Origin of the sequence: Micromonospora sp. URMC 107, from assembly GCF_051386315.1 — a bacterium.
Lineage (GTDB): Bacteria > Actinomycetota > Actinomycetes > Mycobacteriales > Micromonosporaceae > Micromonospora.
Window position 1 is genome coordinate 1 of sequence record NZ_JBPQTK010000005.1, and the last position, 107,719, is coordinate 107,719.

Consider the following 107,719-nt stretch of genomic DNA (forward strand, 5'->3'; position numbering starts at 1 on the left):
GGGTTGGTGGGTCAGGTGGGGCGGAGGATGCCGAGGCGTTGGGTGGCGCGGGTGAGGGCGACGTAGAGGTCGCTGCGGCCCCGGGGTGACTCCGCCACGATGCGGTCGGGGTCGACCAGCAGGACCGAGTCGAATTCGAGGCCCTTGGCCTGGCCGACGGTGAGCACCACCACGCGGCTCTCCAGCTCCGGGTCCTCGCCGACGGCCGCCTCGGGCAGGGCGGCGGTGAGGGCGGCGCCCAGATCGTCAACCCGGCCGGCCGGCACGATCACTCCGAGCCGGCCGTCGTCCAGGCCGGCCGCCTCGTGGGTGCTGGCGGCCACCAGCTCCGCCGCCAGGCGCTCCGGCGCGACCGCGCGGTCCCACGGCGGCACCCCGCTGGAGCGTACGGAGCGGGGCGGGCGCAGCGCCGGGTCGATCTCGGCGAGCACCTCGGCGGCGACCGCCATGATCTCGGCCGGGGTGCGGTAGCTGACGGTCAGCTCCTCCAGCCGCCAGCGCTGCGCCACGTGCGACTCCAGCGCGTCGGCCCAGGAGGGGGTGCCGGACAGCGCGCCGGTCTGGGCCACGTCGCCGACGATGGTCATCGAGCGGCTCGGGCAGCGGCGCATCAGCAGCCGCCAGGCCATCGGCGACAGTTCCTGCGCCTCGTCGACGATCACGTGCCCGAACGCCCAGCGCCGGTCGGCCGCGGCCCGCTGGGCGGTGGTCAGCCGGTCCGCCTCCTCCTGCCGCTCCAGCAGCCGGTCGGCGTCGATGAGGTCGGTGACGCCGAGGATCTCACCGCCGTCGGCCTCGTCCTCCACGTCGATGGAGCGGGAGCCCCGGGCGATCTCCAGCACGCCCTCGGCGTACTCCCGTTGCAGGGCCCGGATCCGCTCCCGGCGGGCGGCGGCGGCGCGCTCGTCCTCGCCGAGCAGCTCGGCCGCCTCGTCCAGCAGCGGCACGTCGGCCGGCGTCCAGCCGCCCGGCTCGCGGTGCAGCATGGCCCGCTCGGCGTCGGTGAGCATGGGCGCGGCGGCGGCGATCCGTTCGGTGCAGGCGTAGAGGTCGGCGAGCAGGCGCTGCGGGGTGAGCACCGGCCAGAGCTGGTCCAGCACGGCCCGCACCTCGGGCTCCTCGCGCAGCTCGCGGCGGATCTCCGCCACGTCGGCCTCGTCGAGCAGGTTCTCCCCGCCCAGCGGGTCCGCGCCGATCCGCTCGGCGACCTGAGCCGCGAGGGCGTGGACGATCTCGACGTCGAAGAGCGCCCGGGCCAGGTTGTGTGGCCGGTCGGAGCGGCGGGCCCGGTCCCGGGCGGCGCGGACGGTCTCGGGGTCGAGCCGCAGCACCTCCTGCTGTGGCAGCTCGATCTCCAGCGGCTCGTCGGGCACGCACTGCCGGTCCCGGACGGCGGCGGCCAGCACCTCGACCATCACCGCGCGGCCCTTGAGCGCGGCGGTCGCGGCGGGCTCGGCCCGGCGCGCGCTGACCCCCGGGAAGAGGTCGCCCTGGGTCCGCAGCAGCACGCCCGTCTCGGCCAGCGCCGGGAGCACCTGGGAGATGTAGCGCAGGAACGTGGCGTTCGGGCCGACCAGGAGCACGCCCCGGGTGGAGAGCTGTTCGCGGTGGGTGTAGAGCAGGTACGCCGCGCGGTGCAGCGCGACGGCGGTCTTGCCGGTGCCCGGACCGCCCTGCACCACCAGTACGCCCGGCAGGTCGGCGCGGATGATCCGGTCCTGCTCGGCCTGGATGGTCTCGACGATGTCGCGCATCCGCCCGGTGCGGCCGGCGTTGAGCGCCGCGAGCAGCGACGCCTCGCCGGTCAGCTCCTCGTGCGCGGTGGGGGAGGCGGTGGCGAGGTCCAGGACCTCGTCGTTGAGCGCGGTCACCTTGCGTTCCCGGGTGCGCAGGTGCCGGCGGCGGCGCACTCCCTGGGGGTTGGCCGCGGTGGCGAGGTAGAAGGCGCGGGCCGCCGGGGCACGCCAGTCCATCAGCAGCGGGTCGTAGTCGCCGCTGGTGTCGAAGATCCCGATCCGGCCGATGTAGTGCGGGCCGCCGTCGTCGGTGTCGAGCCGGCCGAAGCAGAGGCCGCTCTCCACCGCGGAGTACTGCTCGACCTGGTCGGCGTACATCCGTACCGCACTGTCGCGCTGGGAGCGGGCCTGTTGCGTGCCGCCGGTCGAACGCAGCTCGTCGGTCAACCGGTCGGAGGCCTGCTCACGCAGCTCGTCCAGCCGGCGATAGAGCATCGAGACGTATTCCTGTTCGCGGCCGATCTCGTCATCGGGCTGCAATTCGGCGGAATCGGCGGAATGCGTTGACAAGCCGTCTCCCATTGGGTTAGCATCTCTCTCGGAACGGCTTTCGACAGCCGTTCTTTTTTGTTGCCTGAACTGAGAAAGATACCGTGCGTCAGCCGCCCCGACCAAGCGCGCCGGGCCACTTGACGGGCCGTCCCGCACAGACAGCGGGGGCCCGCCGTGTGGCGGGCCCCCGGACTGCCGATGCTCAGCCCCTGGCCACCTCGTAGAGCCGCTCCGGCGTCACCGCGCCGGCGATCAGCCGGCCGTCGTCGGTGAGCAGCGCGCTGAACAGCTTCCCGGTCAGCAACCGGCCGCTGCCCCAGTCGCCGCTGACCTTCGGCAGCGCGCCGAGCAGCGCCGCCGGGTCTCCGGCCGACCCGTTCGAGGGGCGACCGGGGGTGGCCCCGGCCCGGTCGGCGGGCGCGCCGGCGCCGTCGAGCCGCGCGACCACCACCGTGGCCCAGCTCTCGCCGACGGTACGCACGTCCGGCCGCTCACCGTCCGCGGGCCGCTTCCCGCGCGCGTCGGCGGGCTGCCGCCTGCCGGCGGTCTCCTCGGTCACCTTCACGCCGGGCGGCGGGTTGAAGGTGAACTGGTCGGCGTCCGGCCGGGCGTACGACACCTGGGTGAAGGCCATCTCGAAGGCCGGCTTGTCGCTGCCGTCGGCGAAGACCTCGAAGCGCAGCGGCACGTGCTCCCGCGCGTCGATGGCGATGCGCACCTGGTGCACCAGCGAGGCGGCGTCGCGCGGGGCGAGCACCAGCTCGTACGCGTCCCGGCCGGCGACCGTGGCGGACCGGCCGACGCTCACCTCGGTGCTCGGGCCGATCGCCGCCAGGGCCCGGTCGGCCGCCTCGCCGGGGGTGGCCGGCAGCTCGGGGGTCTCGCCCCCGGCGGTGCCCTCGGGGAGCGTGCGGTGGGTGGCGGTGTTGGACCGGCTGTTCCAGGTCCACACGTCCCGGCCGTTGCGGATGACGTCCTGCTCGCCGAGCGTGTCCGTCAGGGCGATGCGCTGCCGGTCGGGCCCGGAGTGCCAGACCCGCAGCGTGTGCGTGCCGGTCAGCAGGCCGGCCAGGCCGTCGCCGCCGACGAGGTTGGCCAGCGGCGGCAGGCCCAGGTCGGCGCGCTGCACGACCGTGCCGGAGAGTCCCTCCAGCCGGGAGGTCTGCAAATCGACCAGGAGTTGGGCGGCGGTGCGCGGCGGCAGGCTCGGCTCGGCCTGGGCGGCGAACGTGCCGAGCGCGGCGCCGCCGCCGATGACGGTGGCGACGGCGGTCACGGGGACCAGCCAGCGCAGGACGGGACGGCTCTTCAGGACGGACATGTGACACCTCCTGCCGGACATCCTGCCTCCTCGACGCTGTGAGGGTGCTGAGGACGACCGGCCGGCCCCGGGCGCCCGGGTGGCACCCTTGGGGCGTGCGGTTGCTGGTGGTGGAGGACGAGTCGCGGTTGGCGTCCGCCCTGCAACGGGGGTTGCAGGCCGAGGGGTTCGCGGTGGACGTGGCGGCGACCGGCCCCGAGGGGCTGGACGCGGCACGGCACGGCGGGTACGACGCGATGATCCTCGACGTGATGCTGCCCGGCCTCTCCGGCTACGAGCTGGTCCGCCGGCTGCGCGCCGAGGAGCACTGGCTCCCGGTGCTCATGCTCTCGGCCAAGGACGGCGAGTACGACCAGGCCGACGGACTGGACTGCGGGGCCGACGACTACCTCACCAAGCCCTTCTCGTACGTCGTGTTGCTGGCCCGGCTGCGGGCCCTGTTGCGCCGTGGCGCCCCCGAACGCCCCACGGTGCTCGCGGTCGGCGACCTGCGGCTCGACCCGGCCCGGCGGCGGGTGACCCGGGCCGACGCCGAGGTCGCGCTGACCAGCCGCGAGTTCGCGCTGCTCGACTACCTGATGCGCCGCCCCGGCGAGGTGGTCTCCAAGACCGAGCTGCTGGACCACGTCTGGGACGCCAGCGTCGAGACGGCGCCCAACGCGGTCGAGGTATACGTCGGGTACCTGCGGCGCAAGATCGGCCGGGAGCGCCTGGAGACGGTCCGCGGCGCCGGCTACCGGCTCGCGCCGTGACGCGGGAGGTGCGGGGGCGCCTGCGCGTCGCGCTCGGGCTGCGCGGGCGACTGATGGCGGTCGGGGTGCTCGGCGTCGCGGGGGGACTGGCCGTCGGGGGGCTCGTCCTGCTCGGCGTGCTGGGCTGGGCCCTGCAACGCGCCGTGGACACCGAGGCGTTCCGGACCGCCGACGCGGTCGCGCTGCTCGCCGCCGAGGAGGTCCTGCCCGATCCGCTGCCGGTGGCCGGCGGACAGGTCCGGGTGCAGGTGATCGACGCCGGGGGCAGGGTGCGGGCCGCCTCGATCGACGCCGACCGGCTGGTGCCGATGGTGTCGCCGGAGCGCATCGACGCCGGCGCGCGGCAGCGGCTGACGGTGTCGGGGGAGCGGGTCGGCCTGGCCGGGCCGGTCCGGGTGGTGGCCGTGCCGGCGGGCACCGCCGCCGACCCGCGCACCGTCCTGGTGGCCCGGTCGCTGGCGGACGTGCGGCACAGCGCGCACGTCGTCCGGACCATCCTGCTGGTGAGCTTCCCGCTGCTGGTGGCGGTGCTCGCCGCCGTGGCCTGGCGGGTGGTCGGCGCGACCCTGCGCCCCGTCGAGGCGCTGCGCCGGGGCGCCGAGGAGATCACCGGGCGGGACGGGGGCGGGCGGCTGCCCGTACCGGCGTCGCAGGACGAGATCCACCGGCTGGCGGTCACGCTCAACGGGATGCTGGGCCGGCTGGAGTCCGCCCGCGACCGGCAACGGGCGTTCGTCGCCGACGCCGCGCACGAGCTGCGCAGCCCGCTGGCGAACATCCGTACCGAGCTGGAGGTCGCCCGGCGGCTGGCCGACCGGACGGACTGGACGGCGGTGTCCGCGAACCTGCTCGCCGACACCGAGCGGCTCGGTCGGCTCGTCGACGACCTGCTGCTGCTGGCCCGGCTGGACGAGCGGCCGCCGGCGCGGGTCACCGGGCCGGTCGAGCTGGGTGCCCTGCTGGCGGCGGTGGCCGCCCGGTACCCGTCGCCGCCGGTGCGCCTCGACGCGCCGGCTGCGCCGCTGTGGACCGAGGGCGACCCCGACGAGCTGCGCCGGATCCTGACCAACCTGGTCGACAACGCGGTCCGGCACGCCCACGGCGAGGTGGTGCTGGCCGCCGGGCCGCCCGTACACCCCGAGGGCGGCGACGGCGCGGTGGCGTACCACCTGGTGACGGTGACCGACGACGGGCCGGGGATCCCGGTCGCGGACCGGGAGCGGGTCTTCGGCCGCTTCACCCGGCTCGACGACGCCCGGGCCCGCGACGACGGCGGCGCCGGCCTCGGCCTGGCCATCGTGCGCGAGCTGGTCCGCCGGGCCGGCGGCGGCATCGAGCTGGCCGACGCCGGTCCCGGCCGGGCCGGCGGTCCGGGGCTGCGGGTACGGCTGCTGCTGCCGGCCCTGCCCGACCCGGAGCGTCCCTGACGGGTCCGGCGTCGCGTGCCGGCCCGCGACCACGCCGGCCGGACCACGCCCACCCCTGACCACGCCGGCCGGACCACGCCGGACCGGGATCCAGGCCGCACGCCCGGCGTGGGCCGTGGGACACGTCGGCCGCCCCGGGAACCGCGCCGGCCCGTCAGCCGCGGCGGGTGCAGACCTCCTGGGCGCGGGCGATCGTGTCGGTCGACCAGACGACCGCGACCGTGAAGCAGTAGTCGGTGCTGCGGTTCAGCCCGTAGACGACGAAGGCGGTGGTGCCGGCGGGCAGGTTGGCGAAGGCCGTCTGCGCCTGGCCGACCCGGCCGCCCGAGATGACCACCGGGCCCTCCCCGCCGGCCGGGTACGTCCAGCGCAACGCCACGTTGTCGCGGTTGTCCCGCAGCGTCACCGAGCCCGGCGGGGTGCCGGGGGAGGCCGCGGCCCCCGTCGTCGGGCCGGCGGCGGGCGGGGTGCCTGTGCCGGCCGGCGTGGAGGCCCGGGCGCCGGTCGCGGCCGGAGGCGCCGGGTCGGGGTCACCGTCGACCCCGGCCACCCCGGCGATCACGGCGGCCGTGCCCAGCAGCACCACCACGACGCCACCGACGACGAGCGGCAGCAGCCGGTTGTTGCGCCGCGACGGCGCGCGGTGCACCGGCACCGGCAGCAGCCGCGACGGTTGGTAGGGCTCCTCGGGCGCGCCGGACTCGCGGACCCGGTGCACCCCGTCGGCCTCGACGCCGCCAGCCAGGGGTACGACCGCCGGCGGCACGGCGCTGTCGGCCGGAGCGTCCTCGGCGTCGGCCTCGGGGGGCCACCAGCCGGGTGGCGGGTCCTCCGTCGGCTGCCGGGGCGTCGGCACCACGTGCGGTGGCCCGGCGTACGGGTCCGGCCCCGCCGGGCGGTAACCCGGCTGTGAAGGGTGGTAGGCCGTCGACGGCCCGTCGCCCGGGGGCGGCGTGCGCGCGGACGGCACGATCGGGCCGTCCCGGCCGACGGGTGCGGTGTCGGCGCAGACGTGGTCCGGGTTGGCCGCCGCCCGGGCCAGCGTCGCCACCTGCGCCGCCAGCGGATCGTCCGCCGGCAGGTGCTGTCGGCACAGCTCGCGGGCGAGCGCCAGGTTGTCGTGCGCCTCGGCGAACTGCCCGCAGTCGCGCTGCATCGCCCCGAGCCGGGCCAGCATCTTGATGCCGCTGGGGTGGCCGTCGCCGTAGACCTCGCGGTGCAGCTCCCAGGCGTCCTGCAACCGGTCGCGGGCCACCTGGCACTGGCCGCGCGCGTATTCCACCGTGGCCAGGTCGGCGTGGGCGGCGAGCACCCGCAGCGACTCGGGACCGTCGAGCGCGGTCAGCTCGATGATCACTTCCTGGTAGAGCCGGGCGGCGCGGGACCAGCTGCCGACTCGGTGCAGCACCGCCGCGAGGGTGGCCGCGGCGGCCACCGTGCGCTGGTCGGAGCGCCCGTGCAGCCGGGTCGTGGCCGCGTACGCGAACGCGGCCCAGCCCCGGGCCGAGTGCGGCTCACCGAGGGCGACCAGCACGCGGGCCTGGAGGCTGGCGGCCTCGGCCAGCTCGGGCGTGGCGTTGGCGGGACGCGGGTCCGCGTCGGTCAGCGCGTCGGCGAGCAGCCGCTGGGCGCCGGCGAGGTCGCCGGCGGACACCAGGTGGTGCGCCTGGTCAGTCAGATCACCGAAGCCGGAAGGCACGCCCCATCGTGCTCATCCGACGACGGTAAGTACAAGACCCGGGCCGGGGTGGATTGGTCAAGAACCGGTCAGGTGTGCGGCGAGCGTCTCGCTGATCCGGCGCAACTGGTCCACCTGGGCCGGGCTCAACGCGTCGAACAGGTGCCGGCGTACCCCCTCGACGTGGCCGGGCGCGGCGGCGGCGAGGGTGGCGAAGCCCTCGTCGGTCAGGACGGCGATCTGCCCGCGCCGGTCGGTCGGGCACTCCTCGCGGCGGACCCAGCCGGCCGCCTCCAGGCGCGCGGCGGCGTGCGAGAGGCGGCTGCGCGAGGAGCCGGTGGCCTCGGCCAGGTCGCTCATCCGCAGTTGCCGCTGCGGCGCCTCGGAGAGCCGGACCAGGATCTCGTAGTAGGCGTGCGGCATCCCGGCGTCGCGTTGCAGCTCCCGGTCCAGCGCCTCCATCAGCGCGCGGGAGGCGGTCAGGTACGCGCGCCAGGTGCGCTGCTCGTCGGGATCCAGCCAGCGGGTCATGACGGTCATCATACGCCACTTAGTTGAACGCTCAACAAAAGCGCGCTAGCGTCGGTGGCATGGGAATCCACCGCCTCAACCACGCCGTGCTCTACGTCAGTGACCTCGCCCGCAGCGTCGCCTTCTACCGCGACGTGCTGGGTTTCCGGCCGATCCCGATGACGCCGGACGGCTTCCGGGGCGCCGCCTTCCTCCAGGCGCCCGGCTCCACCAACGACCACGACCTGGGCCTGTTCGAGGTCGGCGCGGGCGCCGGTCGCTCCACCGCCGGCCGCGGCACCGTCGGGCTCTACCACCTGGCCTGGGAGGTGGACACCCTCGATGAGCTGGCGGCCACCGCGCAGCGGCTCGCCGCCGCCGACGCCCTGGTCGGCGCGTCCGACCACGGCACCACCAAGAGCCTCTACGGCCAGGACCCGGACGGGCTGGAGTTCGAGATCGTCTGGCTGGTGCCCGCCGACCGGCTCGACGACGCCGCCCTGGCCGCGCGCAAGCGGATCGGCCGGCTCGACCTGGACGCCGAGCGGCGGCGCTACGGCGGCCAGACCCGTGGCGGCGTGGGCGTCTCCGTCCCGGCCTGACCCGCCCCGGAGACGCGTGCCGACCCGCCCCGGCGCCCGGCGCCGCCGCAGCCAGACCCGTCCCGGGCCGCCGCGGCCCCCGGCCCGTCGGGGGAGCTGTGTCCGCCCCGGGGCGGGCGTGCGGTAGAACGGCAGCATGCCGACCGACGCCGTCCTGCGCGAGCTGCTCGTCCGACACCTGGAGACCTGGCTGCCGGGGGCGCTGCACCGCGCCCGCCGGGCCACTCTCGCCCTGGCGTACGCGGGCGGCGACGCCGGCTCCGCGGAGGCCGCCCTGCGGGTGGTCGCCGGGCACGCCGACCGGCTGCGCGGTCGCCAGCTCACCGTGCTGGTGCTCGCGCACGACACCGGCGAACTGCCGGCCCGGCTCGGGGCCGTGGAGGCGGAACTGCCGGCGGGCGTCGCCGTGCACCTCGTGCCCGGCGGCCCGGCCCGGCTCCCGGTGGCGGTGAAGGCGGCCGGGGCGGCCGGCGCGCCCCTGCTCTCCGTCGTGGACGACGACGACGCCGATTCCGCCGTCCTGACCGCCGCGGCGGCCGGCAAGCCGGCGGACGTGCTGCTCGCCACCGCCGCCGGCACCCCCGCGCGCGCCGCCCTCGCCGGCGCCGGGTTCCCGCTGACGACCGGGGTGGAGCTGGTGCCCGCCGACGGCGCCCCCGCGCGGCTGCTCGCCTTCGCGACCGGGTCGGACAAGAGCCTGGAGGCGTTCAAGGAGGCGCTCTGGGCGGTCGACGGTGCCGCCGGCGTGCGCTACCGCGATCCGGCGGGCCGGCTGCTCGACGTCGTCCCGGCCCCGGAACCCGGGCCGCTGCGCCGCGAGCTGCTGGCCGAGCTGGCGCGCTCCGGCCCGCGTACGGTCACCGAGCTGCGCCGCCACGCCCTCACCGCGACCGCCTACCGGTCGTCCGACGCCGTCCGGGCGCTCACCGGCCTGCTCGATGCGGGCGAGGCGGCCCGCGACCCGGAGCACGGCCGGCTCGGCGGCGACGTGGTCATCTCCGCGCGGGACGCCGGGCCGGCGTCCTGACCCGGACGCCGAGCGGGGTGCCGGTGAATCACCGGCACCCCGCTCGACCTCGGGACCTCACGCCCGGGACTTGTCCTGCTTCCAGGACAGCGGACCCGGCAGGTCGACCCGGTGCGCCTTGGCCCGCGAGTTCCAGGACCAGCGACCGATCTTGATGCTCCAGGAGGAGAAACCGTTCTCGGTGAAGTTCAGGATGATCGGGCCGTACTTCTTGCGCTTGCGGAACATCAGACCCATCGTCGTGCTCCCTTCGATTCCCTTCCCTGCCCTGTCGAACCCGAACATGCCCGGATCGCCGAATCGGGAAACCCCTGCCCGTCCGGCGTGGACGGTCCGATGGGGTGACGGCCGCCGTGCGTGCGGTGGAGGCGGGCCCCGGCCGGTGCGGCGGCTGCCCACCCCCGGCGTCCCCCGCCCGCCGGCATAGGGGTTGGCGACGGTGCCGGCCGACGTCGGTTCCGCCCCCGATAGGGGCATTGACCGGGGACCCGGCCGGCGGCAGCATGGGGCGATGACGCAGCGGGACGATCTTCTCCACGCGGCTCGCCCGCCCGTCGACGCAGGGCTGCCCCGCACGGCGGGTGCCCACCCGGCCCCAGAGCCGGCGTGACCACCATGGAGTGGTCCCGGCAGGGCGGGGCCGAACTGCTGCCGGTGGACCGGGACCTGTTCCGGGCGCTGCTACGCCGGCAGGCCGCCACCGTCACCGTGGTCACCACCGTCGCCGCTGCCGCCGGCGGGCCGGCCCACCCGGACGGTTCCGACGAGCCCGTCCGGGCCGGCTTCACCGCGACCTCGTTCACCTCGGTCTCGCTGGACCCGCCGCTCGTCTCGTTCTGCCTCGGGACCGCCTCGTCGAGCTGGCCCGTGTTCGCCCGGGCCGAGCACGTCGCCGTGCACCTGCTCGGCGCCCACCAGCGGGAGGCCGCCCGGGTCTTCGCCACCGGCGGGATCGACCGGTTCGCCGCCTATCCGCACTGGACGCCGGGGCCGTTCGGCGTGCCGCTGCTGTCCGGGGTGCTGGCCCGGCTGCTCTGCCGGGTCGCGCACCGGGTGCCGGCCGGCGACCACACCCTCTTCGTGGCCGAGCCGCTCGCGCTCGGCGGCGGCGAGGACGGGGACCCGCTGATCCACCACCGGGGCGGCTACACCACGACGGGCACGCCCGCGCGGGCGTGACCGGCCCGGTCGGTCCGACGGCGGGAACGCTGCCGGTGCGGGCTGTGGGCGTCGAGCCCGCCGACCGGCGGCGTCGTGCCTCGGCGGTCGGTCCCGTCGCCGCCGACCGGGCAGGGCGGTGTCAGGCGGAGGCGCGGTCGACGACGAGCACGCGGGTGACGCCGCCGTCGTCCTCGGCGATGTCGCGCTCGTGGACGAAGCCGAGCTTGCCCAGCAGCGCCAGCGAGGCGTGGTTGCCGTCGGCGACCGTCGCGTACACGCGGGGCAGGCCGAGGGTGTCGAAGCCGTAGCGGACCAGGGCCCGGGCCAGCTCGGTGCCGAGGCCCTCGCCCCAGGCCGGCTTCGCCAGCGCGTAGATGATCTCGTGGCCGTCGACCTGCTCCGTCCGCTTGATCTCGGCGTGCCCGACGTACCGGCCGTCGCGGCGGACCGCCCAGACGTCGAAGAGGTCGTTCGCGTAGACCTTCGTGAACACCCGCCCGAAGAGGGCGCCGGCCTCCTCGGCGCTCAGCGGGCCGTCACCCATGAACCGGCCCACCTCGGGATCGGTGAGCAGGGCTATCGAGTCCTCGGCGTCGTCCGGCCGGTAGGGCTCCAGCAGCAGGCGTTCGGTGCGCAGGACGGGGGTGGGCATCAGCGCGGCTCCCAGGCGTCGGGCAGGGCGGTCAACCTACGCACGTGGGCCGGGAGCCGGCCACTGATTATCTCCGCGAGGCTCACCTCGTCGACCACCCGGCGCACGGCGGCCCGCACCGCCACCCAGAGCCCCGGCAGGTTCTCCGCCGCGCCCTCGTAGCTCGTCTCCTCCGGGCGCAGCCCGCGGACCCCGGCCAGCGGGCCCTCCACCGCGCGCAGCACCGCGCCGACGGTCACCTCACGCGGCGGGCGGGCCAACGTGTAGCCACCCTCGGCGCCGCGCTGCGCCCGGACGATGCCGGCCCGCCGCAGGTCGGCCAGGACCGCCTCCAGGAACTTGCGCGGCATGTCCTGCTCCGTGGCGATGGCCTGGGTGGACAACAGCCGGGGGTACGCGGTGGCGAGGCTCAGGGCCGCCCGTACCGCGTAGTCGCCGCGCGCGGAGATCTGCACCCCGCCATCATGCCCCGCGCGGGCCGCCGGCCGCGTCTGCGGGCGGGCGGGGCCGGACGACGGGCCCGGGTACCGGCTGCTCGCGGGCCGCGCGGAAGGCGCCCGGGCTCACCCCGACCTCGCGGGTGAAGAACCGGCCGAAGTTCGTCGGCTCGGAGAAGCCCAGCCGCCGGCCGATCCGGGCGATCGGCTCGTCGGTGGCCGCCAGGAGCCGGCTCGCCTGAAGCGCCACCCGCTCGTCGACCACCTGCTTGGCGCTGCGCCCGGTCACCGCCAGGCAGGCCCGGGTGAGCGTACGCACCGAGCAGCCCAGCCGGGCGGCGTAGTCCTCGACGCGGCGGGTGTGCTGGTAGCCGCGTTCGACCTCGCGGCAGAGCCGGTGGAAGGTGGCGGCCTCCGCCCGGGTCGCCGGGTGGGCGCGCTCGGGCAGCAGCGACAGCCGCAGCAGCAGCACGGCGAGCTGGTGGCGCAGCAGTCCACGCGCGGCGGCCAACCCCCGGTGCCGCTGGCAGTCCACCGCCAGCTGGCTCACCTCGTTGATCACCGCGTCCTCGTCCTCGCCGGCGAGCTGGAGCCAGGCCGGCACGGCGTCGGGGTCGACGTCGAGCCCGCGCAGCGCCGCCGGGTCCCAGCGCACCACCGTCGCGTCGAGCTGCGGGCCGGCGCAGCGCAGCACCTGGCCGGCGCGCACCCGCAGCAGCGTGCCGGGCCGGCAGGGCAGGGCGCGGAAATCCAGCTCGGCGGTGCCGTGTCCGCCCGTGGTCAGCACGAGCAGGTCCCTCTCCAGCAGCACCGGGCGCCGCCAGCGCGGCTCGGGGGCGAGGTCACCGAGGGCCACCGTGTCGATCTCGGCGGGGGCGGTCACCGGGTTGCCGGGCGGAACGGGCGAGAGCTGACCGGAAGAGACCATCGCCTGCGACGGTAGCCCGGGGCGACGATCAACGCATCCCGGGAACGCGGCGCAGGTGGGGCGGGCGGGTGTCGGGCCGGCCGGCGGGGGTTGTCGAGGTCGTCGGGGCGGGCTACGTTACCGAGCGGTAGCGCCGTCCGGTCGAGGCACGGCCGGAGCCGGTCCGCGCCGGTCGGGCCGCCCCGCCCCGGCGGCCCCGGCCGACTCGCGATGGGATGGGCATGACGGATCTGTTCTCGGTCGAAGGCAAGACGGTCCTGGTCACCGGCGGCTCGCGGGGGATCGGCCTGATGATCGCCCAGGGCTTCGTCCGGGCCGGTGCGCACGTGATCATCTCGTCCCGCAAGGCGGACGTCTGCGAAGCCGTGGCCAGGGAACTCTCCGCCGAGGGACGCTGCGAGGCCATCCCCGCCGACCTCGGCCACGATGCCGACGCCGAGGGCCTGGCCGCCGCCGTCCGGGAGCGGTACGACCGGCTCGACGTGCTGGTCAACAACGCGGGCGCGACCTGGGGCGCGCCGCTGGAGTCGTACCCGGAGAGCGCGTTCGACAAGCTCTGGGCCGTCAACGTCAAGGCCGTCTTCCGGCTCACCACCGCGCTGCTGCCCGCGCTGCGCGCGTCGGCCAGCGCCGACGACCCGGCCCGCGTCATCAACATCGGCTCCATCGACGGCATCCGGGTGCCGATGATGGAGGTGTACGCGTACTCGGCGACCAAGGCCGCCGTGCACATGCTCACCCGCAGCCTGGCCCACCAGCTCGCCGGCGAGCAGATCACCGTCAACGCGATCGCGCCGGGGCCGTTCGAGAGCAAGATGATGGCGTTCGCGCTGGACGACCCCGCGTCCCGGGCCGCCATCGAGGGGCAGGTGCCGCTGGGCCGGATCGGTCGCCCGGAAGACATGGCCGGCACCGCGATCTACCTGTCGTCGCGCGCCGGGGCGTACCTCACCGGCGCGGTGATCCCGGTCGACGGCGGCATCACCACCCACGGCTGAGCCCGGCGAGGGGCGGGAGGCGGTGCGCGTACCCCCTGGTGGGCCGGGGCCGCGCGGACTCGGCAGATCCGCGCGGCCCCGGTCGGCCGGTGTGGCCGGTGGTTCAGCGACCGGCCAGCAGCCGGCTCACCGCGGTGTCGACGTCCAGGTGCTCGGCCTCGCGGCCGCGCGGGACGACGACGTAGGTCCGGCGCAGGAAGCGCACCAGGACGCTGCGCGGCACCTCGAACAGGGCGTTGCCGTCGGGCGACGACAGCGCCAGCGCGACGAAGTCCCCGCGCGGGGTGGCCCAGGGCCAGACCCGCACGTCGCCGATGCCGGCCGGCTCGTCGAGGCCCGTGACCAGCAGCTCCCGGGCGAACGACCAGCTGACGGCCTCGCCACCGGCGGATTCGGCGTGGAACAGGACATGGACCGCATACGGATCAGCAGGGTCGTAACGCAGACTGGCACGCACCGGCAAGGCGGTGGCGTCAGGTGCGACGAGCCTTAGCGACGTCTCGACCTCTACGGTCGTCGGTCGGATGACACTCATGGACGATCTCCCCCCGGCACCGCTGCGGAACGCGCGTGTCCCGCTTTTCCCATACTCAGGTGCTACTCCTGGCTACGCTCCGCCATACGCTGACTTCACCCAGTGGTGGGAAGGGGGTCGGAAAGGCCGCGTGAATGTGAAGATTCATGTAGGATTTCCGGTTCTGCCCAGTGCGTGATCCCGCCCGGCATCGGGTGGTTCAGTCGTCGACTTACTCCGGTAACGTCCAGTCGGCCGTTGCAGTGACGGGCGCGAGCCACACTGGGGGAGGAAATGGTTACGAAACGATCCTCAGTGGATCCGAAGGCGGCACCGGGCCCGCCGAACGTCGCGGCCCGGGCAGCCGAACAGCGGGGGTACGCAGTGCCGATGGAGCAGCACGACCGGCCCGGTCGGGCGGCGTCCGACCGGAGTGACGCGGGCGGGACGGCGCTGGCCGAGCGGCGGCAGCGACCGCGCTGGCGGCAGCGGCTGGGCACGACCCTCGACCTGATCCGGGCCAACCCGACCGGACGGGTCACCCTCAAGATCTTCATCGCCATCGCGGGCGCCCTCGTCGTCACCATCGGCATCGCCCTCATCCCGCTGCCCGGACCGGGCTGGCTGCTGGTGATCGCCGGCCTCGGCATCTGGGCCGTCGAGTTCCACTGGGCCCGCCGGCTGCTCGGCTTCACCCGCCGGCACGTGCACAACTGGACCCAGTGGGTGAAGGGCCGCTCACTGGCCGTGCGCTTCCTGCTCGGCTCCGTGGGCCTGGTCTTCGTCGGCGCGGTGGTCTGGCTGTCGCTGAAGTTCAGCTTCGGCATCGACGTGGTGGCCGAGGCGCTGCACTACCTGGCGACGCACTGACCCGGGGCTGACCTGGCGCTTCGCCGGGACGACCGACTGCCGCGCGGCACGCGGACCCCGGATTTCCGGTCCGGTCCCTCGATCAGGTAGAGTCATCGGCGCTGAGGGCGATTAGCTCAGCGGGAGAGCGCTTCGTTCACACCGAAGAGGTCACTGGTTCGATCCCAGTATCGCCCACGCAGGTCAAAGGCCACTTCCCGGCTTCGGGAGGTGGCCTTTCTGCTGTCGTGCAGCAGCTAAGGCAGCAGTCCGGTCATTGCGAGTGCATCGCCGAGTCGCTTGAGTGCTTCTCTCGTGCCTGCGACGAGACCTGGGTGTAGATCTCCATCGTGACGGAGAAGCGGACCTTCATGGCGACTCTGGAGTGGACGTCGAGGTCGGCGAGCAGCGTGGCGCAGGTGCGCCAGGAACGCTGGAAGTTGCGCGGCTCGATGGGCGTGCCCGTAGCGGGTGGTGAATACGAGGTCGGTCTCGTGCCATGCCTTGCCGGCGGCTATCAGCCTCGTCGCGTTGTTGCTGTCGGAGCTTGAGGGCGGTCAGGCAGGGGAGGGTGGCGTCGGACGCCTGGGTCTCGGTGCTGCGTTGGCCGTGTACGCGTTGGAGTTGGCGGCCGATGGCCAGTTCACCGGCGTCGAGGTCGACGTCCTCCCACGTCAGTCCCAAGGCCTCGCCCTTGCGGAGCCGGTGACGAGGACCAGGGTGCAGGCCACCCGCCGTGATCCAGCGATAGGAAGTCAGTAGTCGAGATATATGGAAGCCTCGGTAATGCCGTTGTAGATCACGGCGGTCTGCAGCTGCGGATCGCTGAACAGGTCAGCTTCACCCCGGTACACGGCAACTGTTGTTTCCCCACCACGCCACCAGGTGTCCGAACGGCCGGCGACTTCCGTGAACGGCTCAAGATCGGACAGGTCCAAGCGATCAAGGGCGTGGCCACGGACTTGTGTGATCCGAGTTGCCCAGCGGCGAGCTTGGTAGGACAACGCGACGGACTCGACCCAGCCAGCGACCGATTTATGCAGAACGGATCTCCCGGCACCATCCTCGATGCCGAACTCACCCTGAGGGCCGATGCAGAACGCGTACGTCATGGAGACCCGCTGGGCGCCTGCGTCGAACCACCAGTCGCCCGTCGAGGTCATCTCCGGCATGTCGCTCTGGAGCATCTTGGGGCCACCCTCGTACAGGGGTGCCGGAGGTAGCTGCAAGCCGCCCCACAGTGCATCGAACGCCGCCATCCGCTCGACGACTGCGGCCGGGATGCCGTGGTTCAGCCAGTGGTCGCGAATGCCGCTGCTCATCTCGGTGTACAGGCGGTGCCCATGGGCGCGGACGAAGCTTCGAGCGCGTCTGGTCAAGTCTGCTGGTATCGGGGCCTCCTCAAGAATCAGAACCTCTGGTAGCCACAATCCTGCCGGCCTGGTCACCCTTTCCTCAACCGGCTCTGCAGGCCGACCGGCTGCGGCGGTGTGGGGAACTTTCTGTACGTCTATCAAGGCGGCCCTGAACGGGCCGCACGCGCCGCCGCCTGGGCTCGCGCCGGCCGCTGCCGCTGTCGCTTCGCGCCCGTCACGCCTGACGCCCGGCGGCTGGCGCGGAGAGCGGGGAGACCCGGGCCGCCGCAGACGGGGTAGCGGGGAGAGTGGTGGAGGTGCGTCGCCGGCAGCCGGCCGCGCCGGGCCTGAGCAGCGCGGCGCAGCGAGGGCCTGCCGGGTCCGCGCGGCAAGCCCAAGCACGGGGGCGGTGGCCGCGCGAGGCATGCCGGTCGTCCAGGAGCCGGCTCGCAGCCGCTCCGGGTCAGGTCAACCGCTCACCTGGGAGGGGGGAGGGGTGGCCAGCTCCGACCCCGGGAGCCGGGTCCGTGCCGGGCGGGGTTGGGTCAACTGCGCCACTGTGGCGGTGTCCGCTGGAGGCGTGGTTCGTGACACGGAGAGCCGACTCACGCTGTTTCGGCAGCGTCCGTACGTGCGCAAAGTCCGCTTGACGTGGCGGGCCGGGCGGCGGCCCGAAATCCCCGACCGACAAGGCAAGCAAGAACGGGGCGAACTCGCCTTGGAGGGATCCGGAAGTTCCTCCGGGACGAAGGGATCCGACCTCGTCAGCGGGGCGGCTTGCGGGCTTGACATGCATAGGAGCATCGGGATGGCAATTCGGTCCGGCTATATCGCCTACTTCACCGTCTGCATCGGCTGACCGGTCAAGACGCTGTAGCCGACAGTAGCCAAGATCATGAAGCCGGACGCTGCGAAAGCTATGCCAATCAGCCGTTCCAGCAGGATGAAGCGCGCTAGACGCTCCTCGTGCGGGATATCTGGCAGCCAGCGCCATGGCGGAACTCGCTGTAGCACGCTCGCGGTGGACATCGATCGCCGCACGTGCCACTCCGTCACGCCGCGGAAGTTGGTGGACAGGGCGACGCCTACCAGGCTCACAGCCGGGCCGATGATGACAGCCGCCAGGACACGCCATGTTTCCATCTGGTCCCCTCCGGTGTGGTTACCGGATCTTAGTTGGCCACCCCGGCAATTGGGTGACCAAGTGAGTGACGACCGGCGCGGACCCAACGGACAAGCCTGGACACTGACGGACCATTTGGCAGCCCAAGGGTTGTGAAGCAGCAGCTCAGGGGGTGCTGGTTGCACCGGGGTCAAGCAGACGGGCGCCGGCCTTCCCCTCTCACATGTAGTCACGCCAGAGGGTCACAGTCACCCTGGGCTCTCGGAACTCCTGATCGATGTAGTGGGCGAGGTCGTGGCCATACACGATGGTGTCGGTCAGCCGGTGGATGGACAGCACGGGATGCCCGAAGGAGCCGCAGCCGGCCGGCAGGTAGCGGTGGGCGTACACGGGAACCATCTGGGGAACGTCGGCGAGAAGGCGTTTCGCCTTGGCAATGCGCCGGACGGGGTCGTGAGGGCGATTGCCCCACCCGGGTGGCCACTCGCCCTGCTCGATGTCGTCGAGCGCGGTGGTGAGCGGCCAGTCAACCTGCTCTTGCAGGGTGGTGGAGTCAAGTTGACGCCAGTTCGGCCAGCTCCAACTTGCCTTGTCGGGGTGGTCATCGTGGCCAGGTGTCCAGACTGGCAGTCCGGCCGCGAGGAAGGCGCGGTGGTCGTCGGCGAACTCGAAGCCGAACCGTCGCTCGATGCTGACGAACTCGGCGTCGGTGAGCCCTGGCTGGATGTCCACCAGGTCCAGTTGTGCTAACCGCCGAGCGGCCTCGATACCCAATGCGACACCGGCACCATCCGTCACCGGAGAAGCGTAGCGACCTGGCCGCCGTACGCGCGTGCGGGTAAGGGGAGGCGCGGGGGCAGCAGAGAGGCAGCGAACGAGACGGCAACCGATACCACCGGACGTGGGTGGAGCCCGAACAACATGCATTCCTAACAGCGGCCGACAGCCGTCGGTGCTCTCCACCCGCCTTCACACCGAAGCGGCCGGCGTCGGGGACAATACGGCCGTGAGTTGGGAAGAGTTCCTGTGGCATATGGAGCACCGCCTGGGCATGTACGTCGGGCGGCCGACGTACGAGCGAGCGTTCTCGTTGCTGACGGGGTTTGCCCTCGCGCGTGGTCAGGCTGAGTTGGCGGCGTTCCAAAAGTGGATGTCTGCCCGTCATCCCGGCAGTCCTCTCGTCTTCTCGTCTTTAGCGCTCGCCGAGACCTTCGGTATGGGTGCCATCGAGGTTGGCCTTGTCAGCGACGACGACTACAAGCGCGCTGTCTCGAACCTTTGCCGGCTCTTTCGGGAGTTCCTAGGGCAGCATGCGTCGACCGCGCACCACCACTAGAGACGTTGACCCTGTTGCTGTCGACAGCAACGGTGACAGCAACCAGCCGGGACGAAGACAGTCGCTGGCGGCCGAGCGTGAACCTCCGCCCGAGGTCGCGTCCGCGGACAGACGTTGCGGGACGGAGCGCGCAGAACTTACAAGCGAGGGGTCCAGCCGCGCGGCCGGGCTGGGGGAGTGGCCTACTCGGCGACGAAGACGCCCACGCCTGGCAGGGTTTCGGTCATTCCCTTGATCCGTAGCACCTGCATCGCTCGGTCGATTACGGGCTCTGTAACGCCGTAGTGCTCGATCAACTCGCGGCGGCTGGGCAGCTTGGAGCCCGGCGGGAACTCGCCGGATGCGATGCGTTCGGCGAGGTCGTCAGCGATCTGCTCATAGCGGTAACGCGGTGGCACGGTGTTCCCCTCGGTTGGCAACACGAGTAGACCACCTACGTCAGCCCTTGACTACCCAACGGTACCTATGGGAGGTTGCCGAGGAGGTCGATTCCCCCGGTTGGCGCTGTGGGCCGTCCTCGCCGGCGTGGATGTCCGGCGCATGCCCCGCGATCGGGCATCCACGCCTCCGGACAACTGCGGCACGAGGAGGCGGCAGTGCTCCCTTCCAATCCCCCAACTCGGCGGCTAGTGGCCCCGGCGGCTGTGGCGAGCCGATGAAGCGGATCTCGTATGACGAGTACATCCTGGCGGCAGCGCTCACCCTCGCCCGTCGCCACCGGCCCGTCTGGTCGTGGCGGCATTGGCGACGAATCTGCCGGTGCGGCGCGCACCTGCCCTGTCGGAGCCGTCACCGCATCCCGATCAACCGTGGTCACTGGCCCAGCCAGGACGGCCCGCGATGACCACTCACCCCCCGATCAAGCCGGCCTGGACGTGCGGCGGCTGTGCGGGGGAGTGGCCCTGCCAGGCGAGGCGGCGAGAGCTGCGAGCCGAGTACGACCGCGCCCCGGTGCCGCTGGCCCTCTACCTGGCTGCCCAGCTCATCGACGCCGCCCAGGACCTGGCCCATGTCCCCGCCGGCCACCTGCACCACCGATTCCTCGGCTGGACCCGATGAGCATCCTGCGGCCCGGAGACGAGAAGTTCCACTACAGCGACGGCTCGCACAAGTGGATTCCGCCGGACCCTGACTACGACCAGGAGGTCTGGGACGAGCAGGTCCGCCAGCACAAGCAGGGTCACCTGAGGAACGAGCAACCCAAGGTCCGCATCCAGCGCCTCGTCTGATGCCAGCAGTACAGCAGCGAAGTACAGCAACCGTGGCAGCCGAACCGGGCCGAGAAGCGCGTCAGCAGACCGTCTGACCTCGCATCGAGTCCGATTCAACCGGCCCGCCGAGAGTTCACACCGAAGAGGTCACTGGTTCGATCCTGGGGAGGTGCGGGCAACCGTACGCCCACTGAGGACCAGTGCGGCTGCCGCGATAAATGCGGGCACAAAGGACACTACTAGTCCGATCTTACCCAGTTCGACCCATGCTGGATATACTCGATCGAACGCGGCCGGAAGTGCTTCATCGATTTCTGTTGGTTCGTCAGATAGCCATAGCCGGCCCCCGGAGCAGCAACAGCAAAGCACGCTGAGCAGGCTCATTGCGAGGGCGGCTACCTTCGGGCTCTGTTGACCCGTCCTGACCCACAACGCGACGCCAGCCGAGGCAGGCGCGAAGAAAAGCGCATACCACAGGGTAAGCCGAGCTTCGAAATGGAAGTAGGACGCCTTGAGTGCGACCGAACTGCTGTCTACCGGGACGCTGGAACGGCCCGCTGCGTCGTTTACGGCAGCGTTGATGCCCCTTGGGCGTATATGGCGGAAATCGCCGCGAATATTAGCAACGACGCCTGAAGAGCCAACAATGCGCTTGCGATGTTGACTCCCAGCGGGAGCCGTCGAGGCGGCAGCCCGCCAGCTGAGTTCGTGCTAGTTGGAACCACTAGGTGATGCTAGATGGCGATCGCCGAACACTTGCCGGCCTGTACGCCGGTTTTCGCTAGACCGACGGTTCGTGAAAGTAGACCGTGGCCGACCACCAGTCACCGTCGGCGTTGACCTCGTTGCGCAAGATGACGTCCTGGACGTCGATGCCGGGCCGCTGTTCGATGCTGTCTGCGATGCGGCGTAGCAGCGCCGGGACACTGTCCTGGCCGGGGCCGGCTGGGTTGCCTTGCGAGAAGTGCTTGATGATCCACGATTCCGGTTCAGGCGACATGATGGCAGTCTGCCAGCGTTTCGAACGCGGCCGTCTCCAGTGTGGGCACCACGGGGCACAAGGCAGTGCTCCGTATCCGCGTTACGCCGAAGCAGTCGGGGGTGAGGTGGGTATCGCTGTCGTGGCAGCATGCGGCGGTGACCTTCGATGATGACCGGTACCTGGATGCCTTCGTCGACTACAGCAGGGGGCATCATTTCGTTCGGCTTGACGTCGAAGTGCCAGCGGAGACTCTGACGGAAGGGTTGGCCGGTCCCGATGACGACGTGCCGCACGGCTCGTTGTGGTTGTCGGCGGACCGGGCGGAGGCCCTGGCCAGGTCGTTGCTCAGTTGCGCGGCAGAGGTGAGGGAGCAGAGCCGCAAGCGCGACGCGTGAGTGACTGACCGGGTGACGATCGGGTTGGACGCCGACGGACGAGCATGGGCACCGGCGGACCCATCCGGCAGCTCAGCGCCTGTGAAACAGCAGGTCACCGATGCCCGGGGGCCAAGGAGTCAGCAGCGATTGAGGCTCCTGGATCAGAAACAGCAGCGTGTCCGGGGGCGAGTGCTTGTCGTGCTCAGAAGGGTGGCTCGTGTTCGAAGAGCCGCTCTTTGTCCGCAGATTCCGTGGGCGAGTCAGTGTCTCTTCCTTGGAGCCCGCTCGAAAATGGTGTCGTCGTCTCGGGCTGTTCGTTGCAGGCGTCGAGAATGTCGGTCGCACGGCCACGGTGATATTCATCAGTGGTTTCGGCCAACGCGGCGTGTATCAAGGGAAGAAGGTCGGCTCGTCGGATCAATTCGGGAATGTCCAGGAGCAGCGCCGCCGCGATGGCTGCGGCGTGTCGGGTAGCAGGGTCAGGGTCGTGCAGGAAGGCGGAGGCCGCCTGGAGGATTACAGGGCGCTGGGCACGGAGATCGGCCATTGCCGCGTAGCCGTCCAGTGAGAAGCCGAGACGTTCCAGCTGTGCCACTGCGGCATCGCTGACGTCGTCGGCGATCGCCCCCAGCCGGTCCAGGAGCAGCACTCGCAGCGGACGGGGCGGAACGGCCCGATAGTGGATTTGCTCATCAACGAGGGTCTTGGCGGCGCCAGGTTCGGACAGGATCGCCGCGAGGTACAAGGTGGCGGGTACGGTGGCCGGATAGATGCTGTTCTGGTGGTACACCGTGTTGAAGAGGTGTTCCAGCGCGTCGGCTCTGACTATGGCATCGTCATCCATCAGTCTGGTAAGCGTCGACGGTGTGTCCTCGGCCGGTCCGTATGCGTGCCAGAGCGAGGCCCAGTCCGTGCCGTGAAGGAGACTGCGAGGAGCAGGCAGCGGACGAATCCCTGCCGGCTCGCCCGGGTAGCGGGCACCGGTTGGCGTCACATGCAGAGGTTATAGGACGTGGTGAGGCAGCCAGGGCGCAGCGAAAGCAACAGCAACGGCCAGCGAACCGGTCGGTGGGTTCACTTCGCCGGGCGGAACGGGCAAGATCAGCCGTCGGGCCGAATCGCCGAGACGCGGAGGCATCACTATGACCCCAGACGAAGCTGAGCAGCAGGCGAGGATCAGGTTCCTTCACGCCGGGACGGGGTTCTTCCGCGCTGGGCAAGTGGCCGCCTGGGCGGGGGTGGTCTACGCCGTCGTAGCGGTGATTCAGCGAGTCAGCGGCTAACAGTCCGGGGCTGCCGACCGGTGCCACATCCACGCTCTTGTCATGCCCGCAACGCGCCCGGTCGGCGTCGGTCTGGGCCTGCTCGCCGGGTCGGATCAGCCCGAGGCGGGCGTAGAGCATGGATCGGAAGGTCGCCATGCGCCAGGCCGGGACGGCGCCGTCGGAGATTTCGCCGTCGGATGAGGCGGTGTGGTCGAAGACCCGTTGTGCGTCCTCGTCCGAGGCGATGGCTGCGGCGGTGTCGCCTCGTCCGGCGGCGACGTATGCGCGGGCCATCAGTGCTTGGAGCCGGCCGAGTCGGGGACGGTCGGACAAGGCGATGGCTTCGTCCGCGTAGCGCTGCGCGACGGGCAGTGCGGCGCCCTCGTAGGCCAGGGCGATGGCGGCTCGGCCGCGCACCCAGACACGGACGACGAGGTCGTCGGAGCGATCGGCAGCGATCCGGGCGGTGTCGTACCAGCCGATCGCCTCGGTCGGGTCCTTGGTCGTCTTGCCGTAGGTGGTCAGGGCGCGGGCGGCGGTGGCCCACATGGTCGGGCTGTCGAGTTGCTGTTGCATGACGACGAGGTCGCTCGCGAGCCGTGTTTGCAGCAAATCCGCGCCGATCTCCTTCGGGTCGAGACTGCGGCAATTCTTGGACGTGATGCGCGGTCCGCCGAGCTGGCCGAGCGTACGGAAGGCATCTCCCGGATTCGGGCGGCCCTGTCCACGTACGGGATGGCGTTCGGCCAACCGGTTGCTTGGCGGGACGCGTCACCTGACCAGTTGAGCCGTGCGGTGGGACACGCGTGGACCACCTACCAGCACGCCCGGTATCCGCAGTTGATCGAGCAACTGCCGATGCTGTTGACGGATGTCCAACGGCTTCAGGCACAGGACCCGAATGCTGACCGTACGGCCGTGGTGGAGGCGTACCGGGTGACGGCGGCGCTGCTGGTCAAGCTCGACGAGGCAAGCCTCGCCTGGCTGGCCGCCGACCGGGCGATGTCCGCCGCGACCGGTGACCGGGTGCTGCTGGCCTGCGCGGCGGTGCAGCTCGGCCAGGTGCTGCGCGCGTCGGCGCGGGCGAAGTCGGTGCTGCTGGCCGCCGCGTACCGGATTGCTCCAGCCGACCTGGGCGACGGCCACGACCACCACCACACGGCCTTTGGACCGACGGCCGTCGACCTGGCCCGAGTGGCCGCCGCAGTCGAACTGGACGACGGGACCGATGCGGTTGTCCAGCACGAGAGAACCATCGAGCGAGACGGATGGCGTTGGCTGCCGCTCGAACATCGGGCCGCGCATCTGGTCGACGCCGCGCGTGCGTACCTCCAGATTGGCGATGTGACCGAGGCGGCTCGGTCGCTGATGCGGGCCGACAACATCGTGCCGTCGGAGATACGACACCGACCGGCGGCGCGGAACGTCGTCGTCGAGGTCGCCCAACATCCGGACGCGCCTACGACGATCACTGATTTCGCCACCAGTCTGGGCCTGGCCTGAGCGCGGGCGCCTTCGGACGACCGGGCGCGGGGATGTCCGCCTCTGCTGTTACTTTGCCGGCCGTGAATGACCAGTTGACGTGGATCGACCGGATCATCGAGGTGACCGGGTGGCACCACGAGCCCGAGGCTGGTGCCGGCTGGCAGCAGGTGGAAGCGGAGCTGGGCGTAGCGCTGCCGTCGGACTTCAAGGAGCTGTGTCGACGGTTCGTGCCGGGGGCGTTCTACGCGTACCTGGACCTTCTGCGGCCGACCGACGACCACGCGCAACCGCTGCTCCGGACGTGGGCCTCCTGTCGGCAGTGGGCAGCCGGGCATGAGTCCCCGCGGCTGTGGGCCCCCTACGAGATGTACGAGCCCGACAAGGGATCGGGGCTGATCCAGTGGGGCAGCGATCAGACCGAGGGGGAGTACTACTGGCTGGCGGACCGCTCGGTGGAGCCCGACCGGTGGCCTGTGGTCGCACGGTGGGACGGCATCGAGCCGTGGCACCAGCTCGACATGTCGACGGCCGAGTTCGTCTACCGGGTGATCGCGGATCCGGAGTTCAAGCCGTTCACGGTGGCCGACCCACCGCGGCGACCCTTCTACCTGCCGCACTGGGCGCCGCTCCCGATGAGCGCCGACGACTGGGACGCTCTCACCGACCCGAATCGCAACAGCTGAACCACGTCCTCGGACCGCTGGCGTTCGGGGGCGAACAGTCAGCGGCCCGCCTGGCTTCGCTCCGAAGCCGTCCTGGCGTACCTCTGCGGAGGTGCACCCGTCCCCGCGAGTTCGGACGGGTGCGCCGCACACCATCGCGCTCTGCCGTCTGCGACGGCCTTGGATCTGAATGCTGGTGCGCGGCTGCGGCTCAGACGCCGCAGGAGACCGTAGCGCCTCCGCCGGAGAGCAGGTCGCTTCGGGACCAGCCTGACACGCCGGTCGCGCGGTTGTGCAGGTAGGTCCAGCGGGCGCCGTCGTGCCCGGTCCGCCAGCAGCGGAACGTCGCGGTCTGACCGGGCTGGCCCTGGCCGCGTGAGGTGCAGTCGGGGCCGGGCCCGGTGCGGATGTTGATGCCGGTCCCGGCGAACGTGCCGTTGACCTGTGGCTCGAAGCTGGCGATACCCTGCGGGCAGGACGCTTGGGCCGGAGCGGCGACCGCCAGCACGGCGGCGCTGCCCAACATGACGGCGGCGATCGAGATGCGTGCGAGTCTCATGCGGATCTCCTCGACGATGTGACGGAACTGTGGGCTCAGCCGTGCCGGTGGATGCGGGATCAGAAGTGGGGATCGAGACCGCTGCCCCAGGTGTACGAACCGGTGGCGGACAGCCGGAAGTCACATTGGATGTGGTACGACCAGCCGCCGTTCTCCTCGGTCAGGTAGCTGTGGTGCCGGTAGGTTCCGGCGCTGGGGACCCCGGGCCAGAGTTGGTCCGTCCAGGTGTACGTGCCGGGCAGGATGCGGCCGGTGTAGGTCTCGCACGGTGCCGATGTGGGGAAGGTCCACCAGCCGTAGGTGCCGTCCCTGAGCGTGATCTGGCGGCTGACGAGTGCGACCGGCATCCCGCTGGTCGGCGCGGCGCTCAGGTCCTGGGTCTTCTGGTTGTAGGCCACGTCGGCGGCCCGCGCCGGGCCGGACAGGACCGGCAGCATGGCGAGGACCAGGGCCGCCGCGGTGGCCCGGTAGAGTCGCTTTGCCCACGAGCGCATGATTTCCCTTCTCAGTGCTGTCGCTTCGGATGAGCGACTTCCTGAGACGAGACTGCCCGCGGCATCCACGCTTGTCATTGCGATGGGGTGCACAGGTGTTTAGTCTCCGTGCACGGTCGGGAATAGCTGGCGAAACTCGGTGGGCGATCGGCCGTAACGGGCGCGGAACGCCTGGCTGAAATGCGCGGCGCTGGTGAAGCCCCACCGGGCGGCGATCGCGTTGATCGTACGGGCGGCGAGCCGGGGCTCGGCGAGGTCGCGTCGGCACCGCTCGAGGCGCTGTTCGCGGATCCAGCCGGCGACGGTGTGCTCCTCCTGCTGGAAGAGCTTGTGGAGGTAGCGCACGGAGATGTGGTGCGCTGCGGCGATCACCTCCGGGGTCAGGCCCGGGTCGCCGAGATGGTCGCGGATGAAGGCGTGGATGCGGGCGGTCAGCGCCCGCCGGCGCGTGTCCGCGGGGACGCCCTTCCGGGTGTCGAGCGCGTCGGCCAACGCCGTTGTCAGCACGTCGAGCGTCAGAGTGGCCACCCGCGCGGTCTCGGCCGGGGTCAGTCCGTCCATCTGGTCGGCGAGCTGTAGCAGGAACCGCGACGACAACGCGCCGACGCCGCGGGCGCCGGAAATGCGGACGGCGCTCAGTTCACGCAGTTCCCGGGGAGGAAACGGCAGCAGAGCCCGGGGGAAACGCAGGAGCAGCATCCGGCTCGTCGAATCGTCCGGCCGGAGCTCGGCCACGTACGGACGCGAGGTGTCGTAGAGCACGAGATCCCCGGCGCCGAACTCCGCGCGCCTGCCGTCCTGCGTCAGGGTGCCGCTGCCACTGACCATGCAGCTCACCTTGAACACTTCCGGGTCGGCCTGCCGGATCAGCCGGGGCGTGCGGCGCACCGAGTGCGCCATCGTCGTCATCAGGGTCGCCTGCACCGGGCCGAACCCGCTGATGCCGACCCGCGCCTCGAATCCGGTCTCCGCCTGCCGCTCCCGGGCCAGGTCGTACGGTACCCAGAGCTTCGCGCTGACCTCGCGCCAGAAGGCGAACCGGTCGCCTGGCGAGACGTCGGCAGTGCTGACAACGTCCATCGACCAACCATAATGACCAGCCCGGGCGAGCCCATCGAATTCCCACCGGTGCGGTGCGCAGTCGTGCGACCCGGATCCGCACACTCGCCGGGGTTCGAGACCCGCCGGTGGCCGCTCGGTGGGTGCTCCGGTGCAGTGGGCGGGCCAGCATTTGGTGGACTGAGCGGGATGTGACCATGGGGTGCTACGCCGTCATGTGGCGCCGGTTGATCCGTCGCGCATGGCCGACCGCCGCTGCCCTCGATGCCCGCACGGCCCTCTCGAGCCTCGTCGCCCGACGTGATCCACCCACCGGGCAGCGGGCGGTGGCGGGGTGGCCGGCACGGCCGGATTCGTGGGTCTGAGGCATGGCGGGCGTGCGGCCGGGTACCCGCCGGCCGTGACCTTCTCGATTGCGGCGCGGTGTCCGCGTACCGGACAGCTCGGGGTGGGGGCCCTGACGGCAAGGCCCGCGGTCGGCAAGCTCGTCGCGCACGTCCACTCCGGCGGTGGCGCGGTGGCGACCCAGGCCACCCCCAACCCGTTCCTGGCCTACGACGGCCTGCCGCTGCTCGCCGAGGGCCGCTCACCCCGGGACGTCCTGACCGAACTGCTGGCCCGGGACCCGGGTCGGGACGTGCGGCAGGTCGGCATGGTCGACCGCCTGGGACGCTCGCACGCCTTCACCGGCACCCGTACGAAGGAATGGGCGGGACACCACACCGGGCCGGGTCACGCGGTGCAGGGCAACCGCCTGGTGGGCCCGGAGACTCTCGCGGAGATCGTCCGGGTCTTCGAGGCCAGCCGGGAACTCGATCTGGCGGAGCGGCTCGTGCTGGCCATCGTGGCCGGCGAGGACGCCGGGGGCGACCGGCACGGCGCACGGTCGGCGACCGTGACGGTCATCGGCGACCAGCCGTACCCGCTCTGGGACGTGCGGGTCGACGACGCCGAGCGCCCGGCGCGGGAACTGCGACGGCTGCACGGCGTCTTCCAGGAGGAGGTGCTGCCGACCATCCGGCAGCTGCCCACCCGCGACGATCCCATGGGCGAGGCCGCCCGACAGGCGCTCGGGGGATAGCGGGCTTCTCCCTCAGCCGGGGCGCGCCGACGCCGTCTCGCGCCGGCGCTGTCTCGGCACGGCTGGAAGCGCGGCGGGCGCGGTCGGGAGTTCCGCCAAGAGCAAAGGCAGGGAAGCTGTCCGCTCCCTGCCACTCTCAACGTATATCGCACCGGGGGTCTTGCGGCAAGACCCGGGTCGTGGCGCAGAATCGTCGACCGAGGGCAGAACCTGCCGAATTCAGAGATTCGTGACGTACGCGTGCTGTTGTCGGAGTACGGGTCGCGCGCGGACGTCGCACCGCCGCAGCGCCCGCGGACCGGCACGGAGGTGCGGGCGTACGTCCCGCCGGATCGCGCCACGCGACCGGCCGGATCTCGATCTCGTTTGATGAGGGGTTCCATGATCGACGTGATCGTGGTCGGCGGTGGGCCGACCGGTTTCATGCTGGCCAGCGAGTTGCGGCTGCACGGCGTGCGCGTGCTCGTGCTGGAGAGGGAGGCGGAGCCGACCAGGTACGTCCGCGCGCTCGGCCTGCACGCGCGCAGCATCGAGGTGCTGGACCAGCGCGGCCTGCTGGAGCGGTTCCTCGCGCTCGGCAGGCAGTACCCGGTCGGCGGGTTCTTCGCCGGCATCGCCAAGCCGCCACCGGACCGGCTGGACACCGCACACCCGTACGTCCTCGGCATCCCGCAGCCCACCACCGACCGCCTGCTGGAGGAGCGCGCCACGGAGCTCGGTGCCGAGCTTCGGCGGGGCTGCGAGCTGGTGGGGCTGAGCCAGGGCGACGACGGGGTGACCGCCGAGCTGGCCGACGGCACGCGACTGCGCTCGCGCTACCTCGTCGGCTGCGACGGCGGACGTAGCACGGTGCGCAACCTGCTCGGCGTCGGCTTCCCGGGCGAACCCACGCGGGTCGAGACGCTGCTGGGCGAGATGGAGGTGACCGAGGACCCGGAGACGGTGGCGGCCGTGGTGGCCGAGGTCCGCAAGACCCAACTGCGGTTCGGCGTCGGCCCCCTCGGGGACGGGGTGTACCGCGTCGTCGTGCCGGCCGAGGGGGTGGCCGAGGACCGCACGGTCCCGCCGTCCATCGAGGACTTCCGGCGGCAGTTGCGGGTGTACGCCGGCACCGACTTCGGCGTGCACTCACCGCGCTGGCTCTCCCGCTTCGGCGACGCCACCCGGCTGGCCGAGCGCTACCGGGTCGGCCGGGTGCTGCTGGCCGGCGACGCGGCACACATCCACCCGCCCACCGGCGGGCAGGGGCTCAACCTCGGCATCCAGGACGCGTTCAACCTCGGCTGGAAACTGGCCGCCGAGGTGAACGGCTGGGCGCCGGAAGGGCTGCTCGACAGCTACCACACCGAACGGCGCCCGGTGGCCGCCGACGTGCTGGACAACACCCGCGCGCAGATGGAGCTGCTCTCCACCGAGCCGGGTCCCCGGGCGGTGCGGCGGCTGCTGTCGGAACTGATGAACTTCCAGGACGTGAACCGGTACCTGACCGAGAAGATCACCGCCATCGAGGTCCGCTACGACTTCGGCGAGGGGCACGAACTGCTCGGCAGGCGGATGCGCGACATCGGCCTGACGCGGGGCCGCCTCTACGGGCTGCTGCACGCTGGTCGCGGGCTACTCCTCGACCGGACCGGCCGGCTCTCGGTCGCCGGGTGGGCCGACCGGATCGACCACGTCGTCGACGGCAGCGAGGAACTGGACGTGCCGGCCGTGCTGCTGCGGCCGGACGGTCACGTGGCCTGGGTCGGCGAAGACCAGGCAGATCTCCTCCACCGGATGCCGAGGTGGTTCGGCGCCCCCGTCGGCTGAGCACGCAGTCGGACGCCGTCCCCACAGCGCCGCCGACGGTCCCCCGAGCGGAGTGTCGGTTGGGCCGGTGTGAGCCGACGACGGGCGGGTAAGGGGGCGCCAGCAGCCCGTCGTCGGTCCCAGGGCGACACGGTGTTGGCCGGACCGGGCCGCCAGGCCCACGCGCGCCGGGGCGTCGCACCACGCGGCGTTCACCGCGGGCGCACCCTCCTCCGTCCACACCCGCGCCACCGGGAATCCCAGGTCGCGCAGCGCGTTGGCGAGCCAGTTGGCGGACCGGAGCAGCTCGATCTCGCGTTCCGGGAGCCCGGCGACCGAGCGGATGCGCACCCACCTGACAGGTTCGGCGATCAGGTCGGCGCGGTGCGCGTCCAGGTAGGTGCGGACGTCAACGTTCACGAATGCCTCCGCCAGGGGTTACGTTTCCGTACGTGGTGCTGCCCGCCACCAGGCCGGGGTGCCGGCGCTGGCCGCCCGCCGCCGGTCGGGGGACGCGCGGCGGCCTCTCGGTGAGCGTGAAGCTCGGCAGCACCCCGGTCGTGGCGAGGATGTAGGTGACGCACGGCGCGGGATCGCGCAGCAGGAACGCGGCTCCCGCGTCGGTGGCGGTCTGCTGGGCCTGGAGCAGCGCGCTCACGCCGTGGGCGCCGAAGAACCGCACCGCGGAGAGGTCGACGGCGATCACGGGCGGGGGAGCTGGCAGACGAACTCCACCAGCTCCGCCAGCAGGTAAGCGTTGCTCATGTCGATCTCACCCGAGACGCTGACCAGCCTCGTCGGGCCGTCGCAGGTCAGGTTCAACGACATGATCGGCTTACCGGTCCCGGTGCGATCCGCTTCGTGGCGAGCCCGACAGCTCCTGCGCGTGCGTGGAAGCCCGTCCGTTGCCATGGCCTCTCCGCTCTCCATCGAACCGGTCCGTCCGCTGCGGCGTGGAGCGCGGCGGAAAACGGCGGGGGAGGGCGCATGTCTTGACCCGTGATGGTCCCTACCCCTGACGCTCCCGCCCACACCTCTGAGGTCACCGAAGGCCGTACGAATTGGCGGCGAGCGATCCGCGCGGCAGGGGGTAGAGTGGCGGTTCTGTAGCCCGCATCCGCATTACCGGTTGTGGCGAACCGGCGCCGAGGACGGCGCGGGTCCCGGCTCCGCGACGGTGGGTCCGTGCAGCGGCCCACCATCGCGGGCTGCCATTCGCACGTACCCCGCCTTCTTTCCCGGTTTCTTGTGGTGGGCCGCGCCGGTTCTGAGGACCAGTCAATGACGCCCACGAATCTCTCTGACGCTGTCGCCGAACTCGGCCGCCTCAAGCTCGGCGAGATCGGCCTCGAGGACCTCCTGCGGCGCGTGGCCCAACTCGCCAAACGTGTTCTGCCCGTCCCGGTGGAGGCGTCGGTCGCGCTGGTGCGCGGCGGAGCGGGTCACACGGCCGCGTACACCGACGACGTCTCCCGGGACCTGGACGAGCGGCAGTACGCGCAGGGAGACGGGCCGTGCCTGGACGCGTCCGCCAGGGGCGCCGTCGTGTCCGTACCCGATCTCGCCGCGGAGGACCGTTGGCCGGACTGGGCCGAACGCGGCCGGAGGGCCGGAGCCGGCAGTTCGGTCTCGATCGGCTTGCCCATCCAGGAGGCGGTCGGCGGAGTGCTCAACGTCTACGCGCCCACCCCGTACGCCTTCGACGACGACGCGGTGGCGGTTCTGGAGGCGTTCGCCGTGTACGCCGCAGTCGCCCTGGCCAACGCGCAGCTCTACGACAGCACCGCGACGCTGGCCCGGCAGATGCTGGAGGCGATGGCGAGCCGGGCGGTCATCGAGCAGGCCAAGGGCATGATCATGGCCGAGCGCCGCTGCACTCCGGAGCAGGCGTTCGCGGTCCTGAGGAAGGCTTCGCAGGACTCCAACCGCAAGGTTCGCGACGTGGCCCAGGCACTGGTCGGCCGGGCGGCCGGCGCACCCACGTCCTGACGCGCCGGGGGCGGCGGCGCGGCCTCCGATACCGGCTCAGTCCGCGTGGACGAGTGGTCCCTCGTCGCGGGACAGCCGGATGAGCAGGTCCCGCAGGCGCCTCGCCTCGTCGGGGTCCGTGCCGCCTCCGTAGAGACCGGCGACGGCGGCCCCGTCCGCGGCGAGGGTGATGAGCCGCACCCGGTCCGGGTCCAGGCCGTCGGCGTCCAGGGCCTCGCTCCAGGTCCGGTTGTCCTCCTGTAGGAACTCGGCCACGGCCGGAACGCCGGCCAGCGTGGCGGCCAGGATGACGTGCTCCGGGACCGTCGACCCGTCGCCCAGCCCGTCGAAGGTCGCCCTGACGTAACCGCGTACCAGCCGGCCCCGGGCGTGGTCGCGCGGATCGACGGCGGCGTGCACGGCGGTGGTGAACTGCTCCGCCAGGTCGCGGGCCAGCTCCAGCAGCAGCTGCTCGCGACTGCGGAAGTGGTGCAGCAGCCCGCCCTTGGAGACCCCGGCGGTGCGGGCGATGAGATCCAGGCTGACGCGCGCACCGTGTGCGACGACAGCGCGGGCGGCGGCATCCAGCACCAGCCGGCGGGTCCTGGCGGTGTCACGTTCGCGAGGCGGCATGCCCGTGTCCTCCGTTCCTGAGCTTTCCGGCCGCGCCGGTGGGGTGTCGGGCGCATCACCACCTTAGCCGACCAAATGGCTTGCACAGCCGACCAGTTGGTCCGTAGCTTGGCGGCATGAGCAATGCGGATCTGGCACCCGACGCTGCCGGCACCACCGCCGCCGGCGGACGCGCCGGATTCCGGCAGTGGGCCGCCCTGGCCGCGTTGACCTTGGCCGTCACACTGCTGGCGGTCGACGGCACCGTGCTGGCGCTGGCCGTGCCCGCACTGGTCGCGGAGCTGCAGCCCACCGCCACGCAGCTGCTGTGGATCGGCGACGCCTACTCCTTCGCCCTCGCCGGCCTGCTGATCAGCATGGGCACGCTGGCCGACCGCATCGGGCGCAAGCGGCTACTGCTGATCGGCGTCGCCGGCTTCGGCGCCGCGTCGCTGCTGGCGGCCTTCGCTCCCAGCGCCGGCTGGCTGATCGCGGCCCGGGTGCTGCTCGGCGTGGCGGGCGCGACGCTCATGCCCTCGACGCTGTCGATCGTGCGCAACATCTTCACCGAGGCACGTCAGCGCACCCGCGCCGTCGCCGTCTGGTCGGCAGGCGCCTCCGGCGGCGCGGCGCTCGGCCCCCTGGTCGGTGGAGCCCTGCTGGAGCACTACTGGTGGGGCTCCGTCTTCGTGATCAACGTCCCGGTCATGCTGCTGGTGCTGGCCGCCGTCGCCGCCCTGGTGCCCGAGTCGCGCGACCCGCGTCCCGGGCGCTTCGACCTGCTCAGCGCCCTGCTGTCGGTGGCGGCGATCGTCGCCCTGGTCTGGGCCGTCAAGCACGCCGCCACCGCCGGCCTCGACCTGGCCGGTGTCGGCGCGGCCGCGGTCGGCCTCGTCGGCGCGGTGCTGTTCGTGCGCCGTCAGCGCCGCCTGGCCGCCCCGCTCGTGGACCTCACGCTGTTCGCCCGTCCGGTCTTCACCGGCACCGTCGTCGCCAGCCTGATCGCCATCTTCGCCTTCAGCGGCCTGCTGTTCTTCTTCTCCCAGTACCTGCAACTCGTCCGCGGCTACTCGCCGCTGCAGGCAGGCCTCCGTGAACTGCCGCTGACCCTGGCCTCCATCGCGGTTGTCGCCATCGCCGCTGCCGTGCTCGCCCGCCTCGGCGTCGGACGCGCGCTCAGCGTCGCGCTGCTGATCGCGGGCGCCGGCATGGTCGTCCTCACGTTCGGCGAGGGCTACGCGGGCTACGCGCCGCTGGCACTGGGCCTGGTCGTCATCGGCCTCGGCGTCGGCCTCGCCTTCACCGCCGCCACCGACGCGGTGCTCGGCGCGGTGCCGAAGGACCGGGCGGGCTCCGCCTCTGCCATCTCCGAGATGGCGTACGAGCTCGGCGTCGCCCTGGGCATCGCGTTGCTCGGCACCCTGCAGACCGTCCTCTACCGCTCGGCCCTGCCCGACCTGTCGACCCTGCCCGGCCCGACCGGCGAGGCGGTGCACGAGTCACTGGCCGCCGCCGACAAGGCGCTCAACGGCGACGGGCAGCAGGGCGTCGAAATCCTGGCCGCCGCCCGCGAGGCCTTCGTCCACGCCATGCAGACGACCTCGCTCATCGCGGCAGCCCTGCTGGTCGCGGCTGGCGTGGTCGCCTGGAAGCTCGTCCCGTCCCCACGCGACTCGTAGCCCGTCGGCGACGGGTTCAGTCCAACCAGTTGAACAGCAGATCTCCGAGCCGACCCCGGCTGGTGGTGGGCGACGTCGCGGCACTCGTCCTCGGCGAGAAGCCGCACGTGACGGTCGTCGAGGGGCTGGGCCGGCTCCGCGGCGGTCGCGACCCGCAACCCCGCCTGGCGGAAGGCGTCGCGCCAGCCACCGTACGGGATAGGGTGTCGTGACGTGCCCCCATCAACGGATGTCAGGACGGACCTCTCCGGGACGTTGCCCGAACCGCCCCGCGGCCGCCGGTGACCGACCTGCGGCAAGCCCACGACGTCGCGCACGCGATCGCCGCCGCGGCCCTGGGCCGCGATCCCGGCCCGATGCGCGCCGCTGACAGCAGCTCCCACCACGTCTACGTCGGCCCGGACGTCGTCGTGAAGATCATCGACGCCGCCGGCCACTCGCGACTGAACCGGGAGATCGCCCTCGCGCCCCACCTGCCCGCCGGCATCACGGCTCCTCTGCTCGACAGCGGGCTCCACCAGCTGGAGACGCGCGAGGTCCGGTACGCCTGCTACGCCCGCGTGCCGGGGGCGGCCCCCGGCATGGGGATGCCCGGTGTGGACGGCGTGACCGCGCGCCGGCTGGCCGAGGGGGCGGTCCAGCGGCTGCACGCACTGCACAGCTGGACGCCTGCGGCCGACGCCCGGCAGACGCTGGCGGAGACGCTCGACCACGGCGGGTTCGTCAGCCAGGCCGCGCTCCGCGCCGAGGTGGAGAACCTCGCCGCCCTGGATCGGGACGGAACCGTGCCTCGCCGGGTGCTCGACGGCCTCGCGGCGATCGCGGAGCGCGCGCCGTCGCACGCGCGCGCGGTCGTCCCGGTCCACGCGGACTGTCACTGGGGGAACTGGCTCGCCCACGATCGACGGGTGACGGCGCTGCTGGACTTCGAGTGGGCTCGCCTCGGTGAGCCGATCGACGACTGGTTCTTCCTGGCCCGGTTCGCCGGCTCACACCTCGAGGCCGTCCTCGACGTCATCGCCGGTGCGACGACGACGTCCTCGGCGACCCTCCGGGCGGAGTGCGAGGTTCGCGAGGCGAGTCATCTCGCCTCGGACCTGCGCATCGCGCTCCAACGCCCCGACGCCCCCGCGCACATGGTCGCCGACACCGTCCGCCACCTCGACGAACTCGTCGTGGGACGCCTCTGGTGGCGCCACACCCCGTGACCGGAACGGTCGGCCGCACCGGAACGGCTGTCGGGCCCCGGCACCTGGTGGTCTTCCCGCGGGTGGCGGGTCGTCGGGGTCGGCTGGGCCGACGGCAGCGAGGGGTTTCCGGCCTGTCGGCCGTAAACCCCTCGCGGTGACCTGTCTCAGAGTGTCGACGTCACGCGTCGAGGGCCGCTCTGCTCCGACGCAGCAGCAGCGAGGCGGTGCCGCCGATGGTCACCATTGCGGCGCCGATGCCGAGCAGCCACCACAGCTGGGTCGTGTCGTCGCCGGTCACGGGGAGGGTGGGGCTGGGGCTGGCCGTCGGCGGCTGGGTCGGGCCGTCCGTGGGGGGCGCGGTCGGCTGGGTCGGTGACGGGGTGGGCTGCGTCGGCGTCGGGGTCGGCGTGGGGCCGAGTGGACGCTCGCAGCGGGCCTCGGCGAGGATGACGGTGCCGACGGGGATGTCCAGCAGCGGCCCGCCGACGACGGTGCCGGTCAACCGGAGGGTCGCCTGCACGGCGATGGCGACGGCGCCGTCGTCGGTGACGGTTTCGACGTTGGTCAGCGTCGCGTTCAGCGCGGCACCGAGCACCCCCGGGACCGTGACGGCGGCGCTGGCGTTGACGCCGGGCGTGTTCGGCACCAGGTTCACCGGTTCGCCGAACAGTTCCAGCCCCGTGAAGGTGGTGTCCGCTGTCTGCGCGCCCGTCTGCGGGCAGTTGACCGCCGCCGTGATCACCTCGGCGTCGACGACGGGGGTCCCGAGGACGGCCAGGGCAAGGTCGGCGATCTCGGCGTTGGCCGACGAGGCCGTCTCGCCCCGGGTGGCGCTCACCTCGACCACCGTGCCCGAGGCCGTCACGCCCAGGCCGCCCGGGATGGTGATCGCCAGCGCGGTGTCGGTGTCCGTGCCACCGCCGGCCGGCGCGGTCGCGCTGCCGATGACCACGTCGGCCGTGATCACCGGAACGCCGGCAACCGCCGCGGACAGGTCGACCACGACGCCCCGGGCGCTGGCATCCCCGGGCGCGGCGAGCGCCGGGGCGGCGCTGGACAGCGCTACGGCACCGACGGCGATCGTCATCGCTCCGGTGGCGGAAATTCGCCGGATAAGTCTCACGTTCTCGCCTCTACTCATTCACGCCCTCCCGCCCATCGAGAAGGCAGGCCGACCTTATCGGCGATTACGGGCATTAACGTATAATTCAGATAAGGTGCGAAATGCTCACGTCGATCGGTGATCGCGGCTGCCGCTCGCCGTGACGCGTGCGTCGACCGGGGTGACGAGCCGTCCTGCGTCACCGATTCCCCGACTGGCCCCCGCCGGGCATTCCGCGACCCGGCGACGGGATTCGCGCTGCGGCAAGGTGCCTCCACGGAGGATCGTGCTCGATCGACCACGACCGTACGCATCCCGTGCCTCGCCTCGCGGCGTCCGCCGTACGTCAGAAGCGGGCCGGCAGCGGCGCTTCCTCCCCGCGGCGCGCCACCGGCCCGAGGCGGGCCCGTGCGGCCCCGGTCGGGGCGGTGTCGAGTTCGAGATGCGGCATCATGCCCGTCACCCCCAGGATGTAGAGCACGCAGGGCGAGGCCCGGTCGACGGTGAGCCGCCCCTTGGCCGACGTGACCAGCTCCTGCGCCCGGAGCAGGGCGCTGATGCCGTGCGCGCCGAAGTAGGTCACCTGCGCGAGGTCGAGCGTGATGGGCGGCACCGGTGGCTGGCAGAGGAACTCCACCAGCTCCACGAGCAGGTGCGCGTTGCTCATGTCGATCTCGCCGGCCACGGTGACCACCTTGGTGGAGCCGTCGCAGCTCAGCGACAACGACATGATGGGGTCACGGAGTTCGGGGCTGGCCCCTGCGCGGGAGCGGGACCGGCTGCGTCCGTCGAGGGGGATGGGAACTGTCGACACGATGCCTCCGCCGCAGACTCGGATTGCCGCCCGCCGCGGGGAACTGCGGCAGGGGCGGTCTGGCGGGCACCCGTCTTGACCCGAACGTGCCCCTACCCTCACACGCCGGCCCTACACCTGACCATCGCCTCCGCCTCCGTCGCCGGCATCCGGTCCGTCCGGGGGCGCGGACGGGCGGTCCGTCGTCCGCCGGGGCGGCCCGGTGCCCGGTAAGGGTGACGATCCCCCGATCCCGTCGAGCGGGGCGAAGAGCCGGGGGAAACTGCTCTGACCGGATGGAAGAAGCGGACGTCGAGCCGCTGCCGCCACCTGACGGAGGAGCATCAGCATGCAGACGACCGCGACCGACAGCCACGCCGTGGCCCAGGCGGTCCACGACGTGGGCTCGGCCCTCTGGTTCGGTGGCACGGTGATGGGCGTCGCCGGGGTCAACAAGTCCGGCAGCGACCTGCAGCAGGGCATCGACCGGATCCGGGTCGCCGAGTCGGCGTGGGGCCGGTTCAGCCCCGTGCAGTGGCTGGGCATCGGCGCCACCATGCTCGCGAGCCTCCAACTGGCCCGTACGGGCGGACGCCGGATGGCGTTGCAGAAGGGCTTCGGCAGGGTGGGTGTGGCCAAGGCGGGCATCACCCTGCTCGGCGCGGCGGCCACCGGTTACGCCGCGTACTGCGGGAAGCGGATCGGTCAGCTGGCCGAGGAGGCGCACCGGCGGGGGGACAGGATCGAGGTGCGGGACGCCACCCTGCCCACCCCGCAGACGCCCCACACGATCGCCACCTGGCAGCGCCGGCAACGGCTCGCGCAGTACGCGGTGCCGGCCCTGGCGGGGGCCAACATCGTCTGCGGCTCGTACCTGGTGCAGTCCTACCGGACGGGCGCCACCGCCAAGGGTGTGCTGCGCCGGCTGCTGCCCGGCTGAGGGAGGGCGACGATGACCGACAGCGAGGATCCGTCGCCCCTGGGTCTGCCGCCCGAAGCTGACGCGGTCGAGCAGCGGCAGCCGTTGCTCGACGAGGGCCAGCCCGACGAGACGCCAAAGGCGCAGCCGCTGAACGCGACGGAGGCCGACCTGGCCGAACAGGGCGCCTCCGTGTCGGGCGAGCACGACCTGCCGGCGGGTGACCTGCCGGCGGACGCCAACCCCGCCGACGCCCTGGAACAACGCCAGCTGGTCGAGCGCGGCGACGAGGACCGCCGGGACTGAGGTGCGCGACGTGCGGGCCGGGGCCCGCGGTCTGCGCTCCGCGGCCGATCGGCGCGATCGGGAAACGCGATCGGGAGACGCGACGGCACGCGCTGCCCGGGAAGGACGAGCCGTCATGGCGAGGGAAAGGCGCGCGTCAGGTGGGCGGTGGCCCGCCGGGTGGCCGCTGCTGGTGGCGGTCCTGGCGGTGGCTGCCGTCTCGGCGTTGCGACGGTGGCCTTCCGACGCCGCTGCCGCCTGGCCGGACGTCCTCGACGGGGCTACGGGCCCCCTGCGTCGGGTGGAGACCGGGCCTGTCGCGGTCGCCGAGCCCGGCGACGCCCGGAGCGCGGCGGATCTCGACGCCCGCTGACCGGCCGGCCTCGCCCGGGGACCGGATCCCTAGCCGCGCTCGTCCCACCGATCGGCGTGGGGGAGGGCGAGCAGCCGTACGAGGTCGCACAGCTCGCCGGACGCGTCGTGGTCCCGCAGCGCCGCCGGCGCGTGCCGCAGCACCCACATCGACAGCGCGAGGCACGACGTGTCCTCCTCGTCGCGCCAGCTCGACCAGGGCAGGCGGTCGCCGCGCAGGTCGAACGTCCACTCGTCGACCGCCGCGACCAGCCGCCGCCGTGCCGTCGGGTCGGCCAGTAGCTCCGCCCAGGTGGTCAGTCACGGGGCGAGCTGCCCGGTGACCTCGGCGACGAAGGCCAGGGCCTCGTGGGCGGGCACCTTCGCCCCGGGGTCGACCAGGGTGTGCTGCCACCAGGCGGCCAGGAACTCCCGTACCGCGTCGCGTTGCGCGGCGGGCCAGTCCTGCCAGCGGCCGGTGACGAACAGATGGGCCAGGCTGTCCATCCCCGAGATGAACGCCACCTCGCCCGCCGCGAGGCGTCGGGTCACCGGGGGCAGGATGCGGCGCAGCAGCGGCCCCGGGTAGCGCCAGTCCGCGGTCCAGTACGTGCGGCGGAGCAGATCCTCGTCGAGCGGCGCGTCGGGGGTCTTGAGCAGTGCCAGCTCCTCGGCGCTGCCCCAGTGGCACCCGCAGTTGGACTCCCGCCGGTGGGCGGTCATGCCCCGGAAGGTGGCGGCCACGCCCGCCAGCCCGGCGGGGTCCTTGCCGTCAAGGATTGAATGGTGGTTCAATCCTTGCGTGGTCTACCGGAGCACCGATCGCGTGAAGGCTCGGCTGAGCGCGTCCCGGGAGCGGATCATCGCCGCCGCGCTGGAGATCATGGCCGAGCACGGCTACGCCGGCTGCTCGGTGGCCGCCGTCGCCGAGCGGGCCGGGCTGGCGACTGGCAGCGTCTACCGGCACTTCCCCACCAAGGCCGACCTGGTCGCCGAGGTGTTCCGCACGGCCTCGCGGCGCGAGGTGGACGCGGTGGCCCGCGCGGCGGCGCTGGAGTCCACCGTCGCCGCACGGGTGTCCACCATCGTCGAGACGTTCGCCGGCCGGGCGCTGCGGTCCCCACGACTGGCGTACGCGTTGCTCGCCGAGCCGGCCGACCCGGCGGTCGACGCCGAGCGGCTCGTCTTCCGCCGGGCGTACGCCGAGCTGATCGCCGGTCACGTCGCCCAGGGGGTGGCGAGCGGCGAGCTTCCCCCGCAGGATCCCGAGCTGACCGCCACCGCGTTGGTCGGCGCCCTGGCCGAGGCCATGGTCGGTCCGCTGGCGGCCGGCGTCGCCGGGCCGCGCACCATCGAGCACCTGATCACGTTCCTCCACCGCGCGCTGGGAGTGTCGCCGTGACGACGCACGAGGTCTTCAACCAGGTTCCCCCGCTGGTCGGTCACGACGCGGCCGACGACCCGGCGCTGCTCGACGGGCTCGAACGCGAGGGCGCCGGCTGGGCCGCCGCGGAGCTGCACGAGCTCGGCCGGCTGGGCGGCGGGGAGCAGGCGATCGAGTACGGGCGGCTGGCCAACGAACACCCGCCGGTCCTGCGCACCCACGACCGGCACGGCCACCGGATCGACGAGGTGGAGTTCCACCCGGCCTGGCACGAGCTGATGCGTACCGCGGTCACCCACGGCCTGCACGCCGCACCGTGGGCGGACGACCGGCCCGGCGCGCACGTGGCCCGCGCGGCCAAGTTCTACACCTGGCGCCCCGACGCCGGCCACGGCTGCCCGATCTCGATGACCTACGCCGCCGTGCCGGCGCTGCGGCACGCCCCGGAGCTGGCCGCGCGGTACGAGCCGCTGCTCACCGCCACGACGTACGACTTCGGGCTGCGGGCGCCGCTGGCCAAGCGGGGACTGCTGGCCGGCATGTCGATGACGGAGAAGCAGGGCGGCTCGGACGTACGCGCCAACACCACCACCGCGCACCCCGAGCCGGACGGCACCTACCGGCTCCTCGGGCACAAGTGGTTCACGTCGGCGCCGATGTGCGACGTCTTCCTCACCCTCGCCCAGGCGCCGGGCGGGCTCACCTGCTTCCTCGTCCCGCGCGTCCTGCCGGACGGCACGCGCAACGCGATGCGGCTGATGCGCCTCAAGGACAAGCTCGGCAACCGCTCCAACGCCTCGGCGGAGGTCGAGTACGAGCACGCGGTCGCCTGGCGGGTCGGGGACGAGGGCCGCGGCGTGCGCACCATCATCGACATGGTCAACCTCACTCGCCTCGACTGCGTCATCGGCGCGGCGGCCGGGATGCGCCAGGGCGTGATCACCGCCGCCCACCACGTCACCCACCGGGGGGCCTTCGGCCGGTACCTCGTCGAGGCGCCCCTGATGCGCAACGTGCTCGCCGACCTCGCGGTCGAGAGCGAGGCCGCCACCGTCCTGATGACGCGGCTCGCCGGGGCCACCGACCGGTCCGCGCGCGGCGACGCCGGCGAGACCGCGTTCAAGCGCCTCGCCCTCGCCGTCGGCAAGTACTGGGTCTGCAAGCGCTGGCCGGCGCACGCCGCCGAGGCCCTGGAATGCCTGGGCGGCAACGGCTACGTCGAGGAGTCGGGCATGCCGAGGCTGTTCCGCGAGTCCCCGCTGAACTCGATCTGGGAGGGCTCCGGCAACGTCGCCGCGCTGGACGTGCTGCGCGCCCTCGCCAGGGAACCGCAGGTCATGGAGGCGTTCCGGGCCGAGGTCGACGCCGCCGCCGGCACCGACGCCCGACTCGACGCCGCCGTACGCCAGGTGCGGGCCGACCTGTCCGACCACGACGACGTCGAACTGCGCGCCCGCCGCGTCGTCGAACGGCTCGCCCTGGTCCTGCAGGGCTCGCTGCTGGTGCGGCACGGCCACCCCGCCGTCGCCGACGCCTTCTGCGCCTCCCGGCTCGGCGGCGACCACGGCCAGGCGTACGGCACGCTGCCCCGCGGCGTCGACTTCGCCGCGATCATCTCCCGCGCCGTACCCAAGGTGGGCTGACCGGGTCGGGCCTGCGCGGCGGGGGACAGCAGCCGTCACGCCCCCTCCGGTTCGGGCGAGTCGGTCGACGGGTGGGCGGCGAGGAAGCGCTCGATGACGGCGCCGCTGACCGATCCGCACAGCAGGCGGTAGCCGGCGGTGGCGCCCCAGCGGCTGATGCCGACGCGACGCCCCGGCGGGAACCGGCCGTAGGACTCGTCCCACGGCGCGGCGACGAACTTGGCGGTCCGCTCGTCAACCCCGAGCCTGGCGGCCAGGCGGCGAAGGGCCTCCACCTGCGACGCCGGCAGGTCGTCCGAGTACCACACCACCGTGTAGCCGTGCTCCAGGTTGTGCACCAGGACCTCCACCGGGGGACGGTCGTCGGCCAGGTAGAACCGGCGCATCGGCGCGGGCAGTTCGTAGTGCGGCCCGGACGACGGCGGCACGGTCAGGTAGGCGACGCGCGCTCCCCGCCCGACGTGGACTCCCTTCCCCGACACCGGGTCGGTCAGCTCCGGATCGCAGCCGGCCGCCGCCTCGGCCACCCCGAACGATGCGATCGGCGCGGGCGGAGCCAGCCGCTGCCGCGCGATCGGCACCGCCACCCAGCCGGTCAGGCCGACGCCCAGCAGCGCCATCAGACCCGCCACCCACCGCGTCGCCCGCGCCTCGCGTCCGATCGGGTCAGCCATCGGAGGCCGCCGACCCCAGGTGGCCCACCGCCCACTCCAGCACCGACTCGATGTTGGGCACCCCGATGCCCGTGGCCGTGCCGGAGCTGAGCGCGATGACCCGCGAGGGCGGTACCACGCCGTACCCGTCCGCGCGCAGCTGCGCGACGTTCCGCTGCACGGCGGGCTTCTCCCACATCCGCACGTTCATCGCGGGGACGAACACCACGGGCGCGGCGGAGGCCAGCACGCACGCGGTGACCAGGTTGTCCGCCATGCCCAGCGCCGCCTTGGCCAGGGTGTTGGCGGTGGCGGGCAGCACGAGCACGAGCTGCGCCCACTCGGTCAGGTCCAGGTGGGGGACCCCGGGCTGCCCCTGGGCCTCCTCGACGGCCACCGGGTGACCGGTGACCGCCGCCAGCGCCGTGGGGGTCACGAACGTGGCGGCGGCCCCGGTCATCACCACCCTCACGTCGAGGCCGAGCGCGTGTCTCATCGCCAGCAGCGACTGCGGCAGCGACATGGCGCCGCTCGATCCGCAGGCGGCGACGAGGACCCGCTCGAACGGCAGACTGATGCTCATCGGTGGCTCCCTCCGGCAATGACCGGCTCGTGGTCTACGGGTGCGTTGGCGTGGCTGTCGAGCTGCGCGCGGACCATCCCCGCGTACCTGCCGCCGAGCGCCAGCAACTCGTCGTGGCTGCCGCGCTCGGCGACCGTGCCGCCGTCCAGCACGAGGATCTCGTCGGCGTGGCGCACCGTGCTCAGCCGGTGCGCGACGATGATCTGGGTGCAGCGCAGCGCCGAGACGGCCTGGCTCACCCGGCGTTCGGTGGCCACGTCCAAGTGGCTGGTCGCCTCGTCCAGCAGCAGGATCACCGGCTCGCCGGCGAGCGCCCGCGCGATGGAGAGGCGTTGCCGCTGCCCGCCCGAGAGCGCCTGGCCGCGCTCGGCCACGCGGGTGTCGTAGCGCAGCGGCATGGCCTCGACGTCGGCGTCGATGGCGGCCAGCCGGGCGACCCGCCGCACGTCCGCCAGCGGCAGGTCCGGCCGGGCGAGGGCGATGTTGCGCCGGATCGAGTCCCGGAACAGGTAGCTCTCCTGGAACACCACGCCGAACTGGCGGCGCAGGGCGTCCGGGGCGATGCGTTCCAGCGGCACCCCGTCGAAGTGGATCTGGCCGCCGCTGGGTCGGTAGAGCCCGGTCAGCAGCATCGCCAGGGTGCTCTTGCCGCTGCCGGAGGCGCCGACGACGGCCACCGTCCGGCCGGGCTCGACGGTGAACGAGACGTCCCGCAGGACGTACGGGCCCGTGCCGTCGTACCGGAAGCTGAGCCCGCGCACCTCGACCTTCCCGCGCAGCGTCGGCGACAGCAGTTGCGACGCGTCCTCGATCTCGGGCCGGGCGGAGAACACGTCGCGCAGCCGCTGCACGGTCGAGGCGACCGACTGGAGCACCTGCGCGCTGGCGACCAGCGAACCCAGCGGGGCGATCACGGCCAGCGCCAGCATCTGCAGGCCCATCGCGTCGCCCAGGCTCATGCCGTCGGCGAAGATCCGGTACATGCCCAGCCAGAGCAGGGCCAGCGGCCCCACGAGCCGTACGGTCGCCGCCACGTTGTCGACGGTCGACGACAGCCGGCTCCGCGCGCGGTCCACCGCGAGCGCCGCCGAGTAGCGGCCCAGCCAGTGGTCGTACACGTGCTTCTCGGCGCCCATCGACTTGATGGTGGCGATGCCCGACAGCGCCTCGATGAGCACGCTCTCCGCCTCGGCCTGCACGGTGAGCTGGCGGTGGTTCAGGTGCAGCAGCCGACGGTTGACGGCCGCGACCGCGCAGACCTGGACCAGGCCGATCCCCAGCGCCACCAGGGCGAACCCGGTGTCGGCGGCGAGCAGCACCGCGAAGTACCCGAGCACCAGCGCGCCGTCGATGGCGGCGGTCAGCACCTGGGTCGTCACGACCTCCCGCAGCAGCACGCTGCTCGCCAGCCGCTGCATCAGGTCGCCGCTGGAGCGCTGCTGGAAGAAGCGGAACGGCAGGCTCATCAGGTGGGCGAACAGCCGGGTCATCAGCTCGCGGTCCACCCGAGACTGGAGATTGACCAGCAGCATCGAACGCAGGTGCGCCAGCCCGAACTGGGTCAGGGCCAGGGCCAGCACGGCCAGACCGAGGTAGGGCAGCAGCGCGGTCTCCCGCGCCGGCAGGATCGCGTCGAGGGCGGTCGACATGGCCAGCGGCAGGGCGAGCCCGAGCAGTTGCAGGACCACGGAGACGGACAGGACGGTCCCCAGCGCCGGCAGGAACCCGCGCGCCAGCCGGTAGCCGCGGCGCAGCCACGGCGTGCGGGAGCCCTCGGCGCGCCTGGTCCGGCCGGCTGCCGTCGCGCGACCGGTGAACACCAGCACGGTGCCGGTGAGGAACTCGGCCGCCTCGGCGAACGGGACCGTCCGGCGGCCCAGGGCGGGGTCCACCATCGAGAACCCGTGCCTGGTCAGGCGCTCCACGACGACGAAGTGCGAACCCTCCCAGTGCGCGATCAGCGGCATCGGCAGCGCCGCGAGGTCCTCCGGGGCCGCCCGGTAGGCGCTCGCCCGCAGCCCCATCTCCGTGGCCGCGTCCAGCAGGGCCCGCGCGCTGACCCCGTCGCGGCCCACGCCGAGGTGGTCGCGGCACTGCGCGAGTGACGCCCGGACGCCCGCGTGGCGCAGGATCATCGCGAGGCAGGCGGCGCCGCAGTCGGCGTCGGTCATCTGCAGCACGATGGGCACCCGGTCGCGCCGCCTCACGGGGTGCCCGCCAGGGTCAGCAGGGACGGGACGCGGTCCGGCTCCGCCAGCCGCATCAGCTGGTACCCGATCCCGGCCAGCCCGGTCATCAGCTCCGGCGAGTCGAGCCCGGCCGGGTTGGCGCAGCGCCACCCGTGGGCTTCCACGTCGCGCAGCACGCCGTCGAGGACCGCGCCGATCGCCGCCGGGTCCGCCCCGGCGAGCAGGGGCAGGTCGAGGTTGCCGAGATCGCCGTGGCACAGGGAGTGGTTGCGTCCGAAGCCGTGCGTGAACGTGGTGCGCAGCGCCACCCCGATCTCGGCGTCGAGGCCGCCGAGCAGCGGTAGCGGGCGGCGGGACAGCGCCTGCCGGATCCGCACCCGCGACAGCCCGATCCCGGGCGCGCCGTGGCACCAGGCGTTACTGAGCAGACCGGGTCGGCGCAGGTCAGCCCAGTTGCCCGAGGTCGGGTCGAACAGCGAGCGGTCGAACTTCAGCGCGGACCGTCCCGCGTCGGCGTAGCCGTCCTCGCCGGTGACGCTCCACAGCTCGAACAGCGCCGCCGCCACCCCTGCGGCCCCGTGGGACAGGCCGCCCAGCCCGAGCGCGGTCGGGCCCGCCGCGACGAGACGGTCGCCGAGGCGACGCGCCAGGTCGACCGTGCGCTGCGGCTCCGCGCCGCACGCCAGCACCGCGAGCACCGCGCCGGCCAGCCCGTCGACCACGTCGACGTCGCCGGCACCGTCGGCGAGCGCCTCCAGTCGGCTGAGCGCCAGGTCCAGGCCGGAGCGGACGACCGGGTCGTCGCCCCACAGGGCGGCCAGGTGACCGTACGCGTAGCACGGGCCGCCCCAACCGTTGAACGCGCCGACGCTGGTCGTGGGGAATCCGTCGGCGCGCAGGCGGTCGCCCAGCCGGCGGGCGATCCTGGCGGCCAGGTCGGTGAAGTCCTCGTCCCCGGTGGTCTCCCCGAGGTAACCGTAGAAGAGGGCCAGACCCGACAGGCCGTCGTAGAGACCTGCCCCCATCGGGACCGGCGCCCAGCGGGCCCCCGCGGCGGGGCCGAAGGTGAACCAGGTCCCGCCGTGCGCCATCGCCGCGACCCGTTCGCCGATCTCGGCGGCGTGCGCCAGCAACGGTCGGAACGCGGACGCCTCGGCCGGCACCGGTCCGGGACGCCAGCGCACCTCGGCGTGCGGGGCGTCGGGCATCTCGACCAGCGACGCGAACGTGGTGCGGATGAGCCAGACCTGGCGCTCCCGGTCGGTCTCGCCGAGGCCGGCGATGCGACGCAGTGCCTCGTCCAGCGCCGAACGGGCCAGGGCGCCGGGTAGCGGTGGGCCGTGGCCGGTCCACAACTCGTGCGAGCCGACCCGGGTGGTGAACAGCGGCGTGTCCCCGACGGCCAGGTCGGCGCGCTCGGCGGCGATGGTGGTGGCCAGGATCGGCAGGTCCTCCACGCCGACCCAGAGCCAGTCCAGCAGCCGGTCCCGGTCAAGCGCGTCGCGCAGGTGATCGGTGTGCAGCAGCGCCTCCTGGAGGCGGGTGTACGTGCGCGTCGGGCGCAGGACCACCCGGATCTCGTCGCCGGCGAAGGCGCGCAACCGGTCGGCCAGCACCCCGGCGTGGCCGTGCAGCAGGTCGTACGTGTGGCGGAAGCCGGCGACGACGTCGGCCTCGTGCGCGCGCAAATCGGCGGGGCGGACGCCCTCGGCGGCGGCGGGACTCCCGTGCCCGACGTGCACGCCTGGGACGTGTAGCTGCATCTCGTCGGTGCCCGCGCCGAGCCACTCGGCGCAGTTGCAGGTCGTCGCCTCGTCGGCCGGTTGCTCGGCCGACGGCAGCAGGCCGACGGCGAGCACGGAGGCGGCGATGGTCTCCCCGGCGTCGGCGTGCCGGGATCCGCGCGTCAGCGCCGGGGTGAACAGGGTCTCCAGGTCGACGAGCACCGGCGTGTCGCCGGCGCTCACCACGTTGTGGGCGTGGCAGTCGCTGGCGCCCAGCGTGTGGAGCAAAGCGAGCAGGCTGCCGTAGCGGCGGGCGTAGCGGGAGATGGACGTCGGTTCGGCGGCGGGGACGAACTCCGCCCAGCCGTAGCCATCCCGCGTCACCAGCGTGAGGGTGCGCAGGCCCAGGCCGGCGTCCTGCCCGTTGAGCCAGCCCAGCAGCAGCTGGAAGCGGGCGTCCACGCCGAGGTCGCGGGGCTTGTAGACCACACGCGACCCGTCGTCGAAGCTGATGAGACACACCCTGCGACCGCCCCGGTGCGGGTCACCGGCGGGCGTGAGCGCGGTGAGCCGCGCGCCCGGATCCACGCCGAAGGCCGCAGCGATGGCGGCCCGGTCGGCGTGCAGCCGCCGCAGGAAGTCGACGGTGGACGACGTCCAGGCATCGACGACGGCCAGGAGTTGGCGGGCCAGCACGGGGTACTCGGCGAGGAAGCCCGCCGCGGCCGACGGTTCCGCCATGCCGGCGAAGAAGGCGGCGAACCGCTGCGCCGGCGTCCGCCCGGTCAGCTCGCCGCGCACGCGGGCGACGTTCAGCTCCAGCACGGCCGCGCGGCTGAACAGCCTGACCAGCTCGTCCAGCAGCTCGGCGAGGCCGAGCGTGTCGACGGTTTCCGGGTCGAAAGGGATGGTGGGGCCGGCCAGTTCCGCCGCGACCTCGCGGACCCGGCGGCGGGCGTCGGCGAGGATCGGGGCGGCGATGATCAGCGCGTCGTCGAGCGGCCGTCCCGGCAGCCGCCCGGGGCACCAGTCCTCCGCGCCCGGCCCCGAGTACAGGCGCTGCAAGCGGCGCGACCATTCCGGGGGCTGCGTGATCCGTGCCGCGATCCGCGCGGCCGGCTCGTCCAGCAGCCGCAGCAGGACGTCCTCGTCGCACGCGTCGGCGGCGAGGCGGCGTTGCCACGCTCCGGCCGTGGCGAAGGCCTGCGATTCACGCCACCGGGAGAGCCGCCAGCGCGCACGGTCGGAGACGGGGTACGAGCCGGTCCCGTCCACCGGGACGCGCTCGGTGAGCGAGAGGGCGGGTAGGAACCCAACAGTCATCGCCGATCCTCGGGTGAGGGCGGTGGGCCGGAGCCCGGCCGGTGGCCGGGCTCCGGCGCAGTCGCCGTGATGGACAGGTCTGGTCAGCAGGGCGAGAGGCAGTGGCAGCACGCCGAGGTGTGCCCGTCGATCGGCGCCATGCCCCCGGCGACCGTCTCCAGCTCCTCGCGGCTCAGCTCGACCAGCCCGACGGGGTGGTCCGGCGAGGCCTCGCCGCGGTAGTACTCGTCCTTCCAGGCGCGGACGACATCGGTGATCGACATCTGGTTCCTCCTTGGTCGCGACCGGCGGCGGGGTGCCGCGGTCCGTCCCTTCGAGACTCGCCGGGCCGCCGCCCCGCGGCGTGAGTAGCCCGTACTCCAACGCAGTCGCGAAACAGTCACCGGCGGGTGCGCTCTGCGATGTGGGCGACGGTGTCTGAAAGTTGACGCCACAGGGGGCCGCTTCTGTTGAAAATTAGCTACATGCGCAGGTCGGCATGCGTACATGGATGCGGTGAGGGCTACTCAGGGCCGGCGGAATTCCGTACTCAGAGCCCGGGTTGCCCTACCGTCATCCCCGCCGACAACCTCGCGCGCCGCTGACAGCGTCTGTCACGGCAGACCGTCTCGTGGGAGGGAACCGTTGTCCACACCATGGCCACTCGTCGGGCGGCGGCGAGAGTTCGACCGGCTGACCGACAGCCTGACCAGCAACGTGACGCGGTGCACCCTCATCACCGGGGAGGCCGGGATCGGCAAGAGCCGCCTGGCCACGGAGGTGCTGGGGGAGGCGGCGCGGTGCGGCTTCCTGGCGTTGCGCGTGACCGCGACGCCGGGTTGGCAGAGCGTCCCCTTCGGGGCACTCGCCCAGCTCATCGCCCAGCCGGTGGGCCCCTCGGTCGCCGAGGCCTTCCGCGATGTCGCCGCCCGGCTGCGCGCCATCGCCGCGGACCGGCCCGTCCTCGTCGTCGTCGACGACGTGAACTGGCTCGACGACGCGTCGTCGGCACTGCTCGAACGACTCGTGGCCGGCGACGCGGTGCGGGTCCTCGCCACCGCCCGCAGCGAGGCGGTCGCCAGCCCGGCCGTCACCGCCCTGCGCCGCCTCGGTCCCGTCGAGCGGGTGGAGCTGACGGCGATGAGCCAGGAGGAGACGGCCGACCTGATCCAGGCCATGCTCGGCGGGTCCACCGACGGCCTGACCCTCGCCACCGTCTGGCGGGCGGTGCGCGGCAACCCCCTGTTCCTGCGGGAGATGCTGCGCGGCGGGCGGCAGACCGGCGCCCTCGCCCAGCGGCGCGGCGTATGGACGTGGCGCGGTACCTCGCTGGAACACCCGCACCTGAGCGACCTCATCGCCGAGACGCTCGACCTGCTCGGCCCCGACGAGATCGAAGCGTTGCAGTACGTCGCGCACGGCGAGCCCGCGCCGCTGCCCGTCATCGAGCGACTCGTCCCGGCACAGGTCGCCGAGCGGCTGGAGGAGCGGGGACTCATCGAGCTGACCACCGGGGAGCAGCGCGGCCTGGTCCGGGTGGCGCACCCGCTCTACGCCGAGGCGGCCCGCGCGAGCACCGGCGCGCTCCGCACCCGCCGCATCCTCCGCGAGCTGGCGGACGCCCTGGACGCCACCTCGCCGGCGCAGTACGAGGACCACCTGCGCGTGGTGTCGTGGCGCTGCGAAGCCGACCTCGCGGTCGACGACGCGGACCTGCTGGCCGCCTCCGAGTCGGCGCTGCTGCGGCGCGGGGCCCGCCTCGCCGAGCGACTCGCCCGGCGGGTCGTCTCACCCAGGGGCGCACGCCAGCTCGGCCGCGCCCTGGTCGCGCAGGGGCGCGGCGAGGAGGCCGACGAATACCTGCGCAGGGCGTACGAGTCGCTCAACGACCCGCGCGACCGTGCCGAGACGGCGGCGCTGCGGGCGGTGAACCTGTTCTGGGGGCTGCGCCGCCCCGCCGACGCCAGCACCGTGCTCGCCGACGCGGCAGCGGCACTGCCCGCCGCCGTCCACGACGGGCTGCTGACCGCGGTCGCCGCGATGGCCGTCTTCGACGGTCGGATAGCCGAGGGGCGCGCCGCCGTCACCCGCCTCGGCCAGCACCCGCCTCGCGACCCGTTGCTGGGTATGGCGGGCACCCCGCTCCTGCCGTACCTGCTGGTCTTCTCCGGGGAACCGGCCCGCGCCGCGGCGATGTTCGACGGTGACGAGGTCACCTTCCCGCAGGCCTGGCCCACCATGCGCGCCGCCACCCAGGCTCTGCACGTGCAGGCGCTGGTGATGTCCGGCAGCCTGACGCAGGCGACGGAGTCGGCGGAGGCCTACTACCTGGACGCGGTCGACCGGGGTTCGTCCGACGGCGTCGCCCTGCTCGCCCTGATGGTCGGCAGCTGCCGCTACCACCGGGGGCGCCTGCGGGACGCGCTGCGCTGGCTGCGCGAGGCCCGCGCCCTCGTCGACGGACAGACGCTGTTTCCCATCCGTGGCTACGTCCTGTCGGTGGGCGCGTGGTTCGCCGCGCAGGCCGGTGAGGCGCGCGACGTCAGGGAGGTGCGTGACGAGTTGGGTGGGCAGTTTCCCGTGCACAGCGGGCCCGCCGACTTCTGGGGCCTGGCCGAAGCCTGGACACACGTCTCCGAAGGGCGGCTCGCCGTCGCGGCCGGGCAGCTCACCGCGCTGGCCGCGCAGGCCCGCGAGAACGGCGTGCTCACCATCGCCGCGCAGGCCCTGCACCTGCTGTCCCGGGTGTCGCCGTCGACCTCGGCCGCCTCGGAACTCCGGCAGGTCGCCGACGCCTGCGATAGCCCGCTCTTCCATCTCCACGCCGACCTGGCCACGGCGCTGGCCCGATCGGACCCCGACGCGCTGGAACGGCTGGCGGCGACGTTCGAGGAGCGGAGTTACACCACCCTGGAGTTGGAGGCGACCATCGCCGCCGGCACGGCCCGGCGCGGGCGCGGCAACCACCGCGCCGCCAACGCCCACGCCGCGCGTGCCGAGAAGCTACGGAGGCACTGCGACGAGTACTGGCCGGTCTGGTCCGGGCAGGTCGAGTGCGCGCCGACCCCGTTGACCGGCCGGGAACGCGAGATCTGCGAACTGGCCGCCACCGGGCTGGACAACACCGCGATCGCCCACCGGCTGCGCCTGTCGGTGCGCACGGTGGAGAACCACCTCCAGCGCTCCTACCACAAGCTCGGCGTGCGCAGCCGCCTCGAACTCGCCGGCTCGTTCCCGGGATAGCCGCGCCGCCATTTTCTGCCGGTCGGAAATGGGACGCCGACCGTCGGTGCCGGTCGTTAGTCTGCCTGCGGACACTGCTCAGTACTGACAGGTCGAGGCACGGTTCGACGCCGGCCACAACGGGGATTTCAGGAGACTTCGTGACACAGCAATCCATCGCGACCTCGGACAAGCTCGACGCCTCGGTGCTCAAGGTGGCCGGGGTCGTCGTCCTCGGCGCGATCATGTCGATTCTCGACGTGACGGTCGTCACCGTCGCCCTGCCGACCTTCCAGCGCGAGTTCAACGCGTCGTACGCCGAGGTCGCCTGGACGATGACCGCCTACACGCTCGCGCTGGCCACGGTCATCCCGCTCAGCGGCTGGGCCGCCGACCGGTTCGGCACCAAGCGGCTCTACATGATCGCCCTGGCGCTGTTCACGATCGGGTCGGGGCTGTGCGCCAACGCCGACACGATCGGGCAGCTGATCGGCTACCGCGTGCTCCAGGGCCTCGGCGGCGGCATGCTCATGCCGCTCGGCATGACGATCATGACCCGGGCGGCCGGGCCGCACCGGATCGGCCGGCTGATGGCCGTCCTCGGCATCCCGATGCTGCTCGGGCCCATCGGGGGACCGATCCTCGGCGGCTGGTTGATCGACGTCGCGAGCTGGCACTGGATCTTCCTGATCAACCTGCCGATCGGGGCCGTGGCGCTCGTCTACGCCGCCCTGGCGCTGCCGAAGGACAACCCCGAGCCCTCCGAGTCGTTCGACTTCCTCGGCATGCTCATGCTCTCGCCGGGGCTCGCCCTCTTCCTCTACGGCGTCTCCTCGCTGCCCGAGACCGGCACGTTCGCCGACACCGAGGTGTGGGTGCCCATGCTGGTCGGCGGCGCGCTCCTCGTCGCCTTCGTCCTCTACTCCTTCCGGCCCCGGCACCCCCTGCTCGACCTGCGGCTGTTCGCCAACCGCAACCTCACCATCGCGACGGTGACCATGTTCGTGTTCATCATCGCGTTCATGGGCGCCGGCATGCTGTTCCCGAGCTACTTCCTGCAGATCCGCGGCGAGTCGACGCTGGCCGCCGGCCTGCTGATCGCACCGCAGGGCCTCGGCGCGATGGTGACCATGCCGGTGGCCGGGATGCTGGCCGACCGGGTCCCCGTCGGCCGCACCGTGCCGTTCGCGCTGGCACTCATCGCCGTCGGGTTCTTCACCTTCACCCAGGTCGACCCGCAGACGTCGTACGTGCTGCTCTGCGGGTCGCTGTTCGTCATGGGCCTGGGCATGGGCGGCACCATGATGCCGATCATGACCTCGGCGCTGAAGACCCTGAAGGCCCACGAGGTGGCCCGCGGCTCCACCCTGGTCAACATCCTCCAGCAGATCGGCGGGTCCGTCGGCGCCGCGACGATGTCGGTGATCCTCACCAACGAGCTGAACGGCTCCCGGCCGATTCCCGGGGCGACCGACCCGAGCGGTGCGCCGGTGAGCGAGGCCCAGCTCGCCATCACCGTCCAGCAGCAGCCGGAGCTGGCCCAGCAGTTCCCGGTCGACCCGTCGCTCATCCAGCGTGGCCTCGACTTCGCCGCCAGCTCCTTCGCCACCACGTTCTGGGTCGGGTTCGCGCTGGTGCTGCTCACGTTCATCCCGGCCGCGTTCCTGCCCCGCCGGCGTGAGCCGTCGCACCTGCTCGACGACGAGCAGACGGGGCAGGCGAAGGCGCCCGTCATCATCCACTGACGCCACGCCCGACGCCCCCGGGACACCGCCCGGGGGCGTCGAGCGCCCGGCGGGGTCAGCGCTGCCGTGGCGCGCCGGCGTGGTCGCCGTGGGTGCCGTCGTAGCCGGCGGCCTGGAGGGCGAACAGCTCGGCGTACCGGCCGCCGGCGGCGACGAGTTCGGCGTGACTGCCGGCCTCGACCAGCGCGCCGTCGTGCAGGACGAAGATCCGGTCGGCGTGCCGGACGTTGGCCAGCCGGTGGGTGATGAGGATGGTGGTCACCCGACCCTGCCGGTCCCGGATGGCCTGGAACAGGGCGTCCTCGGCGCGCGGGTCGAGGGCGGAGGACGGTTCGTCCATGACCAGCAGTTCGGCGTCGCGGAGGAAGCCGCGGGCGGCGGTGATCCGCTGCCACTGGCCGCCGGAGAGGTCCTGGCCGTTGGCGAACGTCCGGTCGAGCAGCGTCTCGTACCCGTGGGGCAGGTCCCGGATCATGTCGTGCGCGACGGCACGGGCGGCGGCGGCCTCGATCCGGTCCTGGCGGGCCTCGCTCTCGACGTCGCCGACGGCGATGTTCGTGGCGGCGGTGAACGGCCACTTGTGGTATTCCTGCGTCACCACGGCGATGCGGGCCCGCAGCCCGTCGAGGTCCCACTCGGGCAGGGGCCGCCCGTTCCAGCGGATGACGCCCTCGGTGGGTGCGCGCAGGGTGGCGATCATCGCGGCCAGGGTGGTCTTGCCCGAGCCGTTCTCGCCCACGAAGGCCACGGTCTGCCCCGCCGTGATCGTCAGCGTCACGCGGTCGACGGCGGGGGTGTCCCGGTCGGGGTAGCGCAGGCTGACCTCCCGCACGGTCAGCTCGCGCAGGGGGCCGGGTGCGGCGCCCGCGAGGTCGGTGGCCGGGTCGGGCAGGTAGGCGGCGGCGCGGGTCATGAACCCGGTGTAGTCGCTGAAGTGCTGGCCCTCGGTGTAGACGCGGTCGACCTGGAAGGTGGCGACGGCCAGCGAGCGTTGCGCGGACTGCACCGCGACCACGCAGGTCGCCGCCGCCGCGAGCGGGATCTGACCGTCGATGAGCAGCAGCCCGAGCAGGAGGTAGACCACGCCGGTGGCGACTCCTCCGACGACCGCCCCGACCGTGGTGGTCGTGGTGACCCGGCGGGCGAGGGCGAGCTCGATGTCGGTCTCCACCGCCATCACCCGGTCGTACTGGTCCAGCAGGAACCGGCGCAGCCCGTAGGAGCGCAGCTCCGGCGCCGAGTCACGCTCGGCCATCAGCCGGTGCAGCAGCCACAGCCGCCGTCGCCGCACCGAGCCGGCCGTGTAGGTCCGGTACCGCAGGTGCCCGGCCCGCAGCGAGGCCCAGGCCTTGGGCAGCGTCGCGACCAGCAGCGCCAGCAGCAGCAGCGGGTGGATGACGACGACGGCGACCGCCACGGCGAGCAGGCCGGCCAGCCCGGCGAGCAGGTTCATCGACGACTCCACCAGCGCGATCGTCGACTCGGTGCCCCGGGAGGCGCGCTCCATGTCGTCGGCGAACGCGTCGGCGTCGAACGCCTCCAGGCGTACCGCCGTGGACACCTCGAACAGGCCGCGCTCCACCTCCCGGCTCACCCGCGGGCTGAGCCCGTTCTGCGCGTACCCGGTGGCGATGCCCATGCCGGCGCGCAGCGCGGTCGCCCCCGCCAGCACGGCGAGCGCGGGCAGCGCGGCGACCACCTTGTCCGCGGTCGGGCCCCCGGCGAACAGCTCCACGAGCACCCGCTGGGTGGCCAGCAGCCCGAACGCGGCCATCGCCCCGCCGCCGAGCGTCGCGGCGGCCACCACCGAGGTCCGGAGCCGGTCGGCCCGCCAGCTGATCCGCACCGCCGTCCAGACCAGCCGGGGCAGCTCGGCGAAGACGGCGAACAGGCCCGCCTCCGCCCGCGCCCGCACTCCTGTCTCCCACCACATCGTGCGCAGCTCCGGCAGGACCGACTCCGCCCGTGCCGGTGCGGGCGGTGGCGAGGTGGTGTCGCGTTCGGTTCGGGTGCCGGCTCCGGTCACGGGCGGTCTCCTCGCTGCGCGGTGACGTGGTCGCGGCCGGGCCGCGGGCCGGCGGGCGGCAGGGAGTCGTCCCCGCCGCCCGTCACACCCAGAGCATCCGGCCAACTACCAATGGTCACCGTCGGCGGCGCGCCGGTCCATCCCCCGGGGCAGGGAAGATGGCCCGGATTCCGGCCGGTGCCCGCTCACCCGGGGCGGCGTCCGCCACCGCCCGGCGCGCCGCTCACACCGGGGTGGGCGACTGTCGCGTGGGCTCGGTCGCGGCGCTGCCACGGCGCGCGGCGACGAAGCCGAAGGCGGCGGCGGTGAAGAACATCAGGGTGCCGTAGATGACCGACGGCATGGCGATGTCGTTGTTGTTCAGCAGGGCCGGGCTGAGTCCGATCGTGATGGCCAGGGTGGCGTTGTGGACGCCGACCTCGAACGACGACGCGACGGACTCGCGGTGCCCGACGCGCAGCAGGCGTGGCGCCGCGTACCCGATCGCCAGGCTGATCAGGTTGAACAGCAGCACGACGAGACCGACCGCGCCGATGGTGGCGGCGAGCTCGTCCTTGATGCCGAGCAACGCGCCGGTGATCACCACGACGAGGACGACGATGGAGAGGATCTTCACCGGCCGCTGCATGCGCCCGGCGAACTCGGGCCGGCGCCGGCGGACGGCCATGCCGACCACGATCGGGACGAGCACCAGGGCGAACACCTGGACCACCTTGTCGAACTGCAGGCCGATGGAGCTGTCCGAGCCCATGAACGCGGCGACGGAGAGGTTGACGATCAGCGGCAGCGTGAACAGGGCGAGCACCGAGTTGATGGCGGTCAGGGTGACGTTGAGCGCCACGTTGCCCTTGAACAGGTGGCTGTAGAGGCTGGCAGTGCTGCCGCCGGGGGAGGCGGCGAGCAGCATCATCCCGACGGCCAGCTCCGGGCGCAGGCCGGCGACGAGGACCAGGCCCAGACAGATGGCCGGCAGGATCAGCATCTGGCAGACCAGGGAGACGACCACGGCCCGGGGGTAGGCGACGACGCGACGGAAGTCGTCGACGGTCAGGGTGAGCCCCAGGCCGAGCATGACGATGCCCAGGGCGACGGGAAAGAGCACGATCGACAAACCGGAACTCACGGCGGCGGCCTCCTGATCGCGTACGCCAAGGACCACCGGATCGTCACACCGCGGCCAAACGGCGGGCATCTCCTGACGTGCGGAGTTTGCGCCCGACGCAAGTTGCCGGGCGACGCGCGGCGCCGCCGGCCGTCGTCGTCCACCGGGAGCCGGGACCGCCACCGGCGGCGGCCGTCCGACCGGGACGGCCGCCGGTCGGGGCGGTGTGCCCCGGCCGGCGGCCGTCGAGCGGGTGGGCCCACGAGACGCCCACGGGAGGCTGTCCGGTCAGGCGCGCGACCACTTCTGGTTGGCGTCACCGGTGCAGTCCCACAACTGGAGCTTGCCCCCGTTGCCGGTGTTGCGGTCCCGTACGTCGACGCAGCGGTTCGCGCTGAGGTTGACCAGGTCACCGGCGGCGTTGAGCGTGAAGCGTTGCGCCGGGTTGCCGTTGCAGGTGACGAGGTTGACCTCGGTGCCGTTCGCCGTGCCGGCCCAGGCCGGGTCCATGCACTTGCCCATCGCCCGGATCGTGCCGTCGGCGGCGAACGTCCAGGCCTGCGCGACGGTGCCGTTGCAGTCCCAGATCTGGAGCTTGGCCCCGTCGACCGGGTTCGCACTCGGGATGTCGATGCAGCGGCCACTGAGCGCGCCCCGGATCGCGGTGGTGCCCGGCGGCGGGTTACCGCCCGAGGTGTAGCCCGAGACCCGCACGTAGTCCACGAGCATCTGCTGCGGGAACTGCGTGGTGGCGTCGGGGTAGCCCGGCCAGTTCCCGCCCACCGCCACGTTGAGGATCATGAAGAAGGGGTGGTCGAACACCCAGCGGTTGCCGCCCAGCCGTCCCGGGTCGACCCGGTGGTACTCGACGCCGTCCAGGTACCAGATGATGGAGTTCGGTTCCCAGTCCACCCGGTAGGTGTGGAAACCGTCGGCGAGCGGCTGGCCGATGGTGCGGCTGCCGGTGATGCCGCCGCCGCCCGAGTAGCCCGGGCCGTGGATGGTGCCGTAGACGGTGTTCGGCTCCCGGCCGATGTTCTCCATGATGTCGATCTCGCCCGCGTTCGGCCAGCCCACGCTGTTCATGTCGTTGCCGAGCATCCAGAACGCCGGCCAGATCCCCTGGCCGCGGGGGATCTTGATGCGGGCCTCGAAGCGGCCGTACGCCTGGGTGAACGTCGCGGCCGTGAGCAGCCGGGCCGAGGTGTACTCGCACCGGCCGTAGTGGCACTGGTAGTTGGCGGGGTTCTCCCGGCGAGCGGTGATCACCAGGTTGCCCTGGCCGTCGTGCGCGGCGTTGCTCGTGCTGTTGGTGTAGTACTGCCGCTCGTTGTTGCCCCAGCCGCCGCCGCCGATGTCGAAGCGCCACCTGCTCTGGTCGACGGGCGTGCCGGCGGGGGCGTTGAACTCGTCCTGCCAGGTGATTCCCCCGATGGCGGCCTGCGCCGGTTCGGGGTGGACCGGCACGGAGAGGGCCGTCGTGGCAGCGATGATCGCGGTCGCGGCGAGGGCGAGCGCCCACGGCCGGCGGCGGGTACGGACTCTGAACATGTAGGACCTCCTTGGCATCTGTGCCGTTGCGTGTCTCGCGGCGTCGATCGGCCGCTCTATGCGGGCGCGACGGCGGACGGATGTCGGCTCAGCCGCGACGCCACTTCTGGTTGGCGCCGCCGACGCAGTCCCACAGGTGCAGGCGGGCGCCGTCCGAGTCGTTCCACTCCTTGATGTCGACGCACTTGTTCGCCTGCGGGTTGACCAGGTCGCCGGCCGCCGAGAGGACGAACTGCTGGGCCGGGTTGCCGCTGCAGTTGGCGATCTGGATGGTCGCGCCGTTGGCGGTGGATCCCCAGGCCACGTCCATGCACATGTTGTTCTGGGTACGCAGCGTGCCGCCGGTGAAGGTCCACGACTGCGCGGCGGTGCCGTTGCAGGTCCAGGTCTGCAGGGGAACGCCGTCGGAGAAGTTGGAGTTCGGCACGTCGATGCAGCGGTTGTTCCAGTTGCTGATCAGCCGGCTCCCGCCGCCGCCACCGGTGGTCACCAGGGACAGCCCGTAGACGCCGAGGATCTCGTTGACCGGCTGGAACCAGGTCGTGCCGCCCGTGGAGCAGTTGCCGGAACCGCCGGAGGTGACGCCCTGGGCCTGGTTGCCGGAGATCCAGGCCCCGCCGGAGTCGCCGCCCTCGGCGCAGGCGTTGCTGCGGGTCAGGCCCGACACCGCGCCCTGCGGGTAGTTGACGGTCTCGTTGCGGCCGAGGATGGTCCCGCAGCGCCAGCCGGTCGTACGCCCGGAGCGGCAGACCGAGCTGCCGATCGCCGCGTCCTGCGAGCCGGCGACCGCCACGTTGCCCCCGGCGTAGTTGTTCACCCAGGGCTGCGGCGTCCAGGAGCCGTTGGTGCGGACCCAGCCGTAGTCGTTGCCGGGGAACGACGACCCGGCGAACGTGCCCTGCGAGACGTTGTTGAAGCCGAGGGTCGGGCTGCCGACGCCTCCGCAGTGGCCCGCTGTGACGAAGCCGCCGACGACCGCGAAGCCGACGGAGCAGAGGGTGTTGCCGTTGATCACGTACTGGTCGCCGCCGCGGATGTCGTAGAGCGGCCGGGGCGCGTCGGTGGCCGTGACCACCGCGATCGCGTCCGCGGGCACGCCGCTGGCCTTGGCGTACGCGATCGCCTTGTCGGCGGCGCCCGCCCGAGCCGTCACGACCACGCTGTTGCGGGCGACGTCGACGTGCCAGCCGTGCACGTCGCGGGGGTCGGCGGCGGCGGTGCGCCGGTCGAGGGCGCGCTTGACCGCGTCGAGGGCGCGCTCGCTGCGGGCGACGACCGCGACGTCGGCGCCCTCGGCGCGGACGGCCGGGGCGAGCGCCGCATCCGTGACCGCGACGGTGAGCCGCTGCCCGCCGGACGGGATCCACGCGCCGGCGAACGCCGGGCCGAGCTTCGCGCGCAGGCGCCGCTCGACCACCGGCGCCGCCGCCTCGGTGCGCAGGCGTTCGTCGACCTGCGCGGGGGTGAGCCCGAGGTCCCGGCGCATCGCCTCGACCAGGGCGGGGCCGGGGCCGGCCGTGGCCGCCGCGTCGAGGGCCGGGGCGGCGGGGGGAGTGTCGCTCGCCTGGCCTGCCGTGGGGGTCAGGGTGACGAGCAGGAGGGCGGCGGCGACGGGACCGAGCACGCGCAGTCTTCGAGACAAGGGATCCTCCCGGATGGGGCGAGGGCGGCAGACGGGATCAGAGAGCGCTCTCTGAAAGAAGTTTGTCGATGTCCTGACACATCTGTCAAGAAGGTTGCCAGTGGTGGCCCGGTCGTCGCCCTGGGCGACGGCCGGCGTGCCGGAGCGGCCCCGGGCGCCCGGGGACCGCCGGCGGGCGGCGGGAGCGCCGGAGCGCGCCGGATCAGGCGGTGGAGAGCAGGCCGCGCGCCGCCTGGACCTGGTCGACGGCCCGGCGGAGGGCGGCCACGATCCGGTCCTCGCCGGCGGCGCCCAGCCGGGCCACCGGCACCGACAGGCTGATCGCGTCGGTCGCCGGGGCCGCCAGGGGCACGGCCGTCGCGAAGCAGACGATGCCCTCGGTGTTCTCCTCGCGGTCCACCGCGTACCCCTGTGCCCGGACGGCGGCGAGCTCGGCGCGCAGCGCGTCGGGGTCGGTCACGGTGTGCGGGGTGAGCGCGGGCAGCGGCCAGCTCAGCAGCCCGTCGAGCGCGTCGTCCGGGCGCTCGGCGAGCAGCGCCTTGCCCAGCGCCGTGGCGTGGGCCGGCAGCTGCCGGCCGATCGCGCTGTAGAGCCGCAGCGGGTGCACCGACTCGCGCTTGGCGAGGTAGACGATGTGGGCGCCGTCCAGTCGTCCGAGGTGGACGGTCTCGCCGAACTGCCGGGACAGGTCGTCGAGCACCCCGCCGAGCAGGCCCACGGTGTCGTCGCTGGTGAGGTACGCGGCACCGACCTGGAGCGCGCGCACCCCGAGCCCGAACCGGGTGCCGGTCGGATCGCTCTCCACCCAGCCGCGCTGGGCCATGGTGCGCAGGATGCCGTGCAGGCTGCTCTTCGGGATGTCCAGCGCCCGGGCCAGGTCGACCAGGGAACGCCGCTGCGGCGAGGCGGCCAGCGCCTCGAGCACCTCCAGCGTCCGCGTGGAGGACTTCACCGGTTGGAACCCGCCGGGCAGCGTCATGACCGCCACTGTAGCGGGGTTGACAGCCCGGTCGACGGCGCTAGGGTCACATATGTGACTGGCGTACAGAATGATGAACAGAAGAATGCGGTCGTCGCGGCCGTCGGTGCGGCCCGGATCCTGCCGGTCGTCGTGCTGGACGCCGCCCGCGACGCCGCCCCGTTGGCCGACGCGCTCGTCCGGGGCGGGCTGCCCTCGGCCGAGGTGACCTTCCGCACCGACGCCGCGGCCGACGCGATCCGCGTCATGTCCGAGCGACCCGACCTGCTCGTCGGCGCCGGCACCGTGCTGACCCCGGCCCAGGTCGACCGGGCCGTCGAGGCGGGCGCCCGGTTCGTCGTCACCCCCGGGTTCTCCCCGGCGGTCGTGCGGCGCTGTCAGGAGCTGGGCGTGCCCGTCTTCCCCGGCGTCGCCACCGGCACCGAGATCCAGATGGCCCTCGACGCCGGGCTCGACACGGTCAAGTTCTTCCCCGCCGAGCAGCTCGGCGGCGTCGGGATGATCAAGGCGCTCGCCGCGCCGTACCGCTCGGTGCGGTTCATCCCGACCGGCGGGGTCAACACCGGCAACCTCTCCGACTACCTCGCCCTGCCCGCCGTGCTGGCGGTCGGCGGCACCTGGATGGTGGCCCCGGACCTGATCGCCGCCGGGCGTTGGGACGAGGTCGCCACCCGCACCGCCGCGGCCGTCGAGGCCGCCCGACCCAGCGCGGAGGCCTGAGCCATGCTGTCGATCCGTCCGGCCGGCGAGTGCCGCTACGACCTGGTCTCCCTGGGCGAGATCATGCTGCGGCTCGACCCGGGCGAGGGCCGGGTGCGCACGGCCCGCACCTTCCGCGCCTGGGAGGGCGGCGGCGAGTACAACGTGGCCCGCGGCCTGCGCCGCTGCTTCGGGCTGCGGACCGCCGTGGTCACCGCGTTCGCCGACAACGAGGTGGGCCGGTTGCTGGAGGACCTCGTGCTCCAGGGTGGGGTGGACACCTCACTGGTGACCTGGCTGCCCTACGACGGGGTCGGCCGCGCCGTCCGCAACGGCCTCAACTTCACCGAGCGCGGCTTCGGCGTCCGGGGCGCCGTCGGCACCTCCGACCGCGGCCACAGCGCCGCCAGCCAGCTCCGGGCCGACCAGGTGGACTGGGACCACCTGTTCGGCACGCTGGGGGTGCGGTGGCTGCACACCGGCGGCATCTACGCCGCCCTGTCCGAGACCACCCCGGAGACGATGGAGGCGGCGATGGCCGCCGCCGCCCGGCACGGCACCGTCGTGTCGTACGACCTGAACTACCGGCCCAGCCTCTGGAAGGCGGTCGGCGGGCAGGAACGGGCGCGGGAGGTCAACCGCCGGCTGGCCCGCTACGTCGACGTGATGATCGGCAACGAGGAGGACTTCACCGCCTCGCTGGGCTTCGAGGTGCCCGACACCGACGCCTCGCTGGCTGAGCTGGAGGTGGCCAACTTCAAGCGGATGATCGAGGCGGCCACCAGGGAGTACGACAACTTCAAGGTCGTCGCCACCACCCTGCGTACCGTGCGCACCGCCACCGTCAACGACTGGGGCGCGATCGCCTGGGCCGACGGGCGGTTCGCCGAGGCGACCCACCGGCCCGGCCTGGAGATCATGGACCGGGTCGGCGGCGGCGACAGCTTCGCCTCCGGCCTGATCTACGGCCTGCTGGAGAAGGGTGACCTGGCCACGGCCGTCGAGTACGGCGCGGCGCACGGCGCCCTGGCGATGACCACGCCCGGCGACACCTCGATGGCCAGCCTCCGCGAGGTCGAGGCGCTCGTCCGGGGCGCCGGCGCGCGCGTCCAGCGCTGAGCCGTCGGCGGTCGACCGGCCCGGGAGCGACGCGGCTCCCGGGCCCCGGCGGCGGGCCGCCGCACGCGACGCGGCCGGCGGACGGCCAGCTCCGGCGGCGGGGTCGTCACCGCCCGGGCGGCCCGCTCACTCCCCGGTGAAGTGCGGTTCGCGCCGATCGAGGAAGGCCCGGACCGCCTCGTCGTGGTCCCGGGTCTGGTGCGCCAGCGCCTGCATCGCGGCGGAGAGCTCCAGGATGCTGTCGAGGCTCTGGTGCTGGGCCTCGCGCAGCAGCTTCTTGGCCATCCGTACGGCGTGCGGAGGGTTCGCCGCCACCCGGTCGGCCAGCCGGCGCGCCTCGGTGAGCAGCTCCTCGTGCGGCACGACCCGGGAGACCAGCCCCCACTCGAGGGCGGTCGCCGCGTCGACCCGGTCCCCGGTCAGCGCCATCTCGGCGGCCCGGGCGGCGCCGACGGCGCGGGGGAGCAGCCAGGCGCCGCCGTCGCCGGGGATGATGCCGAGCTTGACGAAGCTCTCCGCGAAGAACGCCCGCTCCGAGGCGATCCGCAGGTCGCACATGAGCGCCAGGTCGCAGCCGGCGCCCACCGCCGCCCCGTTCACCGCCGCGATCAGCGGTACGTCGCACGCGTACATCGCGCGGGGGATCCGCTGGATGCCGCGGCGGTAGCCGTCGCGCAGCTCGTGCGGGGCGCCGCCGAAGAGACCGACCCGGTCCGCCATGTCCTTGACGTTGCCGCCGGCCGAGAAGGCGCTGCCGGCGCCGGTCAGGATGACCGCCCGGACCGTCCGGTCGGCGTTGACCGCGTCGACTAGGGCGACCAGCGCGTCGACCACGTCGTCGCCGGAGATGGGGTTGCGGGCCTCCGGCAGGTTGAGCGTCCACGTTTCCACGGGACCGTCCCGCTCGACGAGAACCGGGTCGTCCACGCGCGTCTCCTCGCTGTGCTGCTGATCTGGCCCGCCCCGAAACCAACCACACGCCCGTCCGGCCGGCAAGGCCGGGGTCGGCCCTCCGCCCGCCGCGGTCCTTCGACGTATTGAGATGCCTCCACGTGCGGTGGCATGATCGGCGCTCCACACACGATCATGACCGGGGCGGATCTCGACAGGTGCGATCAACAGGGGGTCCTTCGGCACGTCCGCTTCGTCTCGTCGTCGCCGCGCACGCCGTCTCCACGTACGGCAGCTTCCTGAACATGGTGGCGCTGGGGCTGTTCGCGCTGGAGATCACGGGCTCCGCCGTGTCCACCGGGATCTTCATGGCCGTCCGCCTGGGCGCCGGCGTCCTGACCGGACCGGTCGCCGGCATGCTGGTCGGCCGGTATCCGCGGGCCAGGCTCATGATCGGCGGCGACCTGCTGGCGGCGGGTGCGCTGGTGCTGCTGGTCGCGGCGCCCTCCGCCGCCCGACCGGCGGTGCTGTTCGCGCTGGCCGTGGTCATCGGCGGGAGCCAGACGCTGTGGATGGTCGCGCTGCGCAGCGGGTTGCCCGAGCTGGTCGGCCCGGACGACCTGGCCCGGGCCAACGCGAACCTGGTGGCGGCCCGCTCGGTGGCCATGCTGCTGGGCTTCGGCAGCGCGGGAATCCTCGTGACCCTGTTCGGCTACCACGCCGCGTTCCTGCTCGACGCGACATCGTTCGCCCTCTCCGCACTGCTGCTGTCCGCGGTGCGCGCCTGGCGCGTGGTGGGCAGCCGCGCCCCCGGGCGGCCCGCCGGGGGCTCTCACCGCGGGTCGGGGCTCCGTCGCCTCCTGCCCTCGATCGCCCCCGTGATCCTGGCCATGATCGCGGTGCGGTCCGCCGACGCGTTCGGGTCCGCCTCGCACAACGTGGGACTTCCGGTGTACGCGAACCTGGCCTGGCCCGACGCCCCCGCCGCGTTCGCCGCCCTGTTCACCACGCCCTGGGCGGTCGGCAGTCTCGCCGCCGGCCGGTGGTGCGCCCGGCGGGCCGCCGGAGCCTCCCGCCCGGGATCGCCGAGGGCCTTCGGCGTCGCCACCTGCGCGATGTCGCTGCTGTTCGTGCTCGCCTTCGCGGGGCCCCCGATCTGGGCGGTGGTCGTGCTGGCGCTGGCCGCCGGCATGGCGGACGGCTACGCCGAGATCAGCTACACCACCCGGTTGCAGACCGTCGGATCCTCCCGTCTGCCGCAACTCTTCGGCCTGGCCAGCGCCGCGCAGAACGCGGGGTTCGGCATCGGCATGATCGTCAGCGCCTTCGCGCTCGAACGGCTGTCGCCGCTGCCGGTGGTCGCACTGGCGCACGGCCTGGCGTTCGCCGCCGCCGTCGCCTTCCTCGTCTCCCACGCCCGTTCGTCGGCGCATCGCCCGCACCGACAGCTCACGAAAGAAGCCGAGGTGGCCCCGTGAAGTCCGTGCCGTCCGCCGGTCGCCCCGCCGCCGTCAGCCACGGCGGGGACCTGCCCGGCCCCGTCGGCCATCCCCGCACCCTGGACGAGGCACTGCTGTGGGCCGCCCGGCACCATCCGCGCACGGGCATCCGGATCGTGGATGCCGACGGGCGCGAGGAGTTCGTCGACCACGGGCAACTGCTCGCCAGGGCGCGCGCGGCGCTGACCGGTCTGCGGGCCCACGGCCTGGGGTGGGGCTCCCCCGTCATTCTGCGGATCACCTCGGGCGAGCGGTACTGGTCGACCTTCTTCGGCTGCGTCCTCGGCGGGATCGTGCCGCTCACCGTCGGCGCGCCCACCGGGTACGACGCGGACAACCCCACCGCCGCCGCCCTCGTGCACGCCTGGCGGACGCTGGGGGAGCCCGTGGTGCTGGCCGGGCCGGAGGACCTCGACGCGCTGGCCCGGCTGCCGCTGCGCGACCGGGTGGTCGCGGTGCCGGAGCTGACCGCGCCGGCCGCTTCCGACCTTTCCGCCGCTTCCGCACCCGACCCGGAGGTGGTGGATGTCGTGACGGTCACCGATCCGGAGTCGGTGGCGCTGCTGCAACTCTCCTCGGGCAGCACCGGCCGGCCGAAGGTGATCCCGCTGACCCACCGGGGGCTCTCGGAGTACGCCGTGGGCGCCCGGACGATGCTCGACATCGGCCCGCGGGACGTCCTGCTCAACTGGCTGCCGCTGGACCACGTCGCCGGCCTGCTGCTCTACCATCTCGGCGGCGTCTTCCTCGGCACCACGTCCGTGCACGTCGCCACCGAGCGGGTGCTCGACGACCCGCTGCGGTGGCTGGAGCTGATGCGGCGGCACCGGGTCACGCACAGCTGGGCACCGAACTTCGGCCTGCGGCTGGTGGCCGACGCGGTCGCCCGGGCCCCCGGCCGACGGTGGGACCTCGGCGGGGTGCGCCGCATGGTCAGCGGCGGCGAGCAGTGCCTGCCGGAGACCTTCGAGGCGTTCGTCGCCGCCACCGGGGTGCCGGCGGAGGCGATGACGCCGGCCTGGGGCATGTCGGAGACCTGCACGGGGATCACCTTCGCCTCGTTCGCCGAGCCCGGCACCCGCCTCCGGGTCCGTACGGCGAGCCTGGGCGGCGACCTGGAGTACGCCGAGGACGACGACCCGGCCGACGTCACCGAGTTCCTCTCCGTCGGGCGGCCCGCACCCGGCGCCACCCTGCGGATCGTCGACGCCGCCGGGGCGGTGCTTCCCGAGGGCCGCATCGGCCGGCTCCAGGTCTCGTCGGCGCGGGTCACGCCCGGGTACCTCGCCGACCCGGAGGCGACCCGCCTGGCCTTCCCGGACGGCGACGGCTGGCTGGAGACCGGCGACCTTGCCTTCATGCGGGACGGCCGGATCGCCATCACCGGCCGGGCGAAGGACATGATCATCCTCAACGGGCACAACCTGCCCTGCCACGAGGTCGAGCAGGTGGCGGGGGAGGTGGACGGGGTACGGCGCGGCCTGGTGGCCGCCGTGGGCGTACCCGAGCCCCGCACCGGCACCGAGTCGCTGGTGATCTTCTACGTGCCCGACGACGACGCCGACGCGCCCCGGACCGGGGTGGCCGAGGCGGTGCGGGCGGCGGTGGCCCGACGCTGGCAGGTCGTGCCCGCGCGGGTGCTGTCGCTCGCCGCGGAGCAGTTCCCGCGTACCACCGGCGGGAAGATCCGGCGCGCGGAGCTGGTCCGGCGCTGCCCGGCCGACCGGTCGCCGCAGCGGGAAGAGGACGGGCGGCGGGCGGCCCCCGAGGCGCGCGCGGCCGGGCCGGGCCGGGCGGAGCTCCGCGCCCTGCTGACCGGCATCGTCGGTGACCTGACCGGTGGCCAGGTCGACCCGGCGCGTCCGTTCTACGAACTCGGCATCGGCTCGGTCGAGATCGTCCGGCTCCGGGCCCGCCTGGAGCGGGCGCTGGACCGCCGGATCCCGCAACCGGTGCTCTTCGCCCACCCGACGGTCGACGCGCTCAGCGCGCACCTCGCCGCCCCGGCGGCCACGCCGGCGGCGGAGTCCGCCGGCGGACCGGCACGGGACCGACGCATCGCGGTGATCGGCATGGCGGTCCGGTTTCCGGGAGCGCGCACGGTCGACGAGTACTGGGCGAACCTGACCGCCGGAGTGGAGAGCGTCCGGGTCTTCACGCCGGACGAACTCGTCGCGGCCGGAACCCCGCGGGACGCCGTGGACGCCCCCGACTTCGTGGCGGCCAGCGGCGTCCTCGACGACGACATCGCCGCCTTCGACGCGGGCTTCTTCTCGATCAGCGCCCGGGAGGCGGAACTGCTCGACCCGCAGCACCGGCTGTTCCTGGAGACCTGTCACCAGGCGTTGGAGGACGCCGGGCACCCGGGTGACGGGCAGGGCCTGCGGACCGGCCTCTACGCCGGCAGCGGAATGAACCTCTACCCGCACCACACCTACCTCCGCCAGCTTCGGCACCGGGCCGGATCCGACGATCCGGCCGACTCCATCGGCGTCGCGCTGGGCAACCAGCCGGACTTCCTGGCCACCCGGGTGGCGTACCGGCTGGGACTGACGGGACCGGCGATCAACGTGCAGAACGCCTGCTCGACCTCGCTCGTGGCGGTGCACCTGGCGGTGCGGGCGCTGCTCGACGGCGAGGCCGACCAGGCTGTCGCCGGCGCGGTGGCCGTGCACGTGCCGCAGGTGACGGGCTACCGGCACACCCCGGGATCGATCCTGTCGGCGAGCGGTCGGTGCCGGCCCTTCGACGTCGACGCCGACGGAACGGTCGGCGGCAACGGGGTCGCCGCCGTGGTGCTGAAGCCGCTCGACCGGGCCCTCGCCGACGGGGATCCCGTACACGCGGTGATCATCGGTTCGGCCGTGAACAACGACGGCGCCGGCAAGGTGGGCTTCACCGCGCCCGGGGTGGCCGGCCAGGTCGACGTCGCCCGGCGGGCGCTGGCCGCCGCGCGGATCCCCGCGGAGTCGGTCGGGTACGTCGAGGCGCACGGCACGGGCACCGCCCTGGGCGATCCGGTGGAGCACCACGCCCTCGCCGAGGTGTACGCCGGCGGCCGGCCGTTCCTCGGCTCGGTCAAGGCGAACATCGGTCACCTGGACAGCTGCGCGGGCATGGCCGGCCTGGTCAAGGCGATCCTGACCGTGCGTTCCGGCCGGGTCGCCCCGCAGATCAACTTCGTCCGGCCGAACCCGGCGATCGACCTCGCCGCCGGCCCCTTCACGGTGACCACCCGTGCCACCCACTGGCCGGCGGACCTCCGGCCGCGCCGGGCGGCGGTCAGCGCGCTGGGGGTGGGCGGCACCAACGCCCACGTGATCGTCGAGGAGCCGCCCCAGGCGGATCCACGTCGGTCGGACGGGCCGCCGGCTAACCCCGCGCCGGCACTGCTGCCGCTGTCGGCGGCCGACCCGGCGGCGCTGGCGGAGCTGGCCGTCCGCCACCGCGACCTGCTCCGGAAGGATCCCGGGCTGTCCGTGGCCGACCTGGTCACCAGCGCCGGTCGGCGCAGACGCCATTTCCGGCACCGCCTGGTCGCGCTCGGCGCCTCCGCCGCCGCGCTGGCCGAGGGCCTCGACCGGTACGTCGCGACGGGCGCGGCGGGCGACGTGCTGGCCGGCCGGACGGAGCCCGGGGACGGCACTCCGGTCGCGCTGGCCTTTCCCGGGCAGGGCGACCGCCGCTGCGTCGTCCTCCAGCTCGCCGACCGGTTCCCGGTCGCCCGGGACGTGCTGGACGAGGGGGCCGACGCGTACCGCCGGGCGACCGGTGGCGACCTCGTCGCCCGGCTGCGGGAGCGTCCCGGCGACAGGGGGCTCCCGACGGACGTCGCCCAGCCGGCGCTGGTGGTCACCGCCGTGGCGTTCGCCGAGCTGTGGCGGTCGTGGGGGCTGACGCCGGACGTCGTCCTGGGGCACAGCGTGGGGGAGTATGCAGCCCTGGTCGTGGCCGGTGCGCTGAGCCTGGCCGACGCGGTCGGGCTGGCCACCCACCGGGGCATCCTCATGCGGGACGCGCTGCCACCCGGCGCGATGCTCGCGGTGCTGGCGGACGAGGCGACGGTCGGTGACCTGCTGCGCGGGTCGGCGGCGGAGATCGCCGCCCGCAACGGGGCGGAACACCACGTGCTCGCGGGCTCCCCCGAGGCCCTGGCGGCGGTCGCCCGGGCAGCCGGCCAGCGGGGCGTGGCGACCCGCCCGCTCCCGGTCGACCGGGCGTTCCACTCGACCGGGGTGGACGCGGTCCTGGACCGGCTCCGCCGGGTGATCGGGGAGGTGGAGTTCGCCCCCGTCCGCCTGCCCCTGATCAGCACCCTGGACGGGCGGGTACGCCCGCCCGGCTGGCTGCCGGACGCCGACCACCTGTGCCGGCAGGCGCGCGAGCCGGTCGCCTGGAGCGCCGCCGTGGCCACCCTCGGCGAGCAGGGCGTGCGATCGGTCGTCGAGGCGGGCGCGGACGGGACGCTGACCGGCATCGCCCGCGCCACGGGATCCCACCTGCGGTGGGTGCCGTCGCAGCGTCGTGACACCCCACCGGTCGACGGGTTGTGGCGAGCCGTCGCCGAGCTGTACGTGGCGGGGTTCCCGGTCGACTGGGCCGCGCTCACCGCCGGCTGCGGCGGCCGGGCGGTGCCACTGCCGGCCTATCCGTTCCAGCGCCGGCGATTCTGGGTCTCCGCGCCCGGGGAGGCCGTCGCGCCCGTCGCGCCCGGGGTGGCCGCCGCGTCCGGGGTGGCCGGCTCGCCGGTGGCCGTCGAGCCGGAACCGCCCCGGCAGCCAGTCGGGCACGACGCCGGAGCCGATCACGTGCTCGCCCGCATCCGGGCGCTGACGGCCGAGCGGCTGGGACTGCACGTGGGTGAGGTCGAGCCGGACCAGACCTTCCTCGGCCTCGGTGCCGACTCGCTGCTCCTGATCACCATGTCCCGGGAGATCGACCGCGCGTTCGGGGTGCGGGTTCCGGTCCGGGACCTGTTCGCCACCGTCGACACTCCCCGCCGGCTCGCCGAGGTGGTGACCCGCGGCGCCCCGGTCGGCGTGCCGCCTCCGCCGGCCCCGCCCACCGGCCGGCCCGCCGCGTCGGCTCCCGTGCCCGCCGCGTCGGCTCCCGTGCCCGCCGCGTCGGCGGTGCCGCCCGGTCCGGTCGGCGCGCCCCGGGACGTGTCGGCCGACCTCGTCACGATCGTGCACCGCCAACTGGACCTGATGCGCGAGCAGCTCGCCCTCCTCGGCGGCGGCGGTGGGACGAGCACCAGCGCCGGCGACGGCGGTGCGGCCCCCGCCCCCGAGCCGCCGACGCGGCCGGCGCCGGCCACGTCGGCCGCCGGCACGTCGGACACCGTCGACTTCAGCCTCTACTTCTTCGGCGACTACCCCGACCAGGCCCGGGACGACGCCTACGGGACCATCATCGAGGCCGCCGAGTTCGCCGACACCCACGACTTCCACGCCGTGTGGTTGCCCGAGCGGCACTTCCACTCCTTCGGCGGGCTCTTTCCCAACCCGTCGGTGCTCGCCGCAGCCCTCGCGACCCGGACCCGCCGGCTGCGCCTCAACGCCGGCTCGGTGGTGCTGCCCCTGCACCACCCCGTCCGGGTCGCCGAGGAGTGGTCCATGGTGGACAACCTCTCCGGGGGCCGGGTCGGGCTCGGGTGCGCACCCGGCTGGCACGCCAACGACTTCGTCTTCTACCCGGAGAACTACCGCCGCCACAAGCAGGTGATGTACGACAACCTCGACACCGTACGGCGGCTCTGGCGCGGTGAGGCGATCACCGCGCGGTCGGGCAGCGGGGAGGACGTCGACGTCCGCCTGTTCCCCCGTCCGGTGCAGGCGGAACCGCCGGCCTTCACGGCGATCGTCGGCAACCCGGACAGCTACCGGGAGGCGGCCCGCCACGGCCTCGGGGTGGTCACCAACCTGATGACCCAGGACGTCGCCAGGCTGGCCGAGAACGTCGCGCTGTACCGGCGTGCCCGGGCCGAACACGGCCTCGACCCCGCCGCGGGGCGGGTGGTCGTGCTGCTGCACACCTACCTGGGCGACGACGCCGAGCAGGCGCGCGCCGTGGCGTTCGAGCCGTTCTGCGCCTACCTGCGCTCCTCGTTGAGCCTGCTCGGGCAGGTGGTCGACAGCCTGGGCATGAACGTCGACCTCGCCGACACCCCCGACGAGGACCTCCGGTTCGTGCTGTCCCGCGCCTACCAGCGGTACTGCGAGCAGCGAGCCCTGATCGGCTCGCCGGAGAGCTGCCGGCCGGTGCTCGACGCGGTCCTCGACGCCGGCGCCGACGAGATCGCCTGCTTCGTCGACTTCGGTCTGCCCGCGCGGGCCGTGCGGGACGGACTGCCGGTCATCGACGCGCTGCGGCGGGCCACGCCCCGCCGACCGGCCCCGGCTGCGGTGCCGGCCGCCGTCGGGCTGGCGGCGCCGGGGGTCGTCGGGAGCGGCGCGCCGACGGCCGTCGAGACCGCGCCGCTGACGCCCGGCCAGCGGCGGCTCTGGCTCATCGAGCAGGCGTACCCGGGCACCCCCGCCTACACGGAGGGAGCGGCCGTGCGGCTGTGCGGCGCGCTCGACCCGGGCTTGCTGCGCGGGGCGTTGCAGGACGTCGTGGACCGGCACGCGCCACTGCGGACGACCTACCGCGAGGTCGACGGGCAACCCTGCCAGGTCGTCCGGCCGACGACGACGGTGGACCTCCCCGTGCGGGACCACTCCGGCGCCGACGAGGACGCCGTGGTGCGGGCGGCGATGGCCCGGGAGAGCGCGCGGGTGTTCGACCTCGTCGAGGGACCGGTCTTCGCCTGCGAGCTGCTGCGCTTCTCCCCGACACACCACGTGCTGGTGATGTCGTTCCACCACCTGGCCACCGACGGCGGCTCGCACGCGATCCTGACCCGCGAGGTCGGTGCGTGCTACCGGGCCCGTGCGACCGGCACGACGGCCGCGCTGCCCCCGCTACCGGTCACCTACCCGGAACTGGCCCGGGCGGCTGCCCGGTCGGACCGGGAGGGGGCGGGCAGGAGCCTGGCGTACTGGCTCGACCTGCTCGACCCGCTGCCGCCCACCCTCGTCCTGCCCTCGGACCGGCAGCGGCCGGCCACCGTCTCGGCCGCCGGTGAGAGCCTCCTCGCGGAACTCCCGGTGGAGTTGACCGAACGGATCCGGCGGCTCGCGCTCGCCGAGCGGGTCACCCCGTTCACCACCCTGCTCAGCGCGATCGGGGTGGCCCTGTTCCGGCTCAGCGGCCAACCGGACCTGGTGCTCGGCACCGGCATGAGCGGTCGCGACCAGGATTCCGAAGGTCTGATCGGGTTCTTCGTCGACACCGTGCCGCTGCGGCTGGACCTCGCCGGTGACCCCACCTTCCGGGAGCTGCTCGCCCGGATCCAGTACCGCTCGACGGAGGCGTACGAGCACGCGGATGTCGAGTTCGACGACCTCGTCCGCGCGCTCGCCCCGAACCGGGAGGCCGGTCGCCACCCGCTCTTCGACGTGGTCGTGGAGTACGAGCGCGGCGCCCCGGCGTTCCTGTTCGACCTGCCGGGAGTCACCGCCGAGCCGATCCCGGTGGGCCTGGACAAGGCCCCGGTCGACCTGGTCGTCCACCTGTCGCACGGCGACACCGTGCGCTGCCACGTCGAGTACCGCACCGACGTGTTCGACCGGGCGACCGTACGGCGGTTGCTGGACTACGTCGAACGGCTGCTCGACCGGGCGACCCGGGAGCCCGACGAGCCGCTGTCCGCTCTGGCGGCGTACCTGGACGACTCCGCCGATCGCCTGCACGGGCCGCGAACGCCCGTCGGCGACGCCCGGCTGCACGAGCTGTTCCTGCGGCAGGCGGCCCGTACCCCGGACGCCGTCGCGGTGGTGTGCGGGACGACCCGGTGGACGTACCGCGAACTGCGGGAGCGGGCCGACCTGCTCGCCCGCCGGATCGCCGCGGCGGGCGTCGTGCCCGACGACCTCGTCGCGGTGCTCCTGCCGCGCCGACCGGAGCTGATCGCCGCCCAGCTCGCCGTGCTGATCGCCGGCGCCGGCTTCCTCCCCCTCGACCCACGGCTGCCCGCCGCGCGGGTGGCCGCCCTCTTCGCCGACAGTGGCGCCCGGCTGCTGGTCACCACGAGGGACGTGGAGCCGCCGACGGACGCGGTCTGCCTGCGGGTGGAGGATCCCGGTGACCCGCACCTGCCGGCTCCGGACCGGGTGCCGGCGGCGGAGCAGGTGGCCTGGTGCGTGCACACGTCCGGCTCGACCGGGCGGCCGAAGGGCGTCCTGGTGCCGCACCGGGCCGCCGTGGACACCGTCGGTTGGCACGTGCGGGCCCTCGCCCTCACCGAGGCCGACACCGTCGGCCACGCGCTCGGACTCGGCTTCGACGCGAACCTCGCCGAGATATATCCGGCGCTCGCCGCCGGCGCCACCGTGCATCTCGTACCGGAGAAGGCGCGGGCCGACCCCGCGGCGCTCGTCGAGGAGTGGTCCCGCGGGGGCGTCACGGTGGCGTTCCTGTCGGCGCCGCTCGCCGAACTGGTCTTCGCCCTTCCGCTGCCGGCCCGCGCCCCACGCACCCTCGTCGTGGGCGGCAGCCAGCTCCGGCGTCGACCGCCCGCCGGCTTCCCGGCCGAGGTGATCAACGCCTACGGTCCGACCGAGAGCAGCATCGTCACCACGGCGGGCCCGGTGCGGGCGGGGGACCCGGGGCCGGTCGACATCGGCGTCCCGGTCGACAACCGTCGCCTGTACCTGCTGGACGACTCGGGCCTGCCGGTGCCACGGGGGGCGGTCGGGGAGCTGTACGTGGGTGGGGCCGGCGTGGCCCGGGGCTACCTCGACCGGCCCGCGGCGACCGCCGCCGCCTTCCTGCCCGACCCCGGTCTGCCCGGGGCGCGGGTCTACCGCACCGGGGACCTGGTCCGGGAACGTGGCGACGGGACCCTCGAGTTCGTCGGCCGGGTGGACGACCAGGTCAAGATCGGCGGACAGCGGACCGAGCCCGGCGAGTCCGCCGCGCAGCTGGCGCTGCTGCCCGGGGTGCGCCAGGCCACCGTCGTCGCCCGGCACGACCGGGGCGACGAGCCGTACCTCGCCGCGTACGTCGTGGCGGACGACGACGGGGGACCGGCGGCGACCCGCGCCGACCGACTTGCCGCCGGGCTGGCCGAGCGGCTCCCCGCACACCTCGTGCCCCGGGCCTGGGTGCTGCTGGACGCCCTGCCCACCACGGACAACGGCAAGGTGGACCGGTCCCGGCTGCCGGCACCCGCCGTGACCGGTGGCGACGACCGGCCTCGTACGGCCCTGGAGCAGCTCGTGCACGATGCCTGGTGCGCCGAGCTCGGGGTCGCCCGGCTGCCCGTGGACGTCCCCTTCCTCGCCGCGGGCGGTCACTCCCTGGCGGCGGTGCGGCTGGCGAACCGGCTCACCGACCTGCTGGACGTGCGGGTCGGCACGGACGGGGTGCTGCGCAGCCCGGGCATCCGGGCGATGGCGCGGGACCTGACCGTGGACGGCGGGGCGGAGATCGTGGACCGCGACCCGGCCCCGGGCGACGTCGTGGACCGGGCGCCCGCGACCCACCAGCAGGAACTGATGTGGCACCGCCAGCGGCAGGCACCCGACCCGTCGGCCGCGCACATGGCGGTACGGGTGACGCTCACCGGTCGGCTCGACGTGCCGGCCCTGGAACGGGCGGTCGACGGCCTGGTCGCCCGGCACGAGGCGCTGCGCACCCGCCTGGTGCAACGGAACGGTGAGCTGGTCCAGGAGGTGCTCGCGGCGCGGCCGGGGAGGCTGCCGGTGCGCGACCTCGCCGCCGACGAGGTCGAGCGGTGGTGTGTGCGGACCGGCCGCGAGCCCTTCCCGGACGACACGGGACGGTGGCTACGGGCCCGCCTGGCGCGGCTGGGCGACGACGCCTGGGTGTTGATGTTCGTGGTGCACCACCTGTGCGGTGACGGCTGGTCGATGCTCCAGCTGCTCGACGAGCTGGGCAGGGGCTACGCCGCCGAGGTCGGCCCGGGTGCGGTTCCCGCCGCGCCCACGGCACGCTACGTCGACTACGCGCGCCGGCAGCGGGCGGCCGCCGTCTCGCCGGCCGTCCTGCGGTACTGGCGGGACCAGCTCGCCGGGGCGCCCCGCACGCTGTCGCTTCCGACGGACCGCCCTCGGCCGGCGCGGCTCTCCGGTCGGGGCAGCGAGTTCACCTTCGACGTCCCGGGCGAGCTGACCGACCGCCTGACCGGCCTCGCCGAGCGCTGCGGCACGACCCTGTTCCCCGTCCTGGCCAGCGGGTACGCGCTGCTCCTGCGCGAACGCACCGGCGTCGGTGACGTGCTGCTCGCCTGCCCGTACGCCCACCGCGACAACCGCGAGGACGAGTCGGTCGTGGGCCTGTTCACCAGCCCGCTGCTGCTGCGGCCACCGCTGGACCGCGCGGCGTCCCTTCCGGAGCTGGTGGCCGGCACGGCCCAGGCGTTCCTCGACGCGATCCGGCACCAGCCGGCGCCCCTGGCCGAGGTGTACGCGGCCCTCGACCCGGGCTGGCGGGTCGGCATGCCGCCACCGGTCGCCACGATGCTGTTCGGCTGGAATCCGGGCATGCCGGACGTGCGGCTGCCGGGGATCGTGGCGCGCGCCACCGACCAGGGGCTGGCCTGCGCGCGCCGCGACTACGCCACGATCCTCACCCCGCACGAGGGCGGCCTGCGGGGCGTCGTGGAGTACTCCACGGACCTGTTCGAGCGGGCGACGGTGGCGGCCTGGTGCGACCGCTTCGTCGCCATCCTCGCCGCGGCCGCCGACGAGGAGCCGGGCCAGGCGGGGCCCTGACAACCGGCCCACCCGGGCCGCCGGGCGCGGTCGGGTCAGCGCGGGGCACGGCCGTGCCCCTACGATGCGACGTATGGCGCTGCTGCACCGGGCGACGATGCACCCCACGAAGTTCGCACTCCTGGCGGCGTGGCTGCCCGGCCGGCCGTGGTACCAGGGGCCGGCCGACGGTGACGTCGAGCGCGTGGCGGCCTACCGGTTCGACGACCCGGCCGGTGCCGTCGGCGTGGAGACGCTGCTCCTCCGGGCGGGCGACGGGCCGATCCACCAGGTCCCGCTCACCTACCGCGACGCACCCCTGGACGGCGGCGACGACTGGCTCGTCGGCACCACCGAGCACTCCGTGCTCGGCCGCCGCTGGGTCTACGACGCGTGCGCGGATCCCGTATACGCCGCGACGCTGGCGGCGGCCGTCCTCGCCGACGCCGGGCAGGCGGAGGAGTACTTCGAGGTCGACGGCCGGCGGGAGCACCGCGAGCCGACGATGGCCATCGCCGGCAGCGGCACCCGGGGCGCCGACGTCCCGCCCGTCGGCGCGGTGCGCCGCGTGGTGGAGGACGACCTCACCCTCATCGTCACCGATTCCGTGGAACTGGCCGTCGTGCGCCGCCTCGACGGCGGCACCGCGTCGGACGGCGCGGTGCTGACCGGCACGTGGAGCGGCCAGCCGAGCCCGCTGCCGCTGGCGTACGCCCGCCGTCGCTGAGCGGCGCACCCACGCCGGCCGCGGAGGGCGGAGGGGGCTTGTATTCCTACTGCCTTAGTAGGAAAATGGATCCATGCCGGCCACACCGCTGCTCACCTCCCGCCGGGTCGTCGACCTGATGCGGGTCGCCTCGCAGCTCTGTCCCGGCCGGCCGACGGCCTGACCGGGCGGTTCCGCCACCCCGGCCGCCCGACCGGGGCGCAGACCGACGATGCCCCGGCCGCCTGACCCGGCGTGCACCCGATCCGAGGCGTCCCGGCGTCGCCGGCCCCGATCCGGGGACGGCCGCCGAGCCCGCCCGAGGCGTCGCCCACGCACTCCCCGCCGCGCGCCGGCTCGGGGATCATCCGCCCTCTCCCGCGGCACGCCCGCGCCCCTTTCTTCCGTCGACCCTGCCCGCGCACGGTCGACCGCCTCTCGAAGGAACGTCATGAGCAGTGATCCGTCACCCCCGACCCCACCCACCGCCGACGAGTCCCGGCTCGCGTTCAACGAGGACTGGGCCGCCACCGTCCTCGGTCTCGTGCTGATCGGTCTGGTGCTGGTCGGTGCCGTTCCCGCCGGGCTGGTGCCCTGATGGCCGCCGGGCAGGACTCCGTGCGTTCCGGCGCCCTGGCGGCCGCCGGGCAGGACGCCGCCACCGGCACCGCCGCGCCGGTCGACGAACCGGTCCCCACCCCGCCCACGGCCACCGTCCGGTCCGGACCACTCTGGGCCTGGACGGGGCTGGGCCTGCTCGTGGTGCTGGCCCTCGCGGCGCTCACCCGCTTCCTGGAGCAGAACGTCCCCGCCTGGGCCGAGGGCAGCGCCGTCGAGGACGTCGCCGCGGCCGTCGAGTATCCCGTCTACGCGATCCTGCTCGGGTTGCTCGGCAACGTCGCGGTCACCCAGCTCGGGCTGCGCGACCGGATCGCCGCCGCGTTCCGTACCGAGTTCTTCATCAAGACCGGCCTGGTGCTGCTCGGCGCGTCGATCAACCTGGCGGTGATCGCCGGCGCCGCCGGCCCGGCGATCGCCCAGGCGATCCTGCTGATCAGCGGGGTGTTCCTGTTCACCTGGTGGTTGGCCGGCCGGCTCGGGCTCGACGACAAGCTGCGGGCCCTGCTCGCCTCGGCGGTGTCGATCTGCGGGGTCAGCGCCGCGATCACCGCCGCGGGCGCGGTGCGGGCCCGCCGCGAGCAACTCGCCTACACGGCCAGCCTGGTCATCGTCTTCGCCCTGCCGTCGATCTTCATCCTGCCGTGGCTGGCCGACCTGCTCGGGCTCTCCGACGCGGTGGCCGGCGCGTGGATCGGCGGCAACATCGACACCACGGCGGCGGTCACCGCGGCCGGGGCGCTGGCCGGGGAGGAGGCGCTGCAGATCGCCAGCATCGTCAAGGTCACCCAGAACGCCCTGATGGGCGTGGTGGCGGTGGCCCTCACCGCGTACTTCACGCTGCGGGTGGAACGCCAGCCGGGGGCCGCCCGGCCCGGCGTGGGGGAGCTGTGGCGCCGCTTCCCGAAGTTCGTCCTCGGCTTCGTCGCCGCCTCGGTGATCGCCACCTGGTACCTGGACGCGGCGGGGGCGGACGGCAAGGCCACCATCGCCGTCGTCAACGACCTGCGGGTCTGGTTCCTGATCCTGGCCTTCGTCAGCATCGGCCTGGAGGTCCGGGTGGCCTCGCTGCGGGAGGCCGGGTGGCGGCCCGTCGCGGTCTTCGCCGGGGCCACCGTGTTCAACCTGGCCCTGGCGCTCGGGCTGGCGTCGCTGTTCTTCCACGATTTCGTTGCCTGACACCGGCTGTCCGCCGCGTGCCCCGCCCCACCCGCTTCCCGCCGCGCACTGGAGGAAAGATCCGGATGGCCCTCACCTTCCACTGGTTCCTGCCCACCTACGGCGACAGCCGGGACATCGTCGGCGGGGGCCACGACGTGCCGATCGGCACGGCCGGCGGCGCCCGTCCGGCGACGGTCGCCTACCTGGGCCAGATCGCGCGGACCGCCGAGCAGCTCGGCTTCGTCGGCGCGCTCACCCCGACCGGCGCCTGGTGTGAGGACGCCTGGCTGAGCACCGCGATGCTCACCGAGGTGACCGAGCGGCTGAAGTTCCTGGTCGCCTTCCGGCCCGGCCTGCTCACGCCCGCGCTGGCGGCGCAGATGGCCTCGACGTTCCAACGGCTCTCCGGCGGCCGGCTGATGGTGAACGTGGTGACCGGAGGCGAATCACGGGAGCAGCGTGCCTACGGCGACTTTTTGGACAAGGACGCCCGGTACGCGCGCACCGACGAGTTCCTGCACATCGTGCGGGCGCTGTGGCGCGGCGGGACGGTGGACCACACCGGCGCGCACCTGCGGATCGGGCAGGGGCGGCTGAACCGGCTGCCCGACCCGGTCCCGCCGATCTACTTCGGCGGCTCATCCGCCGCCGCGCTGCCGGTGGCGGTGCGGCACAGCGACGTCTATCTGACCTGGGGCGAGCCGCCGGCCCAGGTGGCCGGCAAGCTCGACCGGGTCCGCACGCTGGCCGCCGAGGCCGGCCGCGAGCTGCGCTTCGGCATCCGGCTGCACGTCATCACCCGGGACACCGCCGAGGATGCCTGGGCGCAGGCCCGCCGCCTGCTCGACGGCATCGCCGAGTCCGACCTGCGGGCGGCCCAGGAGGGGCTGCGCGGCAGCGAGTCCGAGGGGCAGCGCCGGATGCTCGACCTGCACGGGGGCTCCCGCGACGGACTGGAGGTCGCACCCAACCTCTGGGCCGGGTTCGGTCTGGTCCGGGGCGGCGCCGGCACCGCCCTCGTGGGCAGCCACACGGAGGTGGCCGACCGGATCGCCGAGTACCACGCGCTCGGTCTGGACGAGTTCATCCTCTCCGGCCATCCGCACCTGGAGGAGGCGTACTGGTTCGGCGAGGGCGTGCTGCCGATCCTGCGTGAGCGCGGGTTGTGGCGGCATCCGGCCGGCGGACCCCGGCCGGTGGAGCCGAGGAGCCTGCCGTTCGTCCCGGAGCCGCCGGGTCGCTCCGTGGCGGTCGCCGGGCCGGCCGGCTGACCGACCCCGGCGCGGCGCACCGCGAGGCGCGGCCGGCCCCCGGGCGAGGGGACCGGCCGCGTGGGCGGGGCGGGTCAGCCCCAGATGGCGCCCGCCCACTCCGGGTGGTCGACGAACGGGTTCCGGTTGCCCTGCCAGCGCTCGTAGATCCGCTGGTTGCGACGCTTCTCGAACGCGTCCGGCGGGTCGGCCTGGTTCCACTGGAGCAGCACCGACATCCGGCCGTGGTACGGGGCGGTGCCGTTGTTGACCGACTGGTTGAGCTCCAGGTTGGGCCAGCCGTCGGTGCCCTCGTACCGGATCGCCATGTACATGATCATGCGGGCCACGTCGCCCTTGACCGCGTCGCGGGGCTCCCAGGAGTCGGCGTCGGTGTAGCAGCCCGGCGCCTCGGCGACGGGGCTGCCGCCGTTGTCGAAGTCCTTGCTGCCCCGCGTCGAGTTGACCGAGACGTCGGTCGGCCGCAGGTGGTGGACGTCGGTGCCCGGACCGGTCGCCGTGCCGAAGTCGCCGTGCGACTTGGCCCAGACGTGCTCGCGGTTCCAGTCGTCGACACCGCCGCCGTTGCTGGTCTTGCTCTGCGACCGCCCGGTGTAGAGCAGGATGACGTTGTTGCTGTTGGCCGGGTCCTGGTCGGTGTCCCGCAGCGCCTCCCACACCTGGTCGTAGGAGAGCTTCGTCTGCACCTTGATGATGGAGTGCAGCGAACTGCGCAGGGCCGTGCCGGACTTGCCGATCGCGTTGGCGTAGTAGGTGGAGTCGTACCCGCCGCCGGGCGCGGTAGTGGTGGGGAGCGGCGTCGGTGACTGGCTCGGCGAGGGTGCGGTGCCGCCGAGGGTCATCGCCGTGGGGTTCTTCAGGCCGCCGTGGCTGAAGTAGGCGGTCAACGTGCCGGTGGCGGTGATCCGCTGGCCCCGCAGGCCCGGGTTGGTGAGCAGCCCGAACGTGCTCCGGTAGGCGGTGGTGACCTGGACGTAGAGCATCCTGCTCGTGCCGGTCTCGGCCGCCGTGTCGGCGATCGCGATCGCGGTGTCCGAGGTGAAGCCGGACCTGAGCACCGTCGTGGCGCTGGTCGGCTGGCCGATGACGTAGCCGGTCACGGCGGCCGTGCGACCGTCCTGCGCGGCGAGCGCCTGGGCCACGGTCAGGGTGGTGGCGGCCGACGCCGCCGCCGTCACCGCCACGGGCGTCACCAGCACGACGGCCAGCGCGAACGCCATCGCCAGCCTTCTGGACCCCGAGCGGGCACTGCTCCTCGTATTCATGAGCAGCGATGCTAGCGGTGCGGGCGTGAACGCCGGGAGAGCGGGAGCGCAACTTTCGGCGTGCCGTCGTACGTCCCGCCACGTGGACGCGCCGGAGCATGCTACCGGGGCGACGGGCCGGCACGCAGGTAGGTGAGGGCCGCCAGCACCCGGCGGTTGGTGTCGTCGCTGGGCGGCAGGCCGAGCTTCGCCAGGACGTTGCCGATGTGCTTGCCGATGGCCGCCTCGGTGACGTGCAGCCGCGCGGCGATCGCCGCGTTGGAGCACCCCTCGGCGAGCAGCGTCAGCACCTCGTGCTCCCGGGCGGACAGGGCCGCGAGCGGGTCGCGCGGGCGGTGCAGCAGCCGTCGTACGACGTCGGGGTCGACGACCGTGCCGCCACGAGCGACCGTACGCAGCTGTCGTGCGAACTCGGCGACCTCGGCGACCCGGTCCTTGAGCAGGTAGCCGACGCCCCGGCCGTCGCCGCTGTCGAGCAGGGCCGAGGCGTACTCGGCCTGCACGTGCTGGCTCAGCACCATGACGGCGAGCCGCGGCCGTTCGGCGCGCAGGTCGAGGGCGGCCCGCAGCCCGTCGTCGCGCGGGCCGGGCGGCATGCGGATGTCGGTCACCACCAGGTCCGGCTCGTGCGTCCGGACCGCGTCGCGAAGCTGCGGTGCCGTGCCGACGGCGGCGACCACCTCGAAGTCGAACCTGGACAGCAGGGCGGCGAGGCCCTCGCGCAGGAGGACCTCGTCCTCCGCGAGCACGACGCGGGTCACCGGTGGCACGGCAACTCGACCCGCACGAGCGTGGGGCCGCCGGGCGGGCTGGCGAGCAGCAGCCGACCCTCGGCCGCGGCGACCCGGTCGGCGAGGCCGGTCAGACCGGTGCCCCGCACCGGGTCGGCGCCGCCGTGGCCGTCGTCGGAGATCTCCACGACGAGTTGGCCGTCGGCCTGGACGAGCCGCACCTCGGCGTGGGTCGCCCCGGAGTGCCGGACGACGTTGCCCAGCGACTCCGACACCACGAAATAGGCGGTGCTCTCGACGAGTTCCGGCAGCGGCTGCTTGAGCTCGGCGTGGACGGTGACCGGGACGGTGGCCTCGCCGGCCAGTTCCCGTACCGCGCCGGCCAGGCCGAGGTCGGTGAGGCTCTGCGGGCGGATGCCCTGCACGATCTGTCGGAGCTCGACCATCAGGTTCTTGGCCTGGTCGTGCGCGACGGCGAGCGGACCGGCCGCGGGGGAGTCCTCGGGCACGTCCAGCCGGGCCAGGCCCAGGTGGAGCGTGAGGCTGGTCAGCCGGGGTTGCGCGCCGTCGTGCATGTCGCGCTCGATGCGGCGGCGTTCGGCCTCGTAGGCGTCGACCAGCCGGGTCCGCGAGCGGCTGACCTCCCGCAGGGCCGCCCCGTCGGTGGGCCGGCCGAGCAGCCACCGCGCCACCGCGCCCTGGGCCACGGCGAGCACCCCGAGGGCGTACCAGAGCGCCGGGACGAGCAGCACCCCGAGAACGGCGTACGGGATGGCCTCGCCGGCCGTCTCGACGGTGGTCCAGACCACGATGACCTCGTCGGCGTCGCCGACCAGCCAGGGGCTGGCGACCAGGGTGAGGTCGAGCAGCACGAGCAGGGTGAACACGGCGTACCCGAGCGGTACGGCGCCGCCCAGCCAGAAGGTGTGGGCGACCTCCCGCCACGCGGCGGCGCTCGTGTAGCGCGCGGCCAGGCCCCGCCACCGGTACGCGGGCAACGGCCGCCCGTCCACGAGGCCGAGCCGTTGCCGTTCGACGGCGGTCACCGCGATGCTCACGATCGGGGCCGACGCGACCACCGTCAGCGCGCCGACGGCCAGGAACAGGAGGAGCGGAAGCTCGACCGGTCGGCCCTGCTGCACGGCGTTGACCGCCGCCAGCAGGGGCGCCCCGACGACGAGCAGCCCGACGGCGAGCACCCCGGCGATCGGGACGGTGCTGAGCAGGTAGGCCAGCGCGCGCCACGGCCACGCGGAGAGCAGGTATCCGGGCCGGCGCAGCGCCTCGGCCAGGCACAGGGGGCGAGCTGTCGTCATGCCGCTGACGCTAACCGCGGCCGCCGCGCCGACCCAGCCGTCTGGACGTAGTCCCCGGGTAGGGCCAGCACTACCCGGCCGGCCGGCGGCCCGGCGGACCCGCCACCGGGCCGCGGCGGCCCGGGACGGCGCGGGACCTCGCCGGGGGTAGGCTGACCTGCGTGGATCACGAAGACCGCATCGCCCTGTTCCTCGACTACGAGAACCTCGCGCTGGGGGCACGCGACCACCTCGGCGGCGTGGCCTTCGACTTCCGTCCCATCGCCGACGCCCTCGCCGAGCGCGGCCGGGTGGTGGTGCGCCGGGCGTACGCGGACTGGTCGTACTTCGACGAGGACCGGCGGATGCTGACCCGCTCGCACGTCGAGCTCATCGAGATTCCCCAGCGGATGGGCGCCTCGCGCAAGAACGCCGCCGACATCAAGATGGCCGTGGACGCGGTGGAGCTGGCCTTCGAGCGCGGGTACATCTCGACCTTCGTGATCTGCACCGGCGACAGCGACTTCACCCCGCTGGTCCACAAGCTCCGCGAGCTGAACAAGCGCGTCATCGGCGTGGGCGTGGAGAACTCGACCTCGGCGCTGCTGCCCCCCGCGTGCGACGAGTTCCTCTACTACGACCGGTTGGAGGGCGTCGACATCCCGCCCGCCCGGGTCCGGCGGGGCCGCCCGGCCCGGCTGCCCAGCCCCGACGTGCCGCGGGCGGGGCAGGAGCCCGAGCCCGAGCCGCAGGCGGCGGCCGAGGAGGCCGCCCGGGACGTCGACACGCTCGCCGTGCTCGTGGCCCAGACCGTCGCCGGCCTGCAGGGCAGTTCCAGCGGCGAGGTGACCGCCTCGACGTTGAAGCGCACCCTGCTGCGCAAGGACCCGACGTTCAGCGAGTCCGACTACGGGTTCCGCACCTTCGGGGAGCTCCTGCGGCACCTCGCCGGGCACAACGTGATCGAGCTGGCGGAGGGCCCCGCCAAGGGCGACCCCGAGGTCTCCCTCCCCGAGCACGGCGACCGGGAGGTGGCGTTCGGGCTGCTCGGCTCGGTGGTGACGGACCTCGCCGGCGACGAGGGCGCGGTGGCCCTCTCCGGCCTCAAGAACCAGCTGCGCCGGGCGCGGCCCGACTTCAGCGAGAAGAAGCTGGGCTACCGCAGCTTCCTCCAGTTCTGCAAGGCGGCGGCCACCAGCGGCGTCGTCGACCTGCGGTGGAGCCCCGAGGCCGACGACTACCTCCTCACCCCCCGACCCGCCTGACCATCCCTCGTCGGTGCCGAAGACGTCGGTCTCCGCCCGGGTGTTCCACCCTCGCTGTCCCTCCCTCGCCCAGCGTCGCTTCGTCGGCGTCGCCGCCAGCGGCCGCAGGGCTGACCCGGCCGTGCCCGGCCCGGCCCGTCGCGCGGGTCGGGCCGGGCACCTGGTCGGTCAGGGGATGGTCAGGCCGTACGCCGCGAGGACCTCGGTGATCGGCTGGTAGTAGGTGGTGCCGCCGGTGGTGCAGTTGCCGCTGCCCCCGGAGAGGATGCCGAGGACGACGCCGGTGGCGGGGACGTAGAGCGGCCCGCCGCTGTCGCCCGGCTCGGCGCAGATGTTGGTCCGGATCAGGCCGCTGACGGTGCCGCCGACGAAGTTCACGGTCACGTTGAGCCCGGTGACCGTGCCGCAGCGCACTCCGGTCGTGGACCCGCTGCGACAGACCGTCTGGCCGACGTAGGCGTTGCCGGCGCCGTTGATCGTGAGCAGGCCGGGGTAGGTGTAGACGGCGCTGGGGTGGGGGACCGAGCCGGTGTGGCGGACCAGCCCGTAGTCGTTGCCGGGGAAGCTGCTGCCCGCCCGGGTGCCGAGGACGACGGTCTGCCCGCCGTCGGCGTACCACGTGGAGGCGCTCGCGGTGCAGTGGCCGGCGGTGACGAAGTAGTAGGTGGTGCCCCGGCGGACGTTGGCGCCGAGGGAGCACCGTCCACTCCCGCCGTAGATCGCCTGCCCGCCGGCGATGAGCAGGCGCAGCTCACCCGGCTCGCGGCGGAGCAACGCCCCGGCCCGGGCGGCGGTCGCCCGCAGCGTGGCCACCTCCCGGTCGGACACGGTGTCGTCGACGGTGAGGGTCATCCGACCGGTGGCGGGGTCGAGCCCCCAGGTGGTGCCGGCGGTGCGGACCTGCGCGAGCGTGGCCGCGGCGTGGGCCGCGGCGGCGTCGGCGTGGTCGGGAGCGGCGTGGGCGGGCGCCGGCAGGCCGAGCAGCAGCGCGGCGAGCAGGAGCAGGGCGGGCGGGAGACGACGCATCGAACCTCCACAGATTCGTTTCTGTCGATTCCCTAGAGGATCCACCCCCCGGGCGGGCGCGGACAAGCGGCGGGCCGTACTCCGCCGCCTGTGCCGTGCTGCGCGGCGGACGCGAAGGCCGCGCGACGGTCGCGCCGCCCCGGCCCGCCCCCTGTCGCGGCGCGCAGCGGCCGGGCCAACAGGGAGAGGGGGATCCGCCGTCGGCGGCCCAGGGTGCCGACGGCGCGCGCCGACCGCGGTCTCGTCCAGGACATCGGCGGTACGCGGTGCCGCCGACATCGTCGGTGCCCGCCCGCCGGTGCGCTCCGGCTACGGCAGCGGGTGGGAGATGCCCCGGGCGTGGTCGGTGACCGCCGCGCCGACCACGGTCGCCTCCAGCGGCAGCACCTCCAGGCAGCGGCGTACGGCGGCGGCCATCAACGCGTTCGGCACCCGCATCGACAGCGTGCAGTGCGGCACCCACCGTCCCGGCTGGTAGTGCTCGACCAGCCCGATCCCCGCCTCGGCCAGCCGGCCGTGCACCCGGGCGTGGTGCGTGAGCAGTTCGGCGGTGGGGGTCGGGCCCAGCCACAGCACCCGGCCGACGAACTGCCCGGCGTGCTCGAAGCTCAGCCGCAGTGGCGCGACCACCACCGTCCCGCGCAGCGCCGCCGCGACCCGCTCCGGATCGAGACGGGGCGCGACCGCGAGCGAGACGTGCGGCCGATGGCGCTGCTCCAGCAGCGACCGCATGCTCTGCACGCCCTCGGACTCCAGCGCGTCCCAGAGCACCCGGATCCGCCGGGTGGCGTCGGTGTCGAGGTAGAGCTCCAGCGCCGCGACCACATGATCATCGTAGGGGCGCGACGGTCACGGCACGACGACGGCCCGGCCCTCCAGCGTGCCGTCGCGCATCTTCCGGTACGCGACGACCGCCTCCTCCAGCGAGAAGGTGCTGGCCTTCGGCTTCACCAGGCCCCGGGCGCCCAGTTCGAGCACCTCCATGAGCTCCGGCCGGCTGCCCCAGTACGTGGTCTGGATGCTCACCTCGTACGGCACCGAGAAGAAGCCCACCGGCAGCGTGCCCCCGCCGATGCCGACGATGGTGAGGTCGCCGACGGTGCGGGCGGCGGCGACGCCGAGCGCGAGCGTGGGGTCGGCGCCGACGAAGTCCAGGACCACGTCGGCGCCCCGGCCGCCGGTGGCCTGGCGGATCTCCTGGGCGGTGTCCTCGCCGGAGAGCATGGTGAGGTCGGCGCCGCACTCCGCGCCGAGCGTCAGCGCCTCCTCGCGGGTGTCCACCGCGATCACCCGGGCCGCGGTGGTGGCCTTGAGGATCTGCACGCCGACGTGCCCCAGCCCGCCCACGCCGATCACCACGGCGGTGCTGGTCGGGCCGAGTTTCGCCCAGGAACGGCGGATCGCGTGGTACGGGGTGAGCCCCGCGTCGGTCAACGGCGCCGCCAGCACCGGGTCGAGCCCGTCGGGCAGCGGCACGACCTGCCGGGCCTGCGGCACCAGCATGTACTCGGCCATGCCGCCGTCCAGACCGAGGCCGCCACCCCCGCCGGGCACCGGCGCCTCGGCGACGTTCTCGCAGTACGGGTCGATCCCCACCCGGCAGCGGGCACAGGTGCCGCAGCCCCACGGCCCGTACACGGCCACCGGCTCGCCCACCGTCAGCCCGGTCACCCCGTCGCCGAGGGCGTGCACCCAGCCGGCGTTCTCGTGGCCGAGGGTGAACGGCGGGTTCCAGGGCACCGCGCCGGCCTCGAAGTCGTGCATCAGGTGCAGGTCGGAGTGGCAGGCGCCGGCACCGCCGATCTTCACCACCACCTGACCCGGGCCTGGGGTCGGCTCGTCGACCTCGACCAGCTCGGGCTCCGACTTCCAGCTCGGCAACCGCAGTGCGCGCATGACGCCTCCCGTCCCCCCGCTTCCGGTACACCTGCCGGCTGCCCGTTCAGCGACGGACCAAACGGCCGGGCGCGGCGCCCCGGCTCACCCCTTCCGGGCGAGCCGGCGGGGGATGGCCGTCACGGCAGGGCCGTCGCGTCGGACCGGGCGACAGCGGTGGTGGGCGCGGTCGACGGGGTGGCCGGAGCGCCGGCGGCGTGCTGCGCGGCGACGGGGTGAGCGGCCCTCGCCCGGCGGCCCAGCGTCCGGTCGACGGCGACGAAGAGCAGGCCCAGCAGCCAGAACGCGGCGGCGAAGAAGACCGCGCTGACGGCCACCCCGGCGTAGCCCAACTCGCCCGCGTCGATGAACGGGTACGGGTACCGGTCCACCACCAGCCCACGGACCAGGGCGAAGCCGAGGTATCCGAGGGGGAACGCCAGCCACCAGGCCGCGTAGCGCGGACGGAGCCGGCCCCGGGGGTCGAACAGTGCCCAGTCCGCCACGGCCAGCAGCGGCACGACGGTGTGCAGGAACTGGTTGCCCAGCGCGTCGGGAAGCGTGCGGTCCGGCTGCGGCATCGCGAACGGGCTCGCCGGGTTGGCCAACACCAGGTGGTAGACCACGCCGGTGATGGTGATGTAGAGCGTGACGGCGCCCTTGAGCGCCGAGGGCGGCTCGGGTTGGTCCCGCCAGGCCCGCCAGGCGGCGTACCCGGCGAAGAGCCCGACGGCGACGTTGCTCTGGATGGTGAAGTACGGCAGCAGGCCGGTGACCGTGGTGGGACCGATCGCGGTGAGCACGATCCCGGCCAGCACGCTGATCACGATCGCCAGGCGGAAGACCACCGCCACGCGTCGACGCCGCAGACTCATCGGGGCAAGCTACCAGCCGCCTCCGCCGAGGTCACCGGCCGACGGACGCAGGCCGCGCCGGAGGCCCGGACAGGCTCGCCGCCCGACCACCGCGTCGCCGTGGCGGGGCGCGACGGCGGGGTGCGCCTGCCCACGGCGGGCCGCGCGGTCAGCCCGTCCCGCCGCCGTCCGGCGCGGCGGTGCGGTGCCCCGGCGGGACGGGGCTCGGGCCGGGCCGGGTCGGCTGCGCGGCCGTGACCGACGGCGACGCCGTGGGGCCGACCCGCTGGCCGGTCGGTTCCGCTCCCGGTCGGCCGGTCGGTTCCGCCCCGGGCCGGCCGGTCGGGGTGGCTGTGGGCCGGCTGGTCGGCGCGGTGGTGGGCCGGCTGGTCGGGGTGACCCCGGGCCGGCCGGTCGAGTCGCCCCCCGGTCGGCCGGTCGGGGTCGTGCCGGGCTGGCCGGACGGGCTGCCGTGCGGGCCGGGACTCGTCGGCCCCGGGGCGGCCAGCACCCGCTCGCAGTAGCCGGCCACCTCCTTGCGGCCACCGGCGGCGTGGATCAGCCTGCCGTAGGCGGGGTCGTCCAGGACACCGCCCGGTTCGTCGCCGGCGTCCGCCCGGTACGCCCGGCACCACTCCCGCACCGCCGCGTCCGGCTCCGGCCGACCGTCCACCCCGCCCGTCGGGGCGGAGGGCGGGTCGGGAGCCGCCGTGGGGGAGGCGCCCGTCGTGGGGGCGGGCAGGGGAGCGGCGGTGGTGGGTGCCGGACCCCCCAGCGGGTGGGGCAGCGCGCCTCCGGTGGCGGCGAGGGCGACCCCGCCCGTGAGGGCCAGGGCGGCACCGGCCAGCGCGGCGCGGACGCCGAACCCCGCCAGGGCGGGCCGTCGGCGCCGCTGCGGCAGCCCGAGCGGATCCCCGGCCCGGGCCAGCCGGTAGGCCCGTACGGCCGCCTCCTCCCCGGCCAGCTCGCTGGCGTGGGGCGCGGCGCGGACCGCCGTCAAGAGCGACGCGACGGACCGCGGACCGTCCTGCGGGTCGCGGACCGGACCGCCGAGCAGTCGCTCGACGGTCTCCTGGTCCATCCGGTGTGCTTTCATCTCGTGTCCCTCAGCGCCACGGGCCGCCGGGCCGTCACACGGTAGGGGTGTGACGTCCGACAAACACCGGGTCGGGGAGGGGACCGGCTCAGCCCATGGTCTTGGCGCCGTCGATCGACTCGCGCAGGATGTCGGCGTGCCCCGCGTGCTGGGACGTCTCGGCGACGAGGTGCAGCAGGACGCGGCGGACCGACCAGCTCGCGCCGGGCTCGAACCAGGGGGCCTGCGGCAGCGGGTGGGTGGCGTCGAGGTCGAGCGTGCCGACCAGTTCGTCGGTCGTGGCGGCTACCCGGGCGTAGTCGGCGAGCAACCCTTCCAGGCTCTCGCCCTCCTGCATGCGGAACTGGCCCGCCCAGTCGACCGGCTCGCTCTCCATCGCCTCGGCGCCGCCGACGGCGAACCTCATCCACCGCCGCTCCACCTGCGTGACGTGCTTGATCAGACCGCCCGGACACAGCTCGCTGACGGTGCTGCGGGCCGCGGCCTGCTCGTCGGTCAGCCCCGCGACGGTCCGCCGCAGGAAGCCGCGGTGCAGGCGCAGCGTCTCCACCAGGTCGGCCCGCTCGCCGGTCAGCTGTGCGGTCGTGGTCGTGGTCGTGGTCATCGCCACGCTCCTCTCCTGGGCCTCGCCGGATTTCTGGGCTTCTCCGGACGCGGCCAGCATAGGAGCGCCCACCGACACCGACCGCGATGCCGGACGCCGGATTTCCGCCAGCGGTTGCCGATCTGTCCGGTCCGGGGTGCACTGAATCACATGGGTGTGATCAAGGTGGGCACGTCGTCCTGGGCGGACCAGATGTTGCTTCGCTCGGGCTGGTACCCGCGCGCGGCGAACACCCCGGCCGGCCGGCTCGACTTCTACGCCGGGCGCTTCCCGCTGGTCGAGGTGGACACCTCCTACTACGCGGTGCCCGTGCCGGAGACGACGCAGGGCTGGGTCGACGCCACGCCCGAGGGCTTCACCTTCGACGTCAAGGCGTTCAGCCTCTTCACCGGTCACCCGACACCGGTGGCGGCGCTGCCCCGCGACCTGCGCCCGGCCGGCGGCCCGAGCCGGATCCGCCGCCGGGACCTCCCGGCGGCCGCGTACGACGAGCTGTGGGACCGCTTCCGCGCGGCGCTGGACCCGATCGCGGCGGCCGACCGGCTCGGTGCGGTCCTGCTCCAGTTTCCGCCGTGGCTGGCCCGGGGGGCCGCCGCCGAGCGGCGCATCGCCGAACTGGCGGAGCGGTGCCGGCCGTGGCGGGTCGCCGTCGAGCTGCGCCACTCGTCCTGGTTCGACGGCGCGGCGGCGCTGGACACGCTCGCGTTCCTGCGGGAGCGCGAGCTGTCGTTCGTCTGCGTCGACATGCCGCAGGGGCATCCCTCCTCGGTGCCGCCCATCCTGTTCGCCACGGCGGAGCTGGCGGTGGTCCGGTTCCATGGGCACAGCGCCGCCTGGGAGACCGGGGACAAGCAGGAGAAGTTCCGCTACGCGTACGGCGACGAGGAACTGCGCCGCTGGTCGGAGCTGCTGGTCGAGCTGGCCGGGCAGGCGGGGGAGCTGCACGCGTTGTTCAACAACTGCTGCGGCGACCAGGCCCAGCGGGACGCCGCGCGGCTCGCGGAGCTGTTGGGCGTCAAGCCGGTGGGACGGGACCGGGCGGCGCGGGCGGGAGCCGGCAGGCCCTCCTGACCACGGGCGCGATCGGCGACGCCGCGGGGTTTTCCCGGCGGCCGGTCGGGTACCGGCGGGGACGTGAGCGACGGAAGGGGACGCGGTGATGGGTGAGCAGCGGCAGGAGCACCCGGGGGACGCGCCGGGCGTACCGCAGGACGCGGCGGCGCGCGAGACCCGGCAGGCGCAGGAGGCGCACGGGGGCAGCATGGCCCCCGGCCTGGTGGACGACACCGGACACCCGGTAACGGACGACCCCGCCGAGGTCGCCGGAGAGGACACCGCCAGCGGCTGAGCTCGTCCAGCGCGGCGGCGGCCGTGGCCGGGCTGGTCGCCGACACGAGCCGGCCGGGCGGGTCGCCGCCAGGAGTTGGCCGGGCAAGCCGCCGGCACCGGCCGGCCCGGGGGTCGTGGCGCCAGGTCTTATTCCGTCGACCGGGGCCACCGCCCTCGGGGATGATCGCCCGATGGCGGCAACCTCCCGCGCGCTCCTGCGCTTCCAGTTCGACCTGACGTGGTCGCTGTTCGAATACCACCTCGAGCGCCTCGACGCGGCGGACTTCCTCTGGGAGCCAACCGCGCTCTGCTGGACGGTGCGTCGCGGCCCCGACGGCCGCTGGACACCCGACTGGGCCGACACCGAGCCCGACCCCGTGCCGGTGCCGACGATCGCCTGGCTGTCGTGGCACATCGGCTGGTGGTGGACGGTGACCATGGACCATCTCGCAGGACGGCCACCACGGCAGCGCACCGACGTCGGATGGCCGGGCGCGGGCGAGCCGACGGTCGCCTGGCTGCGCGGCCTGCGCGCCGAGTGGCTCGGTCAGCTCGACCGCCTCGGCGACACCGACCTAGAGGGTGCCGCGCCGTTCCCGTGGCAGGACGACTCGGGGCACACGGTGGCGCACACGCTCGGCTGGGTCAACGCCGAGTTGATGAAGAACGCGGCCGAGATCGGTCAACTCCGGCTGCTGCGCGCGGCCGGACGCGCCTGACGCCGCACGCTCGGCACGGGCGCCGTCCCGGCCGCGACCCGGCCGTGGGCGCGCCGGTCAGGAGCGTCGGCCCCTGGTCCGCAGCGCGTCCTCCGTCCGCTCCTCGACGTCGGCGGCGTCGGGGAAGGACCGCCGGGCCGGTGCCGGGTCCGGCGGCGCGCCGGGGCCCGCCGGCCGCGTGGGGGTCGGTTCGACCGGGCCGAAGCCGTGCCGCCCGGCGGGGCCGGACGGTCCCGCCGGCTCGTCGGCCCGCCGCTCCCCGCGCCGCCCCTCCGGTACGGCGGTCTCCTCGCTGCCCTCGTCCATGGGGTCGTGCTCGCCGGTGCCCCACGGCGGCTCCACGTCCAGCCCGTCCCTGGTCACCCATGCGGTGGTCGCCTCCGGTGGGCGTCGGTCCCCGCCGCGTCCGTCTCCTGCCGTCATTGGCCACCTCGCTGGTCGGTCCGCCGGTACCGGCTCCGATTGCCCGTCGCGGGGGCGGTCATGCCTCGCGGCGACCCGGCGGCCGGACGGCACCGGGCGCAGGGCACGCGGCGGCGCCCCGTGCCGGAGGACACGCGGCGGCGCCCCGCCGCCGAGGAGTCGGCGGGACGCCGCGCGGCACGTCGGTCAGCAGCGGCCGGACTTCGCCATCCGCTTCCTGTTGGACATGCCCATCGCCATGAGCGCGCCGATCCCCTTCGGCGCGTTCCGCGTGCCGCCCACGCGCCCCAGCATTCCCCGGAACACCTCGCCGGGCTTCTGCTGCTCGCCCATGTACGCGGTCATCACGATGAGCGCCCCGGTCATCGCCGGGATCGCCCACTGGAGCATCCGCATCTGCCGCTGACACGACGCCACGTTCGACGGCGTGTGCGAGTTCGGCTCGGTGACCCCCTCGACCGCCGGCCCGCCGGCCTTCTCCAACTTCATGCCGAGCAGCCGGCTGTAGCCGGTCACCGCCAGCGCGCCGACCGTCAACGCCGTCTTCAGCGTGCTGGCCCGGGCCACTCCCGACTGGGCGGCCACCCGGGGGCTCTCCGTCACCAGTTCCCCGACGGCCCCCGCCAGGTGGGCGCCGATCGCTGCGGCGTTCACCGGGGTCCACCGGGCCCAGCCGGCCGAGGCCATCGGCAACCGCTGGGTCGAGTCGTTCATCTGTGCCGCCGCGCCGTTGACGCCGAATGCTCCCATCAGGGAGCCCCCGAACCAGGCCGCCAGGCCCAGGTCGTGCATCGAGCGCAGTGCGGTGTGTCGTTCGGACATCTGATCCCCTTCCACCGTGTCGGGCGGTGCGGCATACCCGCCGCCCGGTCGGCTAATCCCGCCCGTCACCTGCCGATACGCCGCAGCGGCACGGATACCGGGGAAGAGCGGGAACCGGTGGCGTCGGTGCCGACCGACGATCGGGACCGGGCGGGGGGAGTCGGCGGGGCCGGTGGCGGGTAGATCGTCGGACGACCCGACGAGAGGGGAAGCGGATGTCGCAGCCCGAGGAGAGCCGGGAGAAGACCGCGTCGACCGACGCGGTGCTGATGCACCCGGACAACGATCCGCGCAAGACCACGGCCCAGGTGCCGCCGCCGGCCGAGCGCGGCGAGACCCGCGTGGAACGGGACGGCGAGATGGTGCCCGTCGACACCGACGAGTGAACGACGTGCCTCCCGGGCGGCGCGTACGCCGCCCGGGAACGGCGTACGGGCCCGGTGGCGAGGTCGGGAGCGAGGGAACGTGCGTGACGGACGGGACCGGGCGGGAGAACCGGCGGCGGTGGACCACGCACGGATCTTCGCCGCCGCGCCGTCGCCGTACCTGGTGCTCACCCCGGACCTGGTGATCGTCGAGGCCAACGAGGCGTACCTGCGCGCCACCGCCCGCACCCGCGAGGAGCTTCTCGGGCGGGAGCTGTTCGCCGTGTTCCCGGCGAACCCGGACCACCCGGAGGGCAGCGGGGTGCCCAACCTGCGGGCCTCCCTGCTGCGGGCCCGGGACACGGGCCTGCCGGACACGATGGCGTTGCAGCGCTACGACATCCCCGACGGGACCGGCGGCTTCGTGCGGCGGTACTGGAGCCCGATGAACGTGCCGATCCTCGACGACCACGGGCGCGTCGTGCTGCTGCTGCACCGACCCGAGGACGTCACGGACTTCGTCCAGGAACGGCGACGGAGCGGGGACGAGCAGGCCCGCGGCGAGACCTTCCGGCGACGCATGGAGGAGGCCGAGGCCGACCTGTACGCCCGGGCGCGGGAGCTGCGCGGCGCGCTGGAGGCCCAGGCGGTGGCGAACCGCCGCCTCGCCACCCTGGTCGACCTGGCCGCCGACCTGGCCGGCTGCGAGAGCGTCGCCGAGCTGACCGAGGTGGTCGTCGACCGGGGCCTCGGGGCGCTCGACGCCGACGGCGGCGCCGTGGCCGTCCGGGACGACGACGGCGACCTGCTGCGGCTCACCCTCACCGACAGCCTCGGTGGTGTCGCCCGCGCCCGCTTCGCCGAGCTGCCGCTGACCGGCCCGCTGCCGTCCAGCGTCTCGGCGTACGCGGGCCACACGGTCTTCCTGCCCGACCGGGCCGCCGCCCTGGACTTCACCGCCGGGATGGCCGACGTCGTCGCCTCGACGGGGCTGGAGGCGTGGGCCGCCCTGCCGCTGCGGGTGGGGGAGCGGCTGCTCGGCTCGCTGACCGTCGGCTGGCGCGCGCCGCATCCGTTCACGCCGCGCGAGGTCGAGGTGCTGGGCGCGTTCGCGGCGCAGTGCGCGCAGACGCTCGACCGGATCCGGGTGCACCGGGAGCAGCGGCGGACCTCCGAGACGCTGCAACGCAGCCTGCTCTCCGACCCGCCGCCGGTGGCCGGCCTCGACATCGCGGTGCGGTACCACCCGGCGGTGGAGCACGAACAGGTCGGCGGGGACTGGTACGACGCCTTCCGTGCCGCCGACGGGGCCACCACCCTGGTGATCGGCGACGTCACCGGGCACGACCGGGCCGCGCTGGTCGCGATGGCCCAGATCCGCAACACCCTGCGCGGTGTCGCGTACGTGCTGGGCGAGCCGCCGGCGGCGATCTTCGCCGGGCTCGAACGGGCCCTGCGCGGGCTGGGCGTGTCGACGTTCGCCTCGGCCGTGGTCGGACACGTCCGCGTCCCGCCCGCCTCCGGCGACCCGCGGGCGGCGCACCTCACCTGGTGCAACGCCGGCCATCCGCCGCCGGTGCTCGTGCACCCCGACGGCACGGCGCGGCTGCTGGCCACCGACCCGGACCCGCTGCTCGGCGTCGGACCGCTGCCCCGGCGTGACCACGAGCTCCTCCTCGCACCGGGCGCGACCCTGTTGCTCTACACCGACGGGCTCGTCGAGCGACGCGACACCCTGATCGACGTGGGCGTCGAACGCCTGCGGGAGGCGGCCGCACGGCTGTGCCACCTGCCGCTGGAACCGTTCTGCGACGCGCTCCTCGCCGAGCTGACGGCCGAGCCGGACGACGACGTCGCCCTGCTGGCGCTGCGGGTCGGCTGAGGACGGGTCAGCGGGCCGGCAGGTCGGCGGCGAAGCGGGCCACCCGCGCCGCCAGCGGCGCGCTCGCGCGTACCCAGGTGAAGTGGTCCATCCGGGCGCCGGCCTGCGCCGCCGTGTAGCGCTCGCGGACGAGGGGCGCCGCGGCCAGCTTCGCGCACAGGTGGTCGACGGTCTCGTGCGGGGTGTACTGGTCGTCGTCGACGCTGACCGCGAGGACGGGGGTGCGCAGCGCCCGCACGGCCGCCTCGGCGTCCACCCCGTCCAGGTGCGGGAAGCGCCCCGTCCGTGCGGTGTGCGCCCAGTCCCGGATGACCCCGCGCGCCTGCCGGCCGCCGAAGCCCCAGCCGGGCCAGACGCCGAGCAGCCGGGCGGTCGCCGCGATCCCCTGGGTGTACGGCAGGACGCCGTACCCGCGCAGGCCCGGGTAGCTGCGCCACCACGGGACGCCGACGGCGACCAGCGCCAGCCCGTCGACGTCGTGGTCGCCGTGCACGGCGAGATGCAGCAGCGCGGCCTGCCCGCCGAGGGAGTGCCCGAGCAGCAGCGTCCTCCGCCCGTCCCGCCGGGTCTTGAGCGCCGCCAGCGCGGCGCCCACGTCGGCGGCCAGTTCCGGGTAGCCGTACCGGCAGTCGCGGCTCGGCTTCGGGGTGCTCTCCCCGGTGCCGCGCAGGTCGGCCACCGCCACGGCCAGGCCGGCGGCGCGCAGCGCGGCGGTGAACGGCCGGTAGTAGCGCGCCCGGACGCCCATCGCGGGCGTGATCAGCACCAGCGGGGCGTCGGTGACGCCGTCCGGGTCGGGATACACCTGTAGCCCGACGCGGGCCCCGTCGACCTCGACGAACTCCTGCCGGTACTCCCCCGTCGCGTCCACCGCCCCAGGCTACGGCCCGAGGCTACCGGCGGGTAACCGTCAGGTGGCGGGTGTCACGCGTTCCCGGGTCGCCCGCGTCCCGCCACCCCCGCCCGCGTCACGCCACCGCCGGGGCGGGACGACCGACCGTGCTGACCGTGGCGTAGACCGTGCTCAGCTGCTCGGCGCAGCGCTTCCACGAGTACCGGTTGCGGATCCGGTCCAGCGCCGCCGTCGCGTACGCGAAACGCCGGACCTTGTCGGCGAGCAGCCGGCGCACCGCGGTGCCGAGGGCCCGGGGGTCCCGGGGTGGCACGAGGTCGCCGGTCAGGCCGTCGACCACGCTGTCGGCGATCCCGCCGACGTTCGTGCCGACGACCGGCACCCCGCACGCCATGCCCTCCAGCGGGGTGAGCCCGAACGGCGCGTACCAGGGGGCGGCCACCAGCAGGTCCGCCGAGCGGTACCAGGGGGCCAGCTCATTCCGGGGCAGCCCGCCCAGCAGCTTCACCCGGTCGGCGACCCCGCAGGACTCGGCGAGCGCGTGGAGCCGGCGGGCGAAGCCGTCCGCGGGGAGCAGCTCCGTCGGTGGGCCGCCGATCACCACGCACTCGGCGTCCGGCACGGCCGGCAGGGCCCGGACGACGTCCTGGATGCCCTTGTGCTCCACCATCCGGCCGACGGTGACGATCCGGGGACGGGCCGGGTCGCGCACCGCGACGGGCCCGTCGGGGCGGAACAGCTCCTGGTCGACCCCGGCGGGGACCAGCGTCATCCGGGCCCGGGGCACGCCGAGCCGGACCAGCTCCCCGACCTCCTCCTGGCACTGCACGATGACCCGGTCGGCGGCCCGGCCCAGGGCCCGCTCGTAGCCGGCCCGGCCCGGTGGACTGGTGTCCCGGGCGCCCGGCTGCCGCCGCTTCACCGAGCCGAGGCTGTGGTAGGTGAGCACCACCGGCACGCCGGTGCGCCGGCCGGCGTGCAGCGTGGCCAGCCCACTCGTCCAGAAGTGGGCGTGCGCCACGTCCGGCATCCAGCCGCCGTCGCGCCACTGACCGGCCAGCCAGCGGCCGAACTCGCCCAGGTGCGGCAGCAGCTCGTCCGTCGGCACCCGCAGCGCCGGCCCGGCCGGCACCTGGCACACCTGGTAGCCGTCCGGGGTGACCACGGAGTCGGGCGGGAGGGTGGAGTCCCGGCGGGTGTAGACGCGGACGTCGTGTCCCTCGCCGACCAGGGCGGCGGCGAGCTCCGCCACGTGCGTGTGCTGAGCGCCGGATTCCCCCGACCCTCCGACGGCGAGCGGACTGGCGTGCTCCGAGATCATCGCGATACGCATGTGCTTCCTCCATCGGCCGGCCCGTCGGCGGGGACCCGGTCGAGCCCCGGGGCGTCTCCTCGCCGCCTGGCGGACCCCGCCGCAGGAGTCCCTACCCCCGGCCTTCCCTCCTAACCGCCACCTGCCCGGCTCGTCCTGACTCGGCCGCCGCTCGGGTGTGGAGACACCGACGGGCGGCGGGGCGAACCGCCCCACCGCCCGTGACCGCTCGGCGACTGTCGATCAGGACCGGTCGTGCAGCATGCCCGGACCGAAGACCTCGTAGGCGATCCGCTCCACCGGCACCCCCCGGCGCAGCAGGCCGCCCCGGACGGCGTTCATGAACGGCAGCGGCCCGCACAGGTGCACGTGGGCGTCGGGGGAGAGCGGGATCAGCGCCGGATCGACCCGGCCGGCGGTCACCTCGGCGGTCACCCCGGCCAGCTCGCCGTCGGTGAGGTCCTCGTACCAGAGCGCGGTGCGCAGGTTGGGCAGCGCGGCGTGCAGGCGCGGCAGTTCGCCGCGGAACGCGTGCGCCGCGCCGGCCCGGTCGGCGTGCACCAGCACCACCGGACGCTGCGGCTCGGTGGCGGCCAGGTGCTCCAGCGCGGCCATCGCCGGGGTCAGGCCGATGCCCGCGCTGACCAGCAGCAGCGGGCCCTCCCCGGCCACCGCGCTGACCTCGCCGAACGCCGGGCTGAGCCGGAGCACGTCGTCGACCCCCACGCGCTCGTGCAGGAAGGTGGAGACCATGCCGTCGGGGGCGTCGCCGGTGCCGCGTACCCGCTTGACGGTGATCCGCCAGTGGTCGGCGCCGGGGCGGCCGGAGAGGCTGTACTGGCGGATCTGCTGGCCGCGCCCGCCGTCCAGGTCGACGGCGACCGAGGTGTACCGGCCCGGGACGAAGGTGGGCACCGGGCCGCCGTCGGCCGGGACCAGGGTGAACGACACGACGTCCAGCGCCTCGGTGGCCCGGGCGACGACCCGCCAGTCCCGCCAGACGGACTCGCCCTCGGCCAGCCCGGCGGTGGTGTAGAGGCGGGCCTCCCGGGCGATCAGCTCGCAGGCCAGCAGCCAGTAGACCTCGTCCCAGGCCGCCGCGACCTCGGCGGTGACGGCGTCGCCGAGCACCTCGCCGACGGCCGCGAGCAGGTGCCGCCCGACGATCGTGTACTGGGTGGCGGTGATGCCCAGCGAGGCGTGCTTGTGCGCGATGCGGTCCAGGATCGGCCCCCACGGCGCGCTGCTGCCGCCGGTCAGGTGCTCCGCGTAGGCGACCACGGCGGCCGCGAGGGCGGCCTTCTGGGTGCCGGTGGCCTGGTTGCTGCGGTTGAAAGTGTCGAGCAGCTCGGGGTGCGCGTCGAACATCCGCTGGTAGAACCGGCCGGTGATCGCCTCGCCGTGCGCCTGCACGGCGGGCAGGGTCGCCGTCACCACTGCTGCTGAGGACTCCGAGAGCACGATCGTCTCCTTCTGGCTGAACCGCTCGGGCCTCGACAGCAAAACAGGTATTCAAAATACCTCTTCAGGGCCGAAGGTCCCGGGTCCAGGGTCGTCCGGATCACACCCCGGGTCCGGTCGACCGTGGTGGGCGGTCGACAGCGCTGGTTAGGGTCGGGACGTGAAGCTCAACCGGTCCACCGACATGGCGCTGCGCATCGCCATGCTCGCCGCCGCGAACCCGCGACGGATGACCGTGGAGGAGCTGTCCGACCAGCTCGACCTGCCCCGCAACCACGTCGCCAAGGTGGTGCAGCGGTTGCAGCGACTCGGGGTGCTGGTCACCATCCGGGGCCGCTCCGGCGGGGTGGCCTTCGCCGAGGGCGGCGGGGACGCCACGGTGGGGCACGTGGTCCGGGCCTTCGAGGGCGACGACGAGGTGGTGTCCTGCGACGAGCCGGCCTGCTCGCTGCGCGCGGCCTGCCGGCTGCGGGGCGAACTGCGCCGGGCCCGGGACGCCTTCCTCGCCGTGCTGGACGGCGTGACCCTCGGCGGGCTCGTCGACGGGCCGACCGGCCCGGTGCTGCTCGCCCTCGGCCTGCCCCGCCCCCGGCCGGTGCCCGACGCGCCGCCATCGCCGCAGGGGCCGCCGGAGCGCGGCGCGCCGCCGTCGGCCGCCGTGCCGGAGCGTCCCGCGCCGCCGTCCGGTGCCGGCTCGTCGCGGCCCCGGCGGTCCGTACCCGATCCGGTCTGAGGAGTGGCGATGTCCGGCAGCACGGTCTCCCACCCGGTGTTCGCCCGGGTGTTCCGGCGGGCGAGCGTGGCGATGGACCGCGCCGGCGCGGCCGCCCACCGGCGGCGTCTCGTCGCCGGCCTCGCGGGCCGGGTGGTCGAGGTCGGCGCCGGCAACGGCCGCACCTTCGCGCACTACCCGGGCACGGTCGAGCGGGTGCTCGCGGTCGAGCCGGAGCCCCTGCTCCGGGCGGCGGCCCGGGAGGCGGCGGTCGGGGCGCCCGTACCCGTGGAGGTGGTCGACGGCCTCGCCGAGGCGCTGCCGGCGCCCGACGGCGAGGCCGACGCCGTGGTGCTGTCCCTGGTCCTCTGCTCGGTGGCCGACCAGGCCGCCGCGCTGCGCGAGGCCCGTCGGGTGCTGCGGCCCGGCGGGCAGTTGCGCTTCTTCGAGCACGTACGCGCGCAGACTCCGGGCCTGCGCCGCGTGCAGCGGTTGGTCGACGCGACCGTCTGGCCGCTGCTCTGCGGCGGCTGCCACACGGGCCGCGACACGGTGGCCGCGATCCGGGCCGCGGGTTTCACCGTCACCGAACTGGACGCCTTCCGCTTCCCCGACAGCCGGCTCCCGGCTCCCGCCGCCCCGCACGTGCGCGGCGTGGCCACCCCCGACTGACCTGGCCCGCCCCGACCGCGCTCGGGTCTGCTCCCTTCGACCGCGCGGAGGCACGGGTCCTTCCGGCCCGGACGCGGCGGAACCCCGCGCCGGGCGGCACGGGGTTCCGACGACGCGCTCGCGGTCAGGAAACCGTGATCGAGCCGTCCCCGGCGCGGACGCAGGCCACGGAACGCGCACCGGTGCTGGCCGCGCCCGTCAGGCACTGCCCGAGCACCTGGTGGCCGGCGGCGTTCGGGTGCCACGACTCCTGGCAGGTCTGGAAGTAGCTCACGCAGGTGTTCGCGATCCGCTGGATGGCGATCTTGTCCTTGCCGGCGAGGCTGGTGACGAAGACGCCGTTGGGCGGGTTGTCCTGGAGCCGGATCGGGGTGGCCAGGGCGCCGGCCGGGCTGGTCCCCGACTCGCAGAGCCGGGCGCCGTCGAAGGCCCGCTGCACGTTGAGGTAGACCAGGTCGGCGCCGGGGAACTCGGCGGCCAGGGTGTCGCGGGTGGACTTCACCAGGGTGCCCAGTCCCTGCGAGAAGCGGTGCCCCGGCAGCAGGCTGGCCCGGTGGATCGGGCAGCCGGCCGCGTACCGCTCGGCGCCCAGCTCGCGGAACTTGTCCCGGGTGTCGTCCCGGCTGTCCTCCTCGTGGAACCGCGACTCGAGGTCGAACGGCAGCGGGTTGGTGTAGTCCTGGAAGACGACGCGGTGCTGACCGTCGGCGTCGATCTCGCGCAGCGTGGCGAGGAGCTGGCGTACGGCCGAGGTGGTCTCCGCGGTGGCGGCGCTCCACTGCGCCGCGGTGGCCAGGTCGGCGTCGCTGCACGGCTTCTGCTCCACCGGCCCGCCCAGGTAGGCCCAGAACTCCCACCAGCCGGTCCAGGCGTCCGCGATGAACCGGTTGGCGCACTTCTCCGCGACGCTGCCGAAGGTGAACGAGCTGTTGTTCGAGCCGAGCCCGAGCAGCACCAGGTCGATGTCGTGGGTCTGGCCGACCGCGCGGAGCTGGTCGAGCTGGGCGGCCACCTGGCGGCCCTTGGCCCGCGCCGAGGAGGCCGCGGCGATGTCGTGCGGCTGGCCGCCGGAGCAGGCGAGGTTGAACCGGTCCTGGATGCCCGGCAGGCTGGCCCGGTGCAGGGACGCGTTCGCCGAGCGGTGGCAGAAGAACGCGTTGTCGTTCGGGGCGGTCCAACCCGGGAAGCCCTGGGCGACCCCGTTGGCGTCGACCACCGGGGTGTACGCCCCGGCGCCCTCGCCGCTGATGAAGCTGTCGCCGAGCGCCACGGCGGCGGTGGGTGGGGCCGCCGAGGCCGGGGCGGGCAGCCCGACGGCGGTCGACAGGCTGGCGGCGGTGGCGACGGCGAGCGCCGCCGCGAGTGCGGTACGACGGAACCTGGACATGACGTCCCCCATCTGTCCATCGAAACGTGAAAGATCCTCCGAGGGCGCGATCAGATCACTCCCGCACGACGGACGTCAATGGCTCGTCACCAAATCGTTCCGTGCGGGACATCCGCCCCGGTGCGCCGGTCGGCCCCCGCCCGGCAGCAGCGGTCGGGGTCTGGGCTGGCCGGAGCACCCGCCGACCGGTGCCGGCGACCACCCCGCGACGCGCCGGGGCGGCGGCGTCCGTCGCTGCGGGAAGGCGCGCCGGGGCGCGGGTGTTGTGCAGGTGGACCCGCCCGTCGCCGGCTCGTTCGCAAACCGGTCACGGCGGCACCGACGTGCCGGATCCGGACGGAACGCGCGACCGCGCCGCCCGGCTCCGCCCCGCGACGGGGAGCGCGCCTCGCTGCGGGGCGCCGTCGTCCTGTCGCATCTCCCGGTTAGGCTCGCTGCGGCGCGCCGGCCGGCCCGCGACGTCGGACGCGGCACCACATCGCCGAGACCTGGGAGTACGACCAGTTGACCGCAGAGCCTGAGACCCTGTACGGGGCCGACGACCTCACGCACCTCGAGGGGCTGGACGCCGTTCGCAAGCGGCCCGGCATGTACATCGGCTCCACCGACAGCCGTGGCGTGGGTCACCTCGTCAACGAGATCCTCGACAACTCCACGGACGAGGGCGTCGCCGGCCACGCCACGAAGGTGGAGGTGACGCTGCACGCCGACGGCTCGGTCCAGGTCGACGACGACGGCCGGGGCATCCCCACCGACGTGCACGCCAAGTCCGGCATCTCCGGCGTCGAGCTGGTGCTCACCCGGCTGCACGCCGGCGGCAAGTTCGGCGGCTCCGGCTACAAGACCTCCGGCGGTCTGCACGGCGTGGGCGCCTCGGCGGTCAACGCGCTGTCCCGCCGGTTCGACGTCACCGTCCGCCGGGGCGGCAAGGTCCACGCGATGTCGTTCCGGCACGGCGTGCCGGGGATCTTCGACGGCGACGGCCCCGAGGCCGCGTTCACCCCGGGCCCCGGGCTCCAGATCGTCGGCGCGATGAAGCGCGGCCAGCGCACCGGCACCTCGATCCGCTGGTGGCACGACGCGCGCTACTTCGAGACCGGCGCCACGCTGGACGCCGACGCGGTGCGGACGAAGCTGCGCAACACGGCGTTCCTGGTGCCGGGCGTGAGCTACACGCTGCGCGACCACACCGGGGAGGAGCCGACCGAGGAGAGCTTCCACTACCCCAACGGCCTGACCGACATGGTGGAGTTCCTCGCCCCGGCCGGCGACCGGCCCGTCTCCGGCATGCTGATGGTCACCGGCGAGGGCACCTACCGGGAGAACGCCGCCGACGCCAACGGGGTCATGCAGTCCAACGTGCAGCGTCGGGCCGAGGTCGAGGTGGCCTTCCGCTGGGGCACCGGCTACGAGCGCACCGTCGAGTGCTTCACCAACACCATCCGCAACGCGCACGGCGGCACCCACCGCAAGGGCTTCGAGCGGGGCCTGGCGCGTACCCTCGCCGACGCCGTCCGCAACACCCGTGGCCTACTCAAGGCCAAGGAGGACCCGCCCACCCTGGACGACGTCCTGGAGGGCATGACGGCGGTCGTGCACGTCCGGATCCCGGAGCCGCAGTTCACCTCGCAGACGAAGGACGAGCTCTCCACCGCCGGCATCACCAAGGTCATCCAGGGGCTGGTCGAGCAGCACCTGAAGGCCTGGCTGGAGGACCGGAGGACCAAGGCCGAGGCGCGTACGGTCCTGCAGAAGATCGTCGACGCGGCCCGGGTGCGGCTGACGCAGAAGCAGCAGAAGGACGCCGCCCGCCGCAAGACCGCCCTGGAGGGCGCGTCGATGCCGCCCAAGCTGGTCGACTGCCGGGCCGCCGGCATCGAGCGCAGCGAGCTGTTCATCGTGGAGGGCGACAGCGCGCTGGGGACGGGCCGGCTCGCCCGCTCCGCCGAGTACCAGGCGCTGCTCCCGATCCGGGGCAAGATCCTCAACGTGCAGAAGGCGAACCTCCAGCAGGTGCTGGACAACGCCGAGTGCGCTGCCATCGTGCAGGTGCTCGGCGCCGGCTCCGGCCGCACGTTCGACCTCTCCGCGATGCGCTACGGCCGGGTGCTGATCATGGCGGACGCCGACGTGGACGGCGCGCACATCCGCACCCTGCTGATCACGCTCTTCGCCCGCTACATGCGCCCGCTGATCGAGGCCGGCCGGCTCTACGCGGCCATGCCGCCCCTGCACAAGATCACCACCAGGGGGCGCAACCCGCAAACGATCTACACCTACACGCAGGCGGAGATGGAGGCGACGGTCCGCAAGCTGGAGAAGGCCGGCAAGCAGATCGTCACCCCGATCCCGCGGTTCAAGGGTCTGGGCGAGATGGACGCCGACGAGTTGTGGGAGACCACGATGAACCCGGCCACCCGGGCGGTCCGCCGGATCACCCTCGACGACGTCGACGCCGCCGAGCGGATCCTCGAACTGCTGATGGGGGAGAAGGTCGAGCCGCGCCGCAACTGGCTGATCGACTCTGCCGACCGGGTCGACCGCGAGGCGATCGACGCATGAGCACCGCCCGCCGAGAGGGAAGCTGAACCATGGCACGCCGTAAGGACGACCGCGCCAAGGTGGACCTGTCCGCCTTCGACCAGGCCGGCGCGCGGGTCTTCGACAATCCGCTGGTCACCGAGGTCTCCGACTCCTATCTGGAGTACGCCTTCTCGGTGATCCACTCCCGCGCCCTGCCCGACGCCCGCGACGGCCTCAAGCCGGTGCACCGGCGCATCCTCTGGTCCATGTACGAGCAGGGGCACCGCCCCGACCGGGGGCACGTGAAGTCCGCGCGCATCGTCGGGGACTGCTTCGTCGCCGGGACCCTGGTCTCGACGCCCGAGGGCCTGCGGCCGATCGAGGATGTCGACGTCGGCGACCTCGTGTTGGACGGCGACGGGGCTGCCATCCCGGTGGCTGCTGCTTATCGGAATCCGGATTCGGACCTGGTCCGGGTCACGTGGGAAAACGGCCACACCATGGTCGTGACGCCCGGACAGCGGTTCCGTGTGGTGGATGAGGACCTGGCTGTCCGGTGGGTGGAAGCCCGAGACCTGACTGGGCATCTCACTGTCGCGTACGGAACGCGCCGCGGGGCGGCGCCGGCACCCGCATCCGGCGGCGATTCGTACGACTATGTCCGTGGGCTCGTGGTGGCCGAAGGCTTCGCCGTCGATCGGTCTCGCGACGCGGACGGCCGCGTACGGCTGCACATGTGCGACGTCGAACCGCTCGACGTCGCCCACGGGTGGGCCATCGCGAACGGGTTGAACGCCTCCCGAGGCAAGCGCGAAGCAAGCAATCCGCGCCATCGCGACCAGCACATCCTCACGTTCGCCAGGCACGAGGGGCTGCTCGAGGCCGGCACGCCGCTCAGCCACGCGAAGCGCGTGCCCGCCGACGTGCTCGCAAACCGTTCCGCGTGGGCGCCGTTCCTCGCCGGCTTCTTCGACGGTGACGGCTACGTCCGCAAGCGTTTCCGCGAACTCGTCTTCGTGAGCACCAGCGAGGTGTTGGTGCGTCAGATCTACTCCATGCTCGCCGACCTAGGGGTGCACGGTCACCACTGGAACAGCGGACGCGACGGCCACCGCCCGCTTCTCGGCCTCTCCGTCACCGGCCGGGATGCTGCTGTGGTCGCCGAGTTGCTCCTGCCCTGGGTGCGCATCGGTTACAAGAGCGACGGCCTCCGGCGGGTGGTCGAACTGGGCTATCGATACGGGGGCAAACAGGGCAACGACCGCCTGCCGTGCCGGCCGGTGATGCAGGAGTTCACCAACGCCCATCAGGGCGGTGGATGGTTCCGCGACGAGGACGGCAACGCCTTCCGGGCGTCCCTGTCAGGCCCTGGGCACAAGGTGCGGTACGGCAGGGACCGCGACGGCCTGCCCTTGTCGGAGCGGTCGTTTCCGCTCTGGCGCGCGGAGCGGGACGGTTGGGTCCGCAAACTCCGGCGCATCGGTTCGCCCCTCGCCGGCCGACTCGAGGCGTTGGCTGGGCGGTCGTTCCTGCGGGTCGTCTCCGTCGAAGCCGTGGCGTCCGCTACCACCTACGACATCCAGGTCGACTCCGACGAGCACGCCTTCGCGGCTGAGGGCTACGTGGTCCACAACTGCATGGGCAAGTACCACCCGCACGGCGACACCGCGATCTATGACGCGATGGTGCGGCTGGCGCAGAGCTTCTCGTTGAACGTTCCCCTCATCGACGGGCACGGCAACTTCGGCAGCCCGGACGACGGGCCGGCGGCGTCGCGTTACACCGAGGCCCGGATGTCGCGGGAGGCGATGCTGCTCGTCGGCGAGCTGGGCGAGGACACGGTCGACGTCGAGCCCAACTACGACGGCTCGCTGACCCAGCCCACCGTGCTGCCCGCCGCGTTCCCCAACCTGCTGGTCAACGGCGCGTCGGGGATCGCGGTCGGCATGGCGACCAACATGATCCCGCACAACCTCGGCGAGGTCGTCTCCGCCGCCCGCTGGCTGATCAACCACCCGGACGCCACGCTCGACAAGCTCATGGAGTTCGTCCCCGGTCCGGACCTGCCCACCGGTGGCGTGCTGCTCGGGCTCGACGAGGTGCGGCGGGCCTACGAGACCGGGCGCGGCGTCGTCCGGATGCGGGGCAAGGTCGAGATCGGCCCGCTGGAGGGCAGCCGTGGCCGGCAGGCGATCACCGTCGTGGAGCTGCCGTACGGCGTCGGCGCCGAGAAGGTCATCGCGGCCATCACCAACGAGGTCAACAAGACCAAGCGGCTCACCGGCATCGCCGACGTCAAGGACCTCACCGACCGCGAGAGCGGCACCCGCCTGGTGATCGAGTGCAAGGTCGGGGTCAACCCGCAGGCGCTGCTCGCCGACCTCTACCGGCTCACCCCGCTGGAGCAGTCGTTCGGCGTCAACAACCTGGTGCTGGTCGACGGGCAGCCGCAGACCCTCGGGCTGAAGGCGCTGCTGGAGGTCTTCCTGGCCCACCGCTACGAGGTCGTGACCCGGCGCAGCTCCTACCGGCGCCGCAAGCGCGAGGAGCGGCTGCACCTGGTCGACGGTCTGCTGATCGCCCTGCTCGACATCGACAGGGTGGTCAAGCTGATCCGGGCCAGCGAGGACGCGCAGGCCGCCAAGGACGGCCTGATGCAGAAGTTCAAGCTCTCCGAGATCCAGGCCACCTACATCCTGGACACTCCGCTGCGCCGGTTGACCAAGTACGACCGGATCGAGCTGGAGGCCGAGCAGGAGAAGCTCCGCAAGGAGATCGCCGAGCTCTCCACCATCCTCGACGACCCGAAGGTGCTGAAGAAGGTCGTCTCCGACGAGCTGGCGGCGGTGGTGAAGCAGTTCGGCGCGCCGCGCCGCACCACGCTCGTCGACGGGGACCTCAAGGAGGTGCTGGCCGCGTCCGCGCCGGCCGGCCCGCTGGAGGTCGCCGACGACCCCTGCCAGGTGATCCTCTCCGCGACCGGGCTGGTCGCCCGGACCGCGGCCGAGTCGGAGGAGGCGTCCGAGGGGCGCCGGCGGCACGGCCGGGTCAAGCACGACGCCGTACGCGCCGTCGTGCACTCCACCGCCCGGGGCCGGGTGCTGCTCGTGACCAGCGCCGGCCGGGCGTTCAAGGTCGACGTGCTGCCGCTGCCGGTCCTGCCCGAGCAGGCGGGGACGGTGTCGCTGTGCGGCGGGATGGCCGCCGCCGAGCTGGTGCCGCTGGAACCGGGGGAGACCGTGGTCGGGCTGGCGCCGCTCGGGCCGGCGGCCGAGGGCTCCCCGGGCCTGGCCCTGGGCACCCGGCAGGGCGTGGTCAAGGTCTGCGCGCCGGAGTGGCCGGTCCGCTCCGACGAGTTCGAGGTGATCGGGCTGCGGGAGGGCGACGAGGTGGTCGGGGCGACCTGGCTCACCGACGGCGCGGAGACGCTCACCTTCGTCACCTCGGAGGCGTCGCTGCTGCGGTTCGCCGCCGGGCTGGTCCGGCCGCAGGGGACCAAGGGCGGCGGCATGTCGGGCATCAACCTGCCCGCCGGTTCCCGGGTGGTGTTCTTCGGCGCGGTCCGCACCGACGACCCGGTTCACGGTGAGCCGATGGTGGTCACCTCGACGGGCGCCACGGTGAAGGTCACGCCGTTCCAGGCGTACCCGGCCAAGGGGCGGGCGACCGGCGGGGTACGGGCCCACCGCTTCCTCAAGGGTGAGACCGACGTGGCCGTCGCCTGGGTCGGGCCGCGCCCGGTGGCCGCCACCGCCACCGGCGAGCCGGTGGAGCTGCCGGCGGCGGACCCGCGCCGTGACGGCTCCGGCTTCGCCGTGATGCTGGGCCCCACCGTCATCGGCCACCAGATCGAACGCGACTGACCCATTGACGGGAAGGGCCGGCTGCACACCTGTCTCTTA

At 73.7% G+C, this 107,719-nt stretch carries 91 protein-coding genes, 1 tRNA gene and 4 pseudogenes; 45 read left to right on the plus strand and 51 right to left on the minus strand.

Annotated elements, in window-relative coordinates; all coding sequences use genetic code 11:
* Nucleotides 1-11 precede the first annotated feature (11 nt).
* Nucleotides 12-2,318 (minus strand): HelD family protein, encoded by a 2,307-nt coding sequence (locus ACSNN9_RS01825; protein WP_436670872.1) that lies wholly within the window; start codon nt 2,316-2,318, stop codon nt 12-14.
* A 172-nt stretch (nt 2,319-2,490) separates the two neighbouring features.
* Complete coding sequence (locus ACSNN9_RS01830) at nt 2,491-3,609, minus strand: LolA family protein (protein WP_436670873.1); 1,119 nt, start codon at nt 3,607-3,609, stop codon at nt 2,491-2,493.
* 95 nt (nt 3,610-3,704) lie between these two features.
* Between ACSNN9_RS01830 and ACSNN9_RS01835 the strand changes: the two genes are divergently transcribed.
* The gene (locus ACSNN9_RS01835) at nt 3,705-4,361 is read left to right on the plus strand and encodes a response regulator transcription factor (protein ID WP_357876174.1); all 657 of its coding nucleotides are present in this window, start codon (nt 3,705-3,707) and stop codon (nt 4,359-4,361) included.
* A 53-nt stretch (nt 4,362-4,414) separates the two neighbouring features.
* A complete protein-coding gene (locus ACSNN9_RS01840) occupies nt 4,415-5,788 on the plus strand; it encodes a sensor histidine kinase (protein WP_436670949.1) in 1,374 nt (457 codons plus the stop codon).
* Nucleotides 5,789-5,942: 154 nt separating this feature from the next.
* Here the strand turns inward: ACSNN9_RS01840 and ACSNN9_RS01845 are convergent, their stop codons facing one another.
* Together ACSNN9_RS01845 and ACSNN9_RS01850 are read right to left on the minus strand one after the other, a co-directional pair.
* Entirely contained in the window at nt 5,943-7,487 is a 1,545-nt protein-coding gene (locus ACSNN9_RS01845) for a tetratricopeptide repeat protein (protein WP_436670874.1), read from the minus strand.
* 57 nt (nt 7,488-7,544) lie between these two features.
* Nucleotides 7,545-8,006, minus strand: a complete 462-nt coding sequence (locus ACSNN9_RS01850; RefSeq protein ID WP_436670875.1) for a MarR family winged helix-turn-helix transcriptional regulator — start codon at nt 8,004-8,006, stop codon at nt 7,545-7,547.
* A 50-nt stretch (nt 8,007-8,056) separates the two neighbouring features.
* On the opposite strand from ACSNN9_RS01850, the gene ACSNN9_RS01855 reads away from it, so the two are divergent.
* Both ACSNN9_RS01855 and ACSNN9_RS01860 read left to right on the plus strand, forming a co-directional pair.
* Nucleotides 8,057-8,578: a VOC family protein gene (locus tag ACSNN9_RS01855; protein ID WP_357876180.1), complete on the plus strand. Its 522-nt coding sequence runs from the start codon at nt 8,057-8,059 to the stop codon at nt 8,576-8,578.
* A 136-nt stretch (nt 8,579-8,714) separates the two neighbouring features.
* Nucleotides 8,715-9,605, plus strand: coding sequence for a hypothetical protein (locus ACSNN9_RS01860; protein WP_436670876.1), 891 nt, complete (start codon nt 8,715-8,717; stop codon nt 9,603-9,605).
* Between the two features lie 57 nt (nt 9,606-9,662).
* Here ACSNN9_RS01860 and ACSNN9_RS01865 read toward each other — a convergent pair whose 3' ends face one another.
* Nucleotides 9,663-9,842 carry a DUF4236 domain-containing protein gene (locus tag ACSNN9_RS01865; RefSeq protein ID WP_007075522.1) on the minus strand — a complete coding sequence of 60 codons (180 nt, stop codon included), beginning with the start codon at nt 9,840-9,842 and terminating at the stop codon, nt 9,663-9,665.
* Nucleotides 9,843-10,220: 378 nt separating this feature from the next.
* On the opposite strand from ACSNN9_RS01865, the gene ACSNN9_RS01870 reads away from it, so the two are divergent.
* Complete coding sequence (locus tag ACSNN9_RS01870) at nt 10,221-10,784, plus strand: flavin reductase family protein (RefSeq protein ID WP_436670950.1); 564 nt, start codon at nt 10,221-10,223, stop codon at nt 10,782-10,784.
* Nucleotides 10,785-10,905: 121 nt separating this feature from the next.
* Here the strand turns inward: ACSNN9_RS01870 and ACSNN9_RS01875 are convergent, their stop codons facing one another.
* Genes ACSNN9_RS01875 through ACSNN9_RS01885 form a run of 3 tightly spaced genes read right to left on the minus strand, consistent with a single transcriptional unit; the run spans nt 10,906 to nt 12,783 of the window.
* Nucleotides 10,906-11,418 carry a GNAT family N-acetyltransferase gene (locus tag ACSNN9_RS01875; RefSeq protein ID WP_436670877.1) on the minus strand — a complete coding sequence of 171 codons (513 nt, stop codon included), beginning with the start codon at nt 11,416-11,418 and terminating at the stop codon, nt 10,906-10,908.
* Nucleotides 11,418-11,873, minus strand: coding sequence for an RrF2 family transcriptional regulator (locus tag ACSNN9_RS01880; RefSeq protein ID WP_121398934.1), 456 nt, complete (start codon nt 11,871-11,873; stop codon nt 11,418-11,420). The genes ACSNN9_RS01875 and ACSNN9_RS01880 overlap by 1 nt, the downstream gene beginning before the upstream one ends.
* Nucleotides 11,874-11,880: 7 nt before the next feature.
* A complete protein-coding gene (locus ACSNN9_RS01885; protein ID WP_436670878.1) occupies nt 11,881-12,783 on the minus strand; it encodes a helix-turn-helix transcriptional regulator in 903 nt (300 codons plus the stop codon).
* A 221-nt stretch (nt 12,784-13,004) separates the two neighbouring features.
* Here ACSNN9_RS01885 and ACSNN9_RS01890 point away from each other — a divergent pair, with 221 nt between their 5' ends.
* Nucleotides 13,005-13,781: a glucose 1-dehydrogenase gene (locus ACSNN9_RS01890; protein ID WP_436670879.1), complete on the plus strand. Its 777-nt coding sequence runs from the start codon at nt 13,005-13,007 to the stop codon at nt 13,779-13,781.
* A 103-nt stretch (nt 13,782-13,884) separates the two neighbouring features.
* Here the strand turns inward: ACSNN9_RS01890 and ACSNN9_RS01895 are convergent, their stop codons facing one another.
* The gene (locus ACSNN9_RS01895; RefSeq protein WP_067311359.1) at nt 13,885-14,316 is read right to left on the minus strand and encodes an SsgA family sporulation/cell division regulator; all 432 of its coding nucleotides are present in this window, start codon (nt 14,314-14,316) and stop codon (nt 13,885-13,887) included.
* A 273-nt stretch (nt 14,317-14,589) separates the two neighbouring features.
* On the opposite strand from ACSNN9_RS01895, the gene ACSNN9_RS01900 reads away from it, so the two are divergent.
* Together ACSNN9_RS01900 and ACSNN9_RS01905 are read left to right on the plus strand one after the other, a co-directional pair.
* Nucleotides 14,590-15,165 carry a TIGR02611 family protein gene (locus ACSNN9_RS01900; protein WP_436670880.1) on the plus strand — a complete coding sequence of 192 codons (576 nt, stop codon included), beginning with the start codon at nt 14,590-14,592 and terminating at the stop codon, nt 15,163-15,165.
* 105 nt (nt 15,166-15,270) lie between these two features.
* A tRNA-Val gene (locus ACSNN9_RS01905) sits at nt 15,271-15,342 on the plus strand.
* A 557-nt stretch (nt 15,343-15,899) separates the two neighbouring features.
* Here ACSNN9_RS01905 and ACSNN9_RS01910 read toward each other — a convergent pair.
* From ACSNN9_RS01910 to ACSNN9_RS01920, 3 genes are all read right to left on the minus strand, one after another.
* Complete coding sequence (locus tag ACSNN9_RS01910; protein WP_436670881.1) at nt 15,900-16,466, minus strand: hypothetical protein; 567 nt, start codon at nt 16,464-16,466, stop codon at nt 15,900-15,902.
* A gap of 867 nt (nt 16,467-17,333) precedes the next feature.
* Nucleotides 17,334-17,642, minus strand: coding sequence for a hypothetical protein (locus ACSNN9_RS01915; RefSeq protein WP_436670882.1), 309 nt, complete (start codon nt 17,640-17,642; stop codon nt 17,334-17,336).
* 199 nt (nt 17,643-17,841) lie between these two features.
* A complete protein-coding gene (locus tag ACSNN9_RS01920) occupies nt 17,842-18,420 on the minus strand; it encodes a hypothetical protein (RefSeq protein WP_436670883.1) in 579 nt (192 codons plus the stop codon).
* A gap of 208 nt (nt 18,421-18,628) precedes the next feature.
* On the opposite strand from ACSNN9_RS01920, the gene ACSNN9_RS01925 reads away from it, so the two are divergent.
* Entirely contained in the window at nt 18,629-18,958 is a 330-nt protein-coding gene (locus ACSNN9_RS01925; RefSeq protein WP_436670884.1) for a hypothetical protein, read from the plus strand.
* Nucleotides 18,959-19,140: 182 nt separating this feature from the next.
* Here the strand turns inward: ACSNN9_RS01925 and ACSNN9_RS01930 are convergent, their stop codons facing one another.
* The gene (locus ACSNN9_RS01930; RefSeq protein ID WP_013476970.1) at nt 19,141-19,380 is read right to left on the minus strand and encodes a winged helix-turn-helix domain-containing protein; all 240 of its coding nucleotides are present in this window, start codon (nt 19,378-19,380) and stop codon (nt 19,141-19,143) included.
* Between the two features lie 418 nt (nt 19,381-19,798).
* Here ACSNN9_RS01930 and ACSNN9_RS01935 point away from each other — a divergent pair, with 418 nt between their 5' ends.
* On the plus strand, nt 19,799-20,017 hold the full coding sequence (locus ACSNN9_RS01935) for a flavin reductase (protein ID WP_436670885.1): 219 nt from the start codon (nt 19,799-19,801) through the stop codon (nt 20,015-20,017).
* Nucleotides 20,014-20,187 (plus strand): hypothetical protein, encoded by a 174-nt coding sequence (locus ACSNN9_RS01940; protein WP_350706644.1) that lies wholly within the window; start codon nt 20,014-20,016, stop codon nt 20,185-20,187. The genes ACSNN9_RS01935 and ACSNN9_RS01940 overlap by 4 nt, the downstream gene beginning before the upstream one ends.
* Nucleotides 20,188-20,950: 763 nt before the next feature.
* Here ACSNN9_RS01940 and ACSNN9_RS01945 read toward each other — a convergent pair.
* On the minus strand, nt 20,951-21,169 hold the full coding sequence (locus ACSNN9_RS01945) for a hypothetical protein (protein ID WP_436670886.1): 219 nt from the start codon (nt 21,167-21,169) through the stop codon (nt 20,951-20,953).
* 137 nt (nt 21,170-21,306) lie between these two features.
* Here ACSNN9_RS01945 and ACSNN9_RS01950 point away from each other — a divergent pair, with 137 nt between their 5' ends.
* Nucleotides 21,307-21,546 carry a hypothetical protein gene (locus tag ACSNN9_RS01950; protein WP_436670887.1) on the plus strand — a complete coding sequence of 80 codons (240 nt, stop codon included), beginning with the start codon at nt 21,307-21,309 and terminating at the stop codon, nt 21,544-21,546.
* 184 nt (nt 21,547-21,730) lie between these two features.
* Here the strand turns inward: ACSNN9_RS01950 and ACSNN9_RS01955 are convergent, their stop codons facing one another.
* Both ACSNN9_RS01955 and ACSNN9_RS01960 read right to left on the minus strand, forming a co-directional pair.
* A complete protein-coding gene (locus ACSNN9_RS01955) occupies nt 21,731-22,372 on the minus strand; it encodes a hypothetical protein (RefSeq protein ID WP_436670888.1) in 642 nt (213 codons plus the stop codon).
* Between the two features lie 490 nt (nt 22,373-22,862).
* A pseudogene (locus tag ACSNN9_RS01960) lies at nt 22,863-23,414 on the minus strand (XRE family transcriptional regulator); the annotation flags it as partial.
* Here ACSNN9_RS01960 and ACSNN9_RS01965 point away from each other — a divergent pair.
* A complete protein-coding gene (locus ACSNN9_RS01965) occupies nt 23,364-24,296 on the plus strand; it encodes a helix-turn-helix domain-containing protein (protein ID WP_436670889.1) in 933 nt (310 codons plus the stop codon). The pseudogene ACSNN9_RS01960 and the gene ACSNN9_RS01965 sit on opposite strands and share 51 nt — an antisense overlap.
* Before the next feature lie 62 nt (nt 24,297-24,358).
* Nucleotides 24,359-24,961: a hypothetical protein gene (locus ACSNN9_RS01970; RefSeq protein ID WP_436670890.1), complete on the plus strand. Its 603-nt coding sequence runs from the start codon at nt 24,359-24,361 to the stop codon at nt 24,959-24,961.
* Between the two features lie 190 nt (nt 24,962-25,151).
* Here the strand turns inward: ACSNN9_RS01970 and ACSNN9_RS01975 are convergent, their stop codons facing one another.
* The 3 genes from ACSNN9_RS01975 to ACSNN9_RS01985 form a co-directional block, all read right to left on the minus strand.
* Nucleotides 25,152-25,499 (minus strand): hypothetical protein, encoded by a 348-nt coding sequence (locus ACSNN9_RS01975; RefSeq protein WP_358091581.1) that lies wholly within the window; start codon nt 25,497-25,499, stop codon nt 25,152-25,154.
* A 59-nt stretch (nt 25,500-25,558) separates the two neighbouring features.
* Entirely contained in the window at nt 25,559-25,993 is a 435-nt protein-coding gene (locus ACSNN9_RS01980) for a hypothetical protein (protein ID WP_436670891.1), read from the minus strand.
* A gap of 99 nt (nt 25,994-26,092) precedes the next feature.
* Entirely contained in the window at nt 26,093-27,157 is a 1,065-nt protein-coding gene (locus ACSNN9_RS01985) for a helix-turn-helix domain-containing protein (protein WP_436670892.1), read from the minus strand.
* A gap of 295 nt (nt 27,158-27,452) precedes the next feature.
* On the opposite strand from ACSNN9_RS01985, the gene ACSNN9_RS01990 reads away from it, so the two are divergent.
* Nucleotides 27,453-28,133: a DUF1028 domain-containing protein gene (locus ACSNN9_RS01990; protein WP_436670893.1), complete on the plus strand. Its 681-nt coding sequence runs from the start codon at nt 27,453-27,455 to the stop codon at nt 28,131-28,133.
* A 381-nt stretch (nt 28,134-28,514) separates the two neighbouring features.
* On the plus strand, nt 28,515-29,942 hold the full coding sequence (rox, locus tag ACSNN9_RS01995) for a rifampin monooxygenase (protein WP_436670894.1): 1,428 nt from the start codon (nt 28,515-28,517) through the stop codon (nt 29,940-29,942).
* 388 nt (nt 29,943-30,330) lie between these two features.
* On the opposite strand, the gene ACSNN9_RS02000 is transcribed toward rox, so the two are convergent.
* Both ACSNN9_RS02000 and ACSNN9_RS02005 read right to left on the minus strand, forming a co-directional pair.
* Nucleotides 30,331-30,627: an STAS domain-containing protein gene (locus ACSNN9_RS02000; protein ID WP_436670895.1), complete on the minus strand. Its 297-nt coding sequence runs from the start codon at nt 30,625-30,627 to the stop codon at nt 30,331-30,333.
* On the minus strand, nt 30,624-30,749 hold the full coding sequence (locus tag ACSNN9_RS02005) for a hypothetical protein (RefSeq protein ID WP_436670896.1): 126 nt from the start codon (nt 30,747-30,749) through the stop codon (nt 30,624-30,626). Before ACSNN9_RS02005 ends, ACSNN9_RS02000 begins: the two co-directional genes overlap by 4 nt.
* Before the next feature lie 453 nt (nt 30,750-31,202).
* On the opposite strand from ACSNN9_RS02005, the gene ACSNN9_RS02010 reads away from it, so the two are divergent.
* Nucleotides 31,203-31,910 (plus strand): GAF and ANTAR domain-containing protein, encoded by a 708-nt coding sequence (locus tag ACSNN9_RS02010; RefSeq protein ID WP_436670897.1) that lies wholly within the window; start codon nt 31,203-31,205, stop codon nt 31,908-31,910.
* 36 nt (nt 31,911-31,946) lie between these two features.
* Here ACSNN9_RS02010 and ACSNN9_RS02015 read toward each other — a convergent pair whose 3' ends face one another.
* Nucleotides 31,947-32,522: a TetR/AcrR family transcriptional regulator gene (locus tag ACSNN9_RS02015; protein ID WP_436670898.1), complete on the minus strand. Its 576-nt coding sequence runs from the start codon at nt 32,520-32,522 to the stop codon at nt 31,947-31,949.
* 116 nt (nt 32,523-32,638) lie between these two features.
* Between ACSNN9_RS02015 and ACSNN9_RS02020 the strand changes: the two genes are divergently transcribed.
* Both ACSNN9_RS02020 and ACSNN9_RS02025 read left to right on the plus strand, forming a co-directional pair.
* Nucleotides 32,639-34,180 (plus strand): MFS transporter, encoded by a 1,542-nt coding sequence (locus ACSNN9_RS02020; protein WP_436670899.1) that lies wholly within the window; start codon nt 32,639-32,641, stop codon nt 34,178-34,180.
* Between the two features lie 281 nt (nt 34,181-34,461).
* On the plus strand, nt 34,462-35,388 hold the full coding sequence (locus tag ACSNN9_RS02025) for a phosphotransferase family protein (RefSeq protein WP_436670900.1): 927 nt from the start codon (nt 34,462-34,464) through the stop codon (nt 35,386-35,388).
* 160 nt (nt 35,389-35,548) lie between these two features.
* Here the strand turns inward: ACSNN9_RS02025 and ACSNN9_RS02030 are convergent, their stop codons facing one another.
* Nucleotides 35,549-36,457 (minus strand): hypothetical protein, encoded by a 909-nt coding sequence (locus tag ACSNN9_RS02030; protein WP_436670901.1) that lies wholly within the window; start codon nt 36,455-36,457, stop codon nt 35,549-35,551.
* Nucleotides 36,458-36,818: 361 nt separating this feature from the next.
* On the minus strand, nt 36,819-37,202 hold the full coding sequence (locus ACSNN9_RS02035) for an STAS domain-containing protein (RefSeq protein ID WP_436670902.1): 384 nt from the start codon (nt 37,200-37,202) through the stop codon (nt 36,819-36,821).
* A gap of 412 nt (nt 37,203-37,614) precedes the next feature.
* Here ACSNN9_RS02035 and ACSNN9_RS02040 point away from each other — a divergent pair, with 412 nt between their 5' ends.
* Nucleotides 37,615-38,205 (plus strand): hypothetical protein, encoded by a 591-nt coding sequence (locus ACSNN9_RS02040; RefSeq protein WP_436670903.1) that lies wholly within the window; start codon nt 37,615-37,617, stop codon nt 38,203-38,205.
* 12 nt (nt 38,206-38,217) lie between these two features.
* Entirely contained in the window at nt 38,218-38,490 is a 273-nt protein-coding gene (locus ACSNN9_RS02045) for a hypothetical protein (protein ID WP_436670904.1), read from the plus strand.
* Nucleotides 38,491-39,141: 651 nt separating this feature from the next.
* Here the strand turns inward: ACSNN9_RS02045 and ACSNN9_RS02050 are convergent.
* The gene (locus ACSNN9_RS02050) at nt 39,142-39,615 is read right to left on the minus strand and encodes a hypothetical protein (RefSeq protein ID WP_436670905.1); all 474 of its coding nucleotides are present in this window, start codon (nt 39,613-39,615) and stop codon (nt 39,142-39,144) included.
* Nucleotides 39,616-39,646: 31 nt separating this feature from the next.
* On the opposite strand from ACSNN9_RS02050, the gene ACSNN9_RS02055 reads away from it, so the two are divergent.
* Nucleotides 39,647-40,222: a TetR/AcrR family transcriptional regulator gene (locus ACSNN9_RS02055; RefSeq protein ID WP_436670906.1), complete on the plus strand. Its 576-nt coding sequence runs from the start codon at nt 39,647-39,649 to the stop codon at nt 40,220-40,222.
* On the plus strand, nt 40,219-41,847 hold the full coding sequence (locus ACSNN9_RS02060) for an acyl-CoA dehydrogenase family protein (protein ID WP_436670907.1): 1,629 nt from the start codon (nt 40,219-40,221) through the stop codon (nt 41,845-41,847). Before ACSNN9_RS02055 ends, ACSNN9_RS02060 begins: the two co-directional genes overlap by 4 nt.
* Nucleotides 41,848-41,882: 35 nt before the next feature.
* Here ACSNN9_RS02060 and ACSNN9_RS02065 read toward each other — a convergent pair whose 3' ends face one another.
* The 5 genes from ACSNN9_RS02065 to ACSNN9_RS02085 all read right to left on the minus strand — a co-directional run bounded on the left by ACSNN9_RS02065 (nt 41,883) and on the right by ACSNN9_RS02085 (nt 48,582).
* Entirely contained in the window at nt 41,883-42,521 is a 639-nt protein-coding gene (locus ACSNN9_RS02065; RefSeq protein ID WP_436670908.1) for a DUF3105 domain-containing protein, read from the minus strand.
* Nucleotides 42,514-43,083 carry a flavoprotein gene (locus tag ACSNN9_RS02070; RefSeq protein WP_436670909.1) on the minus strand — a complete coding sequence of 190 codons (570 nt, stop codon included), beginning with the start codon at nt 43,081-43,083 and terminating at the stop codon, nt 42,514-42,516. Before ACSNN9_RS02070 ends, ACSNN9_RS02065 begins: the two co-directional genes overlap by 8 nt.
* Nucleotides 43,080-45,290: a peptidase domain-containing ABC transporter gene (locus tag ACSNN9_RS02075; RefSeq protein WP_436670910.1), complete on the minus strand. Its 2,211-nt coding sequence runs from the start codon at nt 45,288-45,290 to the stop codon at nt 43,080-43,082. The genes ACSNN9_RS02070 and ACSNN9_RS02075 overlap by 4 nt, the downstream gene beginning before the upstream one ends.
* Nucleotides 45,287-48,319 carry a type 2 lanthipeptide synthetase LanM family protein gene (locus tag ACSNN9_RS02080; RefSeq protein ID WP_436670911.1) on the minus strand — a complete coding sequence of 1,011 codons (3,033 nt, stop codon included), beginning with the start codon at nt 48,317-48,319 and terminating at the stop codon, nt 45,287-45,289. The genes ACSNN9_RS02075 and ACSNN9_RS02080 overlap by 4 nt, the downstream gene beginning before the upstream one ends.
* A gap of 83 nt (nt 48,320-48,402) precedes the next feature.
* Nucleotides 48,403-48,582 carry a mersacidin/lichenicidin family type 2 lantibiotic gene (locus ACSNN9_RS02085; protein WP_436670912.1) on the minus strand — a complete coding sequence of 60 codons (180 nt, stop codon included), beginning with the start codon at nt 48,580-48,582 and terminating at the stop codon, nt 48,403-48,405.
* Nucleotides 48,583-48,943: 361 nt separating this feature from the next.
* On the opposite strand from ACSNN9_RS02085, the gene ACSNN9_RS02090 reads away from it, so the two are divergent.
* Both ACSNN9_RS02090 and ACSNN9_RS02095 read left to right on the plus strand, forming a co-directional pair.
* Entirely contained in the window at nt 48,944-51,541 is a 2,598-nt protein-coding gene (locus tag ACSNN9_RS02090; protein ID WP_436670913.1) for an AAA family ATPase, read from the plus strand.
* A gap of 140 nt (nt 51,542-51,681) precedes the next feature.
* Nucleotides 51,682-53,265, plus strand: coding sequence for a DHA2 family efflux MFS transporter permease subunit (locus tag ACSNN9_RS02095; protein ID WP_436670914.1), 1,584 nt, complete (start codon nt 51,682-51,684; stop codon nt 53,263-53,265).
* Between the two features lie 55 nt (nt 53,266-53,320).
* On the opposite strand, the gene ACSNN9_RS02100 is transcribed toward ACSNN9_RS02095, so the two are convergent.
* From ACSNN9_RS02100 to ACSNN9_RS02120, 5 genes are all read right to left on the minus strand, one after another.
* Entirely contained in the window at nt 53,321-55,198 is a 1,878-nt protein-coding gene (locus tag ACSNN9_RS02100; RefSeq protein ID WP_436670951.1) for an ATP-binding cassette domain-containing protein, read from the minus strand.
* A 316-nt stretch (nt 55,199-55,514) separates the two neighbouring features.
* Nucleotides 55,515-56,414 (minus strand): bile acid:sodium symporter family protein, encoded by a 900-nt coding sequence (locus ACSNN9_RS02105; protein WP_436670915.1) that lies wholly within the window; start codon nt 56,412-56,414, stop codon nt 55,515-55,517.
* Nucleotides 56,415-56,681: 267 nt separating this feature from the next.
* The gene (locus ACSNN9_RS02110) at nt 56,682-57,944 is read right to left on the minus strand and encodes a family 16 glycosylhydrolase (protein ID WP_436670916.1); all 1,263 of its coding nucleotides are present in this window, start codon (nt 57,942-57,944) and stop codon (nt 56,682-56,684) included.
* A gap of 88 nt (nt 57,945-58,032) precedes the next feature.
* Nucleotides 58,033-59,586 (minus strand): ricin-type beta-trefoil lectin domain protein, encoded by a 1,554-nt coding sequence (locus ACSNN9_RS02115; RefSeq protein ID WP_436670917.1) that lies wholly within the window; start codon nt 59,584-59,586, stop codon nt 58,033-58,035.
* A 202-nt stretch (nt 59,587-59,788) separates the two neighbouring features.
* Complete coding sequence (locus ACSNN9_RS02120) at nt 59,789-60,565, minus strand: IclR family transcriptional regulator (protein ID WP_436670918.1); 777 nt, start codon at nt 60,563-60,565, stop codon at nt 59,789-59,791.
* Between the two features lie 54 nt (nt 60,566-60,619).
* Here ACSNN9_RS02120 and eda point away from each other — a divergent pair, with 54 nt between their 5' ends.
* Nucleotides 60,620-61,285, plus strand: a complete 666-nt coding sequence (gene eda, locus ACSNN9_RS02125) for a bifunctional 4-hydroxy-2-oxoglutarate aldolase/2-dehydro-3-deoxy-phosphogluconate aldolase (RefSeq protein WP_436670919.1) — start codon at nt 60,620-60,622, stop codon at nt 61,283-61,285.
* 3 nt (nt 61,286-61,288) lie between these two features.
* Nucleotides 61,289-62,383 (plus strand): sugar kinase, encoded by a 1,095-nt coding sequence (locus tag ACSNN9_RS02130; protein ID WP_436670920.1) that lies wholly within the window; start codon nt 61,289-61,291, stop codon nt 62,381-62,383.
* A gap of 126 nt (nt 62,384-62,509) precedes the next feature.
* Here ACSNN9_RS02130 and ACSNN9_RS02135 read toward each other — a convergent pair whose 3' ends face one another.
* Nucleotides 62,510-63,310 carry a crotonase/enoyl-CoA hydratase family protein gene (locus ACSNN9_RS02135; RefSeq protein WP_436670921.1) on the minus strand — a complete coding sequence of 267 codons (801 nt, stop codon included), beginning with the start codon at nt 63,308-63,310 and terminating at the stop codon, nt 62,510-62,512.
* Between the two features lie 182 nt (nt 63,311-63,492).
* Here ACSNN9_RS02135 and ACSNN9_RS02140 point away from each other — a divergent pair, with 182 nt between their 5' ends.
* From ACSNN9_RS02140 to ACSNN9_RS02165, 6 genes are all read left to right on the plus strand, one after another.
* The gene (locus ACSNN9_RS02140) at nt 63,493-64,752 is read left to right on the plus strand and encodes an MFS transporter (protein ID WP_436670922.1); all 1,260 of its coding nucleotides are present in this window, start codon (nt 63,493-63,495) and stop codon (nt 64,750-64,752) included.
* Nucleotides 64,749-75,611: a MupA/Atu3671 family FMN-dependent luciferase-like monooxygenase gene (locus ACSNN9_RS02145; protein WP_436670923.1), complete on the plus strand. Its 10,863-nt coding sequence runs from the start codon at nt 64,749-64,751 to the stop codon at nt 75,609-75,611. The genes ACSNN9_RS02140 and ACSNN9_RS02145 overlap by 4 nt, the downstream gene beginning before the upstream one ends.
* Before the next feature lie 73 nt (nt 75,612-75,684).
* Nucleotides 75,685-76,317, plus strand: coding sequence for a CG0192-related protein (locus tag ACSNN9_RS02150; RefSeq protein WP_436670924.1), 633 nt, complete (start codon nt 75,685-75,687; stop codon nt 76,315-76,317).
* 430 nt (nt 76,318-76,747) lie between these two features.
* A complete protein-coding gene (locus ACSNN9_RS02155; protein ID WP_436670925.1) occupies nt 76,748-76,894 on the plus strand; it encodes a hypothetical protein in 147 nt (48 codons plus the stop codon).
* Nucleotides 76,894-78,093: a YeiH family protein gene (locus ACSNN9_RS02160; RefSeq protein WP_436670926.1), complete on the plus strand. Its 1,200-nt coding sequence runs from the start codon at nt 76,894-76,896 to the stop codon at nt 78,091-78,093. Before ACSNN9_RS02155 ends, ACSNN9_RS02160 begins: the two co-directional genes overlap by 1 nt.
* Before the next feature lie 65 nt (nt 78,094-78,158).
* Nucleotides 78,159-79,346 carry an LLM class flavin-dependent oxidoreductase gene (locus ACSNN9_RS02165; RefSeq protein WP_436670927.1) on the plus strand — a complete coding sequence of 396 codons (1,188 nt, stop codon included), beginning with the start codon at nt 78,159-78,161 and terminating at the stop codon, nt 79,344-79,346.
* A 74-nt stretch (nt 79,347-79,420) separates the two neighbouring features.
* Here ACSNN9_RS02165 and ACSNN9_RS02170 read toward each other — a convergent pair whose 3' ends face one another.
* The 3 genes from ACSNN9_RS02170 to ACSNN9_RS02180 form a co-directional block, all read right to left on the minus strand.
* On the minus strand, nt 79,421-80,566 hold the full coding sequence (locus ACSNN9_RS02170) for an endonuclease (protein WP_436670928.1): 1,146 nt from the start codon (nt 80,564-80,566) through the stop codon (nt 79,421-79,423).
* 146 nt (nt 80,567-80,712) lie between these two features.
* The gene (locus ACSNN9_RS02175) at nt 80,713-81,381 is read right to left on the minus strand and encodes a response regulator transcription factor (RefSeq protein ID WP_436670929.1); all 669 of its coding nucleotides are present in this window, start codon (nt 81,379-81,381) and stop codon (nt 80,713-80,715) included.
* Nucleotides 81,369-82,658 carry a histidine kinase gene (locus ACSNN9_RS02180; protein ID WP_436670930.1) on the minus strand — a complete coding sequence of 430 codons (1,290 nt, stop codon included), beginning with the start codon at nt 82,656-82,658 and terminating at the stop codon, nt 81,369-81,371. Before ACSNN9_RS02180 ends, ACSNN9_RS02175 begins: the two co-directional genes overlap by 13 nt.
* 161 nt (nt 82,659-82,819) lie before the next feature.
* Here ACSNN9_RS02180 and ACSNN9_RS02185 point away from each other — a divergent pair, with 161 nt between their 5' ends.
* Entirely contained in the window at nt 82,820-83,902 is a 1,083-nt protein-coding gene (locus ACSNN9_RS02185; protein ID WP_436670931.1) for an NYN domain-containing protein, read from the plus strand.
* A 168-nt stretch (nt 83,903-84,070) separates the two neighbouring features.
* On the opposite strand, the gene ACSNN9_RS02190 is transcribed toward ACSNN9_RS02185, so the two are convergent.
* The 6 genes from ACSNN9_RS02190 to ACSNN9_RS02215 form a co-directional block, all read right to left on the minus strand.
* Entirely contained in the window at nt 84,071-84,928 is an 858-nt protein-coding gene (locus ACSNN9_RS02190) for a S1 family peptidase (protein WP_436670932.1), read from the minus strand.
* A gap of 309 nt (nt 84,929-85,237) precedes the next feature.
* Nucleotides 85,238-85,753 carry a 2'-5' RNA ligase family protein gene (locus ACSNN9_RS02195; RefSeq protein WP_436670933.1) on the minus strand — a complete coding sequence of 172 codons (516 nt, stop codon included), beginning with the start codon at nt 85,751-85,753 and terminating at the stop codon, nt 85,238-85,240.
* A gap of 24 nt (nt 85,754-85,777) precedes the next feature.
* On the minus strand, nt 85,778-86,824 hold the full coding sequence (locus ACSNN9_RS02200) for an NAD(P)-dependent alcohol dehydrogenase (RefSeq protein ID WP_436670934.1): 1,047 nt from the start codon (nt 86,822-86,824) through the stop codon (nt 85,778-85,780).
* 119 nt (nt 86,825-86,943) lie between these two features.
* The gene (locus tag ACSNN9_RS02205; RefSeq protein WP_436670935.1) at nt 86,944-87,678 is read right to left on the minus strand and encodes a Pr6Pr family membrane protein; all 735 of its coding nucleotides are present in this window, start codon (nt 87,676-87,678) and stop codon (nt 86,944-86,946) included.
* Nucleotides 87,679-87,826: 148 nt separating this feature from the next.
* Nucleotides 87,827-88,738 carry a hypothetical protein gene (locus ACSNN9_RS02210; protein WP_436670936.1) on the minus strand — a complete coding sequence of 304 codons (912 nt, stop codon included), beginning with the start codon at nt 88,736-88,738 and terminating at the stop codon, nt 87,827-87,829.
* 103 nt (nt 88,739-88,841) lie between these two features.
* Entirely contained in the window at nt 88,842-89,357 is a 516-nt protein-coding gene (locus tag ACSNN9_RS02215; protein ID WP_436670937.1) for a DinB family protein, read from the minus strand.
* Between the two features lie 150 nt (nt 89,358-89,507).
* Between ACSNN9_RS02215 and ACSNN9_RS02220 the strand changes: the two genes are divergently transcribed.
* The 3 genes from ACSNN9_RS02220 to ACSNN9_RS02230 all read left to right on the plus strand — a co-directional run bounded on the left by ACSNN9_RS02220 (nt 89,508) and on the right by ACSNN9_RS02230 (nt 91,405).
* On the plus strand, nt 89,508-90,428 hold the full coding sequence (locus ACSNN9_RS02220; protein ID WP_436670938.1) for a DUF72 domain-containing protein: 921 nt from the start codon (nt 89,508-89,510) through the stop codon (nt 90,426-90,428).
* Nucleotides 90,429-90,516: 88 nt separating this feature from the next.
* Complete coding sequence (locus ACSNN9_RS02225) at nt 90,517-90,705, plus strand: hypothetical protein (RefSeq protein WP_436670939.1); 189 nt, start codon at nt 90,517-90,519, stop codon at nt 90,703-90,705.
* Nucleotides 90,706-90,877: 172 nt separating this feature from the next.
* Nucleotides 90,878-91,405, plus strand: coding sequence for a DinB family protein (locus tag ACSNN9_RS02230; RefSeq protein ID WP_436670940.1), 528 nt, complete (start codon nt 90,878-90,880; stop codon nt 91,403-91,405).
* Nucleotides 91,406-91,462: 57 nt separating this feature from the next.
* Here ACSNN9_RS02230 and ACSNN9_RS02235 read toward each other — a convergent pair whose 3' ends face one another.
* On the minus strand, nt 91,463-91,768 hold the full coding sequence (locus ACSNN9_RS02235; protein ID WP_357876626.1) for a hypothetical protein: 306 nt from the start codon (nt 91,766-91,768) through the stop codon (nt 91,463-91,465).
* Between the two features lie 246 nt (nt 91,769-92,014).
* Complete coding sequence (locus tag ACSNN9_RS02240) at nt 92,015-92,650, minus strand: hypothetical protein (protein ID WP_436670941.1); 636 nt, start codon at nt 92,648-92,650, stop codon at nt 92,015-92,017.
* A 215-nt stretch (nt 92,651-92,865) separates the two neighbouring features.
* Here ACSNN9_RS02240 and ACSNN9_RS02245 point away from each other — a divergent pair, with 215 nt between their 5' ends.
* Both ACSNN9_RS02245 and ACSNN9_RS02250 read left to right on the plus strand, forming a co-directional pair.
* Nucleotides 92,866-93,036: a hypothetical protein gene (locus ACSNN9_RS02245; protein ID WP_172896549.1), complete on the plus strand. Its 171-nt coding sequence runs from the start codon at nt 92,866-92,868 to the stop codon at nt 93,034-93,036.
* Nucleotides 93,037-93,115: 79 nt separating this feature from the next.
* Nucleotides 93,116-94,897, plus strand: a complete 1,782-nt coding sequence (locus ACSNN9_RS02250) for a SpoIIE family protein phosphatase (RefSeq protein WP_436670942.1) — start codon at nt 93,116-93,118, stop codon at nt 94,895-94,897.
* Between the two features lie 7 nt (nt 94,898-94,904).
* On the opposite strand, the gene ACSNN9_RS02255 is transcribed toward ACSNN9_RS02250, so the two are convergent.
* From ACSNN9_RS02255 to ACSNN9_RS02265, 3 genes are all read right to left on the minus strand, one after another.
* Complete coding sequence (locus ACSNN9_RS02255; protein WP_436670943.1) at nt 94,905-95,768, minus strand: alpha/beta hydrolase family protein; 864 nt, start codon at nt 95,766-95,768, stop codon at nt 94,905-94,907.
* 97 nt (nt 95,769-95,865) lie between these two features.
* Entirely contained in the window at nt 95,866-97,083 is a 1,218-nt protein-coding gene (locus ACSNN9_RS02260) for a glycosyltransferase (protein WP_436670944.1), read from the minus strand.
* 222 nt (nt 97,084-97,305) lie between these two features.
* Complete coding sequence (locus ACSNN9_RS02265) at nt 97,306-98,526, minus strand: globin domain-containing protein (protein WP_436670952.1); 1,221 nt, start codon at nt 98,524-98,526, stop codon at nt 97,306-97,308.
* A 157-nt stretch (nt 98,527-98,683) separates the two neighbouring features.
* On the opposite strand from ACSNN9_RS02265, the gene ACSNN9_RS02270 reads away from it, so the two are divergent.
* Nucleotides 98,684-99,256, plus strand: a complete 573-nt coding sequence (locus tag ACSNN9_RS02270; protein ID WP_436670945.1) for an Rrf2 family transcriptional regulator — start codon at nt 98,684-98,686, stop codon at nt 99,254-99,256.
* A gap of 9 nt (nt 99,257-99,265) precedes the next feature.
* Nucleotides 99,266-99,907: a class I SAM-dependent methyltransferase gene (locus ACSNN9_RS02275; protein ID WP_436670946.1), complete on the plus strand. Its 642-nt coding sequence runs from the start codon at nt 99,266-99,268 to the stop codon at nt 99,905-99,907.
* A 124-nt stretch (nt 99,908-100,031) separates the two neighbouring features.
* Here ACSNN9_RS02275 and ACSNN9_RS02280 read toward each other — a convergent pair whose 3' ends face one another.
* Complete coding sequence (locus tag ACSNN9_RS02280; RefSeq protein WP_436670947.1) at nt 100,032-101,294, minus strand: hypothetical protein; 1,263 nt, start codon at nt 101,292-101,294, stop codon at nt 100,032-100,034.
* A 504-nt stretch (nt 101,295-101,798) separates the two neighbouring features.
* Between ACSNN9_RS02280 and ACSNN9_RS02285 the strand changes: the two genes are divergently transcribed.
* The 4 genes and pseudogenes from ACSNN9_RS02285 to ACSNN9_RS02300 form a co-directional block, all read left to right on the plus strand.
* A complete protein-coding gene (locus tag ACSNN9_RS02285) occupies nt 101,799-103,856 on the plus strand; it encodes a DNA gyrase/topoisomerase IV subunit B (RefSeq protein ID WP_436670948.1) in 2,058 nt (685 codons plus the stop codon).
* Between the two features lie 29 nt (nt 103,857-103,885).
* Nucleotides 103,886-104,146 (plus strand): annotated as a pseudogene (locus ACSNN9_RS02290) (DNA gyrase subunit A); the annotation flags it as partial.
* Nucleotides 104,120-104,950: pseudogene (locus tag ACSNN9_RS02295) on the plus strand (LAGLIDADG family homing endonuclease); the annotation flags it as partial. The pseudogenes ACSNN9_RS02290 and ACSNN9_RS02295, both read left to right, overlap by 27 nt.
* A 489-nt stretch (nt 104,951-105,439) precedes the next feature.
* Nucleotides 105,440-107,680, plus strand: a pseudogene (locus ACSNN9_RS02300) (DNA gyrase/topoisomerase IV subunit A); the annotation flags it as partial.
* Between the last annotated feature and the right edge of the window lie 39 nt (nt 107,681-107,719).

Bases quoted from the DNA above. Each gene is read 5' to 3' on its own strand.
- ACSNN9_RS02180 (WP_436670930.1), bottom strand. From the start codon at position 82,658: ATGACGACAGCTCGCCCCCTGTGCCTGGCCGAGGCGCTGCGCCGGCCC.
- ACSNN9_RS02040 (WP_436670903.1), top strand. From the start codon at position 37,615: ATGCAGACGACCGCGACCGACAGCCACGCCGTGGCCCAGGCGGTCCAC.
- ACSNN9_RS02120 (WP_436670918.1), bottom strand. From the start codon at position 60,565: ATGACGCTGCCCGGCGGGTTCCAACCGGTGAAGTCCTCCACGCGGACG.
- ACSNN9_RS02245 (WP_172896549.1), top strand. From the start codon at position 92,866: ATGTCGCAGCCCGAGGAGAGCCGGGAGAAGACCGCGTCGACCGACGCG.
- ACSNN9_RS02230 (WP_436670940.1), top strand. From the start codon at position 90,878: ATGGCGGCAACCTCCCGCGCGCTCCTGCGCTTCCAGTTCGACCTGACG.
- ACSNN9_RS01890 (WP_436670879.1), top strand. From the start codon at position 13,005: ATGACGGATCTGTTCTCGGTCGAAGGCAAGACGGTCCTGGTCACCGGC.
- ACSNN9_RS02100 (WP_436670951.1), bottom strand. From the start codon at position 55,198: ATGTGGTGGGAGACAGGAGTGCGGGCGCGGGCGGAGGCGGGCCTGTTC.
- ACSNN9_RS02155 (WP_436670925.1), top strand. From the start codon at position 76,748: ATGAGCAGTGATCCGTCACCCCCGACCCCACCCACCGCCGACGAGTCC.
- ACSNN9_RS01830 (WP_436670873.1), bottom strand. From the start codon at position 3,609: ATGTCCGTCCTGAAGAGCCGTCCCGTCCTGCGCTGGCTGGTCCCCGTG.
- ACSNN9_RS01910 (WP_436670881.1), bottom strand. From the start codon at position 16,466: ATGAGCAGCGGCATTCGCGACCACTGGCTGAACCACGGCATCCCGGCC.
- ACSNN9_RS01935 (WP_436670885.1), top strand. From the start codon at position 19,799: ATGACCACTCACCCCCCGATCAAGCCGGCCTGGACGTGCGGCGGCTGT.
- ACSNN9_RS02200 (WP_436670934.1), bottom strand. From the start codon at position 86,824: ATGCGCGCACTGCGGTTGCCGAGCTGGAAGTCGGAGCCCGAGCTGGTC.
- ACSNN9_RS01825 (WP_436670872.1), bottom strand. From the start codon at position 2,318: ATGGGAGACGGCTTGTCAACGCATTCCGCCGATTCCGCCGAATTGCAG.
- ACSNN9_RS02205 (WP_436670935.1), bottom strand. From the start codon at position 87,678: ATGAGTCTGCGGCGTCGACGCGTGGCGGTGGTCTTCCGCCTGGCGATC.
- ACSNN9_RS02070 (WP_436670909.1), bottom strand. From the start codon at position 43,083: ATGAGCATCAGTCTGCCGTTCGAGCGGGTCCTCGTCGCCGCCTGCGGA.
- ACSNN9_RS01865 (WP_007075522.1), bottom strand. From the start codon at position 9,842: ATGGGTCTGATGTTCCGCAAGCGCAAGAAGTACGGCCCGATCATCCTG.
- ACSNN9_RS02240 (WP_436670941.1), bottom strand. From the start codon at position 92,650: ATGTCCGAACGACACACCGCACTGCGCTCGATGCACGACCTGGGCCTG.
- ACSNN9_RS02110 (WP_436670916.1), bottom strand. From the start codon at position 57,944: ATGTTCAGAGTCCGTACCCGCCGCCGGCCGTGGGCGCTCGCCCTCGCC.
- ACSNN9_RS02220 (WP_436670938.1), top strand. From the start codon at position 89,508: ATGGGTGTGATCAAGGTGGGCACGTCGTCCTGGGCGGACCAGATGTTG.
- ACSNN9_RS01955 (WP_436670888.1), bottom strand. From the start codon at position 22,372: ATGGATGACGATGCCATAGTCAGAGCCGACGCGCTGGAACACCTCTTC.
- ACSNN9_RS02215 (WP_436670937.1), bottom strand. From the start codon at position 89,357: ATGACCACGACCACGACCACGACCGCACAGCTGACCGGCGAGCGGGCC.
- ACSNN9_RS01895 (WP_067311359.1), bottom strand. From the start codon at position 14,316: ATGAGTGTCATCCGACCGACGACCGTAGAGGTCGAGACGTCGCTAAGG.
- ACSNN9_RS02280 (WP_436670947.1), bottom strand. From the start codon at position 101,294: ATGTCCAGGTTCCGTCGTACCGCACTCGCGGCGGCGCTCGCCGTCGCC.
- ACSNN9_RS02150 (WP_436670924.1), top strand. From the start codon at position 75,685: ATGGCGCTGCTGCACCGGGCGACGATGCACCCCACGAAGTTCGCACTC.
- ACSNN9_RS02045 (WP_436670904.1), top strand. From the start codon at position 38,218: ATGACCGACAGCGAGGATCCGTCGCCCCTGGGTCTGCCGCCCGAAGCT.
- ACSNN9_RS01870 (WP_436670950.1), top strand. From the start codon at position 10,221: ATGGAGTGGTCCCGGCAGGGCGGGGCCGAACTGCTGCCGGTGGACCGG.
- ACSNN9_RS02190 (WP_436670932.1), bottom strand. From the start codon at position 84,928: ATGCGTCGTCTCCCGCCCGCCCTGCTCCTGCTCGCCGCGCTGCTGCTC.
- ACSNN9_RS01885 (WP_436670878.1), bottom strand. From the start codon at position 12,783: ATGGTCTCTTCCGGTCAGCTCTCGCCCGTTCCGCCCGGCAACCCGGTG.
- ACSNN9_RS02275 (WP_436670946.1), top strand. From the start codon at position 99,266: ATGTCCGGCAGCACGGTCTCCCACCCGGTGTTCGCCCGGGTGTTCCGG.
- ACSNN9_RS02035 (WP_436670902.1), bottom strand. From the start codon at position 37,202: ATGTCGTTGTCGCTGAGCTGCGACGGCTCCACCAAGGTGGTCACCGTG.
- ACSNN9_RS02210 (WP_436670936.1), bottom strand. From the start codon at position 88,738: ATGGACCAGGAGACCGTCGAGCGACTGCTCGGCGGTCCGGTCCGCGAC.
- rox (WP_436670894.1), top strand. From the start codon at position 28,515: ATGATCGACGTGATCGTGGTCGGCGGTGGGCCGACCGGTTTCATGCTG.
- ACSNN9_RS02020 (WP_436670899.1), top strand. From the start codon at position 32,639: ATGAGCAATGCGGATCTGGCACCCGACGCTGCCGGCACCACCGCCGCC.
- ACSNN9_RS02130 (WP_436670920.1), top strand. From the start codon at position 61,289: ATGCTGTCGATCCGTCCGGCCGGCGAGTGCCGCTACGACCTGGTCTCC.
- ACSNN9_RS01875 (WP_436670877.1), bottom strand. From the start codon at position 11,418: ATGCCCACCCCCGTCCTGCGCACCGAACGCCTGCTGCTGGAGCCCTAC.
- ACSNN9_RS01940 (WP_350706644.1), top strand. From the start codon at position 20,014: ATGAGCATCCTGCGGCCCGGAGACGAGAAGTTCCACTACAGCGACGGC.
- ACSNN9_RS02010 (WP_436670897.1), top strand. From the start codon at position 31,203: ATGACGCCCACGAATCTCTCTGACGCTGTCGCCGAACTCGGCCGCCTC.
- ACSNN9_RS02170 (WP_436670928.1), bottom strand. From the start codon at position 80,566: ATGGCGTTCGCGCTGGCCGTCGTGCTGGTGACGCCCGTGGCGGTGACG.
- ACSNN9_RS02080 (WP_436670911.1), bottom strand. From the start codon at position 48,319: ATGACTGTTGGGTTCCTACCCGCCCTCTCGCTCACCGAGCGCGTCCCG.
- ACSNN9_RS02085 (WP_436670912.1), bottom strand. From the start codon at position 48,582: ATGTCGATCACCGATGTCGTCCGCGCCTGGAAGGACGAGTACTACCGC.
- ACSNN9_RS01860 (WP_436670876.1), top strand. From the start codon at position 8,715: ATGCCGACCGACGCCGTCCTGCGCGAGCTGCTCGTCCGACACCTGGAG.
- ACSNN9_RS02005 (WP_436670896.1), bottom strand. From the start codon at position 30,749: ATGTCGTTGAACCTGACCTGCGACGGCCCGACGAGGCTGGTCAGCGTC.
- ACSNN9_RS02260 (WP_436670944.1), bottom strand. From the start codon at position 97,083: ATGCGTATCGCGATGATCTCGGAGCACGCCAGTCCGCTCGCCGTCGGA.
- ACSNN9_RS01980 (WP_436670891.1), bottom strand. From the start codon at position 25,993: ATGCGCTCGTGGGCAAAGCGACTCTACCGGGCCACCGCGGCGGCCCTG.
- ACSNN9_RS01850 (WP_436670875.1), bottom strand. From the start codon at position 8,006: ATGACCGTCATGACCCGCTGGCTGGATCCCGACGAGCAGCGCACCTGG.
- ACSNN9_RS01945 (WP_436670886.1), bottom strand. From the start codon at position 21,169: ATGTCGCCTGAACCGGAATCGTGGATCATCAAGCACTTCTCGCAAGGC.
- ACSNN9_RS02065 (WP_436670908.1), bottom strand. From the start codon at position 42,521: ATGGCTGACCCGATCGGACGCGAGGCGCGGGCGACGCGGTGGGTGGCG.
- ACSNN9_RS01840 (WP_436670949.1), top strand. From the start codon at position 4,415: ATGGCGGTCGGGGTGCTCGGCGTCGCGGGGGGACTGGCCGTCGGGGGG.
- ACSNN9_RS01855 (WP_357876180.1), top strand. From the start codon at position 8,057: ATGGGAATCCACCGCCTCAACCACGCCGTGCTCTACGTCAGTGACCTC.
- ACSNN9_RS02160 (WP_436670926.1), top strand. From the start codon at position 76,894: ATGGCCGCCGGGCAGGACTCCGTGCGTTCCGGCGCCCTGGCGGCCGCC.
- ACSNN9_RS01915 (WP_436670882.1), bottom strand. From the start codon at position 17,642: ATGGAAACATGGCGTGTCCTGGCGGCTGTCATCATCGGCCCGGCTGTG.
- ACSNN9_RS01900 (WP_436670880.1), top strand. From the start codon at position 14,590: ATGGTTACGAAACGATCCTCAGTGGATCCGAAGGCGGCACCGGGCCCG.
- ACSNN9_RS01975 (WP_358091581.1), bottom strand. From the start codon at position 25,499: ATGAGACTCGCACGCATCTCGATCGCCGCCGTCATGTTGGGCAGCGCC.
- ACSNN9_RS02015 (WP_436670898.1), bottom strand. From the start codon at position 32,522: ATGCCGCCTCGCGAACGTGACACCGCCAGGACCCGCCGGCTGGTGCTG.
- ACSNN9_RS02165 (WP_436670927.1), top strand. From the start codon at position 78,159: ATGGCCCTCACCTTCCACTGGTTCCTGCCCACCTACGGCGACAGCCGG.
- ACSNN9_RS02030 (WP_436670901.1), bottom strand. From the start codon at position 36,457: ATGACGATCGCCGTCGGTGCCGTAGCGCTGTCCAGCGCCGCCCCGGCG.
- ACSNN9_RS02225 (WP_436670939.1), top strand. From the start codon at position 90,517: ATGGGTGAGCAGCGGCAGGAGCACCCGGGGGACGCGCCGGGCGTACCG.